Genomic DNA, 115,343 nt, shown 5'->3' with positions numbered 1-115,343 from the left:
AAATACGCATTAATATCTGGCTTAACATGATAAAATCTGTTTTCATTCAGAGTGAATAACCTGCTGGGTTGTAAATTCAAAATTTACTGCTGATATTTTCCTAAATGCACAATGCAGTGATAATAACCTCATTGATCGTAAATATTATTTTTAATGGTAATATAATTACTTAATGTGTGATTAATTTTATTTTATCTAAACAAAAAATTAAAACAGATAAAATAATTAAGATAAAAATTCACATATTAAAATTAAATCAACTTATCACACAAACAGAACATATATCATATAGGCATGAAAAAAGATACTCAATAATTCGAACCAGTGATAAAGCAATATAATTTGTGATAGAAACTATAACAGACTCGGTTTTTTAATAAAAACCGAGTCTACATTTACGTGATAATAAATCAGTTTGAACAGTAACTTTCTTTAACTATTTGATAAATTCCACCTGCTTCTGCACAGGTTTTATTCCTGCGCCTTCCACATCGGCCTCTATTGTGTATACTCCAGCTTGAGTTTGGTAGTTGTTAAGCATAAGATACGGTGTAAAGTAAATCAAACCATCACTATAGGTTAATGTATCATCATAACCCTCAGCAGCATTGGTGTATACTTGAGGTTTGCCATCCCCGCCCAATACGGGTTTCCCCTGTGGATCGGTTACGCTCAATTTAACTCTCTGGTTAGGTACCCCTTTATTATATTTATCAGTAACTTTGACACTCATAGTATAAAGCCCATTCATCGATACTGGGCTTGATGGGTACACTCTTATTTTCGCATTGAGTTCCGATGTGGAATCTAGCTTCTGCTCTTCTTGCTGATTAACGTTAGACATAAACACCTCACTTATATTCATTAAAGTTCAAGGTTATTTCATCCTACGACTAAATCGCCAAATCATATTACTTAAGTTAAATTTTTATCTCAATAAGCGGTAATCATATAGCAATGAATACACACTAAAATCGGGTTTAGCATAATAAAATCTATCTATTCGTCGGGTGAGTGATGCGCTGGCGTGTAAATTCAAAGTTTACTGCTAATTAATCGGTGTTTTATTTAAGAGGGGAAATCACTTTGAGATAAGTGGCTGTTAAAAAGCATTTTGTGATAGAAAGTGAAAAAGACTCGGCTTTTTACTGAACCTAAAAAGCCGAGTCTACATTTACGTGATGATAAAATAGCTGTCCTTAAGCAAAGTTAAAATTAAAGCTACTCAAGTTTCCTGATGTTTTGTTGTGTTACACATTGGTGTGATGGAAGGTTTTTGAATCCTCCCGCGTTTGGTACATATATGCCAACACACGGAACAACAGTTAAGTTATTCCCAATACCAGACACTTTAACTGTCGCCTTTCCTGGAGAATTAGCCTGTGAGCCTTCATCTTGCTCCTGATAACTTACGTAAGTGGTTTGGGGGTCCTCATGATCTTTTTGCCACCATTGAATAGGAACATAACCTGGTGAGCCTTTTGACGGATTTTGATAAGGTTTACCGTCAGGACCACTTATTATCGTTTGATATATATAATAACCGCCCTCATTCGCATAAACTGGACCCGATTGCGGGCTTTGTGCGATCGGTTCGGGTTCACTGAGCGTTGGCCATACGAACCTCACCTGCAAAGGCGGCGTTGCTCCAATGCCATCCACTGAAGCTGTTACTGTAACATCTTGATTCGTACTACTGGTCAATATTGCGGTAGCTTTACCGTCATTTAGAGCGGTCTTACTACTTGTGGGAATTTTTACTGTCTTATTGTCATGACTAGCCTGTATATGCCAGTTAACTGTCTTATTAGGCAACGGATTACCCTCATCATCCTTAACGATGACTGCCAAGTTATAAGATAGGCCTACAATTATAGGGTCTTTTGAGTCCGGTGTTATTGGCGATATCCCTGCTAGTTTGAAATCTACCGTAGACGTTGGTGATTGAACAGGCTTATTTTTCCCCACCTTGAGTGAAACTACCACATCCCCACTGAATGCCTTAGTACTGGTTATGATTGCCTTTAAGTTTCCTTTGTCATCTGTTTTAGTCTCTGGGGTTAGTGTTATTCCAGATTTAGTGGCGTCTGATGGTTTATCTATCTTCCAATGTGCATCACTAATGACCGTACCCTCTTTAACGGGGTTGCCATCAGCACCCAGGATAGTCGCCATAAATTGATATTGTTGGTAACCACCGGCCGATAAAGCCTGTAATTTCTCAGGCGTAATACCAGCCTGACTAACACTATAATCTTGGGTATCTTTAGTAAAGGTCACTTTGGTTTGTGCAGAAACAGCAGCCTGACCTTCAATGGAAAGCGAAACTACCACATCCCCACTGAATGCCTTAGTACTGGTTATGATTGCCTTTAAGTTTCCTTTGTCATCTGTTTTAGTCTCTGGGGTTAGTGTTATGCCAGATTTAGTGGCGTCTGATGGTTTATCTATCTTCCAATGTGCATCACTAATGACCGTACCCTCTTTAACGGGGTTGCCATCAGCACCCAGGATAGTCGCCATAAATTGATATTGTTGGTAACCACCGGCCGATAAAGCCTGTAATTTCTCAGGCGTAATACCAGCCTGACTAACACTATAATCTTGGGTATCTTTAGTAAAGGTCACTTTGGTTTGTGCAGAAACAGCAGCCTGACCTTCAATGGAAAGCGAAACTACCACATCCCCACTGAATGCCTTAGTACTGGTGATGATTGCCTTTAAGTTTCCTTTGTCATCTGTTTTAGTCTCTGGGGTTAGTGTTATGCCAGATTTAGTGGCGTCTGATGGTTTATCTATCTTCCAATGTGCATCACTAATGACCGTACCCTCTTTAACGGGGTTGCCATCAGCACCCAGGATAGTCGCCATAAATTGATATTGTTGGTAACCACCGGCCGATAAGGCCTGTAATTTCTCGGACGTAATACCAGCCTGACCAATACTGTAATCTTTGGAATTGGCTGGATTGTCACCAAAGCTAACTTCGCCCACTAATTCTGGAGGCTGGCTATCTATTTGCAGGTACACCTTGACATCTTTATGTGGGTGTTGACTGACTAAGACCGGTTTTTGTTTGAAACGCCCGTTTTCATCAAGAACCACAGAATCCGACGTTCCCCAATCAAGTAACTTCAACCCACTCTCTGGGCCGATTTTAGGATCGGTTATCCACTGAACATGATTGATGGTGACATTTTTTATCGGTGCATTAGCGGCCGTATCAAAGGTAATCACAGGGTCAAACGTATATCCGTCCTTTTGATCTCCTGTCGCAGGTAATGGTCCTGCTGGAGTAAAGTTAGCTCCTTCCTGTTTTTTCAGCATAAACGGCCTGACAATGACACGCATTTCAGCAGGCGCTGATTTTTGGTTATTTTCCCATTCAGCAACAGCATAAATGGGGTAATTGTTATTTTGGTTATTGCCAGATAAATAGGTTGGCAGGGTAACGTTGATGGTGTTGCCGGTCTTGGAAGAGAGTTTCCCACCGTGTTGTTCAAAATCTTTGTTGGTTGCCCAATGGATCTGCTTAAGCGGAGACTCAGAAGAGAATTTGGCGGTAATATCCTGCTGACTTCCACTATAGCCGGTGATAACCTCTGGCAGCGACAATTGAGCGGCTGGCTTTGCCTGATGCTCAAGCACGATATGGTTATTTCTTTCTACCAGATCATAACGGCTGCCTGCTAATGTCCTCGCTATCGCCACGTTTTCTGGCGATAACTGCACACTCAGGGGAACACCCAATCTATAGCTTAAGTTCGCCAAAAACTGTGTTTCGTTGTGCCCGTTTCCTTGTTTATAATCCACACCCAGAGTAAATAGCGGAACTGGGGTGTAAGACAGCCCCAATGTAGCCAGGACGGGGTTTTTCTGTTTGGTGTCACGATCGAATAAAGTAACCTCATCGCCAAAATATTGCTCATAAGTCAGCTTGGCGCCCAGATTAGGGTAAGCAGGTAAGAAAAACTCCCCACTAATGTCATAACCGTTGGCTGGGCGTTCGTAATAACCGACAAAATCCCGTGAGTTTTTCCAGTTACTGACACGAAAATAGGTATTAGCAGCCAGTTTAATGTTGTCTGCCCACACTTCTCCGCCCAGCCCAAGACGCTGGTTTTTGCCCGTCAGGTCATTGTCATAAAAGGTATTCAGGCCATACATCCAGTCCTGATAGAAATAACGACCACCCAATCCTACGTTGATGGTATCCCGACTGTCTTTGTTGCGATAGCCAAGTTGGGAAAAGAACAGCCAATCCGCTTTATTATCATAAAGTGGCAGTAAAAGATCGAGTGAGCTGTTTTTTCGCGATCCCTTTTTATCCAGTCCAAAATTAATTCTGGCCGTACCAAACTGTGATAACCATTTTTGTGCCTCAGACGTTACCATGCCGTTAACTTGCCCTAACGCATAGGATTTGGCTTGTTCGGCCAATTCTGAAGGGGAAGATGACAGGAAATTACCTGCCATTTGGAGGTTTTTAGTAATAACATTTTGTGTATCAGCATCTGAGGTGTGATTGTTTTCTTTTACGCTACTTTTTTTATGCGTATCCGAATTCAGATATTTTTTATCTGATTCATTCACTCGCCCGCTGATATTATCGTTCTCATCTGCTTTTTTCGTAGCTCTTTCAGTTTTAAGCCACCCCTCTGCAAAGGAATTCGTTATTGTATAGGGTACTAATAACGTGTAAAGAAAAAAGAGCAAAAATATGACCTTACCAATATATGATAACATATTCATACACCTCATATTAAATAATCCGGATTTATCCCTATTGTGATAATAGTGGTGTATTTTATTTTTGCGTTATTAAAGATAGTTATCACGTGATAATTATTTTTAATGACTTAAGACACTGATGATTTTCGCTAAGGATTTATCAAGGAAGGAATAAAAAAGTAAGCCTCTTTAGGTTAAACGAGGTTTTTAAAAAATTATCAATTCATGAGATTGAAATTGCGTTAAATGCAATTAGAAAAATATAAGGTATTTTCGAATAATATTAATATGGCGTATAAACACAAATTTAAAGATCCTGAACTGGCATAATGGAGCCAGTTCAGGAAATCATTTTAAATCATCTAACGTTTTTTTATTAATTAACGTTTTTTATTAAAGGCAGCGGCCAATGCATCACTCATAGCGCTATTAGCTAAAGGCGCAGAACCTGAACGTGAAATAGGGCGGTTTCTGCCATTGCCGTTGCGATTATTGCGATCCTGACGGTTACCTTCCTGGGAGCTACGGCGTGCTTGTGTTTCACCTGGTTGCTCATCAAGACGCATGGTCAATGCAATACGCTTGCGGTTGAGGTCAACATCCATCACCTTCACTTTCACGATATCACCTGTTTTAACGACGGTGTGTGGATTTTCCACAAAGCGGTCGGATAGGGAGGAGATATGAACCAGGCCATCCTGATGGACACCGATGTCCACGAATGCACCAAAATTGGTCACGTTAGTGACAGTACCTTCCAAAATCATACCCGCTTGCAGGTCGTTCATGGTTTCAACGCCATCGGCAAATGTGGCTGTCTTGAATTCCGGACGTGGATCGCGACCTGGTTTTTCCAGCTCTTTCAGGATATCGGTGACGGTCGGAATACCAAATTTTTCGGTCGTGAACTCTTGGGCGCTCAGGTTACGCAAATTAGCCGGATTACCCATCAGTTCAGGCAGGGTTTGCTGAGTTGTTGCCAGGATCTTCTCAACTATTGGATAGGCTTCAGGGTGAACGGTTGAAGCGTCCAACGGGTTATCGCCCTGATTGATGCGCAGGAAGCCCGCACATTGCAGGAAGGCTTTTGGCCCCAGACGGGTCACTTTCAATAGTTGGTTACGGTTGCCGAAACGACCGTTTTCGTCGCGCCAGTTAACAATATTTTGGGCAACAGTGCGAGTCAGGCCAGCAACGCGAGTCAACAAGGCAACAGAGGCGGTATTCAGGTCAACGCCGACGCTGTTTACACAGTCTTCAACCACGTTATCTAGTTTTTTGGCAAGCAGAGTCTGGCTAACATCATGCTGGTATTGACCCACACCGATGGATTTGGGTTCGATTTTCACCAGTTCAGCCAGTGGATCTTGTAGGCGGCGGGCAATGGAGACAGCGCCACGCAGGGAAACATCCAGATCAGGGAATTCTTGTGCAGCCAATTCAGACGCGGAATAGACAGAAGCTCCCGCTTCGCTGACCACTACTTTTTGTGCCGTGACGTCAGGATACTGTTTCTGCACGTTGGCAAAGAAGCGTTCTGTTTCACGGGATGCGGTGCCATTGCCAATGGCAACCAGTTCCACCTGATGTTTAGTGCACAGAGCTGCAACGGTTGCAGCCGCTTTGTTTTCTTGTCCGGTGTGCGGATAAATAGTATCGGTAGCAATCAGTTTGCCCGTCGCGTCAACAACGGCGACTTTTACCCCTGTACGCAAACCCGGGTCCAGACCCATTGTTGAGCGCATACCCGCAGGGGCAGCCATCAGCAAGTCATTCAGGTTACGGGCGAAGACGTTGATAGCCTCATTTTCGGCCTTCTCGCGCAGTGTACCCATCAGTTCGGTTTCCAGATGCAGCAGCACCTTGATGCGCCATGTCCAGCTCACTACTGCTTTGCGCCAATTGTCAGCCGGTGCATTGTTCAGGCGAAGGTTCAAGTGATCAGTAATAATTTGTTCGCAGTGACTCTCTTTTGGTGCTTCCTCAAATTGTGGATCAGCATTCAAAGAAAGTTGCAGGATGCCTTCATTGCGTCCACGGAACATGGCAAGGGCACGGTGGGAAGGGACAGTGGCGATAGCTTCATGGTGGTCGAAATAATCGCTGAATTTAGCACCTTCTTCTTCTTTACCCTCGACAACCTTGGAAACCAAATGGGCATTTTTCCATAAATATTCACGTACCTTCGCCAGCAGGGTTGCATCTTCGGCAAAACGCTCCATCAGGATATAACGTGCGCCATCCAATGCTGCCTTGGTATCAGCAACGCTCTTGTCAGCATTGACATAGGCAGCCGCCGCCAGTTCTGGCTCTTGCTGCGGATCTTGCCATAGCAGGTCGGCCAAAGGCTCCAATCCGGCTTCGATGGCAGCTTGTCCACGGGTACGGCGTTTAGGTTTATAAGGTAGGTACAGATCTTCCAACTCAGTCTTGCTCAGCGTTGCGTTAATCGCTTCTGCCAGCTCAACGGTTAGCTTTCCCTGTTCCTCAATCGATTTCAGGATAGTCTGACGGCGGTTGGACAGTTCACGCAGATAACCGAGACGGCTTTCAAGTTGGCGGAGCTGTGTGTCATCCAGACCACCGGTGGCCTCTTTACGGTAACGGGCGATAAAGGGAACCGTATTTCCCTCATCAAGCAGGGAGATGGCAGCTAGGATTTGCTGTGGTTGAGCCTGTAGCTCACCGGCAATGATTCGACTTAAAGATTCATTCATGGTCTGTTTTCTTCAACTTCTTTAGGGCCTGTAGATATTCTGAGACATCGTCAGACAGAGCCGGATAAGATCAAATTTCATCTGAAACAGTATCGGCATGGTTCAAACTGGCTCCATTTATACGTGCTGAGCGCAATAATTTCCAGTTTAGCGCGATATTTCGATCATGTTGCAACAGAATTCATCAAATATCTTCTAGGTTGGGATTGGGTTGATGAGAGTTGATGAGATATAGTACTCCGCCATTAATCATCTTTTCTCAAGTGAGTTTTTTCATGGCCAAGAGTAATTATATTACCCGAGAGGGTTGGCATGCGCTTGATCAGGAATTGAAATATCTCTGGAAAGTTGTACGCCCCAAAGTCACCCAGGCTGTTTCAGATGCTGCTGCATTAGGGGATCGTTCAGAGAATGCAGAGTACATTTATGGTAAAAAAAGGTTAAGGGAAATTGACCGCCGAGTACGTTTTTTGTCCAAACGTCTGGATGTACTGCAAATTGTCGATCCTGACCCGCGACAAGAAGGGAAAGTCTTTTTTGGGGCATGGGTAAAAGTTGAAAACGAAAATGAAGAAGAACACATGTTTCGTTTGGTAGGGCCGGATGAATTTGATCCAGCCAGGAAGTGGATTTCCATTGATTCTCCGGTGGCGAGAGCATTACTTGGTAAGCAGGTTGATGATGAAGTCACGGTGATGACACCAAATGGTGTGGTGACTTACTGGATACTGGAAATTAGCTACCAGCCTTTGGCATAAGTCACAGGGCTTGTTTAGCGGCCTTAAAATACATGCGGTTAATTCTCTATTGGAGTTATGGTTTTTCTGTGAAAGTGATGGATGCTGCGGGCATGGAGCATCTTGGGAGCTGAAACATGCAAGAGAGTTATAAGATCCTTGTTGTTGATGATGATATGCGCTTGCGGGCGTTATTGGAACGTTACTTATCCGAACAGGGGTTTCAGGTGCGTAGCGCAGCAAATGCAGAGCAGATGGATCGTTTATTGACCAGAGAATCCATTCAATTGATTGTCCTGGATTTAATGTTGCCGGGAGAAGATGGATTGTCTATTTGTCGAAGGCTGAGAAATCAGCATAACTCGATCCCGATCATCATGGTATCCGCGAAAGGGGAAGAGGTTGATCGGATTGTTGGGCTTGAAATTGGCGCTGATGATTATCTTGCCAAGCCTTTTAACCCACGTGAATTGTTAGCACGCATGCGGGCTGTCCTGCGGCGACAAGCAAATGAATTGCCGGGAGCGCCGACATCAGATGATGCGGTGATCAAGTTTGGGAAATTTAAACTTGATCTTGGAACGCGTGAAATGTTTCATCAAGATGAATTATTACCTTTAACCAGTGGGGAATTTTCCGTGTTGAAGGTGTTGGTTTCTCATCCACGTGAGCCATTATCACGGGATAAATTGATGAGTTTGGCTCGGGGACGAGAGTATGGTGCGATGGAGCGCTCCATTGATGTCCAGATTTCCCGCCTGCGTCGCCTGATTGAAGAAGATCCTGCCCATCCGCGTTATATCCAGACAGTTTGGGGGTTGGGATACGTTTTTGTTCCTGATGGAAACAAAGTATGAAAAAGCCCTGTGTGAAAAAGTTTTGGCTTTCTCTGCGTACTTTGTTTTTCCGTGTCCTGTTTTTAGTGCTGGGCAGCTTGCTGTTCAGCTCTCTGGTTACCTTACTGCTGGTGGTACTAGAAGAGCTCCCTTTTAACGCGATATTTCCCTATCTCTTTATAAGTGTTGTTGTGGTGGCATTGTCCGTGTTCATGGTGTTCTGGCGATATTCCGCTATCCAGAAACATTCATTGAAGGTGATGCAAAAAGTCGTTATCGACATAGGAAAAGGTAGAAGAGGCTCATCAATGCCTGAAATGGGGACACCCGCTATTCGTTCTGTGATTAGGGCGCTTAACCGGTTGTCGATGGAGCTGAAATCACAAGAAAATGATCAGGCGGTATTAATGGCTGGCGTGAGCCATGATTTGCGCACTCCGCTTACCCGTATTCGTTTGGCGATGGAAATGATGGAAGGAAAAGATGATTTTCTGACAGAATCTATCCATCAGGACATTGAAGAGTGCAATGTCATGATTGATCAATTCATTGATTATCAGCGGGCAGGGCAGGGTATACCGATGACATGTTGTGAATTGAATGGGTTGCTTGACGAAGTGATTACAGCAGAGCAGCGTTGTGCGGTAGATACAGATATTGAAAATTGCTTAGCGACAAGTTCGATTTTCATTTTAGCTCATCCCTTTTCCATCAAACGTGTACTGATCAATCTGTTCACTAATGCCCGGCGTTATGGCAATGGATGGATACGCATCAGTAGTGGCTCAACAGAAAAATTTGGTTGGTTTCAGGTTGAGGACAACGGCACTGGAATGACGAAAGAAGAAGCTTCTGTTTTATTTCAGCCTTTCACGCAGGGAAATAAAAGTGAAAAAAATAATAGAAGTGAAATAAATAGCGGCGTCGGGCTAGGGCTGGCGATCATCCATCGTATCATGGATATCCACGGGGGGAAGATTCAGATGGGGAGCAGTGAAAAAGAGGGGCTATCCATTCGCATATATATTCCGTTGAGTGCAATATGAGAACATAATTGCACGAAGAATAAGGCACTCCTGAAACGTCCTGTCATAAAAATGTCATAATTCATACATTTTATTGTCATTGAATTCACCTATTTTTCCTTCTTGAATCATTTTATTACCTGAAAATCAGATTGTCAGCGATACCTGTCATTTGTTTTTCATTAATGATGTGTATCTCAGTAGAAGACTCAACAGGAGATAGTATGAAATCAATGCGTACCACTGTGGCGAGCATCATGGTTACTGTATTTGCCATGACATCTCTGTCTTCATTTGCGGCAGCCAGCTTGACGGGGGCAGGTGCGACATTTCCTGCACCGATATATACCAAGTGGGCAGATTCTTACCAGAAAGAAACGGGTAACAAAATCAATTATCAAGGCATCGGCTCTTCTGGTGGTGTAAAACAGATTATTGCCAATACCGTTGATTTTGGTGCATCTGATGCTCCACTTTCTGATGAACAATTGGCGACTGATGGCTTGTTCCAGTTCCCAACGGTAATTGGTGGGATTGTGCTGGCGGTGAATATTACCGGTGTTAAAGCGGGTCAGTTGGTTCTGGATGGCAAAACCCTTGGTGACATCTATCTGGGTAATATCAAGAAATGGAATGATCCGGCAATTGCAAAGTTGAATCCGGATCTCAAACTGCCGGATCAGAATATTGCCGTGGTTCGTCGCGCTGATGGATCAGGGACTTCCTATGTCTTCACGAGTTACTTGTCCAAAGTTAACAATGATTGGAAGCAAAAAGTAGGAGCTGGTACGACCGTCAAATGGCCAACCGGATTGGGCGGTAAAGGCAATGACGGGATTGCTGCATTTGTTCAGCGTCTGCCTGGTTCGATTGGTTATGTCGAATATGCCTATGCGAAGCAAAATCACCTTGCTTATACCAAGTTGGTTTCCGCGGATGGTGTTGTGGTAGCGCCTACCGAAGAAAACTTTAGTGCGGCGGCCAAAGGTGCGGATTGGAACAGCAGCTTTGCTCAGGATTTGACAAACCAGAAAGGCGATGATGTGTGGCCAATTACGTCTACTACCTTCATTCTCATCCACAAGCAACAGGCAAATACTGCCAATGGTAGCGAAGTGCTGAAATTCTTCGATTGGGCTTATAACAACGGCAAACAACAGGCGAAAGATTTGGATTATGCCACCCTGCCGGAAGAAGTGGTCAGCCAGGTACGTGCAGCATGGAAAAGCAATCTCTCCTTTTATTAAGGGGAAATAACCGAAAATGAGAATGAAGCGTATGGCCGAACGTAAAATGGCGCTGAAAGCACCGAGCAAAAATGGTGACATTATCTTCAGCGCCTTGGTCAGGTTAGCGGCGTTGTTAACTTTATTTCTGCTGGGAGGCATTATCATTTCGCTGATCATTGCTTCCTGGCCGAGTATACAAGCATTTGGTTTTGCTTTCTTATGGAGCAAAGAGTGGGATGCACCGGCAGGGTTGTTTGGCGCATTAGTACCGATTTATGGCACATTGATGACTTCGCTAGTTGCCCTGATCATTGCGGTTCCAGTAAGTTTTGGCATTGCCCTGTTTCTGACGGAGTTGTCCCCAAACTGGTTGAAACGCCCATTGGGTGTGGCGATTGAGTTATTGGCGGCGATCCCCAGCATTGTTTATGGCATGTGGGGATTGTTTGTCTTTGCTCCACTATTTTCCACCTATTTCCAGCAACCCGTTGGCGACGTGCTTTCCAGCGTTCCCATCGTGGGGGCTTTGTTCTCTGGTCCTGCCTTTGGTATTGGCATTCTGGCAGCGGGTGTCATTCTTGCCATCATGGTTATCCCCTATATCGCTTCTGTCATGCGTGATGTGTTTGAACAGACCCCTGTGATGATGAAAGAGTCTGCTTATGGTATCGGTTGTACAACATGGGAAGTGATTTGGCATATCGTCTTGCCTTATACCAGGAATGGTGTGATTGGTGGTGTAATGTTAGGGCTTGGTCGGGCATTGGGGGAAACAATGGCTGTCACCTTTATTATCGGTAATACCTACCAACTTGATAGTTTGTCTCTGTATATGCCGGGGAACAGTATCACTTCTGCATTGGCAAATGAATTCGCTGAGGCTGAATCTGGTTTGCATACTGCCGCATTGATGGAACTGGGACTGATTTTGTTTGTCATCACTTTTATCGTATTGGCGTTGTCAAAATTAATGATTATGCGTCTGGCAAAAAATGAGGGGCAGCGCTGAGATGACAACCATCAATAAGCAACCTCCGCATTTAGTCGATACAGTAAACGAAGCGGACATGAAAAGCCGTCGCCGTATGCAATCATGGCGTCGCCAGAAAAATCGGCTGGCGCTGATGCTATCCATGATGACGATGGCATTCGGTTTATTCTGGCTGGGCTGGATTTTAATCTCCACTGTTACTAAAGGTATCGATGGTATGTCGCTGGCGTTGTTTACTGAAATGACGCCACCTCCCAATACCGAGGGTGGCGGGCTGGCAAACGCCATCGTTGGCAGTGGTCTGCTGATCTTCTGGGCGACGGTGTTTGGCACGCCATTGGGGATTATGGCGGGAATTTATCTGGCGGAATATGGTCGCCGTTCATGGTTGGCAGAAATCATCCGTTTTATTAATGACATCTTGCTTTCAGCCCCTTCGATTGTCGTCGGATTATTTGTCTATACGGTTGTGGTGGTAAAGGTGCAACACTTTTCTGGTTGGGCAGGGGTAATTGCGTTAGCACTGTTGCAGATCCCCATTGTTATTCGCACGACGGAAAACATGCTGAAATTAGTGCCGGATAACTTGCGTGAAGCCGCTTATGCATTGGGCACACCGAAATGGAAAATGATCTCAGCCATTACTTTAAAGGCATCGATATCAGGCATTATTACCGGTGTATTGCTGGCTATTGCCCGTATCGCTGGTGAAACGGCTCCATTGTTGTTCACTTCGCTTTCTAACCAGTTCTGGAGTACCGATCTCAGCCAGCCGATTGCAAACTTGCCTGTTACTATTTTCAAGTTTGCCATGAGTCCATTCTCTGACTGGCAGCAGTTGGCATGGGCAGGGGTATTATTGATAACCCTGTGCGTACTGTTAATTAACATTGTGGCGCGTGCGCTGTTTGTGAAGAAAAAGCACTAATATTTTTTCAGACCTGCATTTTTAACGTGCTATTCCTTGATGGAATACGCGATGGAACAAGAGCATGAAAGGTATTAAAGAGATAAATATTGATGAATAAAGCGAATGGCATTGCAGTAAATAAAATTGCAATAAACAACATAACAGTAAGCAAAATTGTCGGAAGTAAAATTCAGGTACGTGATCTGAATTTCTATTACGGCAAATTTCATGCGCTGAAAAATATTACGCTTGATATCGCACAAAATAAAGTAACGGCATTCATCGGGCCATCGGGCTGTGGCAAGTCCACGTTACTACGTACTTTCAACAAAATGTATGAATTGTACGGTGATCAGCGTGCTGAAGGTGAAATTATTCTGGATGGCACGAATATCCTGACAGACAAGCAAGATATTGCCTTGCTACGTGCCAAAGTTGGAATGGTCTTCCAAAAACCGACACCATTCCCGATGTCCATTTACGACAATATTGCTTTCGGGGTGCGCTTGTTTGAAAAACTGCCCAGAGCAGAGATGGATGAACGAGTCCAATGGGCGTTGACAAAAGCGGCATTGTGGAATGAAACCAAAGATAAATTGCATCAGAGTGGGCATAGCCTTTCCGGTGGCCAGCAACAGCGTTTGTGTATTGCCCGTGGTATTGCTATTCGTCCTGAAGTTTTGTTGCTGGATGAACCCTGTTCGGCACTTGATCCAATTTCTACAGGACGCATTGAAGAGTTGATCAGCGAACTGAAATCGGAATATACCGTAGTGATCGTCACCCACAATATGCAGCAGGCGGCTCGCTGTTCGGATTACACGGCATTTATGTATCTTGGTGAACTGATTGAGTTTAGCGATACCGATAGATTGTTCACCACTCCGAAGATGAAACAGACCGAAGATTATATTACTGGCCGTTATGGTTAATGCGGGGTATAGAAGGTATGGGGGCATAGCATAGTATGGACAATCTGAATCTCAGCAAACATATCTCCGGTCAGTTTACTGCTGAACTGGAACATATTCGTACAGAATTGATGACAATGGGCGGGCTGGTGGAAGAACAGCTCAGTAAGGCGATTCTGGCGATGCACAACCAAGACGAAGTATTGGCACGGCAAGTCATTGAGGATGACCAGAAGGTTAATATGATGGAAGTGGCGATTGATGAAGCGTGTGTCCGCATCATTGCAAAACGCCAACCGACGGCCAGTGACTTGCGTCTGATCATGGTTATTTCAAAGACCATTGCTGAACTGGAGCGTATTGGCGATGTTGCCAATAAGATCTGCAAGACTGCGCTTGAAAGATTTTCACATCAACAGCAATCTTTGCTGGTTAGCCTGGAATCACTGGGACGCCATACGATCCAAATGTTACATGATATATTGGATGCCTTTGCCCGTATGGATCTGCAAGAAGCCATCCGTATCTATCATGAAGACAAAAAAGTGGATCAGGAATACGAAAGTATTATCCGCCAGCTAATGACCTACATGATGGAAGATCCCAGAACCATTCCAAATGTTATGACGGCTCTCTTCTGTGCCCGTTCTATTGAGCGCATTGGTGACCGTTGCCAGAATATTTGTGAATTTATCTTCTATTACGTTAAAGGGCAGGACTTCCGCCATATTGGTGGTGATAATCTGGAAAAATTACTGACCCAAAAAGAATAGCTTTTATTCCAAAATTGAATAAATATAGTATTTTATATTATTTCATGTGCTATATCGAAATTGATAGCTTTTGTTGATATATAAAAATTAATAACCAACAGGGGTGTACAATGAAGATTCGCAACAAATCTCGCGTAGCGGTTACTGCTCTGCTGACCAGCTTGGTATTGGTTTCAGGAGTGGCAAAAGCAGATAAACTTGATGACATTAAAAAAGCTGGCACGGTACGTATTGCGGTATTTGACAGTAACCCACCATTTGGTTTTATCGATCCCCAAACGAAAAAATTGGCAGGCTATGATGTCGATATCGCCAATGCAATTGCCAATGATTTGGGGGTAAAGCTGGAACTGCGTCCAACGAATCCAGCAAACCGCATTCCTCTGCTTTCTTCTAAGAAAATTGACTTAATTGCTGCTAACTTCACGATCACTGGCGAACGCGCAAAACAAGTTGATTTTTCCATCCCTTATTTTGCGACTGGTCAGAAATTTATTGCCCGCAAAGGTGTGCTGACCAATCCGGATGATATTGCCAAACTGCGTATTGGTGCAGACAAGGGAACTGTACAGGAAATTACTTTGCGTGAGCGTTATCCAACAGCCAAAGTGATCTCTTATGATGATACACCGTTGGCATTTGCGGCTCTGAGAAATGGTAATGTTCAGGCGATCACGCAGGATGATGCGAAACTGGTTGGTTTGCTGGCAAACGTACCAGAAGCCCAGAAAGCCGATTTTGAAATTTCCCCTTTCAGCATTACTCGCGAATATCAAGCAGTCGCGGCCTCCAAAGGGGAAACGCGATTGGTTGATTCAGTTAACCAAACCTTACTGAAATTAGAAAAAGAGGGGGAAGCAGAGAAAATCTATAACCGCTGGTTTGGCCCAGACACTAAATCCGCTCAACCGCGTGGTGATTTTAAATTTGCTCCGTTAGAGGATCAGGCGAAACAGTAATGTTCGTTTAACCGTTTCTGTTTAATGCTTCCATTTAAGAACACAAATTGATTAGCCCCGTTATTTCGGGGCTTTGCTGTTTGTTTATGTGGTGAATGATATGTTTGAGCAATTTATTACCGAGCACTTACTGGCTCCTGAATATCTGCAATGGCTTTGGCAGGGATTTCTGATCACCTTGTGGCTTTCTGCCTGTGTCATTATCTCCTCCACTTTACTGGGTTTTGTGATTGCGGCGGTACGGGATAGCCAAATCAAGCCACTGCGCTGGCTGGTTACGGCTTACACTACTGTATTTCGTAACACGCCTTTATTGGTACAACTATTTTTCTGGTACTTCGCATCCGGGCAAATTCTGCCACAAGAGGCGATGATGTGGCTGAATACGCCCCACGACACAACGATTTTCGGTCTGACACTGGAATGGCCATCCTTTGAATTTCTGGCGGGATTTATCGGATTAACCCTCTATTCAGCTCCGTTTGTTGCAGAAGAATTACGTGCGGGCATTCAGGGAGTTGGACGCGGGCAAAAATATGCTGCCCATGCATTGGGTTTAACGGGCTGGCAGGCCATGCGTCACGTTGTATTGCCACAGGCACTGAAAATAGCCATGCCACCTTTATTGGGGCAATACATGAATATTGTCAAAAATTCATCATTAACCATGGCGATTGGTGTGGCAGAACTCTCCTATGCTTCTCGTCAGGTGGAAACCCAATCCTTACAAACTTTTGAGGCATTTGGTGTGGCGACAGTACTCTACATCGCCATTATTGCTGTGATGGAAGGTTGGGGACAATGGCGCCAACAAAGAACATTGGTGAGAGGGTATTGATATGGACTTTACTGTTATTGCAGAAAACTGGCGTTATTTGCTATTGGGAACCTTTCCAGATGGGCCATTGGAAGGAGCGGCATTGACGCTGGTAATCAGTATCATCGCGGGGACGATCTCCATTGTATTGGGGATTCTGGGTGGCGTTGCTCTGGCGATGCTGCGCGGCTTTTGGGCCAACCTATTGGCGGCAATACTGGGTTTCTTTCGCGCCATTCCGGTCATTATGCTGATTTTCTGGACGTATTTCTTGTTGCCTGTCGTATTGGGGATGGAGATCCCTGAAATTACGACCGTTGTCTGTGCGCTGGCATTAATTACTTCGGCTTATTTAGCACATGGTGTCAAAGCGGGAATTTTAGCGATTGGTGATGGTCAATGGCGGGCAGGATTATCGCTGGGTTTCAATCGTTGGGAAGTGTTGTGGCATATCGTTTTGCCGCAGGCATTGCGCATGATGGTGCCTTCATTTATCAATCAGTGGATTGCGTTAATCAAGGATACCTCATTGGCTTATATCGTTGGCGTCGCGGAATTGTCATTTCTGGCGACCCAAGTGAATAACCGTAGTATGGTTTATCCAATGGAAGTCTTCTTATTCGTTGCGCTGGTTTATTTTGTGATGTGTTTATCACTGGAGTTGATTGCCAATTATATTGCCCGTCGTTTCTCCGTGAGGCGTAAAAAGACCGCCATCTTCGGGTTTTGGCGTAAAAAAACGTTGACCGTGGTTCCTCAAAATTAATATCTGCCACCTGGCAGATATTTTCGTTATTTCATAAAATTCAGAACAAAAGCTAAAAAATATAATTTTATTATTCAGTTTAATGCCAATTGATTCATAACAATAACCCTTGCTGTGTAAGGTATTACACAGCAAGGGCGCAGTATTCTGTTAATCATTGTACTCCGGTTGAGGTTATTTATTATAAAAGATAATTAACTCCATGAACCCGTTCCACCACCTAAGCCTGCTATAAGGGAAATTGCGAGACCGCCGAAGGAGCCAAGCAGATAGCTATTTGAATCAAAGAAAAATAAACTAAAGGCTACGGGCGATGCATCAAACGCGAAACTTACAGTATCAGAATAAAGTGTGTTTAAATCGTCTGTAAAAACAAATCCTTGAAAAACTGCAATGCCGGGAGTCGTCAATCCTCCTGCCGTCCCGCGAAAAGCTTTGCTACCAGCAAGATCTAGGTGCAGGTCAAATATCAGATAAAAAATGAGGCTTTCTACTTGACCTCCAGCTGAATATACCCCTGTTTTTAGAGAAGCCATTCTTTTTGTAGCTTCATCAATAAGTTTGGGCTCTAGCTTCCCTTGCATAGTTTGTTGAAAATTTTCAATAAGTTTTAGTTTTACTTCATTTTTTTCTAATTCGTTCATAATATTACCTCTTTTATAGTTTATTGAATATAGAGAAAAAATAATATCTAAAATGTATGAATCTTATTATTTGGTTTAAATATAAATAATAATTCATAACAACAGATATTTCTGTGTAAGGCTTTATAGGGTGATGGAATAACAATTCATAGTTTATTATATTTAGATGTAACTATTTTTTAATGACATAATTCCATGATGTTACTATTTATAGTATGATAGGTTATGAAGAATACACCAAATATTATTTGGTTATATTCATAATGTTTTTAAGAATAATAATAAAAGTATTTAAATTAACAGATTAAAGAAACATTATTTAGAAAATTACCTAATTGACTCAATTAATGGCGTTTCTCTTTTCTAAACACAGCAATGAGCACAGAGGTCAACAACAGCAATGTCCCTGCTGCGATCAATACCGACAGGAATGAGTGATTGAAAGCCTGTTTTGCTGCCTGGATCAACGACAGTGCAACCCCTCCCTTTAACCCTTCTGCAACAATAAGTGCCTCATCAATACTGTTTCGTGCCAATTCTGGGATGCTCATATCAGACGGAAAGGTGAATGAGGCAGAATAGACTGCCACCATTAGGCTGCCGAGAACGGCTATCCCGATTAAACTTCCCAATTCATAGGCGACTTCTTCGATAGAGGCGGAGGTGCCAGCTTTGTTTTCTGGGGTATTTAGCATGATGGCTGTGGAAGCAGCGGTCATTGCTGCACCAATACCAAATCCAATGACGAAAAATGCAGTGATTTGAATGAAAAGCCCGGATTGCAGGCCTGAGAGATAAACAAAAATTCCCAGTCCAGCAAAGGTGAGTGAGAGCCACATGATCCGTTCAGAGCCAAATTTTGGTATAGCAATCCCAGCCAGGGGGCCGGCAATAAAAGAGGCAATAGGAATGGGCAGAATAAATAACCCCGCCAGTAAGGGAGATAGACCCATAGCGAGTTGGAAGCGTTGGCTAACAGCAAGTTCCATACCGACCAGTGCTGCTGTAGAAACGAAAGCAACGACAACTCCCGCAGTGAAAGCGCGATTGCGGAAAAGGTTGAAATCGATCATGGGGGTTGATGAACTTAACTGGCGACGAATGAAGATGGCCGTAAAAATAGTGCCTACTATGCCCACTGTCGCGGCAGTTACCAATGAAGGTATTGGTTTGCTTAACTCCTTGATCGCATAGGTGATACTTACCAGGCCAATCATGATTTGCACAGAAGCAATAAGGTCAAAGGTATGGTCTGGATTGTTCGGGCTTTTGGAAATAACGACCAGAGCAAAGCCAAATGCAATGAGGGCGATTGGGACGTTGATAAGGAAAACCGAACCCCACCAGTAATATTCGAGCAGGAACCCGCCAATAACTGGGCCAAGCGCAGCCCCGCCTGAAGCTATGGCAGACCAGATGCCAATGGCGAGTGCCCTTTCGTTTGGATCTTCAAATGATTGCCGAACTATCGCGAGTGTCGCAGGCATCATCATCGCCGCGCCAAAAGCAAGCACCACACGTGCCGCAATCAGAGTGGCAGGATTGGGGGAAAATGCAGCCATCAGCGATGCAACACCGAAAATGGCTAACCCGTTAGTAAACAGTTTCTTTGCACCAAAACGGTCACTCAACGCCCCCATAGCGGGAAGTAAGCCTGCAATGGTCAAAGTATAGGCATTCATGATCCACAGCTTCTCTGAGGCAGAAGCATGCAGATCATGTGTCAGCCGTGGCAAAGCGGTGTATAGCACTGTCATATCCATAACAACTAAGAAAAGTGCACTGGAAATAATAGCGAGCACAAGCCAGCGGATATTCGATTTCATAAGCAAATTCACCAATGCGGTTCGGCAACCTTACCAAACCTTGACTAAATTGTTGGCGATAATTATAAATACATACGTATTTAATTAAAAGGAGGTTTGCATGGGACGACGTAAAACAATTGACCGAGAAGTTCTGCTGGATGCGGCGGAACATATTGTTACAACACATGGCGCGGCGGCTCTCACTATAGATGCACTGGCGAAGACGGTTGGTATTACCAAGGGAGGGGTACAATACAGTTTTAGCACAAAAGATGGCCTTATTGATGCCATGTTTGAGCGTTGGGAGGCGAGTTATGACAAACAGTTTCATGGAATTGCCGGAAATGATCCCCACCCGCTGACAACAGTGCGTGCGCATATTGAGGCAACCAGGCGATCTGATGAAGCGTCGACGGCAAAGGCGGCTGGTTTGATGGCTGCTTTATTACAAACACCGGAACATCTCGAATCAACCCGTATCTGGTATCGACAACGCATAGAAGGATTGGACACAACGACAGCAGAAGGTCGGCAGGCGCGTTTGGCGTTTTTGGCGACAGAGGGGGCATTCGTTCTGCGTTTCTTCGGCTTAATGGATATGACAGAAGGTGAATGGGAAGATATCTTTAACGACATTATTGCTGCTTTGTCACCCTGAATTTCTTTTGCAAGACAAATAGCGAACCAAACGAATAAAATATCGTCACAAAATGAATGCCATTAATAATCATAATGTTATTTAACCTATTGATTACACGTGTCGCAAACGTTTTCTTTTTTTGTTGTTTCAGAGTAACGATTTAGATGGGTTTCCTGTAGGATAGGTCGAAAACTTCGCTTTTTTTGGGAAACAATATTACATGAGCACAATAAATTCTGGCTCTGCTAATCGTCAGAGCTTGATTCAGCGCGTGTTTAAATTAGAGGAACATAGCACAACAGTTCGTACTGAAATAATTGCCGGGCTGACGACTTTTTTAACGATGGTTTATATCGTCTTTGTTAACCCGCAAATTCTGGCGGTTGCAGGCATGGATATTAAGGCGGTATTTGTTACGACCTGTTTAATCGCCGCAATTGGTAGCATTATGATGGGATTGATGGCGAACCTGCCTGTTGCCGTTGCACCTGCAATGGGACTAAATGCGTTTTTTGCCTTTGTTGTGGTCGGTACGATGGGTCTTTCGTGGCAGGTTGCGATGGGGGCAATTTTCTGGGGTGCGGTGGGATTGTTTATATTAACTCTCTTTCGTATCCGTTACTGGATGATCGCCAATATTCCATTGAGCCTGCGTGTGGGTATTACCAGTGGTATCGGTCTTTTCATTACCATGATGGGGCTGAAGAATGTGGGTATTATCGTGCCTAATCCTGACACGATTGTCTCAATTGGCAACCTTGCTTCTCATCATGTTTTGTTGGGGGCATTGGGCTTTTTCATCATTGCCATTTTAGCGGCACGTAATTTCCATGCGGCGGTGTTGGTTTCAATTATCGTGACAACCGGCATTGGTTTGATGATGGGATATGTGGAATATCACGGTATTTTTGATCTACCGCCCAGTGTGATGAGCGTAGTGGGTAATGTTGATGTAAAAGGTGCACTGGATATCGCTTTGGCGGGCGTGATTTTCTCATTTATGCTGGTGAACTTATTTGATTCTTCCGGCACATTGATTGGTGTGACGGATAAAGCGGGTATTGCTGACAGTAATGGCAAATTCCCACGCATGAAACAAGCTTTGTACGTGGACAGTATCAGTTCGGTGGCGGGTTCTTACATAGGAACGTCTTCGGTTACCGCCTATATTGAAAGCTCTTCGGGCGTTTCTGTTGGTGGCCGGACGGGTTTGACGGCGATTGTCGTGGGTATTTTATTTCTGTTGGTCATGTTTATCTCTCCACTAGCAAGCATGGTGCCTGCCTATGCTACAGCGGGAGCCTTGATTTATGTGGGCGTCTTGATGACTTCCAGCCTGACAAGAGTGAAATGGAACGATCTGACTGAATCCGTCCCTGCTTTTATTACCGCAGTGATGATGCCATTTAGCTTCTCCATAACTGAAGGCATTGCATTGGGTTTTATCGCTTATTGTGCCATGAAATTGGGCACTGGCAAATGGCGTGAAGTTGGCTCATGTGTTCTTGTCGTGACGCTATTGTTTGTATTGAAAATGGTGTTTGTGGATGCCCACTGAGCACGATTGAAACAGTGATTAAGAGTAAGCCTGACAGTAGATTATGTCAGGCTTGCTGATTAATGGGTTAATTTATTGAATATTTTTAGGTGCGACAAAGCCAATGCAAACAGTATCTAACTCAGCACTTGGTTGAGCCTGGAAGGCGAACTCTTCTTTGTGACTGAGCACCAATGATGGCCATTCTGAAAGCATATGTTGGGAATCTTCCTCTGCACAGCTCTTTCCTCGCTCTCCCACTAGCAAGGCACCATATTTCACAATATTATCCTCTTTGATATGGCGGTTATAGATATTCGGGGGTGCACCATTATCTAATTCCCAGGGTTGTATCGTTTTTGGGTGATAGTAGCTATAAAATGTTAGCCATTGATGCAGATATTCTCCACCAACATAATGCAATGGTGTTGGATACAGTTCGTTCCAACGTTGATCAAGTTGGCTGGCAAGGGTTTTTATACCAACAAATTTTTGCCCTGCATCACGGACATTTGCCATCATCACACCGACGTAACCGATCAACACCAATACACCAAACACAGTCAATCCCCGTAATGTGCTTCGCAAAGGTTTGTTCGGGAATACCGTTATCGATCCCACCAACAATGCCGTCGAAACGACCATAAAAGGTTGCACCCATTCGGTCATACGCCCGCCCTGATTGAAGGAAAACCAGCCGTAAATAATCAGCAGAGGCAGCAGGATCACGATATTAGCCAGTGCATTGGATTGCTGCTTGGGCCAGCCAATCCTGCCACCCAGCAGGTAAATAATGACACTGACGATAATTAACGGGTAGAACACGGAAAGCATAGCGCGTGTGGTATGTAGGTTGAATCCTTTCTGAATTTGGGAATCTACCCACTTAAAGGCGACAAAGTCGTTATGCACCAGCCACCAAACGTTCGGTAGTACCAGCAGGAGCCAGATGACAATGGCGAGATAAAATAGTGGCTCCCGATAGTTGTGGCGTATTTTAGGCACGAACAGGGAGAGCAAAAAGACCGAGCCGACTATAGCAAGCGAAGAGTACTTTGCCATTGTTGCCAGCCCTGTGGTGAAGGCGAATGCCAGCCACCATTTGGGGTGATCGTCAATGGCACGCAGGAAAAACAGCAATGACCACGGCCAGAGCATAACCAAAAGATAATTATCATTATAAGGAATGATATCAAAATTGATGATACCGGATAGATTCAGAGTCAGCATGGCAAGCCATGCGAACACAACTTTGCCTGTCAGTCGGAAAGCCAGTTGCCAAACCCCAAGCATACCGATGGCAATGGCGACAAAGTGGCTGAAATACCAATAAAAACTGAGAGAAATGTCATTGATAGAGATAGCGGGTAGCATGATGGCTCCCACTAACCATGGGTTTTTGGGCGAACCCCATTCCCCATTAATGCCCCAGTTTAAAGCTTCTACGGCATCATAAGGAACGGTGGGATCGAGAGAGTAACTTGCTATTATCCACAAAACGGCATAACCAGTGACCCAAAGATACAATGGCATGCGATAAGAAGGAGTATCAAAAAAACGCATGGTAGTCTGATGATCATATTATTTAAGTTAAATCTATCTAGAATACTAGACGAAATTTCAACTATAGGTGAATGGCATTGGATGTTAATGGGAGTTTCTGTTAGATTCCGCCGAAAATATCTTGATAAAAGTGAGTTGAGTCACAAGCTATGAGCCCGTTAAAGAAAAAATCACCAGCGAAGTTTTCCGCTGGTCAGCAAAAGCAAAAAAGAAAAAGTCGCGCAGAGCTGGATGCAGAAGGACGCGCGCGTAAGCGCCAGAAAAAACGCCGTGGTAATGGTAATCCGACAGGTAGCCGTCAGAGCGATAATGGCAGTAATAAAAAGCGTTCAGTAGTCAAACAGGAAAAAGATCCACGTATCGGTAGTAAAGTTCCGGTTCCTCTGTTCGTTGATGGGAAAGTTGCAGGTGAAAAAGCATCAACGGTTAAACCGGCTATAGAGCAACATAAGCCTCGCCTGTCACCACAGGAAGAGCTGGAAATGCTGGAAAATGATGAACGATTGGATGACTTGTTAGCACGTCTTGAGCAGGGTGAAAAACTGTCCCAGGAAGACCATGCTTATGTCGACAATATGCTCGATCGCATTGATACCCTGATGGAAGAGTTGGGTATCAATCTGAATGAAGAGAACAGTGAAGAAGAATCACAGGAAGATATCATGCAATTGCTGAAGGGTAAGTAACGCCTTCATCAATGAATTGTGATCGTAAAAGGCGGGTTCATTCTGATAACCACAGTATTAATAACCACAGTATTAGTATGTTATTTATTGTGGTTATTGGGTAAACTATGGCGGCTATCGCGACGTAAACGTCGGTTGCACACGATCATCATGGCACGACGTTTCCATTCTACAAAAATGTTGCGTTTTGATGGGCGAAAACAGCGGAAGGAATAAGCATGTCAGAGCAAGCCATTGTTTGGGATCTGCCTTTGATCCAAAAATACAACTATTCAGGGCCTCGTTATACTTCGTATCCAACAGCATTGGAGTTTAACCAACAGTACGATGCTAATGCTTTTACACAGGCCGCCGCCTGTTATCCTGAGCGCCCGCTTTCCCTCTATATCCATATCCCGTTCTGCCATAAGCTTTGTTATTTCTGTGGTTGCAATAAGCTGGTTACGCGCCAAAAGCACAAAGCGGATGAATATCTGAATGTGTTGGAAAAAGAGATTGCTGCTCGTGGAAAATTATTTTCCCAGCGGAAAGTCAGCCAGATGCACTGGGGCGGAGGCACGCCAACCTATCTGGATAAAACACAGATCAGCCGATTGGTGTCTATGCTGCGCCGCCATTTCTATTTTCTGCCCGATGCTGAGCTTTCCATTGAAATTGATCCGCGTGAAATTGAGCTTGATGTCATTGATCATTTGCATCATGAAGGCTTTAACCGCCTGAGTATGGGCGTGCAGGATTTTAATAAAGATGTGCAGCGCTTGGTTAATCGAGAGCAAGATGAAGCGTTTATTTTCGATCTGATCAAACGTGCCCGTGAAACGGGCTTTACATCCACCAGCATTGATTTGATTTATGGTCTGCCAAAACAGACACCTGAAAGTTTTGCTTTTACATTGCAGCGGGTATTGGCATTGTCTCCTGATCGCTTAAGTGTATTCAACTATGCCCATTTACCGGATTTATTTGTGGCACAGCGCAAGATTAAAGAACAGGATTTACCCACTGCAACGCAGAAGCTAAATATTTTGCAAGAAACGATTGTGACCCTGACAGGTAATGGCTATCAGTTTATTGGTATGGATCACTTTGCCCGTCCTGATGATGAATTGGCAATTGCCCAACGCCAAGGCATATTACACCGGAGTTTTCAGGGGTATACCACGCAGGGGGAATGCGATTTACTGGGTATGGGCGTTTCCGCGATCAGTATGCTGGGGGATAGCTATGCCCAGAACCAGAAAGACCTGAAAACCTACTACGCTGCGGTGGAAGCACAAGGTCATGCTTTGTGGCGTGGTTTAGCGTTGACACAGGATGATTGCATTCGTCGTGATGTGATTAAGGCGCTAATCTGTAACTTCCGGCTGAATTTTGCGGATATTGAGCAGTGTTACGGGCTGAATTTCGCGGATTACTTTGCCGAAGACCTGCAATTATTGTCTCCATTGGCCGAAGATGGGTTGGTTGAATTGACCGAATCCCAGATCCAAGTATCCCCGAAAGGCCGATTGCTGATACGTAATGTTTGTATGTGTTTTGATAGCCATCTGCGTAATCAGATGCGACAGCGGCAATTTTCGCGGGTGATATGAGTATAGATGAATCAATAAATTAGGCACATTTCACATGCGACATAAATAATTCATCAATTGAGCACCTTTCTTGTCTTTTTATCGCTTTTGCTTGCGTCCATTCGGGTTGATAAGATTCAAATCCGGACTGTAAGGTGGTAACTTATCCTTGAAAGGAAGATATTCTGCTATAGAAAACTCGCGCCACCGAAGTATAAAAGGATTTCTGTGACTGTTGTGAAGCTTGTTATAACCCCAGTTCCTTCAATTTCCGCGTTATCGTATTCCTTCCCCAACCCAGCAAACGGGCGGCTTCTTGTTTATGTCCATTGGTATATTCTAGTGCGCAATTAAGCAGAGTGCGTTCCAGTAATGGCAGGGCATCGGAAAGGAGATCGGTTTTTCCCTCTTTTAAGGCATGTTGCGCCCATTCAGCCAGCAGTTGTGGCCAATTCTCAGATGGTGGTGTAGAGCGTGTAACAGAGGAGTTTCCTGTCTGTCCTGTGAGTTGGTTGCCAATCAGGTCAGCGGGTAGATCCTGTACCAGTACCTCCTTGCTTGTCGCCATCACGGTCAGCCAGCGGCAGACGTTTTCCAACTGGCGGACATTGCCCGACCACGGCAGACGCATCAAAGCGAGTTCAGTATCAGGATGCAGCACCTTGGCTTCAACGCCCAACTCTTTGGCCGTTTGTTGCAGGAAATGGTGCGCCAGACGAGGAATGTCTTCCACTCTGTCCCGCAAAGGCGGTAAATGAACACGGATCACATTCAGGCGATGGTAGAGGTCTTCCCTGAATTTACCTTCTGCAACGCGTTGCTCAAGGTTCTGGTGAGTGGCGGCGATAATACGGACATTAACTTTCACGGGGGCATAGCCCCCGACTCGATAGAATTGTCCTTCGGCCAGCACTCGCAGCAGGCGAGTTTGGATATCCAGAGGCATATCACCAATTTCATCCAAAAACAGTGAACCCCCATTGGCTTGCTCAAAACGACCGTGACGTACTTGATTTGCCCCTGTGAATGCGCCTTTTTCGTGACCAAAGAGTTCAGATTCAATCAGGTCTTTCGGGATTGCCGCCATATTCAGGGCAATAAATGGTGCGGAAGCGCGTGGACTGTGGCGGTGAAGGGCATGGGCAACCAGCTCTTTTCCCGTGCCGGATTCACCATTGATTAACACACTGATGGAGGAGCGGGAAAGGCGGCCGATAATTCGGTATACCTCCTGCATCGCGGGGGCTTCTCCGATCATATCTGAAACCGATACCGGCAACTGCGGATTAGCGGCTGATTGATGTTGTTCCCGATAATGACTCAGTGCTCGTTCAACCAGCGCAACAGTTTCATCAATATCGAAAGGCTTTGGCAGATAATCGAATGCACCGTGTTGATAGGCACTGACAGCGGCATCCAGATCAGAATGGGCAGTCATAATGATGACCGGAAGCTGTGGGTGGCTTTGCTTTATTTGGTTGAGTAAACTAAGTCCGTCCAATCCGGGCATGCGGATATCCGACAGAATAACTTCTGGATTACCTTGTCCTAGCGCGGTTAATACGGCATCGGCATTTTCAAAACTGATACACTCCATCCCTGCGCCACTCAGCGCTCGTTCAAGTACCCAGCGGATAGAACTATCATCATCAACGATCCAGACTTTTCCTCGTTGCATTGTTACCCCCTACTTAACGGTTATTTCTTGATCGGCAGGTAAATGGAGAATTCCGTATGTCCTGGCCAACTGGTAAATTCAATTTTGCCAGCATGTTGGTCGATAAGATTACGTGCTATGGATAACCCGAGTCCAGTTCCACTTTCATATCCACTGACCATCGGGTAAAAAAGCGTATCCTGAATGTTGGGAGGAATGCCTGGCCCGTCATCTTCAATATCAATTCGGGCTGCCAATCGATAGCGTTCACCCTGTAAAGTAATCTGGAACGCTGTTCGCGTTCTCAGGGTGATAATCCCTCCCTTCTCACCCAGTGCTTGTAGGGCATTGCGGGTAATATTCAGTAATACCTGTTCAATTTGGTCAGGATAATGCGCCAGTTCAGGTAAGCTCGGATCATAATCTTTAATCAGCGTGACATTGGCAGGCATTTCCAGTGAGACCAGTTGATAAATCCGTTCGACTACATGGTGGATGCTCTGGTGGGTTTGGGAGCCAGGGTGCTGTGGCCCCAGCAATCGATCAACAAGGTTACGCAGCCTGTCTGCCTGTTCAATGATTACTTGGGTATATTCCCTTAAGGACGGATCTGGCAGTGCTTTGGCAAGCAACTGCGCGGCTCCCCGCAGCCCGCCAAGAGGATTTTTGATTTCATGTGCCAGCCCCCGAACCAGTTCCCGTGCAGCTACCTGCTGTGCTTGTTGGATCTGCTCTTGGCTTAAACGGCGCTGACTGTCCATAGGTGCCAGTTCCAGCAAAATAAACTGCTCGGAAATTGGTTGGGCACTGAGCGACATCACATGAGAGTGATTATTGATTACCAATATGACTTCATTATCGGTAAAGCCGTGACCGTTGATCAAACTGGAACGCATCAGCTCTGTATCCAGTGAAATATAGCTAAACAGGATAGGAAGAGGCGTACCGAATAATTTACGGGAACTTTGTGCCAGAAGTTGCATAGCAGAATGATTGGCGTAGCGAATAACCAAATCATTATCCAGTACTAGGACGTTGTTTATCTGTGAGTCGAGAATCTGTTCTGCTTTGGGCAAATTAACCATTGTCATTCAGTTCCTGCACTTTTTTGGTGCATTGTAGCTTATTCAAGCATAGTTTGATGAATCCTTCCGCTCAGCATATATCCTCATGGGTAATACAACTGTGTATATGCGGGGGGAAAAAAACCCATCCGAAGATGGGCCAAAAGTTTCACGGCAACAAAAAAACAAGAGTAATGCCATCACGTTATGGGGCATTACCTAATAAGGCACTACACACTGTAATACAGTTCAAACTCTAGGGGATGTGGTGTCATGCGGACACGTTCAATTTCCCCATTCAATAAATTGATATAAGCATCAATCGTATCATCAGTGAAAACACCGCCGCGTGTCAGGAATTCGCGATCTGCATCCAATTCGGCCAGAGCTTCTTCCAAAGAAGAGGCCACAGTTGGGATCTCTTGGGCTTCTTCTGCGGGAAGGTCATACAAGTTTTTATCCATTGCATCACCTGGATGGATTTTGTTGATGATACCATCAAGGCCTGCCATCAACAGGGCAGAGAAGGCCAGATAAGGGTTCGCTGCAGGATCAGGGAAGCGCACTTCAATACGGCGAGCTTTGGCGCTGGCGACCACGGGAATACGGATAGAAGCAGAACGGTTACGGGCAGAATACGCCAGCATAACCGGGGCTTCAAAACCAGGTACCAGACGTTTGTACGAGTTAGTGGTTGGGTTAGTAAAGGCATTTAACGCACGAGCGTGTTTGATGATACCGCCGATATAGTAAAGTGCCATTTCGGACAAGCCACCGTATTTGTCACCTGCAAACAGGTTAGTGCCATTTTTGGACAGTGACATATGACAGTGCATACCTGAACCGTTATCGCCCACCAATGGTTTTGGCATAAATGTGGCGGTCTTGCCAAATTTATGGGCAACGTTATGAACTACATATTTATAAATCTGGGTTTCATCCGCTTTTTTGGTCATGGTATTAAAGCGGGTGGCAACTTCGTTTTGTCCGGCAGTTGCGACCTCATGGTGGTGGGCTTCAACTACCAAACCCATTTTTTCCATTGTTAAGCAGATGGCTGAACGCAGGTCTTGGGAAGAGTCCACAGGAGGAACAGGAAAATACCCTCCTTTAATGCCAGGACGATGGCCTTTGTTGCCGCCTTCATAGCGTGTGCCGCTGTTCCATGCAGCTTCCGTATCATCAATATGATAATAAGAGCCAGAAATGGAATTGCCGAAACGGATATCATCGAACAAGAAGAATTCGGGTTCTGGCCCAAATAAAACGGTATCAGCAATATCGCTTGCACGCAGGAAATCTTCTGCGCGTTTCGCAATGGAGCGAGGATCGCGGCTATAACCTTGCATGGTGCCAGGCTCAAGGATATCGCAACGTAGGATCAGGGTGGCATCATTAAAGAAGGGATCAAGCATCGCAGTACTTGGATCTGGCATTAACACCATGTCGGATTCATTGATACCTTTCCAGCCACCGATAGATGAGCCGTCAAACATTTTGCCATCTTCAAAGAAGTCTTCATCAACTTGGTGGGCAGGAATGGTGATATGTTGTTCTTTACCTTTAGTATCAGTAAAGCGTAAGTCAATAAATTTCACCTGATGTTCTTCAATCATGGACAAAACATGTTCAGCGGACATACTGGCTCTCCTGGGTTTACGTCGGCCTGATAAAACAGGGCAAGAAACAGGCTGTTTTATCTTAAAAGTTAAGGGCGATTGTAGATCTCTGTATGATCAATCTTATAAATCACTATTACCAAACATAAATGCGAAAAGTGTGCCAATATTTAAAAAGTATTTAATATCAATATGATAAAAACGTATAGCAGGGAGGGAGAGAAAAAAGTGAATAAGATAATTGTGTGATTTTAGGTATTTTGCACCAAAATGGTGAAAAATTATGACGTGATTGCATTATTATGGTGCAAATGACCGGCTGAAATTTCACAAACTTGCTCGTTATGTCATCAATGGATATGCTAATACTATATCAATTGACTATTTGGCTCTCCCCAGCGTAGTTGTCCCACGTGAGTTGAACTACATAATCAATCCAGCTCACCCCCTGTTCGAGCAGGTCACTGGTGATGCTACTGAGCTTGATTTCCAGCCAGATGGACGCCTCTTTATACCTCAATAGGTATAGATTCCAACGATGTTTCTAAATAAAGAGAAAACCACTAATACTGCACAACTTTTAATACCAGTGCAACCATCCAAAGTGTATAATGCTGCACTTTTGTTCGGCGGCGGCCAGGTAAAACAGAATTCTTTTTGTGTACTCAATCTGAGTGCACAAATGATTTTAGAGTTATTGGAATTTTTAAATGTCAAATGAAATCAGTAAATTAAGAAATATAGCAATTATTGCTCACGTCGACCATGGCAAAACCACGCTGGTTGACAAACTCCTGCAACAGTCCGGTACCTTTGGGGAGCGTGCTGCAACAACGGAGCGTGTGATGGATTCCAATGATCTGGAAAAAGAACGTGGTATTACCATCCTTGCAAAGAACACTGCCATCAAATGGAATGATTATCGTATCAACATCGTAGACACCCCAGGCCACGCCGATTTTGGTGGTGAGGTTGAACGTGTAATGTCAATGGTAGACAGTGTCCTGTTGCTGGTTGATGCGATGGATGGCCCAATGCCACAGACTCGCTTTGTAACCCAGAAAGCATTTGCTCACGGTCTGAAGCCTATTGTAGTGATCAACAAAGTTGACCGTCCTGGTGCTCGTCCTGATTGGGTGGTGGATCAGGTGTTTGACTTGTTTGTGAACCTCGGTGCAACCGATGAGCAACTGGATTTCCCAATCATTTATGCTTCTGCACTGATGGGGGTTGCTGGTAACGATCATACTGATATGGCTGAAGACATGACTCCGCTGTATCAGGCAATCGTTGATCATGTTGAGCCACCTAAGGTTGACCTTGATGGCCCATTCCAGATGCAAATTTCGCAGTTGGATTACAACAACTACGTTGGGGTTATCGGTATCGGTCGCATTAAGCGTGGTATGGTAAAACCAAACCAAAACATCACTATTATCGACAGCGAAGGTAAAACTCGCAACGGTAAAGTCGGTAAAGTCTTTAGCCATCTGGGATTGGAACGCATTGAGTCTGATAAGGCGGAAGCTGGTGATATCATCGCCATTACCGGCCTGGGTGATCTGAACATCTCTGATACCCTGTGTGAAGTCAATGCGGTTGAAGCGTTACCAGCACTGGCAGTTGATGAACCTACTGTAAGCATGTACTTCTGTGTCAATACTTCACCGTTCTGTGGTCGTGAAGGTAAGTACGTGACTTCTCGCCAGATCCTTGATCGTCTGAAAAAAGAGCTGGTTCATAACGTAGCACTGCGTGTTGAAGAAACTGAAGATCCAGACGCATTCCGTGTATCAGGCCGTGGTGAACTGCACCTGTCTGTTCTGATCGAAAATATGCGTCGTGAAGGTTTCGAGTTGGCGGTTTCCCGTCCAAAAGTTATTTTCCGTGAAATTGATGGCCGTAAGCAGGAACCTTTTGAGCAGGTAACTCTGGATATCGAAGAACAGCATCAAGGCGATGTAATGCAGGCATTGGGTGAGCGTAAAGGTGAAATGCGTGACATGCTGCCAGATGGCAAAGGTCGTGTTCGTCTTGATTACGTGATTCCAAGCCGTGGCCTGATTGGTTTCCGTACTGAGTTCATGACCATGACTTCTGGTACTGGTTTGTTGTACGCAACATTCAGTCACTATGATGACATCCGCCCAGGTGAGATTGGCCGTCGCCAAAATGGTGTGCTGATTTCCAATGGACAAGGCAAGGCAGTTGCTTACGCGTTGTATGGTTTGCAGGAGCGAGGTAAATTGTTCCTGGGTCATGGTACTGAAGTGTATGAAGGCCAGATTATTGGTATTCACTCACGTTCAAATGACCTGACTGTTAACTGTCTGACTGGTAAGAAACTGACTAACGTGCGTGCATCAGGTACAGATGAAGCGACAACACTGTCTCCACATATCAAGAAAACATTGGAGCAGGCGTTGGAGTTTATTGACGACGACGAGTTGGTTGAAGTGACTCCAGTGTCAATTCGCTTGCGTAAGCGTCATTTGACTGAAAACGATCGCCGTCGTGCAAATCGTAGCAAAGAAGTTTAATTTCTGGATTATGCATTGCATATGACAGTTTGAACATCAACGACTTAGGGCGCTTCGGTGCCCTGAGTTCTTTTATGATATCCCCTTCCAGCCATTTTGTTATCTATTCCTGCTGATCGGTCGGTAGCCAGTCAATAGCTTCAACGACGATTTATAAGACGCTTCATAAGAAGAACAATTTATTTGTTTTTTTATCTCTTCATTCTTTTTTCTTAACAAAAGTATGATAAAAGTACTAAACAATGAGCGTCAGTCAGGAGGGATTATGCTGTATATTTTCGATCTGGGTAACGTGATTATTGATATTGATTTTAAAAGAGTACTGGCTGTTTGGAGTAATCTGAGTGGGACACCACTGGCAACGTTGACTCCAAAATTTTCGCAGGGAGAGGCTATTGAAAAACATGAGTGTGGAAAAATTAGTGACACTGAATTTGCAGAAAGGATGTGTGATGAAATGGAGGTTTCACTCAGTTTTAAACAATTTGCGGAAGGTTGGAATACAATCTTTATCGGTGTCAGGCAAGAAGTCATTGAGCTAATGAATAAATTGCGTGCTCAAGGGCATCGTGTGGTTGTTCTGTCAAATACAAATCGTCTGCATATTGATTACTGCTCAGTGCATTATCCTGAGATTGCAGTATCAGCGGATTTCCTTTACTTATCCCACGAATTGAGGATGCGTAAACCCAATCTTGATATTTTTAACTATGTGCTTGCAGCGGAAGGTGTGACAGCAGATCAAGCCATATTCTTTGATGATCTTTTAGAAAACGTCGAAGCAGCAAAAAAATCAGGCATCAATGTAATTCATGTGGCTGACAGGAGTGTGATCCCTGATTATTTTAAGTCACATGATTTCTCGCTTCCCTCAAAAAATTAACATCGTTTGCTTATTGCAACGGAATAACAGGCAAGAGAAATGATCGCATTAATTCAGCGTGTAACACAGGCAAAGGTTGTTGTTGAAGGTGAAACGATCGGAGAAATTGAGCAGGGGTTGCTGGTGTTGCTGGGGGTTGAGAAAGACGATACCCCACAAAAAGCACAACGTTTATGCGACAAGGTAATAGGGTATCGGGTATTCAGCGATGAGCAGGGAAAAATGAACCTTAACGTTCAGCAGGCTGGTGGTAGTTTGCTGGTTGTGTCGCAATTTACATTGGCTGCGGACACGCAGAAAGGCTTAAGACCTGGCTTTTCTGGTGGTGCTGAACCACAAAAAGCAGAGGAACTTTATCGCTATTTTGTTGAACAGTGCTGTGTAACTGGTGTAAAAACAGAAACGGGGAAATTTGCGGCAGACATGAAAGTCAGTTTGACAAATGACGGGCCAGTGACTTTCTGGTTGCAAGTCTGAGTGTTTCTCTGGCTACACATGACACACACAAGAGAAGGAGCTGTTTCTATGTACCATCTGAGAGTCCCTCAAACAGAACAAGAGTTGGAAACCTATTACCAATTTCGTTGGGAGATGTTGCGTAAACCGCTTCATCAGCCCGCCGGATCAGAGAAAGATGGTTACGATTCGATGGCACACCATCAAATGGTGGTGGATGAACAGGGTAATCCGTTGGCTGTTGGGCGCTTATACATCAATGCGGACAATGAAGGTGCTATTCGTTTTCTGGCTGTTCATCCCAATGTGCAACGAAAAGGTTTGGGGACACTGATTGCGATGGCATTGGAATCTGTAGCCAGACAGGAAGGTGTGAAACGAATTGTTTGCAGCGCACGGGAAGACGCGGTTGATTTCTTCGACAAGTTGGGGTTTCAAAAACGTGGTTTGATCAATGGTGCTAAGGCGTCTCCGATTAACCATTTCCTCATGATAAAACCGATAATAAGCCTTGATGATATCTTGCACCGTCCTGATTGGTGTGCAGAGTTGCAGCAGGCATGGTATAAGCAAATCCCTTTAAGTGAAAAGATGGGGCTGAGGATCACCCAATATACCGGGCAGCGTTTCATCACAACGATGCCCGAAGCCGGAAACCAGAATCCACATCATACTATTTTCGCCGGTAGCTTATTTTCTCAGGCCACCTTAACGGCATGGGGATTGATTTGGCTGTTGCTACAGGAGCGCCAGTTGGGGGGAGATATCATTTTAGTGGATGCCAATATTCGTTATCGCCAACCGATTACAGGGCGCCCCTGTGCAACTGCGGACTTCAATAATATGAGCGGAGACCTTGCCCGTCTTGCCCGTGGCAATAAGGCGCGTGTAACGATAGAAGTGCAGGTTAGCGGTGAACATGGCGTAGGTAGCGTGTTCACCGGCACTTATATCGTCCTGCCTCCCGAACGGTTTACTAAAGCTTAATTTTTGCGCAGGTTTGACTCTCCGCAGCAGGATTATCTACAGAAGAGGGTGCGGTTGGGGGACAGCGGCTCGTTGAGATCAAACCTTGCTCAATAGATTGTGACTCTTTGGCTGATGATTTATCTTCGGCAACCAATGTGCCGTTTATTGTTCCCTTCACGTCGTCAGCAGAGAGATCTCCCGTGATAGCGAGTGTGAAATTGCCTTCTCCCTGAATATTAAGCGGTATCCAACCCCATTGTGGCAAGGTGTTCAAATCAGCATTCATGCCTTTGAAGTTTAGGTTAAAAGGAGTATGAGCAGTTTGTTGTTCCGCCGAGCCAGTAACTTGCAACAGCCCTTCACGTGTAAAGCCATTCAATTTATCAATGGTGACTTTGCTATCTGTGGCGTGCAGTTGCAGATAAGGACGGGTTATTTCGATTTTGTTAAATGTTCCCGCAGCAGCTTGCAGCGATGCTTGGCCATTCCACAACCCCCACTTGCCATTTTTCAAGATATCCATGTTGTTAATATGGGCTGCGAGGGTGGTGAGCTGGAACGGGAAGTTGGGATTGGTATCAATCAGCAGCGTATTATTGATAGTAATATCATTGAGTTTTACTCCTGCAATCCATTCCGGTGCAGGCTGTTTGAAATAGTTGAGCCATGTTGGTGGCAGAACATAAAGCAACCCTGTTACAGAACTCTCTTTGAGGGTAAGGAGTCGGTTTTTGCGATCCCACTGAGCCTGGATATTGAATAACCCTTTTTGATAGTGGGTTGTCAGGTTTGCGATGGTAAAGGTATCACCAGAAAAACGGAATTTTCCAAGCGTGTCGCTGAACTGTTCATTATCCAGCGTCATATTCATCGCATTAAAATCCATCAACCCATCTTCGGCGCTCCAATTGCCGTTGACTAACCCTAAGTTTTTGATGGTGCTATCCAGGTAATCGACAGACCAGTTTTTCCCTTGCAGTTTGGCATTGGTGATATTGAGATCTTTGACATAACTAACCGGCAGATGGCTGATTTTTTCTTTCAACTCACCCAGTGTCATTGGTGTTTGCCAGCGAATGTCACTGAGCAGGATATTGTTCCAGCGCCAACTGCCATCCGGTAATTGCTGGCCATCGCCAGAAATGGCACCTCGCAGAAATGTTGCGCCAAAAGAGTCGATAGTCAGGGCCTTATTCTGGTAACTGCCTTGCACAACAGCATTTTCAACAGATATGTCATTTAAACGGATCGTATTGGCACTAAATTGATATTTTCCATTACCAAATGGATTGCCCCCAGCAGGAGCCCAAGGTGTAATGCCGCCCGTGATATTCTCCCCCTGAATACGAGTGTTAGGACTCTCTAGCTGAATATTCATCTGGTTCAGTTGCAAGATATCCGCTTGTAAAAGAGGGGGAAGTTGATTTCCAGACAGTAGCAATGTTCCTTGTTGTAATGTCAGACGACGGAGATTTTGGGGGGATAGCAAATGCTGCCATTTGAAATCGAGATTAATGGTATCGGCATTGAGGGAGAAAGGACTTTGTTTGTCACTAATGTCAATGTGGTTAAGTGATATGGTAGCAGGCTGCTGCCAGCTATGGCTGATGCTTTCAATACTGACTTGATAATGTCCTTGTCTGCTGAGCCATTGGCTTAACTGTTTGGCTCCCCAATGCGTTTGGGCAACAACATAGATAACTATGATTACCAAAATTAGCAATAATAGAAGAGTGACAAAAAACTTCCCTAACCACCTCATTATTTCACCTCAGTAGTGTAACCTTCCAATAGAAGCCCTTTTATGCCGTAAAATCGAGAAGCACTCAATAGATGATTTATCTAAAAAAGAAAACTCCCGCTGCTAAGGCGGGAGAGAAGTATCATACAAAAATCTGCCAACTATTTTTCTTGGGGAAAAATTAGGTTAAGCAGAATGGCAGTTAACCCACCTGCGGCAATACCTGAAGAGAGTAAGTTTTTCACCCAATCAGGGGCAAACTGTAAAATCAGTGGTTGTTGAGAAACGCCTAATCCTACGGCCAGGGACAGTGCGATGATCATAATGGAACGTCGATTCAGAGGCTCACGAGAAACAATTCTGACACCAGATGCGGCGATAGTACCAAACATCACAATCGTCGCCCCTCCCAGAACAGGCTCAGGAATATGTTGTACAAAACCAGCCACGGCGGGAAACAGCCCCAATAAAATTAACATTAAAGCAATCATGTAACCAACATAGCGACTGGCAACACCAGTTAGCTGGATCACACCATTGTTCTGGCCAAAACAGGAGTTTGGAAATGTATTGAACACGGCTGACACCATAGAATTGAGGCCATTTGCCAGCACACCGCCCTTGATACGTTTCATATAGAGCGGGCCACTGACAGGTTGTTCGGAGACATCTGAGGTAGCTGTGATATCACCAATCGTTTCCAGTGATGTCACCATAAAAATCAAAATCAGTGGGATCAACAGATTCCAGTCAAAAGACAAACCATAATAGAGTGGCGAAGGGACTGTGATGATTGGTGTACCTTCTTTTGGTGTTGAAACGGGCAACATATCCATATACCAGGCCAGCAGATAACCCACTGCCATGGCAATGACCAGAGAAGCGACACGCAAGTAAGGGTTATTTTGGCGATTCAGTAACACGATGACGGCAAGAACAGTTCCTGCAAGTAGCAAGTTTTCAGGTGCGCCAAATGTGCCGTTTTGAATTGCAGAATAACCTCCACCAATCGAAGTTAACCCCACTTGAATTAACGACAGGCCAATAATCATCACCACGATACCGGATACCAGAGGTGTAATGATCCGTCTTGCTAAATGCAGTACTTGTGAAAGCAGTACTTCCGTCATTGAGGCGAGCATCAGTGTACCGAACAGAGCTGCCATCATGGTGGGAATATCTGTACCGCCATTTTTTAATGCCAAGCCACCCATAATAAGTGGAGCAACGAAATTAAAACTGGTGCCCTGAATTGAAAGCAACCCAGAGCCAATTGGCCCCCAAGAGCGAATTTGAATAAGTGATGCCAAACCTGAAGCAAACAGGGACATACTGATAATGCGTTGGGTATCTTGTTCTGGAAGCCCTAGAGCCTGGCAAATCAGCATTGCTGGCGTAATAACAGCCACAAACATTGCTAGTAAATGTTGGCATGCAGCAAATAGGGCATGTGGGAACGGTGGTTTATCTTCCAGGCGATAGATAAGTTCATTGTTTGATTTATTGGGAACTTCTGATGAATTGGATTCACGGGGTAAATTGACCATATTGTGAAATTCCAGATAGACAAAAAGCGCATTTTAATGATTCTTACCATCAAAGCAATCGTTTGCGTAAAGTTTTCATAATGAAATACAAATTAATTCCGTCACATTTTTAAATGTTTTAACTTGTGTTTATGAGTAATTTTCTTTCTAATCCAACCCTTACCTGCTCTTGGCGTTTTTATAGGATGATTATAACGTCACATTAAATTCACATAATATTAACAATGGATGAGGTACATCGATGTATCATCTGGATATTTATGGCACGCTCGTTGCTGCCACACTGGTTTTGCTACTAGGAAGAAAACTCGTACAATCAGTCCCATTCCTTGAGAAATATACGATCCCTGAGCCAGTCGCAGGTGGATTATTGGTTGCGCTAGTTCTGCTGGCGGTTAAACAATCCACGGGTTGGGAAGTCAGTTTTGATTTGTCTCTCCAAGAGCCTCTCATGTTGATGTTCTTTGCCACCATCGGTTTGAACGCTAATCTTGCCAGCCTGAAAGCAGGCGGAAAATCTTTGGTCATTTTTGTCTGCGTGGTTGTTGGCCTGTTATTTGTACAGAACACCGTAGGCATCGCATTGGCGAAAATGCTTGGCCTTGATCCATTAATGGGATTGTTGGCAGGCTCCATTACACTATCTGGTGGGCATGGAACAGGTGGCGCTTGGGGCAAGGTATTCACTGAGCGCTATGGTTTTGAAAATGCTACGGAAGTGGCAATGGCATGTGCAACATTCGGCCTGGTTTTAGGTGGACTGATTGGCGGCCCAGTTGCCCGTATGTTGGTGAAAAATACCAAAACTCCAGGATTGGGGGCTGAGGATACCGAGCTGCCGACGGCATTTGAGAAACCTTATACTGGTCGGCTTATTACACCATTAGTGATGGTGGAAACTATTGCTATGGTTTCCATTTGCTTATTGGCGGGTAGGTTTATTGAGAAACTGCTACAAGGCACGGCCTTTGAATTACCGACATTCGTATGTGTGCTGTTTGTTGGTGTCATTCTTAGTAACGGTCTATCTCTGCTTGGTTTTTATCGGGTATTTGACCGAGCGGTTTCGGTCTTGGGTAACGTGAGTTTGTCCCTGTTTCTGGCAATGGCATTGATGAGCCTGAGACTGTGGCAATTGGCTTCCCTTGCGCTGCCAATGTTGATCATTCTTGCCGTGCAGACCTTGGTTATGGCTTTGTATGCTGTTTTCATCACTTACCGTGTCATGGGCAAGAATTTCGACGCGGCAGTATTATCAGCCGGACACTGTGGTTTTGGCTTAGGCGCAACACCGACCGCTATCGCGAATATGCAAGCGATCACTGACCGTTTTGGGCCATCACATGTGGCATTCTTACTCGTACCTATGGTGGGAGCATTCTTTATTGATATCGTCAACGCTGCCGTCATCAAATTGTATCTGTTATTACCGGTGTTCCCATCTGTAGCAGGTTAAATTAATTTACTTTTGGTTCGCCTAATATCTTGGCGAAATATGCCGCTGAAATTTTCAGCGGCATATTTATTTGTTTGTGCCGTTTTTTGGTTTTCTTTAGAACTTAAGCATGACTATATTGAGAACGCTCCGGCAACCAGCGTTCAATCAGCGCCTTGGCATGTTCAGGGTAGCGCTGGTGGATATAGCGGGCGATACGCTGAACTTCGGGCAGCATACTTTGGTCCCGCAATAAATCTGCGATCCTAAATTCTGCATTGCCCGTTTGGCGTGTACCAAGTAATTCACCTGGCCCGCGGATCTCCAAGTCTTTCTGGGCAATCACAAAACCATCATTACTGTCCCGTAAAACTTGCAGGCGAATTTTTGCTGTATTGGTCAGTGGGGTTTTATAGAGCAGGACACAGTGAGAAGCAATGGCTCCACGCCCGACGCGCCCTCGAAGCTGGTGCAATTGGGCTAATCCTAACCGTTCAGGATTGTCGATGATCATCAGGCTGGCATTAGGCACATCTACCCCGACTTCGATCACTGTCGTGGCAACCAGCAATTGTATTTTACCTTGCTTGAAAGCTTCCATGATGGCTTGTTTTTCTGCCGGTTTCATCCGCCCGTGCACTAAGCCGATTTTCAATTCAGGCAATGCCAGTGTCAGGTCTTCGCTGGTTGCTTGTGCTGCTTGCGCTTCTAGCACCTCCGAATCTTCGATCAGGGTACATACCCAGTAAGCCTGACGGCCTTCATCCAGACAGGCGCTTTTGATACGTTGGATAATATCGTTCCGGCGAGTATCTGGGATGGCAACCGTTGTGACTGGTGTTCGGCCTGGTGGCAATTCATCAATGATAGAAGTATCCAGATCGGCATAGGCAGTCATTGCCAATGTGCGTGGAATAGGGGTCGCAGTCATGATCAGTTGATGGGGATGAAAGCCTTGTTCGCGCCCCTTTTCCCATAATGCCAGGCGTTGATGAACACCGAATCGATGTTGCTCGTCAATGATAACCAGTGCCAATCCTGCAAATTTTACTTGCTCCTGAAACATTGCATGAGTACCGATAACCATGCTCACTTGACCGCTTGCTATCGCCTCTTGCTGTGCCTGACGCGCCTTGCCTTTCTGTTTGCCAGCCAACCAACCGACCTGAATACCGAGCGGTTCAAGCCATTGGCGGAAGGTATTAGCATGTTGCTCTGCCAAAAGCTCAGTCGGTGCCATCAGAGCCACTTGTTTGCCGTGAACAATGGCACGGACGGCTGCCAGTGCTGCCACCAATGTTTTTCCCGAACCGACATCCCCTTGTATCAGACGCATCATGGGGATATTTTTTGCCAAATCATGTTCTATTTCTGCAACGACACGGGCTTGTGCGCCTGTGGGTGAGAATGGTAACTGGCTCAGAAGCTTCTGCTTTAACGAATCATCCGCCGTTAAGGGAGATGCATGAAAGCGCTGGGTTCCAGCCCTGACTGCCAACATACTTAAATGATGCGCCAGCAATTCTTCCAGAATCAACCTTTGCTGGGCTGGATGTCGGCCATTCTCCAAATCGGCCAGAGAAGTATCCGGTGGGGGATGGTGTAATGTACGCAGTGCGTCAGGCAGGCTAATGATCTTCCGGCTGAATTCTTCCGGCAGCAATTCATTGATGGCACAGATATCTAATATTTCCAATGCCTGATCGATTAACTTGCGTAGTGTTGTCTGGCGCACTCCCTCTGTCGTGGGATAGATGGGAGTTAACGTTTCTTGCAGTTGGATACGGCTGGCGTGTTGCTGGACTTTATATTCAGGATGGATAATCTCTGGCCCTTGATTGCCGCGACGAATTTCTCCATAAGCAACAACGTGTTTTCCTGCGGCCAGATTATTTTTCATGGCGGCAGTAAAATTGAAGAAACGCAGGGTCAATATACCTGTGCCATCACTGATTTGGCAGGTCATAATGCGCCGACGCCCAAACGCGACATTGGTGCGTAATATTTCACCTGTTACCGTAGCATAAGTGCTGGGCAGTAATTCATTAATGGTATACAGGCGGGTTTGATCCTCATAACGGAGAGGCATATGCAAAAGCAGATCCTGTAGATTGACCAACCCTAACTTAGCGAGTTTAGTGACCTGATTGGTTCCAGCACCACGCAATGTGGTTAAGGGGATGGCATCAAGCAGTTGGCCTTTCATACGATTTCTCCGTCAGTGTGATTTATTTCCTTGCTGATGGTGCAGTTGTTTTTTGCGCGGCTGATGTTGCTTGCATAGCTGACCACCATGATTCACTTGCGATAATTTGCCCTTGTTTACCTATCAAAGGTTGTTCCAGACCCTTACGCCGAGAAACAGCAGCCAACACGGGATATCCTCCTTCGAACAGTAACCTTTGCTGTTCCTCTTCTGGCAGAGTGCTTTTCTCCCGTTGGTACATGCCTGCCAATTGGCGCTGCCGTTGTGCTTCATACAGAACCAAGGCGGAGGCGACAGAGACATTCAGTGATTGCACCATACCTGCCATCGGGATAATGATATCGTGATCTGCCAAGGCAATGGCTTGTTTTGAGATACCTTTTTTCTCTTGCCCCATAATGATACAGGTAGGTTTAGTGTAATCAATTTGCCGGAAGTCGACGGCTTTATCAGAAAGATGGGTCGCCAGCACTTGCATTCCATCAGATTTAACTTGGTGAATAGCCTGTTCAATCGTGGAATGTGTTTTCACATGAACCCAGCTATTGCTACCCGCCGCCGAAGAGAGCTGGGTTTTTAATTGTTCAGTAGGCCAAATAGCATGGATTTGGTGAATACCAACAGCATCCGCAGTACGAATAACGGCGGATACGTTATGGGGTTTGTGAACTTCTTCTAAACAGATTGTCAGGTCAGGTTGACGCATTGCCATCATCTGGCGAATGCGTGCGTAACGTTTAGGATTCATAACCTCTAGTTTCGGTTACGGCTGACTCGCATCACGTCTGGCATGATACGTATCTTACGCATGATATTCGCTAGCTGGATACGGTCTTTGGTTGTCAGCCTGATGAAAGCACAATAGACGCGGCCATCTTTTTCCTCTGTATTCATGCTTTGAATACTGGAGTTTACATCGTTAATGGCAGCAGTCAGATTTGCCAGTGCCCCCTGATGGTTAAACATATCGACTTTAATTTCAGCAATAAAATCGCTATTGATATCTTTATCCCATTCAACTGGCATGAATTTTTCCGGCTCTTTCTGATATCCACGGATATTGCGACAGGATTCGTGGTGGATTACTAAACCTTTTCCGGGGCTGATATGGGCAATAATCGGGTCGCCTGGAATTGGGCGACAACATTTAGCAAAGGTAATCAAAATACCATCAGCGCCCTTGATAGGCAGCTTACGGGAAGTATTGCTGTTGTTGTTCGGTATTTTCTCCGGTGAGCCCAATAATAAGTTGCGGGCGACAACCACGCTCATGGCATTACCCAATCCGATTTCTGCCAACAAATCATCCAAAGTAGCAAGCTTCATCCTTGCCAGTTCTTTGTTGATATTTTCTTGCGGAATATCGATAATTTTCGTGCCGTTACCGAGTGCATGATTGAGTAAACGACGCCCCAAACTAATGGAATCATCCCGTTTCAGATTTTTCAATAACTGGCGGATCTTGGCACGTGCTTTGGAACTAACGACAAAGTTCAGCCATGCAGCATTAGGGCGAGCCCCTGGGGCAGTAATAATTTCGACAGTTTGCCCACTGCTAAGAGTTTGTGAAAGAGGATAAGGCAGACGATCAACGCGTGCACCAACACAGGCGTGGCCGATATCGGTATGGACGGCATAAGCAAAATCGACAGGGGTTGCGCCAGCTGGTAACTCAACAATTCGTCCTTCAGGGGTAAAAACGTAAATCTCATCAGGAAACAAATCAGATTTAACGCTTTCAATAAATTCAAAAGAGCTGCCGGCACTTTGCTGGAGCTCCAGCAGGCTCTGCATCCAGCGTTGGGCACGAACCTGAGCAGTCGTCCCGGATTCTCCTTGCTCTTTATAGGCCCAGTGTGCGGCAACCCCCATTTCCGCCATTTGATCCATATCTTCGGTACGGATCTGAACTTCGACGGGTACTCCATGCGGGCCTATCAGGGAGGTATGAAGGGATTGGTAGCCGTTGGCTTTGGGAATAGCAATATAATCTTTCACTCTGCCTGGGCGTGGCTTGTACAAACTGTGCATTTGCCCCAATACACGGTAGCAGGTATCAAGATTATTGACGATGACACGAAAAGCGTAAATATCCATGATGGAATGGAAACGCTGTTCTTTCAGGCGCATCTTACGATAGATTGAGTAGAGATGTTTTTCGCGGCCACTGACTGTGCATTTAATGCCGGCGTCCGTTAACCTGCCTTCAATCTCCGACAGAATTTTCTGGATCATCTCTTTACGATTACCACGAGCGGCTTTCACAACCTCTTTAATCACGCGGTAACGGTTTGGATACAGGGCTTCAAACCCAAGTTCCTCCAGCTCCGTTTTTAGGTGATGAATACCCAGACGATGAGCCAACGGACTATAAATTTCCAGCGTTTCCCTGGCAATGCGTCGCCGTTTATCGGGGCGCAGTGAGCCAAGGGTACGCATATTGTGTGTACGGTCTGCCAGTTTGATCAAAATGACGCGGATATCCTGCACCATCGCCATGATCATTTTGCGGAAGTTTTCAGCCTGTGCTTCTTTTTTGTCACGGAAGTTCAGCTTATCCAGCTTGGATACACCTTCCACCAATCCGGCAACGGCCGTGCCAAATAACTGTTCTATATCCTGAAATGTTGCAGGGGTATCTTCAATGACATCGTGCAACAAAGCCGCCATAAGTGTTTCATGGTCAAGGCGCATTTCAGCCAAAATACAGGAAACGGCAACAGGGTGAGTGATGTACGGCTCACCGCTGGAACGGGTTTGCCCTTCGTGGGCATCCCGCGCAACCACATAGGCCTGTCTAAGCAGATCAATTTGATCTTCAGGCAAATATTTCAGAACTAGCTGATTCAGGCTTTCAAACAGGTACAAGGCAGACCTACCGTAAAATTAACGACGACCTTCAGCGATAGCAGAAACGGCTTTGATTTCTGCGGCTTCTTGCTCTTGCTGTTCCTGACGTTCACGAACATCGAGAATTTTGTTGTTGATAAGGCCTTGCTCAATTTCACGCAGGGCGATAACAGTCATCTTATCGTTTTCTTCTGGAACGAGAGGATCTTTTCCACCTACTTGCAATTGGCGTGCTCGGCGAGCAGCGACCAACACCAGGTCAAAACGGTTACCAATTTTTTCTACTGCGTCTTGAACAGTTACGCGTGCCATATGTGTGCTACTCCACAGATAAATAAATGACTGGGCATAATACTGAAACTTGGTTCAGTCTGCCAATAATTTGCTGATTAAGGCATCATGCCGCTGGGTCTGACGATCTAATCGTAGACGCTCTGAACGAATAATAGATTGTAAATCGGCCAGTGCCGTATTGAAATCGTCATTGAAGATGACGTAATCATATTCGTTGTAATGTTCCATTTCCGCGACAGCCTGAGCCATTCGTTTGGCAATGATTTCTTCGCTGTCCTGACCGCGCCCACGCAGGCGGCGGAGCAATTCTTCCTTCGAAGGTGGAAGAATGAAAATGCTGCGAGCTGTTGGCATTTTCTGGCGGACTTGCTGTGCACCTTGCCAGTCAATATCAAGAAAAACATCAACGCCACTGGCGAGTGTATCTTCAATGACTTTTCGGGATGTGCCGTAATAGTTACCAAAAACATAGGCATATTCCAAAAATTCATAATGATTGATCATATTTTGGAATTCATCCACTGTGACGAAAAAATAGTGTTCACCATGATTTTCGCCTGGGCGAGCTTGCCGCGTTGTATGCGAAACAGAAACCTGAGTGTCATACAAGGGCTGGGTATTTAATAAAGCCTGAATAAGGCTTGATTTGCCTGCTCCACTCGGCGCAGAAACAATATATAACGTTCCTTGGTTCATGATGATTTCTTGACTGATTGGGTATAAATAAATGCAAGCGCAGGAATATAAGATCCCACATAGTATACACGGATACATTAATCCATGCAGCGCTACAATACATGCCAACCTGTATTTCATCAAAATTTTTTCTTAACAAACGGGCATTAATGAGATTTTTTGCGAGACATTTTCAGCAAAAAATAGTCTGTTGCAGAAATTGCATATTTATTTTTCAAAACGTCCCGCAAACTTCTTTTTTGCCACTTGGTAAAAATTTTCCTGCTTTTTATTCTTTGCCAGTATCTTGGGAATCAATTTTTAGGAAGCCATTTTAAGGAAACCAAGGAGCAAGGATGCTTAATTTTCTCATCAGTTTTTTAATAACCGTGTGGATATTGCTATCTGGTATGCCAATGGCATTTGCAAACAAGATTCAGTGTCCTGACTGGCCACAAGAAAAATTTCAGCATGAAATTAATCAACTGACACAGCAGGTGGCTAAGTGGGATCATCTTTATCGTCAGCAGGGGATTAGTGAAATAGATGATGAAATTTATGATCAATTATTGGAAACCTTGAGAATTTGGCAAAGTTGCTTAATTCACGGATCAGACAGCGCTTTGACCTCTATTAGCCCTGTTGCCGACACTTCTGTGATCCCTGTGAGACAGGCAGGAAAGCAGCTTCATCCTGTCCAACATACAGGCTTGCATAAGCTAAAAGGAATACAGGAAATTCGCCAGTGGTTGCAAGGGCGCACTGGGGTGTGGCTACAACCTAAAATCGATGGTGTTGCGGTGACTTTGGTGTATGAAAAAGGTCAATTAGTGCAGCTAATCAGCCGTGGTGATGGTATTGAAGGAATAGACTGGATAGAGAAAAGCGCGTTTATTCCCAATATTCCTCAGCAGATTAAAAATGCCCCTGAACATTTGGTATTACAAGGTGAGCTTTTTTGGCAGCAGGAACAACATCGGCAGTTTGCTTCAGGGAGTCAGGGTGCGCGCAGTAAAGTTGCAGGCTTAATGACACGTAAGACTCCAACGTCGGAACTGAAACAAGTTGGTGTTTTTATTTGGGGCTGGCCGGATGGACCAAATGAAATGGCAGTGAAACTGGAAAAATTAGCTGTAATGGGTTTTCCCATCACACAACAATATAGCCACCCCATTGCCACAGCAGAAGATGCCGAAAAAAGATGGAAAGATTATTTTGTCCAGCCCCTGCCTTTTGCCACGGATGGTGTTGTCTTACGGCAGGAGATTGAACCCGCAGGTCGGCAATGGCGAACTGGATCAAACAGTTGGGCGGTTGCATGGAAATATCCACTGCGGCAGCAAATAACAACCGTAAAAGGTGTTAATTTCACAATAGGTCGAACAGGGAGAATATCCGTTGTATTAGATCTGGAGAAAGTAAAGGTAGATGATAGACAGGTGAGCAGAGTCAGCATCGGTTCGATCAAACGTTGGAAACAGTGGAATGTCTATCCTGGTGATAAGATTACGGTGGCACTGGCGGGGCATGGTATACCTAAACTCGATAAGGTGGTGTGGCGTATGGCGGAACGCCCTGATGTTCAGGCACCTAATGAACAGGATTATCATTTCCTCAGTTGTCTGACATTCGATCATGAAAATAAGAGCAATGATGAACATTGCCGGCAACAGTTTATCGCTCGTCTGACATGGCTTGGGGAAAAATTGAAAATGAAAGGCATTGGGCAAGGAACGTGGTCAGCTTTAGTAAAACATGGGCTGGTGGCAAATTTAACGGATTGGTTGGATTTGGATAAGGAGCAGCTTGAGGCTGTGACTAATATTGGAACTCAACGTGCAAAATTGATCTTATCCCAATTCCAGCAGGCAAAGTTACAGCCACTTTCGCTATGGTACGAAGCCATTGGCCTGCCTTATGCCAAGCACTTTACGGATAAACAAGCAGATAAACTGGGATGGCAGTGGGAAACAATGTTATCTGATGTAAAGGCAGAACAAGCGTTAACAGTAAAACAAAGAGAAAAAATCCTGACCTTTTTACAGCACCCTGAGATTAAGGCGGTAATCCATATTTTGTCTTTATGGGCTATTGAGGAATCAACAAAAGATATTCAGTGAATAGGGGCAAAAGATCGCCCCAGAGGTTCATTACGGTATCAGTGGTCTGTGCCATCGTAATTGAAGATAGGTAATCCAAGACGATAACGAATAGCAATTAATCGTGCAGCCAGTCCCGCAACAAGCGTAATCAAGATGACGATGTCCGGAGGTAATGGCGTATGTAGTAAAGCAATATAAAGCCAGGCGGCTGCAAAAGAGACACCGGCATAAATCTCTTTTTGGAATACCAGGGGGATGGTATTGCAAAACATATCGCGCAATACGCCACCAAAAACGCCAGTGATGACGGCGGCAATGGCTGCGATGATCGGGCTATAGTGCATATCTAACGCGATTTGTGCACCAATGATGGAGAAGACAATTAAGCCAATTGCATCAAGAATGAGAAACAGACGGCGTAGGTGTTTCATCATAGGGGCAACCCAGATAGTGAGCACGGCAGCACAGGCAACGGTCACTATATATTCTGGATTTTTTACCCAGCCGAGGGGATAGTGCCCCAAAATAATATCACGGACGGTGCCACCACCGATGGCTGTCACGGAAGCAATAATGATAACGCCGAATACATCCATTTTTCGACGACCTGCGGCTAAAGCGCCTGTCATGGCTTCAGCCGTAATACCAATAATGTAAAGGACACTGAGTAGCATAAATTTAATTACATGAAATATAACGTAGAAGTAAAGGGTACTGTTGAAATAATAACGTCTCGACTGAAATTTTTTAGCCAAATTTGAATAAAATTAGTTTTTATTATCCGAAACCTCGCAAAATAAGGTAGTAAAATGGTTTTCAAGGAACGTCAAATTACATTCGATAGCCGTAGCCATCAGATAACTAATATAAATGTTTGGACGCCAGACAGCCAATGGGTGGTATACGATGTTCGTCCTCATGGTGCATCTTTTACCGGTTTAACGATAGAAAAAATTCATGTTAATCATGGGCAAACTGAAGTTATCTATCAGGCAAAGGATGGCGCGCATGTCGGTGTTGTGACTGTGAGTCCGCAAGAGCCAGTGCGTTATGCTTTTATTCATGGCCCGGAAAAACCTGATGAGCAGTGGCAATATGATTTTCATCATCGCCGTGGTGTTATTGTTTCCGATATGCAGCCAAATGTGGCAATTAACATTGATGCCATGGATATTACTCCACCTTATACCGCTGGCGCTTTGCGCGGTGGAACACATGTTCACGTTTTCAGCCCCGATGGCAGCCGCCTAAGTTTTACTTACAATGATCATGTGATGCATGAGTTAGATCCTGCGCTTGATTTACGTAATGTGGCAGTAGCCATCCCTCTGCGAGCTGTAATGCCAGCTAAAAAACATCCAAGGGAATATGGTGGTAGCTATTTTTCAGTTGTAGTTAGCGAGACTACAGCCTACCCGCGCCTTGGAAGTGATGACATCAATCGAGCTTATGAAGAGGGATGGATTGGGCAGCGAGGATATCGCAAAGATAATGGACAATGGCAACGGTGGGCGCTGGCTTTTATTGGGGATACATATACCACCAATGGCGAAAAAATACCGGAAATTTATCTCCTTGATCTACCTGAAAACGACGCTGATTATGCCATTGCGGGTGACCAGCCTTTGGCTGGTACAGAAACAACATTACCAGCACCACCTGCGGGAGTGAAACAGAAACGCTTGACTTTTACGCACGATAATCGCTGGCCGGGAGTGGTGAATGTTCCACGTCATTGGCTAAGAACATCGCCAGATGGCAGTAAAATCTGTTTTCTGATGAAAGATGAAGAGGGGATTGTCCAGTTATGGTATATCTCACCAAATGGTGGTGAGCCAATGCAGATAACTTACAGCAAAAACAGCATACAATCTGCATTTAGTTGGGATAGTCGCGGGCGATTTATTGCCTGTGTCTGTGACAATAGTGTTGTACTCTGTGATAGCCAGACTGGAAAAATGCAGCGTTTAACAGTGCGTACTGATGATGCACCTTCCGCTGATGGGATAGTGATATCACCAGATGATCGTTACGTCGCTTTTATGCGTGATATTGACGGTTACCGACAAATCCTTGTGGTGGAAACAGGGATTAATTGAAACAAAAGGTATAGCAAAATGGGCATTGCGGGTTAATGGTGATGCTTGAATACGCTGATATGCTCCATGTTTTTATTCTAACAATTAAGTATTGTGGTCATCAGTTTTTGGTGTAGGTAGTATGATGATTGGGTTTTTATCGAGTTGTTTTATACGATGCTTAGGAGATTGTTCTGAACTATCTTGATCGGAACGAGCATAATCGTAGGGAAGCAGAAGCGTGTCTAAGAAGGCAGAAAACGGCAGGTCTATTGCAAGCAATGGCTTCATAAGCCATCCCGTTTTGTCATCTTGCAGCATGACAATATTGGCTTTTGCTCCAGCATAATAACCTTGATAGGGACCGCTGTGGGTCATTATGCTGGAACAGCCTGTAACAAGTAGCCATCCTAATGTTGTGGTACATAGTAATAGAAGCACTTTACAATTTTTCATCGTTTCCATGATCTCAATGAGTTAATTTGCCAATGTTTAGATACTTATTCGCTATTAACGCCACTTCTCCAAAGCATAACGGATATAAGCCTTTAATGAGTTTTACCCTTTAATTCTACTTACTATAGTCAGGTAATATTCCGTTTGCTATAGCACTTCTCGCTAAATTTGATAATTTTTTGTGAGGTGAATTTAAATTTCTTTTTTAAGTACAAAGCACACTGTATGTGGTTTAAAACACATAACTTACGGTTAATTCATGCCAATATTTAATTGGTGGCAACGCCATCATTTATGAGGGGGAAGGGAAAATGACTAATTTTCCGGATGATTAACCTTTGGTAAAGGAAGCGGGTCATGAGTGATATTGCACTGACAATGAGCTTGCTAGCACTGTCTGCCGCATTGGGGTTATGGATAGGCAACTGGCGAATACAGGGTATTGGTCTTGGAATTGGTGGGGTTTTGTTTGGTGGGATTATTGTTGGCCATTTTGCCCAGATGTATTCTCTGTCTCTCAGTAATGACATGCTGCATTTTATTCAGGAATTTGGTTTAATTCTGTTTGTTTATACTATTGGTATTCAAGTTGGGCCGGGCTTTTTTTCTTCCCTGCGGGTTTCTGGCCTTAAATTAAATGGTTTTGCTGTCTTGATTGTCATTATTGGTGGATTAGTTGCTGCAATTATTCACAAATTGTTTGGTATTCCTTTGCCTATTATTTTAGGTGTTTTTTCCGGTGCAGTGACAAATACCCCATCTTTAGGAGCAGGGCAGCAAATTCTGGCAGATTTAGGATCTGACTCTTCACTGGTTAGCCAAATGGGTATGGGGTATGCGATGGCTTATCCTATGGGAATTTGTGGTATTTTGCTGGTTATGTGGTTGGTTCGCCTTTTTTTCAGAGTAAGCATTGAACAGGAGGCCAGATCGTTTGATAACCAGAACAATCAGGGGCGAGAACTGCTCCAGACAATGAATATCGCTGTACGTAATCCAAATTTGAATGGATTAATGATGCAGGATATTCCCTTGCTCAATAATAATGATGCAGTGGTATGCTCCCGCCTAAAACGGAAGGATTTGTTGATGGTTCCCCAGCCAACGACTGTGATTCAGAATGGTGATCTGCTGTATCTGGTGGGGCAGCGCGAAGCATTGAATCAGGTTAGGCTGGTCATTGGGGAAGAGGTTGATGTCTCCTTGTCTACTGCTAGTGATCTTTTTCAATCAGTCAGGGTTGTGGTGACGAATGATGAAGTATTGAGCCAGAGACTTGGGGTGCTGAATTTAAAGCAGAAATATGACGTTGTCGTCACACGTCTAAATCGTGCAGGAATTGAACTGGTTGCCAGTAATAATGCCAGTTTACAGTTCGGCGATATCCTGAATATTGTTGGTCGTCCTGAAGCCGTAGAAGGCGTCACAAAACTCTTGGGTAATTCACAGCAAAAACTCCAGCAAGTTCAGATGTTGCCTGTATTTATTGGAATAGGGTTAGGGGTTTTATTAGGTTCGATTCCTCTGTTTATTCCTGGTTTTCCAGCCGCGTTACGCTTGGGATTGGCAGGAGGGCCCTTGGTTATTGCGTTAATTTTGGGACGGATTGGCACGATTGGTAAACTTTATTGGTTTATGCCTCCCAGTGCGAACCTTGCATTACGCGAACTGGGGATTGTTATGTTTCTGGCGGTTGTAGGGCTGAAATCTGGCGGTAATTTTATTAATACACTGGTGCATGGAGAAGGTCTGGCATGGATTGGTTATGGGGTATTGATAACGATAGTCCCTCTGTTAGTCGTGAGCTTGCTGGCACGTATTGTTGTAAAAATGAATTATCTCAGTTTATGTGGGATGCTGGCAGGTGCTATGACAGATCCTCCTGCCTTGGCTTTTGCTAATGGGATTCATACTACCAACGGGGCAGCGGCATTGTCATATGCGACAGTTTATCCATTGGCAATGTTTTTAAGGATTATGTCTCCCCAAATTTTAGCCGTTATTTTCTGGACTTTATGATTTAGCTCATTAAGTATAATTGTTTGATTCATTAAATGTGCTTTAGATCACAGAATACTGTCCAATTGTCCTAATTTAGCTTCAATTTAAGATAGTAGAGGCAATTTAAAGTAAAAAATCCCTGGTTACTCAATTCATTAAAATAAGATATTTCTGGTTAAATAATATGTAGTTCAGGGAGGGTATAAAAACAAGGAGTGTTTTCCTTTCCTATTGTGTATGAAGAATTCTTTTTGGATTCTAATAATTACTGTCCTGTTCGCAGGTAAAAGTCCTCATTATCATCTTGCTCCCTCCTCCTAAAATGAGGGAGCTTTTTTATTTTATTGGCAAGATCAGCGTCCTGCTTCCAGGTGCGCTATCTCAATTTCTTCAGACAGAATACGAACGCCTTCTTCGATCTTCTCAATATCAGGAACATAGTTCATGCGCATACATTGATGGGCATGTGGCCAATCATGTTCCAGTCCTGGAAAGAAGAAATGTCCCGGCACCATCAGCACCTTGCGTTTCTTTAATCGCTGATAAAGCTCTTCTGTCGTGATTGGTAAATCCTTGAACCAGAGCCATAGAAATATGGCACCTTCCGGTTTATGGATAAGGCAGCGATCTTCCGATATATGGCGCCGAATGATTGTAATCACGTTATCTACCCGCTGTTTGTAAAACGGTTGGATAACATTTTGTGACAGACGGAATAGGTCGTTGCGCTTAATCATTTCCAGGGCGATAGCTGGCCCAACTCCCCCAGGAGCCAGACTAATAATGCCATTCATGTTACTGATAGCACTGACGATTTTTTCATTAGCGATAATGATACCGCAGCGGGAACCTGGCAGGCCCAGTTTGGACAGACTCATACACAAAATAATATTGTGATTCCACAGTGGGGTAGCTTCGCTGAAGATAATACCGGGAAATGGCACACCGTAGGCATTGTCTATCAGTAGGGGGATCTGGTGCTGTTGAGCCAGACTATCCAAGCGCAGTAGTTCTTCGTCGGTGATCACGTTGCCTGTTGGGTTGGTAGGACGAGAGACACAAATCAGATTAATGTCTTCGGTAATATTCAGGTGATCGAAATCAACGTGATATTTGAATTGGCCGTTGGGCAGTAATTCAATATTCGGCTTATTAGCGACAAATAATCCTTCATCCAAACCCGAATCCGAATAGCCAATATATTCAGGAGCAAGAGGAAACAAAACACGCTTCATTGAGCCATCGTCAGCGCGACCTGCCAGTAAGTTAAACAGATAGAAAAAGGCGCTTTGGCTGCCATTAGTCAGGGCAATGTTTTGTGGTTGGATATCCCAGCCGAGCTTTTCTCTTAGCTCTTGGGCTAGCGCCGAGATCAAGGTGTTTTTCCCTTGTGGCCCGTCATAGTTGCATAGGGTTTCGCTTAATTGACCGTCTAACGCCATGTCAGTCAATATCTGCTGGAAATACTCATCCATTTCTGGAATATGTGCAGGATTACCGCCGCCTAGCATAATTGCACCAGGCGTTCTCAGACCTTGGTTGAGATCATTCATCAGACGGGTAATTCCCGAATTTTGTGTAAATTTGTTTCCGAATTGCGAAAATTTCATAATGGCGTTAGCGTCTGTTTTTTGCATGAGAAGAAAACACCATACTCCGCTCATTACTAGGGTGCAATGGGGTAAAAGTGTTATTTCTGTTTATTCTTATGCTCTAATTTGAATTTTTCACCACATTAACTTATTTTCGACATAAACAATTTATGAGGTGATCATTTACCAAACCTGCTGCTTGCATAAAAGCATAGCAGGTGGTGCTGCCAATAAATTTAAATCCGCGTTTTTTCAGTGCTTTTGCAAGTGCATCAGAAGTGATAGTTTTAGCAGGAACTTCTGATAAATTTTGCCAGTGATTAATTTGTGGAGAGTTATCAACGAAACTCCAGATAAAAGCGCTGAATTCTTCACCTTGTTCAGCCATTTTTAGGTAAGCGCGGGCATTGTGGATAATCGCATTGATTTTGGCTCGGTTACGCACGATGATAGGTTCTTTCATCAGTCGCTCAACGTCAGTTTCATCCATTTTGGCGATTTTGACCGGATCAAACTGATAGAAACATTTTCTATAGCCTTCCCGTTTTTTCAGGATAGTGAACCAGGATAAGCCTGCTTGTTGTCCTTCCAGACAAATCAGTTCGAAAAGTTGCTGGCTATCTCTCAGGGGGATCCCCCATTCGTTGTCGTGATAGGCCAGATAATCAGGGTCAGATGTTACCCAACCGCAGCGAGTTATTTCTTTGCTCATGAACCGCACTTGCCTGAGATAATGGTTGATAATTACACTAATGTTAGCTGTATAAATATACAAGTAAAGAGACTTGAATAAGATTTTTTTATGTCGCGGAAAAATTGAAGGTGATCAGTGCTGTATATCTTACGTCCAAAGGGTATACTGGCCTCTTTCGTTTAAATTCATATGTATCGCGTGCGGGTTCAACATGCAAAAGTTTGATACCAAAACCTTTCAGGGGCTCATCCTGACATTACAGGATTACTGGGCGCGTCAAGGCTGTACCATTGTCCAACCACTGGATATGGAAGTTGGCGCAGGAACCTCTCATCCTATTACCTGTCTGCGTGCTTTGGGGCCAGAGCCTATTGCCGCAGCTTATGTGCAACCTTCTCGTCGTCCAACTGACGGTCGTTATGGCGAAAACCCAAACCGCCTCCAGCATTACTATCAATTTCAGGTTATCATCAAGCCATCTCCAGATAACATTCAAGAACTCTATCTTGGCTCTTTGAAAGCGTTAGGGCTCGATCCGACTGTTCATGATATCCGCTTTGTTGAAGATAACTGGGAAAACCCAACCTTGGGCGCCTGGGGACTGGGCTGGGAAGTTTGGCTGAATGGTATGGAAGTCACCCAGTTTACTTACTTCCAGCAAGTTGGTGGCCTTGAATGTAAGCCAGTGACTGGTGAGATTACTTACGGGTTGGAACGTCTTGCGATGTATATTCAAGGCGTGGATAGTGTTTACGATCTGGTATGGAGCGATGGCCCGTTGGGTAAAACCACCTATGGTGATATTTACCACCAGAATGAAGTTGAACAGTCTACTTACAACTTCGAGCACGCCGATGTGGATTTCCTGTTTACCTGCTTTGAGCAATACGAAAAAGAGGCACAGGAATTACTGGCGCTGGAAACTCCGCTGCCATTGCCTGCTTATGAGCGTATTTTAAAAGCGGGTCATACCTTCAATTTGCTGGATGCCCGCAAAGCGATTTCTGTGACAGAACGTCAGCGCTATATCCTGCGCATCCGTACCCTGACTAAATCGGTTGCTGAAGCTTATTATGCCTCCCGCGAGGCGCTTGGCTTCCCTATGTGTAACAAGAAATAAGAGGCCATCATGATTCAACAGACTTTCCTTGTGGAAATCGGCACGGAAGAGCTACCGCCAAAGGCGCTGCGTTCATTGGCTGAATCCTTTGCGGCCAATTTTGAGGCCGAACTGAATAACGCCAATCTGGGTCATGGTGAAGTTAGTTGGTTTGCGGCTCCTCGCCGTTTGGCACTGAAAGTAGCAAATTTGGCGGCAGCACAGGCTGATCGTGAAGTTGAAAAGCGTGGCCCTGCGATTGCTCAGGCGTTCGATGCAGAAGGTAAACCAACCAAAGCCGCAGAAGGTTGGGCGCGTGGCTGCGGTATCACCGTTGATCAGGCTGAACGCATGGTCACGGACAAAGGGGAATGGTTGCTCTATCGTGCCCAGGTTAAAGGCCGCGCAGCAAAAGAGCTGCTGGCGGATATGGTGAGCAGTTCTCTGAGTAAGTTGCCGATCCCTAAGCTGATGCGTTGGGGCGATAAACAGACCCAGTTTGTTCGTCCGGTTCATACGGTCACTATGCTGCTGGGCAGCGAAGTGGTTGAAGGCGAAATTCTGGGGATTCAATCGGATCGCATTATTCGTGGTCACCGCTTTATGGGTGAGGCGGAATTTACCATTGAGAAAGCAGAACAGTATCCAGCTATTTTGCAGGAGCGTGGTCGGGTTATCGCAGATTATGAAGCGCGTAAGGCGATGATCAAGCGTGATGCAGAACAGGCCGCAATGCAGCTTGGCGGGGTTGCGGATCTGAGCGACAGTTTGTTGGAAGAAGTGACTTCTCTGGTGGAATGGCCCGTTGTACTGACGGCGAAATTCGAAGAAAAATTCCTGCAAGTTCCTGCTGAAGCGCTGGTTTATACCATGAAAGGTGACCAGAAATATTTTCCGGTTTACGATAAGGCCGGCAAATTGATGGCGAACTTCATCTTTGTCACCAATATTGAATCTTCTGATCCTCAGCAAATTATTTCAGGTAACGAAAAAGTTGTTCGCCCACGTCTGGCGGATGCAGAATTCTTCTTCAAGACAGACCGTAAACAACGTTTGGAAGACAATCTTCCTCGTTTAGAGACCGTTCTATTCCAGAAACAATTGGGCACCTTGCGTGACAAAACTGATCGCATTCAGGCGCTGGCTGGCTGGATTGCGAAAAAAATCGGTGCGGATGTTAATCATGCGACTCGTGCAGGTCTATTGTCCAAATGTGACCTGATGACCAATATGGTGTTTGAATTCACCGATACGCAAGGCGTGATGGGGATGCATTATGCGCGTCATGATGGGGAAGCTGAAGATGTGGCGCTGGCACTGAATGAGCAGTATCAGCCACGCTTCTCTGGTGATGCATTGCCATCAACGGGGGTTTCCTGTGCCGTTGCCATTGCCGATAAAATGGATACTTTGGCGGGGATCTTCGGGATTGGTCAGCATCCTAAAGGGGATAAAGACCCGTTTGCTCTGCGCCGTGCAGCATTGGGAGTTCTGCGCATTATCGTTGAGAAAAAATTGCCTCTTGACCTCCAGACGTTGGCAGAAGAAGCAGTACGTCTGTATGGTGACAAGCTGACCAACAAAAAAGCGGTGGATGATGTGGTTGAGTTTATGCTCGGCCGTTTCCGCGCCTGGTATCAAGAGCTGGGTTATAGCGTTGATACTATTCAGGCGGTGCTGGCACGTCGTCCGACTCAACCGGCAGACTTTGATGCCCGTATGAAAGCGGTTACGCATTTCCGCACCCTGGATGCAGCCGTTTCTCTGGCAGCGGCCAATAAACGCGTTTCCAACATTCTGGCGAAATCAGAAGAACAGTTGAATGACACTGTCCTTGCTTCCGTATTGAAAGCAGCAGAAGAGATCCAACTGGCGACACACCTTGTGGTGTTGAAAGAGAAACTGGCGCCTTTGTTTGCCGAAAGTAACTATCAGGATGCGCTGGTTGAGCTGGCTTCCCTGCGTGAAGTGGTGGATGCGTTCTTCGACAATGTGATGGTTATGGATGAAGACAGTCAAGTCAGGGTCAATCGCTTGACATTATTAAGTGAATTGCGTGACCTGTTCTTGCGTGTCGCAGATATTTCACTGCTCCAGTAATATCTGATTTATTGAGATAGTATAAATCAGTTTAATTGAAAAGCCTTACCTTTTGGGGTAGGGCTTTTTGTGGCCTGTAATAATGTCCATGATATCGTTTACAACGGTTATTTTGGATGGTTTGTCGTCAAACAATCACTTATCTTTAAAAAGGTATTGACGGTTTGTGGCTCTGGCAGTAAGATGCGCTTCGTTTTCGGCGAGTAGCGCAGCTTGGTAGCGCAACTGGTTTGGGACCAGTGGGTCGGAGGTTCGAATCCTCTCTCGCCGACCAGCATTCAGAAACCCCGCTCTTATGAGCGGGGTTTTTTCTTACATGTCAATTAAATAAAATTGTTTACTATTTTCTTACAAGCCCACAATCAGGCATTAATTATTCGAATGCCATATTCCGACAAGACACTATCAGCAGAAACTTGTGTTAACCCTTCCATTTGAGATTGTACATATCAGAGCAAACGGAAATAATAATATTAGAGATAGTTTCTTCATGATCCTTTATCCTATTTTTACATAAAAATTATCAGTCTAATTTTGTTTAGGAACAGTATTGGATTCAATCAACTACGCTATCTACAAAAAATACAATGAGAAATATACTGATTTTGGGATAAAAGATATGGATTATAAGGTCAACATGCCTATAATTTTATATATAATATGGTATGTATAAAAAGTTTACTGTGAAAAATGGGAATATAAAGATGAAATTATTATTTAGTATACTATCTGTATTAGTAATAAGTGTTTCAGGTTGTATTTCAACGCAAAAACCTTTCTCTATGGATTATAAAACAGATAGTGAAACCTTTCACTTAACAAAATCATGTATAGAAATATTTACCCCTGAAGAAAAAAATAATGTTATTTTCATAAAAATAAAAAGAAATACTAATTGCAGTAAATCATTTAATATTTTCTGGAAAAAAAGTGTAGGTAAAAAAGTATCTGTTCTATTTGACAAAAAAATTATACTTAAAGATGTTTACACAAATGCTCCAATAAAAACTGAAAATGGATTTTATCAAGCTGTTGATTCTACCTTATCACTCAAAAAAATAGTTGACTCATTGAACTAATATAAACCTATGGCTTGCTTTCTTATTTACGAAAGAAGCCATAGATTAATTATATCAAAAAATAACAATAAGGAGTTTTAATATGTTAATTCAATTGACTGCCCTATTGAGTGGCTTTTGAAACGAATACGATCTTGACCAGCACCATCATTACCTCTGATCTGATATGAACCTGGTCCCATGGTAGTTACAGTCCTATAACCTCCGTTTGTTGCATATTGAATTTCAACATCAAATGAGGAAGGAGCTTGAGAAATAGTATCGAATGAAACTGTATATGCGTAAGATCCTACATGATTTTCTAATCCAATCCATGGCCCCCATGTTAATGGAGGAGCCCAAGCTGTTGTTCTCATAATAACCTCTAATTTCATTTCTAACACATGATAAAATAATAGAACTTGCTTTATAATATAAAGCAAGGCGGAATAAATAGTCATTACTAGAGCGCTCACAAGATTAATATAGCATGAAAAAAATAGAATAAAACACAAGTTATTTGTAGGAATAAAAAACAAAGATGTTACAAAAATAATTCCAAGACAAAAAACTTAGGTTAAATAAATAAATAAATAAATAAAGTAATGGAACCCATAAATAGTCTGTATTCTGTAACTTATAAGAATTTCAGGTAGTCTTTTAGATTGTCTAAATTATCTATTTTTTTAATCTACATTTATCGAAGTGGTCTAATTATCCTAAAATGGATAGGTGAAAATAACCTATGTAATATGATAATTATCATTTCAGTATTCTATCAATGATGAATTAATAATCTAATGTATTAACTAAATATTTTAATAATTTCATCAATGGACGATAAATGTGAAAACTATTTATATCAATTTAACTTCAAGATGCAGGTTTGTTATGATTTTTTATTCTATATAATCAGTATTATATGAATTTTTAATCATGTATCTTCAAGTTTGTTGAGTATATCCCTTATTTAATGAGTTGAAAATAATCTAGGGCAGATCAGACAGCCTCTTACAAGTGTGTTTTCACTTCGTGCATATTTGCTTGGATAGTCATGCCATTATGATCAATAAGTTAAATTAATAGTCATATCTGTTACTTGAATAAGTAACGTTATGGAATTTGCTTTAACTGGTTATATTTAAATCAATTCTCCTGATTAGATTATATTCTCATCTTATATATTCCCGCCTTTTTTATAAGCCATCCTGCTCATAATTTAAGCATGTGGTCACAAATTCAAAATTATCATAACTAGAGATTAATTCTTTCTGTTTGCTTAATTTTTGGTTAATTTGTCCATTTATTGTGCTTTATGTCATGTTTTTTGACCGTTTTTGTTAATAATTATTTTCTTTTATGTTTTTCTTATGTTTCTGGTGTTGTGTGTGATGATGTTGACGTCAGGCATAACAATTGATTAATTGATAAGCGAAAAATAATAAAACAAGCTAAACATCACAAACGGGGTTCAAGTAATGACAATTTCCAAGAAAAAACAATCCAGTTTGTTAAAACTGGGTATCGGTCTTGTCGCATTGGCTGTTACAGCCAGTATTCAGGCAAAAACGTTGGTCTACTGCTCTGAAGGTTCTCCTGAAGGCTTCAACCCACAGTTATTCACTTCTGGTACAACTTATGATGCAACCTCCAGACAGATCTATAATCGTTTGGTGGATTTTAAAGTAGGTACAACCAATGTCATTCCAAGCCTGGCTGAAAGCTGGGATGTGAGTGACGACGGCAAAGTTTATATCTTTCATTTGCGCAAAGGTGTGAAGTGGCAAAGCAGTAAGGAATTCAAACCTACCCGTGATTTTAACGCTGATGACGTGATTTTTACGTTTATGCGCCAAAAAGATAAAAACCATCCATATCATCAGGTTTCTGGGGGCAGTTATGAATATTTCATTGGTATGGATATGGGAAATATCATCAGCAAAATAGAAAAAGTCGACGATTATACGGTTCGCTTTGTCCTGTCACGCCCTGAAGCACCTTTCATAGCTAATCTGGCGATGGATTTTGCTTCGATTCTGTCTGGAGAATATGCTGATGTGATGATGAAAGCAGGAACTCCCGAGAAAGTTGACCTGAATCCAATTGGTACAGGTCCATTCCAGTTAGTGCAATATCAGAAAGATTCACGGATTCTCTATAAGGCCTTTAAAGATTATTGGGAAGGGCCAGCAAAAATTGACCGTTTGGTATTTTCTATTACTCCTGATGCTTCTGTGCGTTATGCAAAATTGCAGAAAAATGAATGTCAGGTTATGCCGTATCCAAACCCTGCGGATATATCCCGCATGAAGCAGGATAAAAATATTGCATTAATGGAGCAGGCTGGCTTGAACGTGGGTTACCTCTCTTTCAATGTCACCAAGCCACCACTGGATAATGTGAAAGTGCGTCAGGCACTGGCTATGGCAGTAAACAAAGACGCCATCATTGAGGCTGTATATCAGGGTGCAGGGCAGAAAGCGAAAAACCTTATCCCACCTACAATGTGGGGTTATGACACTGATATCAAAGACTACTCCTATGATCCCGTCAAAGCTAAGGAGCTGTTGAAAGAAGCTGGCTTCCCGAATGGTTTCGAAACCGATCTGTGGGCGATGCCAGTACAGCGTCCGTATAACCCGAATGCCCGTCGCATGGCGGAAATGATTCAGGCAGATTGGGCGAAAATTGGTGTTAAGGCCAAGATTGTCAGCTATGAATGGGGTGAATACCTGAAACGAGCCAAAGATGGTGAACCGAAGACCGTGATGATGGGATGGACAGGGGATAATGGCGATCCTGATAACTTCTTCGCAACTCTGTTTAGTTGTGCAGCTAAAGAGCAAGGCTCTAACTATTCAAAATGGTGTTACAAGCCATTTGAGGACGCTATCCAACCAGCGCGCGCAACCGCTGATATTAACGAACGCACGGAGCTTTATAAGCAAGCGCAGGTTGTTATGCATGAACAAGTACCCGCATTGATCATTGCCCACTCCACGGTTTATGAACCAATCCGTAAAGAAGTGAAAGGATATTTGGTTGATCCTCTTGGCAGACACCTTTTCTACCACGTTGATCTCGAATAATTCTTGCTGTTGAGCTGTTGTGATTAACCATCCCCCAGAGCTTTCTGCGGGGATGGTTTCGCTTCTCTGAGGTATTGGTATTTAAAAAGGGAACTCAGGATATGCTGCAATTTATCCTCCGACGTCTAGGGTTAGTGATCCCGACGTTTATTGGTATTACGCTGCTGACTTTCGCGTTTGTGCACATGATACCTGGTGATCCCGTGCTGATTATAGCGGGAGAGCGTGGTATTTCTGCTGAGCGTCATGCCCAATTATTGACTGAAATGGGGTTGGATAAGCCTCTTTGGGAGCAATATTTTCATTACATCAATGGCGTATTGCATGGTGATTTGGGGATCTCGTTGAAAAGCCGCATTCCTGTGTGGGATGAGTTTGTTCCGCGTTTTAAAGCGACTTTAGAACTGGGCATCTGTGCCATGTTATTTGCCATCTCCGTCGGCATTCCGGTAGGGGTATTGGCGGCAGTTAAGCGGGGTTCGGTCTTTGATCACACCGCGATTGGCTTGTCATTGACAGGCTACTCCATGCCAATTTTCTGGTGGGGGATCATGCTGATCATGCTGGTTTCCGTTCACTGGAACTTGACCCCTGTTTCTGGCCGAATCGGTGATAGTGTGTTTATTGATGACAGCAATCCCCTAACGGGTTTTATGCTGATCGATACGCTAATTTGGGGCGAAAAGGGTGATTTCATTGATGCTGTCATGCACATGATCCTGCCTGCCATTGTGCTGGGAACGATCCCGTTAGCCGTCATCGTGCGCATGACACGCTCTTCCATGTTGGAAGTGCTGGGCGAAGATTATATCCGTACTGCCCGGGCAAAAGGGTTGAGCCGTATTCGTGTCATTATCGTTCATGCATTGCGTAATGCTTTATTACCCGTAGTCACAGTGATTGGTCTGCAAGTGGGCATCATGTTGGCAGGTGCCATTTTGACAGAAACAATTTTCTCATGGCCAGGATTAGGGCGTTGGCTGATTGATGCCTTACAACGTCGTGACTATCCCGTAGTACAAGGGGGAGTATTGTTGGTGGCGACCATGATTATTCTGGTCAATCTGGTGGTTGATTTGTTGTACGGCATTGTCAATCCGCGTATTCGCCATAAGAAATAGGAGCACATGATGACTCAAACAACTGAGCCTGTAGTATCGGGTGTGGTATCGGGTGCACCGAAATTAATGACGCCGATACAGGAATTTTGGCACTACTTTAAACGTAACAAAGGCGCAGTGATTGGCCTTGTCTATATTGTCCTGATGCTGCTGATTGCATTATTGGCGGGAGTACTGGCGCCGCACGGTCCGGCAGAACAGTTCCGTGATTCCTTGCTGATGCCTCCGGTATGGCAGGAAGGCGGAAGCTGGCAATTTATTTTTGGTACTGATGATGTTGGACGCGATATTTTGTCCCGCCTAATGTATGGGGCACGCCTTTCATTGTTGGTTGGCTGTCTGGTCGTGGTGATGTCACTCATCATGGGTATCATTCTGGGGGTATTGGCTGGATATTTCGGCGGTGTGGTGGATACCATTATCATGCGTATCGTCGACATTATGTTGGCCTTGCCAAGTCTGCTACTGGCATTGGTGCTGGTGGCGATCTTTGGCCCATCAATTGTCAATGCGTCATTGGCACTGACTTTTGTCGCCTTGCCTCATTATATCCGCCTGACAAGGGCGGCGGTATTGGTGGAAGTTAACCGCGATTATGTGACAGCTTCCCAAGTAGCTGGTGCGGGAGCCATACGTCAGATGTTTATCAATATCCTGCCAAACTGCCTTGCGCCGTTAATTGTGCAAGCGTCATTAGGGTTTTCGAACGCTATTCTTGATATGGCAGCCTTAGGGTTTCTGGGAATGGGGGCACAGCCACCGACCCCCGAATGGGGAACTATGCTGGCCGATGTTTTGCAATTTACCCAGAGTGCGTGGTGGGTTGTGACCTTTCCGGGGCTGGCTATCCTGTTGACAGTACTGGCATTTAACCTGATGGGGGACGGGTTGCGTGATGCACTTGATCCCAAGCTCAAGCAGTAGGGGATTGAGAAATGGCATTATTGAATGTAGACCAATTGTCGGTGCATTTCGGGGATGAAGATGTACCATTCCGCGCCGTTGACCGTATTAGCTACCGTGTTGAGCAGGGAGAGGTTGTCGGCATCGTTGGAGAATCTGGCTCAGGTAAATCAGTGAGTTCATTGGCGATTATGGGGCTGATTGATTATCCGGGCAGAGTTATGGCCGAAAAACTGGAATTCGGTGGCCGTGACCTGACTAAAATTTCAGAAAAAGAGCGCCGTCAGTTGGTGGGTGCGGAAGTGGCGATGATTTTCCAAGATCCGATGACCAGTTTGAATCCGTGCTACACCGTCGGTTATCAGATCATGGAAGCCTTGAAAGTTCATCAGGGTGGCAACCGGAAAACGCGATACCAGCGGGCAATCGACTTATTGACTCAGGTAGGTATCCCTGATCCGGCCTCTCGTCTGGATGTTTATCCGCATCAATTATCGGGAGGGATGAGCCAGCGTGTGATGATCGCGATGGCTATCGCGTGTCGTCCAAAGCTCCTGATTGCCGATGAGCCGACGACGGCTCTGGATGTCACCATTCAGGCGCAAATCATCGAATTGTTGCTGGAATTGCAGCAGCAGGAAAACATGGCATTACTCTTGATCACCCATGATTTGGCGCTGGTGGCGGAAGCCGCTCATCATATTATTGTGATGTATGCCGGACAGGTGGTGGAAATTGGCAAGGCAACGGAAATCTTCCGCGCACCCCGCCATCCTTATACGCAGGCATTATTGCGGGCATTGCCGGAATTTGCGGTGGATAAATCCCGTTTAGCATCATTGGCCGGCGTTGTTCCCGGAAAATATGATCGCCCAATGGGGTGTCTGCTCAACCCCCGTTGCCCCTATGCCAATGAGCGTTGTCGTCAGGACGAGCCGTCATTGCAATCAATGAGAGGGCGTCAGGTTAAATGTCACATGCCACTGAATGATGAGGGGAGGCCGACAGTATGAACATTCCACAAAGCAAGGAACAAGAAAAGGCTACAGCACCTTTACTGAAAGCCACTGAATTGAAGAAATATTATTCGGTGAAAACAGGCTTATTCTCGCATGAACGTATGGTTAAGGCGTTGGATGGTGTCTCATTCGAACTGGAAAAAGGTAAGACGCTGGCGGTTGTCGGCGAATCGGGCTGTGGAAAATCCACATTGGGTCGCCTGCTGACCATGATTGAAAAACCGACTGATGGGGAGCTTTATTATCTGGGGCAAGACCTGTTGGTGCCAAATAAAGAAGCAGAAAAACTTCGTCGCCAGAAAATTCAGATTGTATTTCAAAATCCTTACGCTTCCTTAAATCCCCGTAAAAAAGTGGGACAGATTTTGGAAGAGCCATTGCTGATTAATACCTCACTTACCGCGAGCGAACGCAAGGAAAAAGTCTTGCAGATGATGGAGAAAGTGGGACTAAAACCGGAACATTATGCGCGTTATCCACACATGTTTTCTGGTGGTCAGCGTCAGCGTATCGCTATTGCCCGTGGATTAATGTTAAACCCAGACGTAGTGATTGCAGATGAACCTGTTTCAGCGTTGGATGTCTCAGTGCGAGCGCAGGTTCTGAATTTAATGATGGATTTGCAGCAGGAACTGGGATTATCTTACGTCTTTATATCCCATGACCTCTCGGTCGTCGAACATATTGCTGATGAAGTGATAGTGATGTATTTGGGACGTTGTGTTGAAAAAGGCAGTAAGGAAATGATTTTCAACAATCCGCGCCATCCTTATACACAGGCATTGTTGTCAGCGACGCCTCGCCTTAATCCTGAACTGCGCCGTGAACGTATTAAGCTGACGGGAGAACTGCCAAGCCCGATGAATCCGCCGGCAGGGTGTGCGTTTGCTGCTCGTTGTCGTCGTGCATTTAGCCAGTGTACCCAATTCCAGCCTAAGTTAAAGCAATATGGCGGACAACTGATCGCGTGTTTCGCGGTCGAACAGGATGAAAACCCATCCACCTAATTGTATCTGACTGCGGTATAACGTTAACATCCTCTAAGCGACGAGGCCTTACGATATTTTTGGGTAAGTTGTAGTAGAATCGGTTGTAGTAGATCGTAGTATAAAGGTTATACAATCGCTTTATTGAGTGATACCGTTATATCTCGGTCATTTTCTCTCTTGCATTGCCATTCATCAAAATAAGACGACCTCAAGTAAAATCAAGTATACTCACTCACATTGTTAAGATGTGTTGGTCAGTATTTCTACTATTAGTTTGGTATTGGTTTGGATAAGATGAAATTGCGTGTCAAACGTTCGTTAACCATTAAACAGATGGCCGCAGTGACAGGAGTCACTTTGGTTACCATTGCTATTTTCATCACCATCCAGTTATCTCATCTATTACAGCAGCGGAAAGATGACTATATCAGCCAGCTTAACAATGCGGCTGTGCAAATCCAGACACCTTTGGCAGAAGCATTGTTAAGTTCAGATCTCAATAAAGCGAAAACGCTGTTGATTGGATTGAAGACCTCGGGCATTTTGGGGCGAGCCGACGTGCTATTACCTGATAACGTTCGGGTAATGAGCCTGGATTTTGCAACTCATCGTCCCATATCTGAACTGGCAAAGAAGGTTTTTGGTATTCCCGTTGAGGTCAATATTCCTCTCTATGTTTATGGTGTTTCGCCGAAAACAGCAGAATCACAGGGACACCTTATTTTGCAGGTTGATTCCAATCGAGTGTATCGTTTTGCCTTGAATACACTTGCATTAATGTTGACCACTTATTTATTACTTGCACTTATTCTTACGGTGTCTATAAGCTGGTGCGTAAATCGCATTATCGTCCATCCATTGCGCGATGTTGCGCGGGAATTGAATGAAGAACAGCCGCCAAGGCCTATACCTTGCCCTAAAAGCCATCAGGATGATGAGTTGGGGATGCTGGTAAAAGGCTATAATCGTCAGGTTAATAAGCAGAAAACGCCATCAAAATGAAACCTTACAAGATGAATAATGGTCTAATCCTCGATGATAATATCCAGGTATGACTGATTATCTTAGGTTTTGACGGATAAAATTAAACAGGTAGGGGTAAGTGAAAATGCTGGGCAACAAAATCGGGTATTTTATTGGTGGTGCGATCCTGGCTACGACTTGTTTGGCACAGGCGGAAACCTTGCAACCTGATCCAGCTTGGCAACAAGGTAAACTTGAAAATGGATTCAGTTGGCAAATCTTGCAAACACCACAGCGACCTAATGACAGAATACAGTTGCGGTTATTGGTAAAGACAGGCTCATTGTCTGAGAAAAACCAGCAACGGGGTTATACCTACCTTATTCCTAAAATCGTCTTATCCAGCAGTAAAGATTTATCATCGCAGAAGCTGGAAAATTTATGGCACAATGCGATGGATACTGAAAATCCTTTTCCACCTGCTATTGTTTCATATGATTTCACCCTTTACAGCCTGAGCCTGCCAAATAATCGTGCCGATCTATTGCAAGATGCATTGATATGGTTGTCCGATATTGCAGGTGGTGCGGTATTTACACCAGAGACACTGGCACAGGCCATGAAAGCGGATGCACGTCTTATAACGACTTTTCCATCTGATATCCAAGACCCAGTATGGCGTATGCGCCTGCAAGGTTCAACGCTTATCAACCATGATCCTGGAATGTCTGTATCAATGCCTGTAGATGTAAAAAAAGTCGAAAATTTCTATCATCAATGGTACACACCAGATGCAATAACGCTGTATATCGCAGGGCATGTTGACAACAGATTACTGTCAGAGCGGATTAAACAGGCATTTGCGTCATTGGAGGGAAAACGGCAGACACCAGTGTCCGTTCCTACCTTACTGCCACTGAAAGCAGCAACGATTGGTGTAGTGAGTGATAAGGCCACACAGGATCGTTTATCTTTAACCTGGAATCTGAATTGGTTGCCGATTAACGATTCGGAAACTCTGATTCAGTACTGGTTAAATGACCTGACGCGTGAAGCGCTTTACCGTTACCTGCAACAGGGGCTTAAAGACAAACAAGATGACATGAAATTGGGTCTGGATTGTCGAGTGCTATACCAGCGGGCGAATTGCTCATTAAATATGGATTCCCCTGCGGACAAACTGATGGAGTCCACGCTTTATCTGGCTTTCCAACTGTCATCATTGCGGGAAAATGGATTACCTCAGGAACAATTTGATGAACTCTATGCTCAGAAGCGGAGTCAGCTCCAGCAGCTATTTGCCATGTATGCCCGCACAGATACCGATATTTTGATAAACCAACGTCTGTTGTCACAGCAAAATAATGTGATAGATATTGCCCCTGAACAATTCCAGCGGTTAAGACAAGCGTTTTTATCCTCCCTGACACCACAACTTTTAAATAAAAAGCTGCAAGAGATGTTGTCTCAAGAAATCTCTTTTATTCTGGTGCAACCAAAAGGTGAAGCGACGATTGATGTTAATCAAATCAAAAATAGCTTTAACCAAATTATGAGACCGGGGCCACAGCCGGAGAAACCGAAAGAGCCTAAAACAGTAAACGATAGGGAGTAAGAGGGTAAACGGGAGCTTTGGTTTCATTCCCCCGTAATATTTGGGCATTACCCTCGAGACTCTTTTCAAAACACATCTCAGGGGGTTAATAACTTATGCCTGACTTTTCCCGCAGAAAGATATTACAAGCGACTGCGATCGCAGCAGCGAGTTCATTACTGCCCGCTTCGATTCGCAAGGCTCTAGCCATACCCGCCAATAACCGTACTGGTACTATTGATGATGTAGAACATGTGGTGATTCTGATGCAGGAAAACCGCTCCTTCGACCATTATTTCGGCACGTTGCCTGGCGTACGTGGCTTTAGCGATCGCATCACCATTCCACTCTCCGGTGGTCGCAACATTTGGCAGCAGCAGGGAAATGAGCGGCTGGTCTTGCCTTATTACCTGGACAGTCGACGCGGTAATGCACAGCGGGCTGGAGATACGCCTCATACCTGGAATGATGAACATTTCGCCTGGGACAATGGCCGTATGAGTGCCTGGCCAACCTATAAAACGACAACCTCAATGGGCTATTACTGCCAGACCGAGCTGCCGTACCAGTTTGCTTTGGCCAACGCCTTCACCTTGTGTGATGCATACCATTGTTCGATCCATGCAGGAACCGATCCCAATCGTCTGTTCCACTGGACCGGCACTAACGGTCCCAGTGCCGCTAACGTTGCCGCAGTGATCAACGAATGGGACTCTCCCGGCCCTCCAGAAGAAGGATATACATGGAAAACTTACCCGGAACGACTGGAGGAGAGCGGCATTAGCTGGAAAATTTATCAATACCTGCCGGACAACTACGGTGATAACCCGCTGGCCGGTTTCCGCCAGTACCGTGCCGCCAGCGTCGAGGCCGGTAATCCGGCACAGCCACCGGAAGGTTTCCACGATTTTGTACCTTACAGTGATGAACTTAACGAGAAAATTCCACTGTACAAGGGCAACGGCAATACTCTGCCGGCTGCCAGTGGTGACGATCTGGAGACGATACTGGCCGGATTCCGCGACGAGGTGAAGAAGGGCAGGTTGCCACAGGTAAGCTGGATAGTCGCACCGGCGGCCTATTGTGAGCACCCAGGGCCTTCCTGCCCTGTACAGGGGGGCTGGTTCATTCAGGAGATCCTCAATGCGCTGACAGATGACCCGCAGGTGTGGAGCAAAACGGTATTGCTGGTGAATTTCGATGAGAATGATGGTTTCTTTGACCACATTCCTTCACCCTCCGCGCCATCGCTACGGGAAGACGGTAGTTTCGCCGGCAAGTCCACGCTACCCTTCGACACCGAAATTTTCCAACACGTAGCCCCAGAGGGATCGAAGGAGCAGCTACCGCCAGACGGGCGTATTTATGGTCCTGGACCGAGAGTACCGATGCTGATCCTGTCGCCCTGGAGTCGCGGAGGTTGGGTTAACTCACAGGTATTCGACCACACCTCAGTCCTGCAATTTTTGGAAAAACGCTTCCGGGTATGCGAGCCGAATATCAGCGCCTGGCGGCGTGCAGTGTGCGGTGATCTCACTTCAGCGTTCAACTTTGTCAATCCCAATAGTGAAGTGCCCCATTTGCCTGCCATCACGCGACAGACAGCAGACAACCTGCGCCGGAGCCAGGAGGCGTTACCACGGGTGCCGTTACCGGAGGTTGGAAAGCAGCAATTGCCGTATCAACGGCGACGGATTCGCCCGTCCCGCGCGTTGCCTTACCGACTTAATGTTGAAGTCGCGGCTTATCCTGATAAGGGTTTACTGACACTGAGTTTTCACAATACGGGCGAACAGGGTGTGGTATTCCACGTTTACGATAAGCTACATCTGGATGAGATCCCGCGGCGTTATACCGTTGAAGCAGGTAAGTCGCTCAGTGATGACTGGCTGACGGCAGATAACTATGATCTCTGGTTGCTAGGACCCAACGGTTTTCACCGTGCTCTGAGCGGTTCACTGACACAGCGGCAGCCAGAAGTGAGTCAAATCATGAATGATACCTGCCTGCAACTGGAACTGAACAATCCGGGTGACAAAACGGTGGAGATCATCATAAAACGCTGCCCTTATACATTGCAGGGACCGTGGCGCATTGAAATGCCAGCGGGAAGCTGTCACAGCCAGACTTTTGACACCCGCATCAGTGGGGGCTGGTACGATATTTCACTGGCAGGGCCGAAAGGATGGCACCGCCGCTTGGCTGGCAGACTGGAAAACGGTGAGCACAGCATCAGTGATCCGTTGATGGGAAAGGAATAAGATAATCGCCCCTGATATGCAAAAAACGGAAAATGGATTCTATCTATCGTCTTAAGGGGCGGTTTAACCCGCCCCGATTTAAATAATTAATGTTTTCTGAAACCATTAATTTATTTCTTCGCGGCAGCCCGTAACTCAGTCACGTTTTTGCCACCAATTCCCCAATTATCTGTTTCTACTTCATCAATGATCACAAAAGTCGTTGCCGGGTTTTTCCCAAGCACGTCTACCAGCAATTGGGTTGCACCTTCAATCAGTTGTTTTTTCTGCTCAGCGGTTGCGCCTTCACGGGTAATTCTGATGTTCACAAATGGCATAAAAATGACTCCTTTTTTGGTTTGTTATATACAAGTGGGTACAGCAAAAAAACAGTTTTACTTATTGGTATGTTTACTTGGCTTTCTCCTCTTCCACGGTTGCGATCCAGGCGGCGCAAAACAGTGTCAGACGGGCAAAGAAATAGAAGAATGCCATTAAGCCAATCACCGAGCCAAAAGCAGCACCAGAAGGGGAGCTGGCAAGGCGTGGCAACATCATGGTCATAATATATTTAATAACTTCAAATCCAATAGCAGCCATTAGAGTGCCTTTAAACAGAGCTTTTCTTTCAGGGCGATGACGCGGCAAGATCCACAATATCCAAAGGAATAACAAATAATTGGCTGAAATGGAAATAGTCATACCAATTGATGTCCATGCCGGCCTGAGCCATTCTATGCCTTCCAGTCCGAGAGCGTGGACTATAGTGGCTTGAGCAGAGCCCGCTATGGAAGTCAGTGAAAGGGTGATGACCAACGCAAATAGCAGACCGAATAAGGAGAAAAAGTCGCGAATATATTGGAAATAAATTTTCTCTTTATCTTCATGATTGCGTTCCCAAACATCCCTGGATTGGGCGAGTATTGCCTCGCGTAAATTTCCGACCCAGTTCATACCTGAATAAAGTGCGATCGCCAAACCGGTCAATCCCACCGTTGTTCTTTGGTTGATTGCTGTGTCTACGCTGTTTTTCAGGGTGTTGGCGAGAGCGGGATCACTGATGCTGTTGGCGATGCCATTGATCAAACGTGCCAGTAAGTCAGGATTAGAGGCCAGCACAAAACCTGCGACGGCAAAAGAGAGCATCAGGATTGGGATTAAGGATAGAAACGAGAAATAGGTGATGGCAGCACCAAATTGGCTACCCATTCGGTCGTTGAAACGTTGTGCTGCCCTAATGAAGTGGGCAATAAAAGGAATGCGGCGGATGGCATTGCCAATACGGATGGTTACGGAAAGTGCTTTTTTACTGCCATATAGCCCTTTCTCTAATGGTGTAAGATCCTTCCCTGTATTGAGTTGTTCCCTTTTTGCATGGTTACCTGGCATTACATCCCCTGACGAAAAAATATATATGCGAAAAAAGAGTAACAGGCAAAATGAAAAAGGCAACTGATCAGAGAACGTGAAAAAGTACGATAGCCTTATATGGCTACCGTACAGAAGATCAGTCGTTGATCACAGTGATCAATCTAATTGACGATCCTTAACTTCACTGTGGACTGTCGGAAGTGCAGTATCGTGGCTCTCATTTTTCACAAAAGGTACTTTACCGGAGAAAATATCTTTTTGTGCAGAGGCTGCCAAACCTGTGAGGGAACCTGGTATATCAATGCCTAGGTTTTTACCCTTATCGTATCCGGCGATAGATTGTTGGTTAATTTGTGGGGTATTCAGCGAGACAGCACCTTGTGCGCTATCAATTTTGCTGCCCGCTAAATAGGTTGTTCCAGAGACATCCAGATTAACCCCTTGAGTACCGGTTAATGTTACTTGCTTACCTACAGCTTCTCGATCGAGAGTATCGTAATTGCCTTTGAGTTTGCCATCGAAGCCCTTGAACGTAGCTTTCAATTGATCTGTCAAACTGGGTGCTTTATCTCCGGTTTTAGCGTTGTCGGCATCTGCGGTTTCAGTTATGACTGTCGCTGGGTTTTCTGGAGAGCCTTCCGTTGCGGTAGGAATAGCTTCTTTAGAAGCGACATCTCCTTTGACGGTTTTGCTATATCCCAGGCCAGCATCCAGACCCACATTCAGGCTATGAGTGCTGTCCTTACGGCTTTCGACATTGAAATTACCACCGACGTTGCCCGTTACCTGATCAGCATCGACATTGGCGCCTTTAAGCGAGGTATCTCCTGCACTGGTCAGGTTAACATTACCACCGGAAACCTGTGCGTTACGGTGTGTGGTCTGATCCAATTGGTTAACGGCAAATTTCAATTCACCGCCAATGTTATATTTGCTGTCGATAATTCTGTTAGCCGGATCGGTTGTTGCCGAATCGCCTGCCGAGCCATCTCCCCCTTCTTTGCGAGCTGTAGAGGACATGCCACCTTTAGCTTTAGCACCGACGTTCCAGCCATTGGCGTTGGCAGTATCCTGAGCTGAAGTCAGTTCGATTTTCCCACGTTGTGCGGTTAAGTCTACCTGTTTGCCAGAAACGTTGGCGCCTTGTAATGTCAGGTTATTGCCTGCATTCAGATTTATCCCTTGCCCACCAGTGATATTGCTGGTTTGGGCAGTGGTGTTGTTCTGGTTATCGGTGTTATAACCACCACCAAGGCTGCCACTGAAATTCTTGCCATCAGGGTTGGTGCCCACGGTCAGGGAAATCTCCCCATTGTAACCATTGCTTTGTTTCTCCTTGCGGTTGGTGGCTTGGTTAAACTGAATATTTCCACCTGCATTAACGTTGGCTGAACCTTCGCCTGCATTGATTGCGGTGCCTTGGTAGCGTGCATCTCTGGTCACCTGAATATTAACGCCGTTTTGGGCATTGATGCCGCTGGTCACTGAGCTGGTATTGTTGTTGGATGTTTCCTGATAGCTGCCATTGCCTTTGCCATTGACGGAGATATCTGCACCTGTTGTGGTGTAGGCGCGCAAGCTGGCATTGCCAATCGTGTCAGCGGTATGGGAATTTTGGCTGTTGGTTGCCGCTTCACTGGTATGGCTGCCAGCAGTCAGCGAGACACCACCTTTGTTAGCTTGGTATTGTGTGCCTTGATCATAGATATCACCGTTCGTGGTGACTTTGACATCGCCCGCCTTGATGGTAGTCACCACAGCATTAGACTGATGGTTGTTGGTGTAATGGCTGTTGCCATTCATCGCCAGTTCAATACCTGCATTAGGCAAACCTGTCTTCGTGATGGAAGTATCCAGTTTCTTATCTGCGGCAGCTTTGGCTGTTTTTTCTACAGGGCGGGTAGTTGCACTGTAATCAGCAGTCCCGCTGATCTCACCACCTACCTGTAATTGATTGGTTGAGCTAGATTCGGTATTGGCCGTTGCCACATTTTTAATATTACCGGCATTAGCCTGGTAGGAACCTTGTACTTGATGATCCGTACCCTGTTGCTTCAACTCACCCATTGCATTCAGCTCAAGGTTGCCAGTCACCTGGGTTTTCGCCACCTCTGCTGTGGTTTGGCTGTCGGACTTTCCATTGCTGTTATAAGTTCCTTCAACACCACTGCCGAGTTTGTCCATACCGCCAGTGACAAACACACTGCTGCTCAGCTTTTCTTGTGAGGTCGAGGTTGATGTGCTGTTTTCTCCAGCCAGCAACGCAATGTTATTCCCATTAATTTTCGCATCACCCTGGGTTGTGACCAACTTAGAGCCAGTCACGGTGGCATTCTGGCCCGCATTTACGGTAAGATTACCCCCATTCAGTTCTGATGGGCGTTGTGTTGTGCTTTCACCTTTCTGTTTGTCGGTTATGTGTTCAAAACCCACACCAGCACGGTATTGGTTATCTTTCATATCTTTGGCGTAAGACTGCAAGTCAAGGTTGGTTTTTTCCTGTTGGTACTGATTCTTCTCACCATAATTCAGGATATTGATATTGCCTGACGTATTCAGTTGTAGTTCGCCAGCACTTTTTGCCAGACTGCCAATGACATTGATGTCTTTATTACTGAGTAATTTCAGGTCTGCATCAGAAATCAATTGACTGCTGGAAGACTTTTCATGCTTGTTGTGTTCTTGATTCGTATTTTTGGTGATGTTGAAGATGGTTCCCTTTCTTTCATCCACCTCTTTAGAAATATGGCTGACTGCATTATCGATAGTTAATTGTCCGTCATTAGCTTCAACATAGGCGCCTTTTTGGGCTTTGACCTTACTGCCCGTAATGGTGACACCATTTGCACCAGTCAGCAGCAAGAGTTCGCCCGCCGTCACTTCGGAAGTATGATGGGTTTCTGACTTATCGCGGTTATCTTTCTTGCTGCCACCCGCAATACCGCGCCAATAGGTTTTATCCTTGGTAATTCTCTGATCATCAACGAGGGATTGCACAGTAATGTTGGCTTTCTGACCCGCAGAGACAATCAGGTTTTTGCCTGAATTAATGTGGGTTCCTGCAATGTCAACATCTCCTTTCGCCTCGATACCTAAAATCCCGCCTGCGCTTAATTCATTACCGGTGCTTCTTTGGGTGGTATTGACCTGATTCCAATGACCCGTTTGCAGTGATGCAGAATGATTCTTTTTATATCCCTTCTCTAAGGTCATTTCTGATTCTATCAGACCTGCCAGTTTCACATCTTTTTCGGCTGATACAGACAACTGTTTATCGGCTTTGATCTTACTGCCAAGGACTTCTACATCGCCTTTACTGGCGGCCAAATGGACATTTTCACGGGCGTTGATGGTATTGCCTTCGTATTGATGCTTTTCGCTCTCATGGGTGACATCATATTGCCAAGACATTTTCCATTGATTGTTGGTGCTATGGTCAAATTGATGAAGCTGTTGCCCATCCAATTTCAGGTTAGCGCCAGTCAGTTTGACATTATCCCCTTCAATATCGGTTGCCATTATCTGATTGTTTTGTTTAGCCACCAGCGTGATGTTCTTGCCTGCTAATTGCGTGCGGGCAACAGATTCACTATTTTGTTTTTTTTCGATCTCAATACCACTGAAGGTGCTTTGGTAATTGCCACTGCCTGTGCTGTTTGATGAGGATCGATTCAAGCGTCCTTGGGACAGTACGTTATGACCTTCCAAGGAAATATCGCCACCTTGCAGGTTAGCGGCTTCCAGTTTGATATCACCGTAAGATTCAATCTCTATGCCGTTGTCAGCAGTCATTTTACCTTGTAGGTTGACTCCGCTCCCTTCCGCCGTGTTCAACAGACGAATGCGTCCTGCCCGCATACTGCCCAAATAATAACTGTCGAGTGCGCCAATATTCGCTTGCTGAGTATCCAAAATGTGGCCATCGGCCGAAATTTTGTTATTCCCTGTCGTGATATTGAGGTTTTTTGTAGTGATCACCTGACCATTGATATCAATTTTAGGGGCAATCAGATTCAGCACGTCATTATGGGATAAGCCATTGTTGTTGATATTCAGGGTGTTCAGATTATCAAAGGTGTTGAAGCCTTGCAGAACCCCATTTTCCACCAGCGGATTACCGACAACGAATGACGCCTGATTAGTATTAATAAAACCACAACCGTTACAAGTGATACCGTTAGGGTTTGCCAGTACATAATCGGCGGCTATACCAAATACTTCCTGTTCGCCGAGCAAGAGAGAAGGGTTACGGCTGATAACCTCATTTAAGATTACACTGGCAGCTTGTCCATTGAGGTTGTTGTTGGCAGATAATTCTCCCGCCAGTTGTGATGTTCCATTCTCTAGGGCGTTATTGAACACTGCCCCCATTTGATTGACGTTGAAATCCTGGTATTGGTTATGTGATAACCCTGATTCGGAAGGCGCAACGATATTTACCACAGTTGCACCGGTATCAGCTTGAATAACATCCGGGCTGTGTGCGGCATCTCCACCAGGCGTAATTCCATTAGCAAAACTGACTGAACTGGTTGCCAGGATAATTGCCATAGAGACGGCAAGTTTTCCTGCGGGAGATAATTTAAATTTTTTACTTTTCATATAATTACCTTATTTGCTTCTTTTATTGCCATGTGCAGTGCTCTGGGGATCATTGTTTCAGGAAATTACGCTAGAAATGATCCCCACAACTGGCTGCGGTTAAAAAACATCAAATGGTTCAAAAAACTAAAAAGTGTAAGAAAAGCGGGTTAACAGTTGCATAGGTTCATCCGTGTCCCTATTTTGGTGAGAAAGATATTTGCCTCGGCTGACCTCAACATCCGCAAACAGTTGCTGATAGCGTAGTGTCAAACCTGCACTTAAGCCGGCACTGCTTTTCCATCCATCCTGACTGCGATAGCCTTTAACCTGGCCGATATCCACGCCAGTACGCAGCGAAAGTGAGCCTTTGCCAATGGGGATCGAGTGAGAAAGCGTATTTCTTAAATACCAGCCGTTATCAGCCGATGACACATTTTTGCTGAATCCTCGCACGGCATTACGGTCGGTTATATTGAGCCACTCAATACCTGGTAGCCCATTTTTGCTGTATTGGGTATAAAATTGGCTACTAAATTGGTAAGGCACATCAAAGAGTGTGAAACGCTGTTGTAAATTTGCCGATAATTTCCCTTTGGTAAACTGTTTATTCAGGCTGGATGTAGAGGTTTGGGTACCAAACCACGGTATTCCTCGCTCAATACTCATATTGAGGGAGATCAATCCTGAAGGGATAATTTGTAAATGGTTAATACCCAATTCGAGAACACTCAATGTCTGGCTATTAACGATGAGCTTGCTGTCTTGGATATAGGTAGTGTAATTCTTGTAAACCAACTGAGTGTTTAATGTACTAATTTGCAATTGGTTACGATGAAAAACCCAATCGGTACGAATGCCTGTTTGTTGTGAATTCCCGTACAATTTGGTCGAATGTATATTGAAACGGGGATGGCTAGTGTATTGGGAATAACTGTTGAATCCACTAAAGGTTATGGCTCCATAGGGGAGCGAATAGAATAGAGTATAGGCGCGATTATACTGGGTATTGGGTTTATCTACGGTACTAGCACCACTGAGGCTAACAAAGTCAGATAACCCCAATGGGCTATCGACGCTGGCATTGAGTCGCGTGATCCATTTTCCAGTGTTTTTTTGTCCATAATTGTCTGTTGTGGTGGTTATTCTCCATGGGGAAGAGTGTCTATTGTTCAGTCTTACGATAGAACCACCATTAACTGTACCCGGTAGAATATCGAGAGTGGTTTTGTTTGATTGCAAACGATTTGCCTGATCCAGCCCTTGATCAAGTTGATTCAGGTTGAGTGGCTTATTTATCAAACGTGGGAATAGTGTTTGGCTATTGACCCAACGGTCATCTCCTTCTATTGCCTCGACAAAACCTTCAACGACATTGATCCCTAGCTCGCCATTTGTGTTGGGGGGAATAAACTGTACTCGCGCCGTAATATAACCTTTAGCAATATAAAGGTTGGTGATTTCCGCTGACAATTTGTTGATGTCATTGCTGGTAATACAGTTATCGGGCAGGGCACTGAGTGTACTCAAATCTTTTAGGGAGAGTAAGGTAATACCTTGAAGATAAACCTCATTAACCGCTAAACATGACGGTGCTTCCACTACCACTGGCGAGACAGTTTGTGGAGAAACGCTATCTGTGCGATTAATCAATCCTTGATGACGGCGCTCTTCAATTAATTGGTCTACTTCCCGTGAACTATCCTGTAAAGTTCTTCTTGCTTCATCTGTAGGGAAAGTTGGATTAAGCATATCAGGTGATGCGCTCACCTGACATGCAGAACATAATAAGATGAAGATTGTCATCCTTTTAATCATAGTAATACCCAAATAACAATAGTTGATGGGAAATGTGTCGTGTTGGGTTAGGTTTAAACTTCCTGGTTTATTAATTAAGCATTAGAGCATAGAAAATATTTTATGTTGCTCCGATTAACAAGTGTGTTTTGCTAGTAATTATAATTTATTTTTATAAATTTACTTTAGTGGTTTATTATAATTCATTTTAGTTATGTTTTGTCTCAATATTAAGAGTTAAGTGAAATATAATCTTTATTTAAATATCATCATTACCATCAATTTTTATATTTCTAATATCAATGGCGTTTTTTTTGTTATGTATTTTAATTTATGGTTTTTTATTTAATCATTATAAAAGATAAGGTTTAATGTGCTTAACTACATGATAAATATGAAGATATTTAATTATCACATATATATTACATTTCTATGTTTTAGATAAAAACTATGGAGTTGTTCGACTATCTGGTCTTAAAGGAAATACAAAGTGTGGAATAAATTCAAGATTAAAAATATTATGTGAGAGAGTAGATGTTTGCTTACTATATTTTAACTGTAACTTATAATGATACCGTTTAAAAAATTAATACATGGTATTATATGTTATCAGTATAGATATAAATTAAATTGAACTTAAAGATTATAGGAAGTTATTAATCTAAATTCCATTTTAGAAAATGTAATAAGATGGTTGTCACCAAAATGAACGCCAAAGTACACTGGCATGTATAAATTTCCAGTATTTACTTTCTATTTGCAATTATTTCATTGTGTAACAAATAAGACATATTTGATCGTCCTAAAACTATCATAAAATCACGTTAGCAACTATTTATTTAGTTTATTATTTGATTACCATGTTTTTCTATTTGAAATCAAAAAAAACGTGGGTACAATTACTATACTTTTTAACCATTCAGAGTGTCTCTGTATAAAAATCACTTGTAAGTAATAAGTGATGTTGAGTTGTCTCCATAATTCAATATATACCTTCATGACATATTGTAAATTACAAAAATATCAGGCTGCTGTTGGAAAGGCAGAAGAGAACATTTTCTGTCTGTGTTTATCTATCAGTGTCGTGAAGTAAGGTGTAGCGATAAAAATGAAATTGTAAAATTCATAGGAACTAATATCAGTTAGTTGATTTTAAAGGTTAAAATTCCAAGGCCGTTTTCTCATATCAAATTTGATTATGAAGGGGGGGATGATGTTTTTCCGTGGTGTCAACAAAAGTAATATGATTATTTTTTCGTTAATGCTGGGAATTGCTATTTTATTTTTTTCTTTTGAAAACAGCAGATTAGGTATTATTTCTTACGCCGATAAGCATTGCCAGAAAAATACAACCTGCTTGATTGATATAAATAAGATTATTCCTTTTGACTGGGATAAAATGTATATCATCGATAAAGGTATTTCACCGGAGGATATTGAAAGGATTGTCGGGGTAAAGTTTAATTACGAAACTGGACTCTTTTATAAAATTATTTTTGTCAGAGATCAGAAGGTGATTTATTCAGATGGGTATCATCTATCTGATGAATCTCATATGAAAAAATTTATTAAGCCTAACTTTCATTATCCTTATGAAAAGGAAGGGAATTATTTTAGTCATTATGCCATTTCTAAAGATAATTCTATTCTTTCAGTAAAAATTGAAAATGAACCGCTTATGAGTGATAAAATTTATTACAATATCTTCCCTTCCAATGCTCAGCAAATTAGAGGTAGAGAGCTATAAGGTTATCTAATTTCTCTATGGTGTATGCCCTTGACTTTTAGGTTGCAGGCCGTGTTTTTACGTGGCCTGCATTTTTTTATTTATTTTTTTCTGATGTCTATTTCAATAGTGATGAATTGTTATTATCAGCTAAATTTCCCGTTGTATTATTTTCCGCATTTTCTTTCACCGTTTCTGGCTTATTGTTTTGTTCTTGCAGAAATTCTTCCAGAACACATGTAGTCTTTATGTTTTCCAAAGTGCGAGTTAATCCTTTTATCAGACGCTCATCTTTATCTGCTTGAGCATATTGAAGCTGTTTTTCTAACGTTTTTTTCTTTATTTCACATCCCGTTTTGCCTTGGTTTGCATAGGCAGCACTCATACTGAAAACGATCAATACAGATAAGATCACTGTTTTCAACATCATGAATTATTCCTAAAATTTTGAGATTACTTATACAAAATTTTATACGCTGATCTCGATTTGATCCTGAAAACTCCCTTGGATCCACAACGAAGAGAGAGCAAAAAGAGGCTTTTATCTTTTTTGTTGAGAATGAGGCTATAATGCCTCTTTAGTTGTCTGGTAGGGCATCAGGCAAGTTATCAATATTTTGCTCTCGGGGTTAAATCTAATGTTAAGTTATCGCCATAGCTTCCATGCCGGCAACCACGCTGATGTGTTAAAGCACGTAGTACAAAGCCTGATTATTGAGTCGTTTAAAGTAAAAGAAAAACCTTTCTTGTATCTGGATACCCACTCTGGCGCAGGCCGCTATCACTTGAGTGGAGAACATGCCGAGCGCACGGGAGAGTATCTGGAAGGTATTGCCCGTATTTGGCAGCGTGATGATATCCCCGAAGAATTGGCTGCGTATATGGATGTTGTGAAGGCGCTGAATCCACAGGGCTCTTTACGTTATTACCCAGGCTCTCCGCTGATTGCCCGTCACTTATTACGGGAGCATGATGAGCTTAATCTGAGCGAATTGCATCCCAGCGATTTTCCTCTGTTGCGTACGGAATTCTCCCGCGACAGACGCGCCCGTGTCCTGCGGGAAGATGGTTTCCAGCAGTTGAAATCAAAACTGCCACCAAAAAGCCGTCGTGGGTTTGTACTGATTGACCCGCCTTATGAATTGAAATCGGATTATCAGAATGTCGTTCTGGGTATTCAGGAAGGGTATAAGCGCTTTGCTACAGGTACTTATGCACTGTGGTATCCTGTTGTTTTGCGTCAGCAGATTAAACGCTTAGTGAAGGGGTTGGAAGCAACAGGTATTCGTAAGATCTTACAAATTGAACTTGGTATGCGCCCTGACAGTGATCAACGTGGTATGACGGCATCAGGCATGATCGTTATTAATCCACCGTGGAAATTAGAACAGCAGATGAAGGTCGTATTGCCGTGGCTACATCAGGTACTGGTTCCTGAAGGCACAGGACATACATCAGTAGAGTGGATTGTCCCCGAATAAGGTAAAGGTTCAGCATGGCGTCATTATTAAATGTATTTTTATTTAATTGATTTCCCATAAATAAATTGTGGCGCGATATCATTCGATAGCCGTGGCCTATGGCAATAAGAGTTAGAATCGTCCACTGTCAATGATAACTTTTTGTAATAATGACGTTAGGTTGAACTTTAGCAGTAACTTAATTGATTAGACGGAAGTGACCTAAGATGAGTAAACATTATAATTATATTGCAATTGGTGGCGGCAGTGGCGGCATTGCTTCCATTAACCGTGCAGCCATGCATGGGCAAAAATGTGCCCTGATTGAAGCAAAGGCATTAGGTGGAACATGTGTTAATGTGGGCTGTGTACCAAAGAAAGTGATGTGGCACGCTGCTCAAGTTGCGGAATCTATTCATCAATATGGTCCCGATTATGGTTTTGATACCACCGTTAATCATTTCGACTGGAAAAAACTCACTGCCAGCCGTACTGCTTATATTGATCGTATCCATCAATCATATGAACGCGTATTGAATAATAATAAGGTTGATGTTATTCAAGGATTCGCCCGTTTTGTTGATGCACATACTATTGAGGTTAATGGCGAAAAAATCACGGCCGACCATATCCTGATCGCGACAGGGGGTCGCCCGGTACGTCCAGATATTCCCGGTGCGGAATATGGTATTGATTCAGATGGTTTCTTCGAGCTTAATGAAATGCCGAAACGTGTTGCTGTGGTAGGTGCTGGCTATATTGCTGTTGAAATCGCGGGTGTTTTGAATGCACTGGGTAGCGAAACACATCTGTTTGTCCGTAAACATGCACCTCTGCGTTCTTTTGACCCTATGATTGTGGAAACACTGTTGGAAGTCATCAAAAATGAAGGGCCAATACTGCATACAGAAGCAATATTACAGTCTGTGATGAAAAATAGTGATGGCAGCCTGACTGTTAAATTGCAGGATGGCAGGGAGCAGGTTGTTGATACGCTGATCTGGGCGATTGGGCGTGAGCCGATGACGGATAAGCTGAATTTGGCCGCAACAGGTGTTGAACTGAATGAAAAAGGCTATATTCAGGTCGATAATTATCAGAATACCAATATTAATGGTATTTATGCAGTTGGTGATAACACGGGCGCGGTGGAATTGACGCCGGTTGCGATAGCAGCAGGGCGTCGTTTGTCAGAGCGTCTGTTTAATAACAAACCTGATGAACATCTGGATTACACTAATATACCAACAGTGGTATTCAGCCATCCGCCAATTGGTACTGTAGGTTTGACGGAACCACAGGCAAAGGCTCAGCATGGTGAAGATCAGGTTAAGGTTTATACATCATCATTTACCGCAATGTACACCGCAGTGACGCAGCACCGTCAGCCATGCCGTATGAAGCTGGTCTGTGTGGGAGCCAATGAGAAGATAGTCGGTATTCACGGTATCGGCTTTGGAATGGATGAAATACTGCAAGGTTTTGCTGTTGCACTGAAAATGGGGGCAACGAAGAAGGACTTTGATAATACGGTTGCCATTCATCCCACGGCAGCGGAAGAGTTTGTGACTATGAGATGAGAGATTAGAAAATCTCCTCTTATCAGTTGATCCTGGAAAACAAATCTATACTGGCTATATACACTGCATATATAGCCAGTATTTTTTGCATCTCACCGATCTCTCCCTCTTTTGTGAGTGCATATTTATCATTCCTTTATATATCATTAAATACAGGTATAGCTACCAATATAAACTGAATAAATTATATGGTTGAAAGATAAACCGTCCTTAACTTCTAAATCCTAAGTCACTATCATCTTTATTTCCCATAATTTTTCTTGTTAGTTCATAACAACCTGTTATTCTATTATTATTCACCAAAAATCTGGAAAAAACTTCAAATTCAATCATAGAGCCATCTTTTTTATTAGCCTTAACCAGGTGATGTGTATGAACATTTTTATCGTTTTCTGCGACAGATAAAATAGTCACATTCAAGATACAATGTTATAAATTGTAGTAGAGAAAATCTAAGATGATGGTATTTTATTTTCACTGAATAATTTATATTTTCCTTTTCGGCATCAAGTGTTATAGCTTACGGTTACTTTGTGTTAGGAGGCGATCTATTCTATTTCTCTGCTATTGTAGTTATATTTTTGCTTTGACAAAGATTTTATCGAATTATTGCAAAATTGACTAAAAAATATAAAAATTGATTTTGATATTACAAAAATAAAAGCAGGTATGTAAATACGGTTGTATTGGATAATGTTTTAAAGAGTGATGTAAATAACATTATTAATAAAAAAATAAGCAAAACATATTCTATGGTGTCAGGTTTATTTATGATCTAATTGATAATATGAGTATGGCTATTAAGGATATATAATGTTTTCTAAAGAGTATTTGGTTGACGAACAACACCTTGATTTTCAAGATATTGTTGATGGGCTTTATTATCCGTTCTATTTGGAATGGGCACGACATGCTTTTATGAAAGAAGAGTTAGGTTTAGACTTGGAAGAAGAGTTTAAGGCGGGGCGCATGCATATCATTCTTGAATATAGTTTACGTTTTAGAAAAAGCCTGCAAAAAGGAAATAGAATGGAAGTGACTTGCAAGGTCACCAAGAACGAAAAACGTAGTCGGGTTAATTTCGAACAACAAATTTTGGTTGATGGTATTGTATATGCTGACGCTACGTTCGTGGCAACCTGTTTGGTGAATGGGCGTCCAACAGTCCCTGAAGTTGTCATGAGTGCTATTGCTGATTGATTATTTGATTGGCCTCTAATTGTTAAAGAGGCCAATAAAAAATCACAATCCCGGCGCTTTCCACAATGAAGTCGTCAGCCCATCATCCACCAGATGCAGTTGGTCTGCATACACCGCCTGCCAATCCTTCTTCGCTTTCTGGTAAACTTCACGGTGGTTTAAATTCGGTTGGTATTCCCTCTCCCAACGTACTAATCTTTCTCCCGTCGCGGGCATGGAATCATATAATCCAACACCGACCCCTGCCGCTATTGCACAACCCAATGCCGTTGCTTCTTTTACTACAGGCACTCGAACAGGTAATCCGGTAACATCAGACAGAATTTGGCTCCAGAGTTTGCCTTTTGAGCCACCGCCAGCGAAGACCAGTGAATCTGGTTGAACGCCAGAGAAAGCCGAGACCATATCGAGGTTGCAGGCTGAGACGATAGCTGCGTTTTCTTCCAGTGCCCTGAATAGCGTTGCTTTGTTGCATTTTTCCGGATCAATCGAGAGATTGAGGAAAGATGGGGCAGCGTGATACCAAGATTTAAAGCGCATGACATCGGAAAAAATCGGCATGACACCATAGGCACCGGCAGGAACCCTTGCCGCCATATCTTCCAGCAGATTATAGGCATCAACGCCCAGTCGTTCTGCCAGCAATTTTTCTTCTGCGCAAAAAGCATCGCGGAACCAGCGCATGGTGAGACCAGTGAAGAAACTAATAGATTCTGCTTGTGCCATGCCGGGGATAACGTGCGGGTTGATACGAATATTCATATTTGGATCGGTTATGGGTTCAGGCAGATTGACAACTTGCTGCCAGAATGTTCCGCCGAGTACTGCGGTTTGGGCGGGTTTAACGACACCAATACCAAGACAGCCGAGTTGAACGTCTCCGCCGCCCATAATCACGGGGGTGCCGCTGCTCAGGCCGCATTCTGCCGCTGCCTTTTCCGTAATATAGCCGAGCAAGGTTCCCGTTTCTTTGACGGGAGAGAGGATGTCAGAGCGCAAACCGGCCATTTCCAACAAGCTTGGGCGCCAGTCGCGGCTGGTTAAATCCAGCATGCCTGTTGTGCCCGCGTTAGAGGGATCAACGGCCAGTTCGTCACTTAGCATATAAGCCAGCCAATCACTGATCATGGTTAGGGTACTGGCTTGTTGATAGATATCAGGACGATGGTGTGCTAGCCAAAGCAGACGTGGCATTGCTCCTAATGCCAATGTTTGGCCGGAATAGCGGTAGACGTCATATTCAAAGGTATTATTGTAAAGCTCTTTCAGCTCGCTAACTTCATGGCTGGAGCGGGCATCTACATTGGCACACGCCCAGATAGGATCGCCGTCGCGATTATAAAGGACAATCCCTTCCCGCATTGAACAGGCGGCAACGCCTTGAATCGCATTGGCAGGCAGTTCCGCCTTTTGCAGTGCTTGCCGAATGCATTGGCAGGCTAGTTGCCAGTTATTTTTCAGATCAAATTCCATTGAACCCGCAACATTTGCCACAGGATGGTGTATCCATTCAGCTTGTCCAACGGAAACCTGATTCCCTTCGAGATCAAATATAACTGCACGGATACTGCCAGTTCCTGCATCAAGCGCCATCAAATACTTCCTTGATGGGTGAGCATGAGCGCATTGATTCATAATACTATCCTCGTCTGTTATTATCTTCTTATTCGATATGGCACAGGGGATGGATAGAGATTATTAGTCGATCAAATCAGCATAGCTTTCGCGGTCTTTTCTTCTGTCACCAGTGAGTTGATGTAACCTCCTTTCAGTGCAGCAACGATAGCGTCTGCTTTTTCGATGCCACCAGCCACACCAATCACGTTCGGGATGGTTTTTATTTCTGGCAATGAGATACCGATCAGTTCCTGATGGATATCAATATCGCTAACCAATTCACCTTCCATATTGAAGAAATAGCCAAGAATGTCTCCGATAGCACCTTTGCGGCCAAACATCAATTGTTCACCATCGCTGATATAGCCGGAACGCATGATTGTTGCGTTTTGCTTCTGTTTGATGGCGCCGATTCCGACGATGGCGGTATCGGCTGCACAAGCTGCCAAAATCACGTCCCGTACACTGCGTTCTTCGCGGAATGTTGCCGCGACTTGTTGGGTGGAGGCTCGCAGTGGTGCAGGAATGATGCTGACAGGACAGGCAGCATCAAGCTGGCCGATGCCAGTCATATAAGGACCAACACCTCCTGACAAGGTCACTAACCGAATTTGCTGGGATGAGATAAAACCGCTCAGATACTGCAAAGTGTACATGGGCGCTTCACCAAATCCAATAGCCAATAGCTGGTGAGGTTCAATCAGCGCCATTAATAGGTGAGCGGCTCCGATACCGAGACGGGCATTGAGATTCATGCCATCAAGGGCAGGTAATACGCGAACTTGTTTGAGATTAAAGCGTTTTTGTAAAGCATTTTCCAACTCCAAACACCCTTCATAGCGTGAATTGATCTGAACGCGAATCACGCCAGACTGTCGCCCTTTCTCTAACAGACGGGAGACCTTCAGGCGACTGAGGCCGAGTAATTCACCGATGTCTCCTTGCGTCAGACCATCGTGATAGTAAAACCAGGCAATGCGAGCCATCAGCTCTTCTTCACTCATGCTGTTTCCTGGATAGTTGTAGCTTGAATAGTCAATTTCCTCGGATAATACGCTTTTCTCTGATACTGATTGTTTCTTACTTAATTTGGTCGACATAATAACTTCTTTATCCACGAGGAAAGAATAAGCATAAATATCTCTAATGTACTAGAAGATTATTGTAAAATTTGAACATATTTTAATGTAGATCTAATTTTTTCACAAAATGTGATCTAATTATTGAAAAAATCTTAAGTTTTGCATTAGAGTCTTGAGCAAATGTATTTAAAATAAATAAATGTTCAATTTCGTATCGGTGTCAGAAACGCAAACCCAAAATGCCATGAGGTACGTAATGTCACAGAGCAATACTGCCACTAATACCAATGATCTGTCTTGTCTGAACCCTACTAACAGTACTCCGCTTTTGGTTGCTCGTGGGATCAGTAAGCAGTTTTCTGGCTTAATGGTGTTGAAGCAGATTGATTTCTCTCTGATGCCAGGGCAGGTTCATGCATTATTAGGTGGAAATGGTGCTGGTAAATCAACTTTGGTGAAAATCATTGCTGGTATTGAACAACCAGATGTCGGAACCTTGATTGTTGATGGTGCAACCGTCAGCTATCTAACTCCTGCGAAAGCGCATCAACTGGGCATTTATTTGGTTCCACAAGAACCTTTGTTATTTCCCAATCTTTCCGTCCAGGAAAATATTCTGTTTCGTTTGCCAAAACATCAAGCTAGTAAAAGTCGAATGCATGAATTACTGATTCAGCTTGATTGCCAAATTGACTTAAAGGAGCCAGCAGGTGGTTTGAATGTAGCAAATCAGCAGTTGGTGGAGATTATACGTGGCCTGATGCGTAATTCTCGTATTTTGATTTTGGATGAGCCGACTGCCTCGTTGACACCCGCAGAAACCGAGCGTTTGTTTGCACGAATATGGGAATTACAGCAACAACAGGTGGGGGTTATTTTCATTTCCCACAAATTGCCTGAAATTCGTCAGATTGCGGATTATGTCAGTGTGATACGAGATGGAGGGATCGCTCTTAGCGGCGAAATTGAGCGCTTTACAACGGAAGCAATAATTCAGGCGATTACACCTGCGGTAAAATCAATTGCGTTGGTTGATAATCAAAAATTGAGCTTGAATGCTAGCGGTAATGTATCAGATAACATACCAAAAATCCCCATCTTGGAGGTGACTTCTCTGTGTGGAGAGGGATTCCGTGATATTTCCCTGACACTAAGAGCGGGGGAAATTGTTGGTTTGTCTGGTGTTGTGGGAGCAGGTCGTACGGAACTGGCGGAGACGATATATGGATTGCGCCCGATTGCGGGTGGTGAAATTCGTTTCCGACAGCAAATAATCAATAAACTAGATACAGCAGAGCGATTGCGGCGTGGGTTGGTTTATCTGCCTGAAGATCGGCAGGCTTCTGGATTGTTTCTTGACGCTTTTTTGAGTTGGAATGTTTGTTCGCTGACGCACAGCCGAAGTACTTTCTGGACGCGTTCCGCCCACGATGTCGGAGTATTGGAACGATATCGCCAAGCACTAAATATTCGATTCCACAATGTAAATCAGTTTGCACGTACTCTGTCTGGCGGTAATCAACAAAAGATTTTAATTGCTAAATGTTTGGAAGCCAATCCTACGGTGCTGATCATTGATGAACCAACGCGTGGTGTTGATGTCGGGGCACGTAATGATATCTATCAACTTATTCATAACATCGCCAGCCAGCAGGTGGCGATTCTCCTGATTTCTTCTGATCTTGATGAAATTGTTCAGTTATCTGATCGCATACTGGTCATGCATCACGGTGAACTTTGTGGGCAGCTTGATAGAGACCACATGAATGTGGACGAGATTATGCGCCTTTCTTTTGGGGAACGTCATATTGAAATTCATCCAGAATAACCGAGAAGTTACAGCATTGATCGCCATTTTGGGATTGTTTGCTTTGTTAGGGAGCCTCGATCGCCATGCTTTTAGTCTCCAAACTGTCACTATGATCTTCGGTAATGCCCAAATCCTTATTTTATTAGCAATGGGTGCCACGTTGGTAATGTTGACTCGCAATATTGATGTGTCTGTTGGTTCAACTACCGGATTATGTGCTGTAGTGTTGGGAATGTTGCTTAATACAGGGCTTCCGTTGGCGGTTGCCTGTTTAATTACGTTGCTGATTGGAATGATGGCAGGGTTGATTAACGGTGTGTTGGTAGCATGGTTGAAAATTCCGGCTATTGTTGCCACGTTGGGCACACTCGGCTTATACCGTGGACTAATGCTGTTGTTAACTGGTGGTAAATGGATCGAAGGTTTGCCTGCTGGAGTTAAAGATCTCTCCAGACCAATGCTATTTGGTATTTCACCAATCGGCTGGTTGTTGATGTTATTAATTCTGTTTATGGCATGGATGTTAAAGAAGACTGAGTTTGGCTGTGGGTTTTATGCCACGGGTGATAATCTGCAAGGTGCCCATCAGCTTGGTGCTCCCGTCAATGGTATTCGTATCACTGCATTTACTGTAAATGGTGTGATGGCAGCATTGGCAGGTATTGTGTTTGTAGCACAAATTGGCTTTATTCCGAATCAAACGGGGAATGGGCTGGAGATGAAAGCCATCGCTGCCTGTGTATTAGGTGGTATAAGTTTGCTGGGGGGAGTTGGTACTGTCATTGGGGCGATCTTAGGAGCATATTTTCTAACGCAAATTGATAGTGTGCTGGTATTACTCAAGTTATCGGCATGGTGGAATGATTTTATTGCTGGCCTTGTCCTGTTAGTGGTGTTAGTGCTGGATGGGCGTTTACGCAGTGCCGTTGGTAAGAATTTACGCCAGCAACGTTACACCCGTTTCCTTGAACCAATAAATAAAAACACTACAAGAAACGGGAGGCCATAATGAATATGATACAACGCTATGGGCAACGTTATGGTTGGGAAACGTTGCTTTTGGTGTTGCTGGTTACGGAAATTTTACTATTTGGCATAGTTAATCCAAGGATGCTGGATATTAACGTACTATTGTTCAGTACCAGCGATTTTATCTGCATCGGTATTATCGCGTTGCCGTTAACGATGGTGATTGTCAGCGGTGGTATTGATATCTCTTTTGGTTCGATTATCGGCTTGTGTGCTATTGCATTGGGCGTCATGTATCAGGCTGGTTTACCGATGATTGTAGCAATTCCTTTAACTTTACTTATCGGAGGGCTGTGTGGCCTGATTAATGCTGCCCTGATTTTTTATACTGGTGTGAATCCGTTGGTAATTACGCTCGGCACGATGTATCTGTTTGGTGGTAGTGCCTTACTGCTGTCGGGACTATCCGGTACAACGGGATATGAAGGCATTGGCGGTTTTCCTGATACATTTACAGATTTTGCCAACCTGACACTGCTCGACCTACCTGTTCCTTTGATCATCTTTATACTTTTTGTGTTGGTATGCTGGTTATTTATGCATCGCACCCACTGTGGCCGTAATATTTTTCTTATTGGGCAGAACAACCGTGTTGCCCGGTATGGTGCTATCCCTGTAAATCAAACTTTGTGCTTGTTATACGCTTTAACAGGACTGGCTTCGGCAGTAGCGGCGATTATTTTGGTCTCCTATTTTGGTTCGGCGCGTTCCGATTTGGGAAGTTCTTTCCTGATGCCAGCCATTACTGCTGTAGTGCTAGGAGGAGCAAATATTTATGGTGGTGCTGGCTCGATTATGGGTACGGCACTGGCTGTTTTGCTGGTGGGTTATTTGCAGCAAGGATTGCAGATGGTGGGAATTCCTAACCAGATATCCAGTGCATTGTCTGGTGCCTTGCTGATTGTAGCTGTGATAGGACGATCCGCTTCATTGCATCGTCATCAAATCTGTGACTGGTGGCAACGTCGAAGGGCTTCTGTTTCACAACAACATATTTCTGAAACATAAAAGACGATCTTGAAATAAAAATAAATGGAGATAGATAGGTATGAAAGCACCAACAATGAAAAAACTGGCTTTGGCTGCTGCATTAAGCCTGGGATGTGTTTCCTGGGTTCAGGCGGCAGAGAAAATTGCATTTATACCTAAATTGGTCGGTGTTGGGTTCTTTACCAGTGGTGGGCAGGGTGCAGTGGAAGCAGGCAAGAAGCTGGGTATTGAAGTCACTTACGATGGCCCGACAGAGCCGAGCGTTGCGGGGCAGGTTCAGCTTATTAATAACTTTGTTAACCAAGGCTATGATGCGATTGTGGTTTCAGCTGTGTCACCAGATGGATTGTGCCCGGCTTTGAAACGCGCCATGAAGCGTGGTGTCAAGGTATTGACGTGGGATTCTGATACTGCGCCAGAATGCCGTTCTATCTATATCGATCAAGGAACGCCAAAGCAGTTGGGGGAGATTTTGGTGGATATGGCTGCAAATCAGATGAAAAAAGAAAAAGCGAAAGTAGCATTTTTCTATTCCAGTCCGACAGTGACGGATCAGAATCAATGGGTTAAAGAAGCTAAGGCGAAAATTGCAGAGGAACACCCGAATTGGGAAATTGTCACCACCCGATTTGGCTATAACGATGCCCCCAAATCTTTGCAGACGGCGGAAGGCATTCTGAAAGCGTGGGAGGACTTGGATGTGATTATCGCTCCAGATGCCAATGCCTTGCCTGCGGCGGCTCAGGCAGCAGAAAACCTGAAGCGTCAAGACGTCGCGATTGTTGGGTTCAGTACCCCGAATGTCATGCGTCCTTATGTTGAAAATGGTACGGTCAAACAGTTCGCTTTGTGGGATGTGGTCAAGCAGGGCAAGATAGCCATTCATGTTACCAATGAGATATTGCAAAAAGGCGAGCTAAATGTGGGAGATAAGTTGAATATTCCTGGTATTGGCAGCGTTGAAATCTCACCCAATAGTGTACAGGGATACCGTTATGAGGCGGAAGGCAACGGCATTGTTGTTATGCCGGAGCGGGTAATTTTCACCAAGGACAATATCAATCAGTACGATTTCTAATTCATGGGGCTGGTATGCAGCCCCTGACACCTTTCTGGAGGGAGAAATGGCAGATTTAGATGATATCAAAGATGGTAAAGATTTTGGCATTAATACACCGCAACAGAACACGCTGTTTGAACTGAAAGGCTGTGGTGCGCTGGATTGGGGTATGCAGTCCCGTTTGTCACGTATTTTCAACCCCACCACTCGTAAAACGGTGATGTTGGCATTTGATCACGGTTATTTTCAAGGTCCAACCACAGGTTTAGAACGTATTGATATCAATATCGCTCCGCTGTTTGAACACACCGACGTGTTGATGTGTACCCGCGGTATCCTGCGCAGTCAGGTTCCGCCTGCAACTAATAAACCTGTAGTTCTGCGTGCGTCTGGAGCCAACTCGATTCTGACTGAACTCTCCAATGAAGTTGTTGCGGTAGCGATGGAAGATGCACTTCGTCTCAACGTCTGTGCGGTTGCGGCACAGGTTTATATCGGTTCAGAGCACGAACATCAATCCATCAAGAACATTATCAAGCTGGTGGATCAGGGAACACGTTATGGCATGCCAACAATGGCGGTGACGGGCGTCGGTAAGGATATGGCGCGTGACCAACGTTATTTCTCGCTGGCGACTCGCATTGCAGCCGAAATAGGAGCGAACATTATCAAAACCTACTATGTCGATAACGGTTTTGAGCGAGTGGTGGCGGGCTGCCCAGTGCCGATTGTGATTGCAGGTGGTAAGAAATTACCGGAACTGGATGCGTTGAATATGTGCTATCAGGCGATTGATCAGGGGGCATCTGGTGTGGATATGGGACGCAATATCTTCCAGTCGGAAGCTCCTGTTGCGATGCTGAAAGCTGTGCAGGCTGTAGTGCATCATAATGAGAAACCTGCTCAGGCTTATGAGCTTTTCCTGAGTGAAAAAGCCAAGGGGTAATAATATGCATGTCACATTAGTGGAAATTAATGTTAAGGCTGACAAGATAGACGAATTTATCGAAGTATTTCGGGATAATCACCTCGGTTCTGTTAAAGAGCCAGGCAATTTACGGTTCGATGTATTACGTGATGAAAATATCCCAACCCGCTTTTATATCTATGAAGCCTATGCTGATGAAGAGGCTGTTGCGGCGCATAAGAAAACACCCCATTACTTGCGCTGTGTCGAAAAACTAGAAGCATTGATGACCGAGCCTCGCCAAAAAACGACGTTTGTTGGTTTGATGCCGGAAGGGAAGTAAGGCAAAAGGGGACATCAGGCCGAGTGACAGCAAATATTTTCGCATGTCACCAAATGGAAGATAAGACTGGTTTAACCCTCTGTTTGTCAATGTAATAATGATAACGGAGGGTAATTGGCGTCACCATGATTATTGATATAACCACTTGGTAATAAATGCTGCTACTTGTTCTGGCTGATTGATATTAAGTTGTGGAAGTGGTGTTGCCAGCGCAATATCGCTGGCAATTGCTATTACATAGGGATCGAGGATCTTATCAACGGTATGATTCAGGCCATCTCGATAAAGTGCTATTTTGGGGATTGGTTCTTGTTTGAACCCTTCAACCAAAATCAGATCCAGCGAATTTGCATCAAATCGGCTGGCAAGATAGTAAAGATCCGGTTCTGGTAACTCTGGGGTTTCAGTCATTAAAGCCCAGCGCTGTTGGCTGGCGACTAACGTTTGTGCAGCACCTGCTTTGCGGAGTTCATAGCTGTCTTTGCCTGGATTATCGACATCCATATTGTGATGAGTATGTTTAATTAGTCCAACGCGGATATATTGCTGGCGTAACAGTGGAATGACTTGCTTTAATAGTGTTGTTTTTCCGGTTCCACTATAAGCGGTGATACCCAGAATAGGCAGTGTTGTATTGTTGCTGCTGTGGTTCATGCTGGCTCCTGAAGGCATTCCCAATGACGGTGTTTCCAGTTATGGCATTCTTCAGGTGTATTTAAGTTAGTGAAAGCGTTGGGATTGGGAAAATAGACCGCCTTTGCCTTAATCATCTGCATAAAGAACATGAGTTTTCTGTCTCCCAAAGCGAGATAGCTTTCCAAACGAGGGATTAGACTGCGGTTCATTAATACCAAGGTAGGATGTGCCCGCACGCAATCATGTGCATAAGCAGCCCAAGCGTTTTGTTTGTAGTGCCACAGTTTTGCGACCAGGTTTTCAGGGAAATTGGGGACATCGCAAGGGACAAATACCACCCATTCGTGGATGGCGCTTTTTAAAACCGCCAACATACCTGCCAATGGTCCGGAAAAATCGGCAATGATATCCGGTATGATGGGATAGCCACTCTGATGATAAATTTCCAGATTGCGATTGGCATTAATCAACAGTTCATGAACCTGTGGCTGCAATCTGGTGGCAATGTGTTGGTATAGTGGGGCATTGTTAAATTTCAGTAATCCTTTATCGTTTCCCCCCATGCGGGTGGATAATCCTCCCGCCAGAATTGCGCCACTGATTTTTGGATGCGTCATGTTAAATCACCTGATATTGGGCAATGAAATATTTAATGTTTGGTATACCTTTTCTTTATAACCATTGTGAATCAATATCTAACCATGCTGCTTGAGGTGGCAGTATAACTTTACGCTGATTGACAGACCAATGCTTTCTCTGAGCCATTAACCCTGCTAATTTGTATCGTGATTTATAAGGAACTAAAAATGAAGTATCACCGCCTCAATGAAGTTATCGAACTTTTACATCCAGTATGGAAGAATGAGCCGGATTTAAATCTGGTGGAGCTGTTGCAAAAACTGGCTGACGAAGCGGGATTCACAGGGCAGTTGTCTGAATTAACGGATGATATTCTGATTTATCATCTGAAAATGTGCGGTACGGATAGCCATGCAGAAATCCCTGGGTTGAAAAAAGATTATGAAGAAGATTTTAAGACGGCGTTGTTGCGTGCTCGGGGCATTATTAAAGATTAATGAAGAGAGAACTGTGTTGTGACGGAACCGAAGGCTTTTAATTTCCAAAATATTACGCCAGATTTAATCATGGATGCATTGGGGCAATCTAGCCTGTACCTTGATTCTGGTCTAACCGAACTGAATAGCTATGAGAATCGGGTGTATCAGTTCATGGACGAAAACCGCAAACGCTATGTTGTGAAATTTTATCGCCCCCTGCGCTGGAGCCAGCAGCAAATTCAGGAGGAACATGATTTTGCACATGAATTGCAACAGGCTGATTTGCCCGTGGCAGCACCGTTGATGTTTGATGGGCAGACGGTGTTGAATTATGGTGGTTTCTTTTTTGCCATTTTTCCCAGTGTGGGAGGGCGTCAGTACGAATCAGATAGTTTTGACCAATTGGAAGATGTTGGGCGATTGCTGGGAAGAATGCATCAAATTGGGGCAAAAAAAACATTTTCTGCTCGTCCCACCCTTAACCTGAATGAATATTTATATCAGCCATATCAATATTTGGCTGAATGTGAACTAATTCCCTCCAGGCATAAACAGGGTTTTCTGGCTGCACTAGATGAATTAAATCAGGCGGTGGCAAGCCAATGGCATGATAACTGGCAAGTATTGCGGCTGCATGGTGATTGCCATGCTGGTAATATCTTGTGGCGTGATGAAGCGTGGTTTGTGGATCTTGATGATGCCCGCAATGGTCCCGCTATTCAGGATTTGTGGATGTTGCTCAATGGCTCACGGCAAGAAAGATTGATCCAATTGGATATCTTGCTTGAGTCGTATGATCAGTTTATGGCATTTGATCCCAAGACATTGGCATTAATAGAGCCTCTGCGTGCGATGCGAATGGTCTATTATTTAGCCTGGGTTGCTCGTCGTTGGCAAGATCCGGCTTTTCCAAAAGCGTTTCCGTGGATGGCTGATAGTGATTTTTGGCATAAGCAAGTAAGTCTTTTTTCTGAACAAATCCGGCTGTTACAGGAGCCACCTTTACAGCTCAACCCGATGTATTAATTTTTTTGGAGACCATTATGAAGAAATTTTGGCTAGCGCTGGTGGGAGCGTTCATGGCATTTAATGCATCCGCTTCCGGTTTTTCTGAAGGTAAACAGTATACCGAATTAAGAGATCCGGTTGCGAATCAGCCTCAAGTGGTGGAATTTTTCTCTTTTTATTGTCCTCACTGCTATCAGTTTGAAAATATTTATCATGTTCCTGCCACTGTTGAGAAAAACCTGCCGGCAGGTGTGAGCCATGAACGTTATCATGTGGATTTTCTGGGACCTTTGGGTAAAGCATTGACCGATGCCTGGGCAGTCGCCATTGTCATGAAGATCGAAGATAAAGTCACGCCTATTTTGTTTGATGGCATTCAGAAAAGCCAGACCATCAATAGTAAGGAAGATATCCGCAATGCTTTCATCAAAGCGGGAGTCTCTGGTGAAGAGTATGACGCAGCTCTGAACAGCTTTATCGTGCAATCAGTAGCCGCTAAAGAGCGTCAGGCAGCCCAGGATTTCAATTTGCGTGGTGTTCCGGCAATCTTTGTTAATGGCAAGTATTTGATTAACAATGGTGGAATTGATACCCGTTCTGCGCTGGACTATGCCCAGAAATTCTCTCAAGCAGTGAACTATCTGGTGAACAAAAAATAAGTCGTAAGATGGTGGCGTAACGAAACAAAAACGCTAGTATTAATATAAAATAATTTAGGTATTGTGTCGGCCATGAGAGAGTTGGCACAATACTTGCCAAAAAACACCTTTCATAACATAAACTCCGGTAATATCCACAAGTCAGTGATTTTAAAGCGGTTGTAATATTTATTTAATATTCTGCGTAATTCATTGATTTTTTATCTCCTGTTATCCACTTTTTGTGGGAATAAACATAAATCTGTTTTATATGCCATTTTTTTGTGCACAAAGTTATCCACAGAGTGCTTATCAGAATATTTGCCATAAAATGCAAGTTAGTACGAGAAAATTCCCGCAAAATTCGTCTAGAACGACACAGTATGGCATTCTATTCTTTATTCATTCCTCAGAACGACGAAGAAAATTTTATGGCACAGATAGCAGACAATCCCCTGATTTTGGTTGATGGTTCTTCATACCTTTATCGTGCATACCATGCGTTTCCTCCACTGACAAACAGTTCGGGAGAGCCGACGGGCGCCATGTATGGCGTGCTGAACATGTTGCGAAGTTTAATCATGCAGTATAGACCTAGTCATGTGGCGGTCGTGTTCGATGCCAAAGGTAAAACGTTCCGTGATGAATTATTTGCTGAATATAAATCCCATCGGCCGCCAATGCCGGATGATTTGCGTTTGCAGATTGAGCCGTTGCACAAAATGGTCAAGGCAATGGGACTGCCAATTCTGGTTGTGCCAGGGGTTGAAGCTGATGATGTTATCGGCACATTAGCCTTGCAGGCTGAAAAAGAGGGTCGTCCGGTGCTAATCAGCACTGGTGACAAAGATATGGCGCAATTGGTGACGCCAAATATCACACTGATTAACACCATGACCAACACTATTTTGGGGCCGGAAGAGGTTGAGGAAAAATATGGTATTCCTCCTGAACTGATTATCGATTTTCTCGCCCTAATGGGGGATTCTTCCGATAATATTCCGGGAGTGCCAGGAGTGGGGGAGAAAACTGCTCTGGGGCTATTGCAGGGTATTGGCGGATTGAATGAGATCTATGCTCGGCTTGATGACATTGCCACACTTGGTTTCCGTGGTGCCAAGACATTGAGTGGTAAAATGGAACAGAATAAAGAGGTGGCTTATCTTTCCTACCAATTGGCGACAATCAAAACCGATGTTGAGTTGGATAAGAGTTGTTTAGATCTTTCCATTATGCCACCAGATACGGATGAATTACTGACGCTGTTCAGTCATTTTGAATTTAAGCGGTGGATTAGTGACGTACAAAATGGCAGTTGGCTGGAAGGCAATGGGAAGAAACCTGTTGCAGCCAGCGTTAAGCCCGAATCAGTGGCTGCTGTTCCAGCCGCTGCTAAAATTTCATCGGAAAATTATCAAACTATCCTTGAGCGCCAATCCCTTGATGAGTGGATTGAAAAGCTGAAACAAGCTCCGGCATGCTCTTTTGATACTGAAACCGACAGTCTTGATACCCTAACAGCTAATCTGGTGGGGATGTCTTTTGCCATTGCAGTGGAGGAATCAGAAGTTGAAGCCGCTTATCTGCCATTGGGACACGATTATCTGGACGCGCCACCGCAATTGGATCTGCATGAAGTTCTCGCAGTATTAAAACCACTATTGGAAGATGCCAATCTGCCTAAGATTGGTCAAAACCTGAAATTTGATCGTGGTGTTTTGGCGCGTTATGGCATTGCCTTGAATGGTATTGTTTTTGATACCATGCTGGAATCGTATGTTTTGAACAGCGTGGCAGGGCGACATGATATGGATAGCCTTGCTGATCGTCATCTGGCCTATAAAACCACCACATTTGAAGAAATTGCGGGCAAGGGCAAAAAGCAACTAACTTTTAATCAAATTCCGTTGGAGGAAGCCGCAAAATATGCGGCAGAAGATGCGGATGTGACTTTAAGGCTGCACCAGGCTATGTATCCTCAGTTAGAGTGCGCCCCAACCCTGCAAAAAGTTTTCCATAACATCGAAATGCCGCTGGTGCCGGTGCTGTCCCGTATGGAAAGAACAGGGGTGTTGATCAATGCCCAAACGTTGGCAGAACATTCAAGGGAAATCACTGCGCGTTTGGGTGAGTTGGAAAAATCTGCGTATGAGCTGGTAGGGGAAGAGTTCAATCTGGCGTCACCAAAACAGCTCCAAGTTATCTTATTTGAAAAAATGAATTTGCCTGTATTGAAGAAGACGCCAAATGGTGCACCATCAACCAATGAAGAAGTACTGGAAGAGTTGGCAGAGCACCATGAATTGGCAAGGGTGATTTTGGAACATCGTGGTCTGGCAAAACTGAAAACCACTTACACTGATAAACTGCCTCAGATGGTGCACCCACTGACAAATCGTGTTCATACCTCTTATCATCAGGCAGTAACTGCAACGGGGCGACTCTCTTCCCGTGATCCAAACTTGCAAAATATTCCTGTTCGCAATGACGAAGGGCGCCGTATCCGTCAGGCATTTGTTGCGCCGGAAGGTTACCGCATTATGGCTGCGGACTATTCACAGATTGAATTGCGTATTATGGCGCACTTATCACAGGACAAAGGCTTGTTGGAATCATTTGCCCAAGGTAAGGATATCCACCGTGCGACTGCTGCGGAAGTGTTTGGCGTACCATTGGAACAAGTGACCAGCGAGCAGCGTCGTAGTGCTAAGGCGATTAACTTTGGTTTAATTTACGGTATGAGTTCGTTTGGGTTATCTCGCCAATTAGGTATTCCACGTGGTGAAGCACAGCGCTATATGGATCTCTATTTTGAACGTTATCCGGGAGTGTTGGCTTATATGGAACGTACACGGGCGCAGGCGGCTGAGCATGGATTTGTCGAAACTCTGGAAGGCCGTCGGTTGTACCTGCCGGATATCAAATCGCGTAATGCTATGCGCCGTAAGGCGTCAGAGCGTGAAGCCATCAATGCACCTATGCAGGGGACGGCAGCGGATATCATCAAATTGGCAATGATTGCGGTAGATAACTGGATTGTCAGTGGGCAACCAAATGTACGTATGATCATGCAGGTTCACGATGAGCTGGTATTTGAAGTGCATGAGTCAGAGCTGGAGACAGCGGGGCAGAAAATCAGAGAGCTGATGGAACAAAGTATGCAGCTTGATGTGCCGTTAAAAGTGGATATTGGGATTGGTGATAATTGGGATCAGGCACACTGATGTCTTTTCTATCTTAAAAACTAAAAAGAGCCGCAGAAATGCGGTTCTTTTTTTATTGAATGATTTTTATGGAAATACTGCTTATTTAATAAACTGAAATTGTCTCAATTATGTTGCGAAGAGGCGTATGACAAGAATTTCAGTTAGGTTTTAGATTAGATCTAGATCTCAGAAATATGTAATTAAACTACATAAATGACGACATATTAACCTAATTTGCTTAAATGTTAACTGCTGAATCGAGGTAATTAGTGAAAATTAATTACAAAAAAGTCTTTTTTTGATGAAAAGAATAGGTTAAAGTTATCGGCGTAGGGTACAGAGGTAAGATGTTCTATCTTTCAGACCTTTTACTTCACGTAATCGGATTTAGCTGAATATTAGCTGCCCCAGTCATATTTTTTGACTGGGGCGTTTTTTTATGTCCGATTAATGGAAATGCAGTCAAGGCAGGAGGCGGATGTTACTCCGCCTCAATAGCAGGCTGATTGAACCAAAGGTTGAGTTTTTGCTCTAGTTTATCGGTGCCGATTTTTTTCAGGGCGGAGAAGTATTCGACCTGAATATCACCATTCAGAGAGGCTAACTCCTGACGAACTTTCGCCAGTTGGCTTTTACGGGCACCGGAAGCCAGTTTATCGGCTTTAGTGAGTAATACCATGACGGGAACTTGCATCACGACCGCCCATTCGATCATTTGCATATCCAGATCTTTCAACGGATGGCGGATATCCATCAAAACCACCAGCCCTAACAGGCATTCACGCTTTTGGAGATACTCCCCCAGGGCTTTCTGCCATTTACGTTTCATCTCTTCTGGGACTTCAGCGTAACCATAGCCCGGCAAGTCTACCAGACGAACACCTTCTTCAACTTCGAACAGGTTAATCAACTGGGTACGGCCAGGGGTTTTACTGGTACGCGCAAGGCTCTTTTGGCGGGTTAGTGCATTCAGGGCGCTAGATTTACCCGCATTTGACCTGCCGGCAAACGCGACCTCAATGCCCACATCTTGAGGCAGGTGGCGAATGTCAGGTGCACTCGTGATAAAGTGGGTCATATGATAGTTGTAGTTTTTGATGGTCAAAATGGTTATCTCCCTGAGGAATACACAAAAATAGCACGGTGATTATACCGAGAGCAGCCGCTTGTGGACAGGCGTAACTTGATACCGACATTTTACCGTCATTTATATCGACATTTCTTCCGACAATGAACGGTGCAGGTAGTCGGCAAATAGCGTGTATAACTCACCTTGAGCAGTTGAGATACTCGTAAATGTAGGTAAATCTTTGGAACTTAGCTCCATTGGGAATTACACTTAAGAAGTTTTGTTGTTATGAGTTTTATTGTTGACCTCAAAAATAAAGGAATCATCAATGTTTAAACGTATTTTTGTGTCGCTTATGACTGCCTGTGCTATCAGTGCGATAACTGTCCCAGCATTAGCCGCTGAAACTCACGTGAAGCTGGTAACATCAGCTGGAGAAATCGAACTTGAGTTAGATAGCGATAAGGCACCAATTACTACCAAGAATTTCGTTGAGTATGTCAATGAGGGATTTTATAACAACACCATCTTTCATCGTGTTATCCCAGGTTTTATGATTCAGGGTGGTGGCTTTACGAAAGATATGAAGCAGAAGGCCACCAAAGCGCCAATCAAAAATGAAGCAGATAACGGCCTGCGTAACCTTCGTGGTACTATTGCTATGGCACGTACCGCAGATAAGGACAGCGCTACCAGCCAGTTTTTTATCAACGTGACCGATAATGCTTTCCTTGACCACGGGCAGCGTGACTTCGGTTATGCGGTCTTTGGCAAAGTTGTCAAAGGTATGGATGTGGTTGATAAAATTTCTCAGGTCAAAACAGAAAATGTTGGCCCTTATCAAAATGTACCGGCAAAACCAATTGTGATCTTGTCTGCCAAGATTGAGCCTTAACAGCCCGAACACAGATATAGTACGGTATTTGGATAATCGTTTATGGTTGTTTAAGTACCGTTTGTATTCTCCCTCTCTCCGCCCTTTCTACTTTGTTGTATGATGGTAATGCGGTCGCCGTACCACTATTTTAAAAGTGCTTCTGTGGTATGATGAGTCCCCTATTGCTGTTGATACTGATTTACCTGATTTTACTATTATACAGAATGCATAATATCCCAATGGGGTAGGGCAACTTATAAGACTATAATAATCAGTAGGATATATTCCTATGTTACTAATAATAGATAACTACGATTCTTTTACATTCAATTTATATCAATATTTTTGTGAGTTAGGGGCAGAGGTTTTAGTTAAGCGTAATGATGAGATCCAGCTTGAAGATATCGAAAATTTGGCGCCTACTCATTTAGTCATTTCTCCAGGCCCTTGTACGCCGAATGAAGCAGGGATCTCGCTGGAAGCGATTTCACATTTTGCAGGGAAATTACCCATCCTTGGTGTGTGCCTGGGACATCAGGCAATAGGCCAGGCTTTTGGTGCGAGCGTTGTTAAAGCTCGTGAAGTTATGCATGGAAAAACCAGCCTGATTCACCATAGCCAGCAAGGGGTATTCAAAGGATTAGATCGTCCATTGACGGTCACGCGTTACCACTCTTTGGTCATTGCCGCAGAAACACTTCCTGCTTCATTTGAAGTGACGGCCTGGAGTCAGCGTAATGGTGACGTAGATGAAATCATGGGAATACGCCACCGTACTTTGCCACTGGAAGGGGTGCAATTTCATCCAGAAAGCATTCTTAGTGAGCAGGGACATGAATTGTTAAATAATTTCCTCAAATATTAGTTAGATACCTCTACATTCCCTCATTCTGTTGTTTTTTATTTGCCCTTTAGTGATTTTTTATTCATATTTTATGACTATTATTTCACTTGAAAATGGCAAATATAAAAATAAGGTGAGGGAAATGGTAGAAAATAAAGCAGTAAACCGAAATATCTATGATCAAGTGATGTTGCCCATTTATGCACCAGCGAATTTCATTCCTGTCAAAGGGCAAGGAAGTCGAGTATGGGATCAACAGGGGAGAGAATACATTGATTTTGCCGGTGGTATCGCTGTCCTGGCTTTAGGACACTCTCATCCGGCTTTGGTGAACGCTTTGAAACAGCAAGGTGAAAAATTATGGCATGTCAGTAATGTTTTTACCAACGAGCCTGCTTTAACCTTAGCGCAGAAATTGATTGATGCGACTTTTGCCCAGAAGGTCTTTTTCGCTAATTCGGGAGCGGAAGCCAATGAAGCGGCATTTAAATTAGCACGTCGTTATGCGATTACTCGTCATCATCCCAATAAAACTAAAATTATTGCTTTCCATCAGGCGTTTCATGGACGCACTTTTTTCACGGTTTCGGTAGGAGGGCAACCAAAATATGCCGAAGGGTTTGGGCCTAAACCTGCTGATATTATTCATGTGCCTTTTAACGATCTAGATGCTGTCAGGGCTGAAATCGATGATCGCACTTGTGCTGTTGTTTTGGAACCCATTCAAGGAGAGGGAGGAGTCACGCCTGCGACAATGGAGTTTCTACATGGGGTGCGTGAATTGTGCGATAAGCATCAGGCTTTGTTGGTTTTTGATGAAATTCAGAGTGGGATGGGGCGCACAGGTAAGTTATATGCTTACCAGCATTATGGCGTACAGCCGGATATCTTGACGACAGCAAAAGCGCTGGGGGGAGGTTTTCCAATTAGTGCAATGTTAACGACAGATACAATAGCGGCGGCAATGGAAACGGGTGCACATGGAACGACTTATGGTGGAAATCCATTGGCTTGTAGCGTCGGTTGTGTCGTACTGGATATCATCAATACTCCAGAAGTGCTGATGGGTGTGGAAAAACGGCACGATATGTACATTCATGCTCTGGAAAAGATGAACCAAAAATATGGCATTTTCCATGAGTTTCGTGGAAAAGGCTTGCTAATAGGAGCCGTGCTGAAGGCTGAATATCAGGGTAAAGCCAGAGAGATATTGCAGCAAGCGGCGGAAATGGGATTGATGTTATTAAGTGCAGGAGACTGCATCTTGCGCTTTACGCCATCATTAATTATTCCTGAGGATGAAATCACAGAAGGCATGATGCGGCTGGAAATGGCGATATCCCGCTGGCTAAACAAATAATAGTAAAAAAAGCCAGTGCGAAGTAACGGATTGCACTGGCTGAGTAGTTTCTGGTTTATCGGGAATTAACGTGTCCCATAAACGACGATGGTTTTGCCATGTGCAGAGATCAGGTTTTGATCTTCCAGCATTTTAAGGATACGGCCAACCGTTTCACGCGAGCAACCCACAATCTGCCCAATTTCCTGACGTGTGATTTTGATTTGCATACCATCAGGATGAGTCATTGCATCAGGCTGTTTAGCCAAATTGAGCAATGTCTGGGCGATACGGCCTGTAACGTCCAAAAAGGCTAAGTTACCTACTTTTTCGGAAGTGGTTTGTAGGCGACTTGCCATCTGGGCAGATAAACGCATCAGAATATCAGGATTGACCTGAATTAACTGGCGAAATTTCTTATAGGAAATTTCAGCCACTTCGCAGGCACTTTTTGCTCGCACCCATGCAGTACGTTCTTGCCCCTCTTCAAACAATCCAAGTTCACCAATGAAGTCCCCCTGATTTAAATAAGAGAGAATCATTTCCTTACCTTCTTCATCTTTTATTAGAACAGCAACTGAACCTTTAACAATGTAGTAAAGCGTTTCTGCTTTCTCGCCTTGATGAATAAGCGTGCTCTTGGATGGATATTTGTGAATATGGCAGTGTGACAAAAACCATTCAAGAGTAGGGTCTGTTTGTGGCTTGCCGAGAACCATTCGCTTTATCCTCTGTTGTTATTTCTGCCTTTATAGTGTGAGAAACTATAGTTCCTCTTCAGGCTAGCTTTATAAAGTCAATAGATTAACATATTAACCTGCTGAAAAACTGACAAGCGGGAATTTTATATGGATTATAAGGATGCCAAAATGTAGGCATATTGATCTTAACCCATATACCTTGCCAGTCCGCGCTTGTAACCTTGTTTGTAACACAGGAAAGCATTTCTGTCTTCTCCTGTATCGCTTCAGCATATTAAACTGACTGCCAGATTACCAGAAATCAGGCAGAAGAGTTGGTTTTATTGATTTTACATTTATAAAAGGGAAAAAATTATGTCACAAAAAATGGTCTGTTTATTTAAATAAAACAGGTAACATTATTTTTTGTTACCTGCCCTATTAAAAATTAAATAAGGATTAAATTACGAGATTTTCTTGCCTTCTAGTAATTGTTTAACAAGCGGTGCCATAATTAATTCCATTGCCAACCCCATTTTTCCACCTGGAACGACGATAGTATTTATGCTGGAAATAAATGAACCCTGAAGCATAGCTAGCAAATAAGGAAAATCAATTTGAGTGAGGCCCCGGAAGCGGATCACGATAAAACTTTCGTCCAGCGAGGGAATGGCCTTGGCAGAGAAGGGGTTGGAGGTATCAACGGTAGGGACACGTTGGAAATTGATGTGGGTACGTGAAAACTGAGGAGTGATGTAGCGGATATAGTCATCCATTGAGCGGACAACGGAATCCATGACAGCTTCTCTGGAATGCCCACGCTCTCCGGTATCACGGATAAGTTTTTGTATCCATTCTAAGTTGACGATAGGCACAACGCCAATCAACAGATCCACATGACCGGCGACATTGTGTTGTGGCGTGACAACTCCACCGTGCAGTCCTTCATAAAATAGGACGTCCGTATTTGATGGCAGGGGTTCCCACGGTGTGAAAGTCCCTGGTGATTGGTTATAGGGAACGGCTTCATCATAGGTATGGAGATATTTTCGGCAGCGACCATTGCCCGTTTCCCCATACTCAAAGAATGTCCTTTCCAACATACCGAAATCATTAGCTTCTGGCCCAAAGTAGCTGATATGTCTGCCCTGTTCTCTTGCTTTGCGTATCTCGGCATCCATTTCAGGACGAGTGTAACGATGGAAACTATCCCCTTCTATCAGTGCGGCGGTTACGTCAAATTGTTGGAAAATTTTGCGGAAAGCGACACTGGTAGTGGTTGTTCCTGCTCCACTGGAGCCAGTGATTGCGATGACGGGGTGTTTGGCAGACATGAACAGACTCCTTAATCAATAAAACTGGCGAATCAGTCAATTAGAATGAATAAAGTTAGCTGAGCTTTACGGACGGAACATCTCTTTAGGCAAGATATTAACGGTTCCATGTAGTTCAGACCATACCAACAGAACCTCGCCTCGTTCAAGCTGACGTTTTACATCCTGTACTTTTTGTTCGAGCGTTTTTTCCTGTTCGCCGTAATCAGTACCTTCCCGCAGGACAAAACTTTCAATCAAGTTGTGGAGTGTATCGGCTTCCAATTGTTGCCACGGGATAATCATTGTGATTGCTCCTGAAAATACTGTAATTCATCATCGGGTAAACTTAGCTGTTGCCAATGGAGTTGTAGTCTGGGATTCATAATGAATTGATTTCATGATTAGTTATCTTGTATGTGAAATAACATACTGTTATTTTCTTGAAAAGAAATGTCAACTATCTGGGTGGGAGGGGAATCTACCCATGACTTTAAGCCTGATATTCTCGCTTAGTATATTTATGTTTATTTCCGCTGTCACACCAGGTCCAAATAATTTGTTACTGACATCATCGGGAGCTAATTTTGGTATTCGCCGTTCTATCCCGCTTTGTCTGGGCATTATTCTGGGAATGCAGACAATTTTACTGCTGTCTGCGTTTGGTGTTGCGGCGTTACTGCTGATTTATCCTGCTATACATACGGGCCTGAAAATACTCGGATGCCTGTATTTATTATGGCTAGCCTGGAAAACAGCCACCTCGCATTATAAGCGGCTGGACACCACAACGTCGGCAGGAGAGCCAATAAAAATCTATCAAGGTTGGTTATTGCAGTTCTTGAATCCCAAAACATGGTTGATGGGATTGGGTGCAATCAGTAGTTACAGTCTGGCTGGAGAGTTGTATAACCATTCCATTTTTGTTATCAGTATCGTGATGTTAATCGTCAATACCCTTGCTGGGGCAATCTGGCTTGTTCTCGGTTCACTGATTGGTCAGTTACTGAAAAGCCGTCGTGCGTGGTTTACATTCAATATCGCAATGGGTGTCCTGACAGCCGCTTGTGTGCCTTTAATCTGGTTTGGCTGAGTTAACTTAAATCGATATTCTTGCTGCCGAAGAATAGCGTGAGCGTGAAGCCAGCGATATAAGAGACGATTAGCCCGGCACCATATATTGTCATGCCCGTGAAGATGCTGCTGTTGGATATCATCAGCGGCAGGGCGACTAGCCCGGAAGGGCCGAAAACGCTATTCAATCCGACAGGCCATCCCCACCAGGCAATCAGGCCGATAAAAAAACCACCTATGGCACCGCCGAGACAGGCGGTGACAAAAGGTTTGACGCGGGGAAGTGTGACACCATAGATCAAGGGCTCGCCAATCCCCAGTAAACCTGGAATGATGGCGCCTTTGATTTGAGCACGCAGCAAAGCGCCTTTTTGGGCTTTGACATATAACGCCAGTGCGGAGCCTACTTGCCCCGCCCCTGCCATCGCCAAAATGGGAAAAAGGGAATTAAATCCTTGTGCTTCCATCAAAGCAAAATAGACGGGAACAAAGCCCTGATGCACACCAAACATCACGGCGATTAGGAATAGCCCTGCAAGGATGGCTGTACCGAACGGGTTACCATTCAAGTTCATGAACAGCCATGACATCACGGTAAACAGATAACCTCCGACAGGCATAATGATGATAAATGTAACTGCGCCCATAATAAGTAGGGTGACTGTGGAAGTCAGGATCATATCCAGATCAGAGGGCATGATTTTACGGATCTGTTTTTCCACCCAGGCACCGAGAATACAGGCAATCAGTATCCCGATAATATTGCCTCGAGGGTCAATGGCGAAGCCAAAAAAATGACTGATACCGGAGTAGAAACCACTGGTAGCTTCGGCGTTATAACCTAGCACAAATAGAGAGGCGATGATGGCTCCGTTAACCCCTGATCCTCCAAATGCCTTTTGTGCATTGTAGCCAATCAAGATACCTAAGAAACTGAACATGCCTTTGCTGAAAATTTTCATATAGCCAACCATTTCAACCAATATAGCGTTGGGATGAGTGACTTCTTTAATAAAAACTTGTTCCAACAGAGTAGCAAAACCCAATAACAGGCCAATGGCGATAAATCCAGGGATCAGGGGAGTAAAGATGGTGGCAAATTTAGCCAGAAATTTATGGACTGAACTGGTTTGTTTTTCTTTGAGATGTTTTTTGTTAGAAGTGGCGATATCTTTTAGCGTGCCAGAATGGGGTTTAGCAGGGGAAAGTTCAGATCCACTAGGATGACGTGTATCACTTAACAGCGTTTTCATCATCTCTGCTACTGTTTGGGCTTTGCCGGGGCCAAGGACAATTTGAAGTTGGTCATCAGTCTCTATGACGTTCAAGACACCGGCAACCTTCTTCAACCTGAATATATCGGCAAGTGAATCATCCCGTAGAGTCAACCGCAGGCGGGTCATGCAATTTCCACAGCGTACAACATTACCCACCTCGCCAATGGCGTTGAGTATTTCCGCCAACATTTCCTGACGAATTTTAGCCATTGAACTCCCCCTTCTAAAGAGGCAATGATTATCGGTCTATTGAGATAGCTGGCCGGATAAACCCTTGGTGTTCAACCAGTAATGCTTTAGCCTCTTCGGAGTTGACGCCCGATAAAATCATTACGATTGCGGTTTTGCAATGACCACCACAGGCATTTAAGGCCTGTTCTGCCATTTCTCTGCTGCATTCAGTGGCAGCCATGACAATATTCTTCTGGCGTTCGATTAATTTGGCATTGGTAGCTTCTACGTCAATCATCAAATTACCATATACCTTGCCAATACGGATCATGGCGCCTGTTGTGATCATATTCAGTATCAATTTTTGTGCCGTTCCTGCCTTCATGCGAGATGATCCTGTTATCACTTCTGGCCCCACGATGGCCGTGATGGCAATATCAGCCAATTGCACCATTGGACTATCTGGATTGCAACTGATACAGGCGACAGTAGCACCAACTGATTTGGCATATTCCATTGCACCTAATACATAAGGTGTTCGGCCACTGGCCGCGATCCCTACCAGGACATCTCTTTGGTTAAAGTGTAGAGCCTTAAGATCTTCTGTACCTAATTGCCGATTATCTTCTGCATTTTCGACAGCTTTCAGAATGGCTTGATGCCCTCCAGCAATTAAGCCGATGACTTGTTCTGGTTTTGTACCATAAGTTGGTGGACATTCACTGGCATCCAGGATACCTAAGCGCCCAGATGTGCCGGCTCCACTATAGATTAAGCGCCCACCCTGACGAAATGCCTCGGCAACTTTATCAACCACACTGGCAATTTGAGGTAGTGTTTTTTCAACAGCAATAGCCACTTTTTTATCTTCATCATTGATAACGCGCAACATATCGAGAGTTGAAAGTTGATCAATGTGGGTACTGGCGGGATTACGACTCTCTGTTATCATATTGCTCAAGTCGATTTTCATCATTTTTCTGCCATATTTTATCGAAATTAAGAAGTGATTTATGTGCGTCAGATTATCTTACTGAGCATTTAATATAAAATATACCCCAAAATAGATTAAAAAAACCATGTGGAAAATTGATGACCATTGTCTATATGGGATCATTGTTTTCATTCTGATTATCGTTAAGTTATTTTCAAAAACATCCTCTGAAAAAACAAATTACTTTTTGTTATCACATGATAATAATTTTTCATTATGCATAATAGCCAAAAATTTTCTAATGTATGTTAAGTGTGGGTAAGTATTCTTCTATTTTTTTAAATATTTTGTTTTAAATTTATGATTAATGTGTTCATATTTAATATGATAATTACAAGCATGAATGGATGAGTTTTGATGCGTGAGGGAACAGACTAAAAAATATAAATGGCATAAAGGTTATATTTTTAACAATATGATTTTTAATGTATTTTTGTTTTAATTTAAGTTTGTGCTATTAAATTCTAAGGTGCTTGTATATGGCTAGATATCTTAGTGAATATACGCGTTTTTTTATTTTTTCTATTATGGTATTGTTTCTTTTATCTATGTTAACAAATGCACACCCAGTAAAACACGCAGAAAAATTTATTGTAAAAGAAGGGTTGAATATTAAAAGGGTAAATGAATCTGATAATTTAAATAATAAAATAAAGGAACAGGGCGAAAAAACTTTAGATATCAATACTGATAATAAAAATAATATAAAAACAAGCAGCATAGAAATGAATCATATTGTCGAACAAGCTAAATCTTATGCATTAGGGAAGTTTAATAACTTGGCCTCCGGCGAGATGCAAAAGTGGTTATCTCAGTTTGGTACAGCCAAAATTAATGTTTCCCTTGATAGAAAAGGCAAACTGGATAACCGCTCATTAGATTTTTTATTTCCGTTCTATGACGATAAAGAAGATTGGTTGTTTTTCTCACAATTGGGATATGGCAATAAAGATAACCGCAATACGGTTAACTTTGGTTTGGGAGGACGTTATGTTACATCCCGCTGGATGTATGGTTTCAATTCCTTTTATGACTATGATATTACGGGTAAAAATAAACGTTTGGGTTTAGGAGGAGAAGTTTGGGCTGATTACCTGAAACTTTCAGTTAACACCTACTGGCGTCTGAAAAATTGGCAGCAATCTATTAAAGAGATAGATTATGAAGAGCGCCCCGCTAATGGCTTTGACCTCAAAAGTGAATTTTTCCTGCCAGTTTACCCAAGTCTCGGTGGCAGATTGAGTTATGAGCAGTACTTCGGCGATAACGTTGCTCTTTTCAATCATCATAGCAAACAGAAGGATCCTGGCCTTGCCAGATTTGGCCTGAGTTATACGCCTATCCCTTTGATAACAATGGCAGTGGATTATAAATATGCAAGCGGTGGACATAGTGAAACGCAATTCCAGGCCAACCTGAATTATCGATTTGGAGTGACTTTTGACACCCAGTTCTCGCCTTATAACATTGCATCCATGCGTACATTGGCAGGAAGCCGTTACGATCTGGTTGAACGAAACAACAGCATCGTTCTGGATTACAGGAAAAAACAGGCGCTGCAAGTTACCTTACCTCACTCTATTCATGGGTACACTGCCCAGATGAAATCTGTAACGGCCAATGTTATTTCGGATAAACCCATCAAGCAAATTACATGGCGGGCTGGGGAAGAGTTCACTAAAAATGGGGGCAAATTTTCGAATATCGGTAACCCGATGGTTATGATACTGCCAAAGTACATCTACAATGGCGTAAATAGTTATCCAATTTATGCGGTGGTGGAAGAAGAGAATGGCAAGCGCGCCAAGACGGCTGAAATGTTAGTTACGATTGAACCTTTTGTTATTAAGGGTAAACCGCAAATTACACCTTCAACTAATGATATAGTTGCGGATGGTGAATCTGCTTTCACACTGGCAGTCGCTGTCACACATGGTCATCAAAATAATTCCCCGCTTCCCCTGATCGCGATCCAAGATGTGAAATGGACGGTTGAACTACCTAAAGGCAGTTCATTAGAGCTGAAAGATGCCATTAAATTGCAATGGGATGAATCAAGCACAACCAATGATACAGGGCAGTTAAGCGTAAAAGTAACCAGTACGAAGCCAGTTCAGAATGCGACAGTTTATTTTGAAATGGAAGGCATGCCTAAAGTTAGGATAGCTAAAATCAGTTTCAGTGATATTCAGTCTAAATATGCAATTGATTCAATAACGGTTTCACCACAAACTCCCATTGCACTAGGTGACAACAATGATAGTTATACTTTTGTGGCAACGATTTTGGGCCCTGATGGTCAGTTATTGAAGAATCAAAATATAGATGCCCAATGGCGAGTGAATCCAGATAATGGCGATGTAGAGTTGAAAGGGAGTGATAAGACGGATGCTGAAGGCAGATTGATCGCAACTTTGAGCAGCAAAACTTGGAAATCTGCGAAAATTCAGGTTGGCCTTATAATTGAAAAAGAGGTAGAGAAATTTTCAGAGTTTGTCGCTTTTGTTGAGGAAGACAAAAACATTCATGTCCAATCATTGACTATCGATCAGGCTGGGCCATTGGAAGCGACAGGAGAAAACGAATATACATTTATTGCAACGGTGGTGGGTTCAGATGGCAAACCATTTCCAAAGAGCGCGAGTGTTAGTCCTATATGGAAGATAGAAAACGGTGTTCCCGGTATGAAATTAATAGTAGGGGCAGCGAAACCAAATAACAAAGGGGAACTGACGGCAACTGTGACCAGTACTCAGGCAGTGAAAGATGCCAGAATATCTGTTTCACTTCAGGATGATGTAAAAACACTATCGCCCGCTTTCTCTTTTAGCCCGGCAAAAGTTGTCGATATTGTGTTTAAAAGTGATATAGAAGTTTCTCCAGACGGGCCTATTTGGGGTAATGGGCATGATGCATATACTTATAGAATTTTGCTCATCGATCCGAAAAGTGGACAACCGATGCGTAACTGGAGCTTAGCTAACGTCAACTGGAACATTGAAAATAAAGATCTGCCGGACAAATTAATTTTTAAAGAACAGCAGATAACTACAGATGCTGAAGGTTATTTAACTGCCTCATTAGTGAGTACTGTAGGTATGGATGGGATCATAGCCCAAATGAGTATCATTACTGATAATAAAGAGTATTCTATCATCGCGAAAATTCCCGTTAGTTTTAAAGCAAAACCACAAGAAGCAGGGCTTCATCTGATTTCCGGTCATGGTGGAGATAGTTATATTGCTGCGACACGGCAGCGAGAACCTTACAATGTCTATGGCGATTTAATCATCAGATTGACAAAGGAATCAACGAAACCTGTACATATTGTTGGTGAAAATGTCGAGTATCAATCTTCAGGAGAGCTTGTAAAAGTAAGCCAATCTGGGAATATTACATTTCCTGCGGAGAACTTCAGGACTTCTAAGGGAATAACCATTGTCACTGCAAAAGTCACAGAACCCCAAACTGGGGAGCAAACTATTTATGAATATCGGTTTAATCCACAGAGATATGTTTTTACCCCTGAGTTTGAAGATGATGGCTATGTAAAATTAGGCGAAAATTCTGAAAATAGTACGTGTGAGACTCTTGATCCCAAATATTCTTGGGGACGCAGAGCAATATCTATGACTGATCAAGATATTGGCATATCGGCATCCACTGAAACAAGTCGCTCATTGCATTATGAATATAAGCACTTTCCAGGGTTTGGTATTTTACCTTATCCATTTGGGCTGAATAATACGAAAATAAAAGTAGCAAATAGTCACAATCCATCACAATTTTTCTTATATGACTATGCGACTGGAGAGAAAGTAGATTCTAACCCTGAGGATATGGGGAGATTATTGTGTAAACTATTGGATTGAGCATAAGCCCAGAAAGTAAATACTCTCCTTATATTGAAACTTTATTATTTTTATTCTTAATTTAAAATAGTATACTACGTTGGTCATTATCCATAAAATGACATGCCAATACAGAATATTCTGATATAAAAAAGACTAAAGCCTAGGTAAGAATAAGTATACATTAGCAACACACTATAAAGCTAGCCATTGACATATCACTATTTTTTGATCGGTGTTTTTATTCGTTTTATGATGGTTACTATCTTGTTGTATTTAATATAACATCTTAAATTAATCTCCTTATTAACACGTAATAAGAGTAAATATTAAAGTGACCAGAAAAGTAAAATATAGGTGAGTTATTGATAATATAATGGATGTGAATTGTCTTCTGTTTATTACATTATACGAGTAATCCAGATATATATACTTTCTTTATGTTGGCTAATTAAATTATTTACACAATAGTTTCGTCGTATGACATTTGGTATTTTAGGCTGGTTATCAATAAAGTAAAATTATCAGTTGATAACTTAGTGCTCATTATAAATGCTATTTTTGGACTTCATAAACATTAATAATATTGTAGTTTAAAAAATGAAATAGAGTATTAAAAAATTATCAGTAATAAGGAATATGTCTCTGTTGCTAGAATATTAGTTACTTTTGAAATTATTTAAATATGAAATTAAAGCATGATAATAATAAATTTTGCGAATTTTACCCTTATTAACTAACATCTTATTAGTTAACATTTTGACCATTTGACCTAATAAAATCTTTGGCAAAACACTAAGTTGAAATGCTATCACCATGAATCTGTAATGTTTTGTAGTTATTTAACAATCATTGGGCTAAAGAACATGGATATACGCAATCTTGAGGCTTTTATCGTTTTGGCTGAAACTCTTAATTATCATAAGGCTTCTAAGAGGCTTTATCTTTCCCAGCCTGCCTTGACGAAGAAAATTCACGGGTTGGAAGATATTCTTGGTGCGTCACTATTTACAAGGGGACCAAATGGAACAAGGTTGACAGATTTTGGGCAGAAGACGTTGGAAAATACCCGAAAGTTTTTAACTCACTATGAAAACTTCAAAAGTCAGGTTCATTTCGATTCAAGAGAGGATACGGCCAGGCACTTGTACGTTGGTTCTTGTTTTCCTATCCACAATTATTCTCAAATAGAGAAGCAGATTGTGGAAAAGAAAGGGAATGTTGTGCTGTCATTGGTGACAGGACTGTCAGTTGAACAGCAGATAAATTTACTGAATGCAGGGATGCTACATGTTGCAGTGATGCCGCTATCATCTATTGGCGCTCATTTAGAGCCTAAAAAGGTGTTTACGGAAAGATTGGTCTATATCTTTAAGAAAGGGAGTTATCTGGTATCTAAATTTAGAGCAGTCTTAAGTAAGTTTGGAAATGGGGTTACTCCGACAAACTCATTAGAAAAAAAAGAAGTGGTTGAGTTAATAGATTATCTTAATGTTTTTCCTATTTATACTGGTAATGATATGCATTTGCTATTAAAAACAAATGATATCATATTGATAATAGAGATGATTACAAAAAATAGTGCCTATACATGTGTGCCTAAACGCATTATTAGCTCTATTCCTGAATACTATATGAATTTTTTAGAAATTGTTGAAACAGATAAGAAAATTGATCTTGGTGTAGTATGGACAAACTTCATAGATGATCCTCTGATTGAATATGCTGAAAACTTTTCTACCTTAGTTGCTAATGTATAAATTGATGATTATTAACGCGATGCTCGACTTTTATGGTGAGTTGAAATGACATAGCCGCTCCTTTATAACTTTAAGTCGTCAAAAATAGAGAAATAAAGGAACAAAAGGCT

At 43.8% G+C, this 115,343-nt stretch carries 92 protein-coding genes and 1 tRNA gene; 56 read left to right on the top strand and 37 right to left on the bottom strand.

Annotated elements, in window-relative coordinates; genetic code table 11:
* Positions 1–436: 436 nt before the first annotated feature.
* From Xentx_RS10130 to Xentx_RS10120, 3 genes are all read right to left on the bottom strand, one after another.
* A complete protein-coding gene (locus Xentx_RS10130; RefSeq protein WP_074020119.1) occupies positions 437–844 on the bottom strand; it encodes an Ig-like domain-containing protein in 408 nt (135 codons plus the stop codon).
* Positions 845–1,221: 377 nt separating this feature from the next.
* Entirely contained in the window at positions 1,222–4,593 is a 3,372-nt protein-coding gene (locus Xentx_RS10125) for an inverse autotransporter beta domain-containing protein (protein WP_167366752.1), read from the bottom strand.
* Positions 4,594–5,111: 518 nt separating this feature from the next.
* Positions 5,112–7,448 (bottom strand): Tex family protein, encoded by a 2,337-nt coding sequence (locus Xentx_RS10120; RefSeq protein WP_074020117.1) that lies wholly within the window; start codon positions 7,446–7,448, stop codon positions 5,112–5,114.
* A 275-nt stretch (positions 7,449–7,723) separates the two neighbouring features.
* On the opposite strand from Xentx_RS10120, the gene greB reads away from it, so the two are divergent.
* The 11 genes from greB (at position 7,724) to Xentx_RS10065 (ending at position 17,402) form a co-directional block, all read left to right on the top strand.
* A complete protein-coding gene (gene greB, locus Xentx_RS10115) occupies positions 7,724–8,206 on the top strand; it encodes a transcription elongation factor GreB (protein WP_074020130.1) in 483 nt (160 codons plus the stop codon).
* A gap of 116 nt (positions 8,207–8,322) precedes the next feature.
* Complete coding sequence (gene ompR, locus Xentx_RS10110) at positions 8,323–9,042, top strand: osmolarity response regulator transcription factor OmpR (protein WP_074020116.1); 720 nt, start codon at positions 8,323–8,325, stop codon at positions 9,040–9,042.
* A complete protein-coding gene (locus Xentx_RS10105) occupies positions 9,039–10,067 on the top strand; it encodes an ATP-binding protein (RefSeq protein ID WP_244149850.1) in 1,029 nt (342 codons plus the stop codon). The genes ompR and Xentx_RS10105 overlap by 4 nt, the downstream gene beginning before the upstream one ends.
* Before the next feature lie 203 nt (positions 10,068–10,270).
* A complete protein-coding gene (gene pstS, locus Xentx_RS10100; RefSeq protein WP_074020115.1) occupies positions 10,271–11,293 on the top strand; it encodes a phosphate ABC transporter substrate-binding protein PstS in 1,023 nt (340 codons plus the stop codon).
* 31 nt (positions 11,294–11,324) lie between these two features.
* Entirely contained in the window at positions 11,325–12,284 is a 960-nt protein-coding gene (pstC, locus tag Xentx_RS10095; protein ID WP_074020128.1) for a phosphate ABC transporter permease PstC, read from the top strand.
* A 1-nt stretch (position 12,285) separates the two neighbouring features.
* Positions 12,286–13,194: a phosphate ABC transporter permease PstA gene (gene pstA / locus Xentx_RS10090; protein WP_074020114.1), complete on the top strand. Its 909-nt coding sequence runs from the start codon at positions 12,286–12,288 to the stop codon at positions 13,192–13,194.
* 92 nt (positions 13,195–13,286) lie between these two features.
* A complete protein-coding gene (pstB, locus tag Xentx_RS10085; RefSeq protein ID WP_074020113.1) occupies positions 13,287–14,108 on the top strand; it encodes a phosphate ABC transporter ATP-binding protein PstB in 822 nt (273 codons plus the stop codon).
* Positions 14,109–14,143: 35 nt separating this feature from the next.
* Positions 14,144–14,860, top strand: coding sequence for a phosphate signaling complex protein PhoU (gene phoU / locus Xentx_RS10080; protein ID WP_074020112.1), 717 nt, complete (start codon positions 14,144–14,146; stop codon positions 14,858–14,860).
* Between the two features lie 110 nt (positions 14,861–14,970).
* Positions 14,971–15,819: an ABC transporter substrate-binding protein gene (locus Xentx_RS10075; RefSeq protein ID WP_074020111.1), complete on the top strand. Its 849-nt coding sequence runs from the start codon at positions 14,971–14,973 to the stop codon at positions 15,817–15,819.
* Positions 15,820–15,919: 100 nt separating this feature from the next.
* Entirely contained in the window at positions 15,920–16,657 is a 738-nt protein-coding gene (locus Xentx_RS10070; RefSeq protein WP_074020110.1) for an amino acid ABC transporter permease, read from the top strand.
* Position 16,658: 1 nt separating this feature from the next.
* A complete protein-coding gene (locus Xentx_RS10065) occupies positions 16,659–17,402 on the top strand; it encodes an amino acid ABC transporter permease (protein ID WP_074020109.1) in 744 nt (247 codons plus the stop codon).
* 194 nt (positions 17,403–17,596) lie between these two features.
* On the opposite strand, the gene Xentx_RS10060 is transcribed toward Xentx_RS10065, so the two are convergent.
* Together Xentx_RS10060 and Xentx_RS10055 are read right to left on the bottom strand one after the other, a co-directional pair.
* Complete coding sequence (locus Xentx_RS10060; RefSeq protein WP_074020108.1) at positions 17,597–18,046, bottom strand: VapA/VapB family virulence-associated protein; 450 nt, start codon at positions 18,044–18,046, stop codon at positions 17,597–17,599.
* 344 nt (positions 18,047–18,390) lie between these two features.
* Positions 18,391–19,872 (bottom strand): MFS transporter, encoded by a 1,482-nt coding sequence (locus Xentx_RS10055; protein ID WP_074020107.1) that lies wholly within the window; start codon positions 19,870–19,872, stop codon positions 18,391–18,393.
* A 100-nt stretch (positions 19,873–19,972) separates the two neighbouring features.
* Here Xentx_RS10055 and Xentx_RS10050 point away from each other — a divergent pair, with 100 nt between their 5' ends.
* Positions 19,973–20,512, top strand: coding sequence for a TetR/AcrR family transcriptional regulator (locus Xentx_RS10050; RefSeq protein WP_074020106.1), 540 nt, complete (start codon positions 19,973–19,975; stop codon positions 20,510–20,512).
* 202 nt (positions 20,513–20,714) lie between these two features.
* Entirely contained in the window at positions 20,715–22,052 is a 1,338-nt protein-coding gene (locus Xentx_RS10045) for an NCS2 family permease (protein ID WP_074020105.1), read from the top strand.
* 72 nt (positions 22,053–22,124) lie between these two features.
* On the opposite strand, the gene Xentx_RS10040 is transcribed toward Xentx_RS10045, so the two are convergent.
* Positions 22,125–23,594, bottom strand: a complete 1,470-nt coding sequence (locus Xentx_RS10040) for a glycosyltransferase family 39 protein (RefSeq protein ID WP_074020104.1) — start codon at positions 23,592–23,594, stop codon at positions 22,125–22,127.
* Between the two features lie 149 nt (positions 23,595–23,743).
* Here Xentx_RS10040 and yihI point away from each other — a divergent pair, with 149 nt between their 5' ends.
* A complete protein-coding gene (gene yihI, locus Xentx_RS10035; protein WP_074020103.1) occupies positions 23,744–24,280 on the top strand; it encodes a Der GTPase-activating protein YihI in 537 nt (178 codons plus the stop codon).
* A 218-nt stretch (positions 24,281–24,498) separates the two neighbouring features.
* On the top strand, positions 24,499–25,872 hold the full coding sequence (gene hemN / locus Xentx_RS10025; protein WP_074020102.1) for an oxygen-independent coproporphyrinogen III oxidase: 1,374 nt from the start codon (positions 24,499–24,501) through the stop codon (positions 25,870–25,872).
* Between the two features lie 226 nt (positions 25,873–26,098).
* On the opposite strand, the gene glnG is transcribed toward hemN, so the two are convergent.
* The 3 genes from glnG to glnA all read right to left on the bottom strand — a co-directional run bounded on the left by glnG (position 26,099) and on the right by glnA (position 30,212).
* On the bottom strand, positions 26,099–27,529 hold the full coding sequence (gene glnG / locus Xentx_RS10020) for a nitrogen regulation protein NR(I) (RefSeq protein WP_074020101.1): 1,431 nt from the start codon (positions 27,527–27,529) through the stop codon (positions 26,099–26,101).
* Positions 27,530–27,549: 20 nt separating this feature from the next.
* Positions 27,550–28,599, bottom strand: a complete 1,050-nt coding sequence (glnL, locus tag Xentx_RS10015; protein WP_074020100.1) for a nitrogen regulation protein NR(II) — start codon at positions 28,597–28,599, stop codon at positions 27,550–27,552.
* A 203-nt stretch (positions 28,600–28,802) separates the two neighbouring features.
* Positions 28,803–30,212: a glutamate--ammonia ligase gene (gene glnA, locus Xentx_RS10010; protein ID WP_074020099.1), complete on the bottom strand. Its 1,410-nt coding sequence runs from the start codon at positions 30,210–30,212 to the stop codon at positions 28,803–28,805.
* Between the two features lie 689 nt (positions 30,213–30,901).
* Here glnA and typA point away from each other — a divergent pair.
* The 4 genes from typA to fabY all read left to right on the top strand — a co-directional run bounded on the left by typA (position 30,902) and on the right by fabY (position 35,057).
* Entirely contained in the window at positions 30,902–32,731 is a 1,830-nt protein-coding gene (typA, locus tag Xentx_RS09995) for a ribosome-dependent GTPase TypA (protein ID WP_074020096.1), read from the top strand.
* 265 nt (positions 32,732–32,996) lie between these two features.
* Positions 32,997–33,614 (top strand): glucose-1-phosphatase, encoded by a 618-nt coding sequence (yihX, locus tag Xentx_RS09990; RefSeq protein ID WP_074020095.1) that lies wholly within the window; start codon positions 32,997–32,999, stop codon positions 33,612–33,614.
* Between the two features lie 39 nt (positions 33,615–33,653).
* Positions 33,654–34,091: a D-aminoacyl-tRNA deacylase gene (gene dtd, locus Xentx_RS09985; protein ID WP_074020094.1), complete on the top strand. Its 438-nt coding sequence runs from the start codon at positions 33,654–33,656 to the stop codon at positions 34,089–34,091.
* A 48-nt stretch (positions 34,092–34,139) separates the two neighbouring features.
* Positions 34,140–35,057 (top strand): fatty acid biosynthesis protein FabY, encoded by a 918-nt coding sequence (gene fabY, locus Xentx_RS09980; protein ID WP_074020093.1) that lies wholly within the window; start codon positions 34,140–34,142, stop codon positions 35,055–35,057.
* Here the strand turns inward: fabY and Xentx_RS09975 are convergent.
* Complete coding sequence (locus Xentx_RS09975) at positions 35,047–36,801, bottom strand: AsmA family protein (RefSeq protein WP_074020092.1); 1,755 nt, start codon at positions 36,799–36,801, stop codon at positions 35,047–35,049. The two genes, fabY and Xentx_RS09975, sit on opposite strands and share 11 nt — an antisense overlap.
* A 140-nt stretch (positions 36,802–36,941) precedes the next feature.
* Positions 36,942–38,327 carry a nucleobase:cation symporter-2 family protein gene (locus tag Xentx_RS09970; RefSeq protein WP_074020091.1) on the bottom strand — a complete coding sequence of 462 codons (1,386 nt, stop codon included), beginning with the start codon at positions 38,325–38,327 and terminating at the stop codon, positions 36,942–36,944.
* Between the two features lie 241 nt (positions 38,328–38,568).
* Here Xentx_RS09970 and gltS point away from each other — a divergent pair, with 241 nt between their 5' ends.
* On the top strand, positions 38,569–39,783 hold the full coding sequence (gene gltS / locus Xentx_RS09965; RefSeq protein WP_074020090.1) for a sodium/glutamate symporter: 1,215 nt from the start codon (positions 38,569–38,571) through the stop codon (positions 39,781–39,783).
* A gap of 103 nt (positions 39,784–39,886) precedes the next feature.
* Here gltS and recG read toward each other — a convergent pair whose 3' ends face one another.
* The 5 genes from recG to gmk are packed head-to-tail and all read right to left on the bottom strand — an operon-like array spanning position 39,887 to position 45,808.
* A complete protein-coding gene (recG, locus tag Xentx_RS09960) occupies positions 39,887–41,968 on the bottom strand; it encodes an ATP-dependent DNA helicase RecG (protein WP_074020089.1) in 2,082 nt (693 codons plus the stop codon).
* Between the two features lie 22 nt (positions 41,969–41,990).
* Entirely contained in the window at positions 41,991–42,716 is a 726-nt protein-coding gene (gene trmH, locus Xentx_RS09955; protein WP_074020088.1) for a tRNA (guanosine(18)-2'-O)-methyltransferase TrmH, read from the bottom strand.
* 5 nt (positions 42,717–42,721) lie between these two features.
* Positions 42,722–44,836 carry a bifunctional GTP diphosphokinase/guanosine-3',5'-bis pyrophosphate 3'-pyrophosphohydrolase gene (gene spoT / locus Xentx_RS09950; RefSeq protein WP_074020087.1) on the bottom strand — a complete coding sequence of 705 codons (2,115 nt, stop codon included), beginning with the start codon at positions 44,834–44,836 and terminating at the stop codon, positions 42,722–42,724.
* Positions 44,837–44,854: 18 nt separating this feature from the next.
* Positions 44,855–45,130: a DNA-directed RNA polymerase subunit omega gene (gene rpoZ, locus Xentx_RS09945; protein ID WP_074020086.1), complete on the bottom strand. Its 276-nt coding sequence runs from the start codon at positions 45,128–45,130 to the stop codon at positions 44,855–44,857.
* Positions 45,131–45,184: 54 nt separating this feature from the next.
* Positions 45,185–45,808, bottom strand: coding sequence for a guanylate kinase (gmk, locus tag Xentx_RS09940; protein WP_074020085.1), 624 nt, complete (start codon positions 45,806–45,808; stop codon positions 45,185–45,187).
* A 335-nt stretch (positions 45,809–46,143) separates the two neighbouring features.
* On the opposite strand from gmk, the gene ligB reads away from it, so the two are divergent.
* Positions 46,144–47,907: an NAD-dependent DNA ligase LigB gene (gene ligB, locus Xentx_RS09935; RefSeq protein ID WP_074020084.1), complete on the top strand. Its 1,764-nt coding sequence runs from the start codon at positions 46,144–46,146 to the stop codon at positions 47,905–47,907.
* A gap of 38 nt (positions 47,908–47,945) precedes the next feature.
* Here ligB and Xentx_RS09930 read toward each other — a convergent pair whose 3' ends face one another.
* A complete protein-coding gene (locus Xentx_RS09930) occupies positions 47,946–48,563 on the bottom strand; it encodes a trimeric intracellular cation channel family protein (RefSeq protein WP_074020083.1) in 618 nt (205 codons plus the stop codon).
* Positions 48,564–48,698: 135 nt separating this feature from the next.
* On the opposite strand from Xentx_RS09930, the gene Xentx_RS09925 reads away from it, so the two are divergent.
* A complete protein-coding gene (locus tag Xentx_RS09925) occupies positions 48,699–49,988 on the top strand; it encodes a YidR family protein (protein WP_074020082.1) in 1,290 nt (429 codons plus the stop codon).
* Between the two features lie 84 nt (positions 49,989–50,072).
* On the opposite strand, the gene Xentx_RS09920 is transcribed toward Xentx_RS09925, so the two are convergent.
* Positions 50,073–50,423, bottom strand: coding sequence for a YceK/YidQ family lipoprotein (locus Xentx_RS09920; protein ID WP_074020081.1), 351 nt, complete (start codon positions 50,421–50,423; stop codon positions 50,073–50,075).
* A 357-nt stretch (positions 50,424–50,780) separates the two neighbouring features.
* Here Xentx_RS09920 and Xentx_RS09915 point away from each other — a divergent pair, with 357 nt between their 5' ends.
* Entirely contained in the window at positions 50,781–52,442 is a 1,662-nt protein-coding gene (locus tag Xentx_RS09915) for a putative transporter (protein WP_074020080.1), read from the top strand.
* Positions 52,443–52,777: 335 nt separating this feature from the next.
* Here the strand turns inward: Xentx_RS09915 and Xentx_RS09910 are convergent, their stop codons facing one another.
* Together Xentx_RS09910 and Xentx_RS09905 are read right to left on the bottom strand one after the other, a co-directional pair.
* A complete protein-coding gene (locus Xentx_RS09910; RefSeq protein ID WP_074020126.1) occupies positions 52,778–54,034 on the bottom strand; it encodes a valine--pyruvate transaminase in 1,257 nt (418 codons plus the stop codon).
* Between the two features lie 130 nt (positions 54,035–54,164).
* Entirely contained in the window at positions 54,165–54,728 is a 564-nt protein-coding gene (locus tag Xentx_RS09905) for a DNA-3-methyladenine glycosylase I (protein WP_074020079.1), read from the bottom strand.
* Positions 54,729–54,921: 193 nt separating this feature from the next.
* Between Xentx_RS09905 and glyQ the strand changes: the two genes are divergently transcribed.
* From glyQ to Xentx_RS09885, 4 genes are all read left to right on the top strand, one after another.
* The gene (gene glyQ / locus Xentx_RS09900) at positions 54,922–55,830 is read left to right on the top strand and encodes a glycine--tRNA ligase subunit alpha (RefSeq protein ID WP_074020078.1); all 909 of its coding nucleotides are present in this window, start codon (positions 54,922–54,924) and stop codon (positions 55,828–55,830) included.
* 9 nt (positions 55,831–55,839) lie between these two features.
* A complete protein-coding gene (glyS, locus tag Xentx_RS09895; RefSeq protein WP_074020077.1) occupies positions 55,840–57,909 on the top strand; it encodes a glycine--tRNA ligase subunit beta in 2,070 nt (689 codons plus the stop codon).
* Between the two features lie 197 nt (positions 57,910–58,106).
* Positions 58,107–58,183: transfer RNA gene (locus Xentx_RS09890), tRNA-Pro, on the top strand.
* 430 nt (positions 58,184–58,613) lie between these two features.
* A complete protein-coding gene (locus tag Xentx_RS09885; protein WP_074020076.1) occupies positions 58,614–58,988 on the top strand; it encodes a hypothetical protein in 375 nt (124 codons plus the stop codon).
* 77 nt (positions 58,989–59,065) lie between these two features.
* Here the strand turns inward: Xentx_RS09885 and Xentx_RS09880 are convergent, their stop codons facing one another.
* Positions 59,066–59,428, bottom strand: a complete 363-nt coding sequence (locus Xentx_RS09880) for a colicin Z C-terminal domain-related protein (protein ID WP_244149849.1) — start codon at positions 59,426–59,428, stop codon at positions 59,066–59,068.
* Positions 59,429–60,445: 1,017 nt separating this feature from the next.
* On the opposite strand from Xentx_RS09880, the gene dppA reads away from it, so the two are divergent.
* From dppA to Xentx_RS09840, 8 genes are all read left to right on the top strand, one after another.
* A complete protein-coding gene (gene dppA / locus Xentx_RS09875) occupies positions 60,446–62,056 on the top strand; it encodes a dipeptide ABC transporter periplasmic-binding protein DppA (protein WP_074020075.1) in 1,611 nt (536 codons plus the stop codon).
* A 101-nt stretch (positions 62,057–62,157) separates the two neighbouring features.
* Entirely contained in the window at positions 62,158–63,177 is a 1,020-nt protein-coding gene (gene dppB / locus Xentx_RS09870; protein ID WP_074020074.1) for a dipeptide ABC transporter permease DppB, read from the top strand.
* A gap of 9 nt (positions 63,178–63,186) precedes the next feature.
* Positions 63,187–64,101, top strand: a complete 915-nt coding sequence (dppC, locus tag Xentx_RS09865) for a dipeptide ABC transporter permease DppC (RefSeq protein WP_074020073.1) — start codon at positions 63,187–63,189, stop codon at positions 64,099–64,101.
* 11 nt (positions 64,102–64,112) lie between these two features.
* Positions 64,113–65,093: a dipeptide ABC transporter ATP-binding protein gene (dppD, locus tag Xentx_RS09860; protein ID WP_074020072.1), complete on the top strand. Its 981-nt coding sequence runs from the start codon at positions 64,113–64,115 to the stop codon at positions 65,091–65,093.
* Positions 65,090–66,106, top strand: coding sequence for a dipeptide ABC transporter ATP-binding subunit DppF (dppF, locus tag Xentx_RS09855; protein ID WP_074020071.1), 1,017 nt, complete (start codon positions 65,090–65,092; stop codon positions 66,104–66,106). The genes dppD and dppF overlap by 4 nt, the downstream gene beginning before the upstream one ends.
* 276 nt (positions 66,107–66,382) lie before the next feature.
* Entirely contained in the window at positions 66,383–67,090 is a 708-nt protein-coding gene (locus tag Xentx_RS09850) for a HAMP domain-containing protein (protein WP_074020070.1), read from the top strand.
* A gap of 106 nt (positions 67,091–67,196) precedes the next feature.
* Complete coding sequence (locus Xentx_RS09845) at positions 67,197–68,666, top strand: insulinase family protein (protein ID WP_074020069.1); 1,470 nt, start codon at positions 67,197–67,199, stop codon at positions 68,664–68,666.
* A 95-nt stretch (positions 68,667–68,761) separates the two neighbouring features.
* Positions 68,762–70,906: a phosphocholine-specific phospholipase C gene (locus Xentx_RS09840; RefSeq protein WP_074020068.1), complete on the top strand. Its 2,145-nt coding sequence runs from the start codon at positions 68,762–68,764 to the stop codon at positions 70,904–70,906.
* Between the two features lie 110 nt (positions 70,907–71,016).
* Here Xentx_RS09840 and Xentx_RS09835 read toward each other — a convergent pair whose 3' ends face one another.
* The 4 genes from Xentx_RS09835 to Xentx_RS09820 form a co-directional block, all read right to left on the bottom strand.
* Positions 71,017–71,223: a 2-hydroxymuconate tautomerase family protein gene (locus Xentx_RS09835; RefSeq protein WP_045957420.1), complete on the bottom strand. Its 207-nt coding sequence runs from the start codon at positions 71,221–71,223 to the stop codon at positions 71,017–71,019.
* Positions 71,224–71,296: 73 nt separating this feature from the next.
* Entirely contained in the window at positions 71,297–72,274 is a 978-nt protein-coding gene (yhjD, locus tag Xentx_RS09830) for an inner membrane protein YhjD (protein WP_074020067.1), read from the bottom strand.
* A gap of 138 nt (positions 72,275–72,412) precedes the next feature.
* Positions 72,413–76,858, bottom strand: coding sequence for a hemagglutinin repeat-containing protein (locus tag Xentx_RS09825; RefSeq protein ID WP_074020066.1), 4,446 nt, complete (start codon positions 76,856–76,858; stop codon positions 72,413–72,415).
* 126 nt (positions 76,859–76,984) lie between these two features.
* Positions 76,985–78,655: a ShlB/FhaC/HecB family hemolysin secretion/activation protein gene (locus tag Xentx_RS09820; protein ID WP_074020065.1), complete on the bottom strand. Its 1,671-nt coding sequence runs from the start codon at positions 78,653–78,655 to the stop codon at positions 76,985–76,987.
* 1,189 nt (positions 78,656–79,844) lie between these two features.
* Between Xentx_RS09820 and Xentx_RS09815 the strand changes: the two genes are divergently transcribed.
* Positions 79,845–80,381: a hypothetical protein gene (locus tag Xentx_RS09815; protein ID WP_244149848.1), complete on the top strand. Its 537-nt coding sequence runs from the start codon at positions 79,845–79,847 to the stop codon at positions 80,379–80,381.
* A gap of 97 nt (positions 80,382–80,478) precedes the next feature.
* Here Xentx_RS09815 and Xentx_RS09810 read toward each other — a convergent pair whose 3' ends face one another.
* Complete coding sequence (locus Xentx_RS09810; protein WP_083600933.1) at positions 80,479–80,790, bottom strand: DUF1090 family protein; 312 nt, start codon at positions 80,788–80,790, stop codon at positions 80,479–80,481.
* 208 nt (positions 80,791–80,998) lie between these two features.
* On the opposite strand from Xentx_RS09810, the gene Xentx_RS09805 reads away from it, so the two are divergent.
* Together Xentx_RS09805 and gorA are read left to right on the top strand one after the other, a co-directional pair.
* Positions 80,999–81,841 carry a 23S rRNA (adenine(2030)-N(6))-methyltransferase RlmJ gene (locus Xentx_RS09805; RefSeq protein WP_074020063.1) on the top strand — a complete coding sequence of 281 codons (843 nt, stop codon included), beginning with the start codon at positions 80,999–81,001 and terminating at the stop codon, positions 81,839–81,841.
* Positions 81,842–82,047: 206 nt separating this feature from the next.
* Positions 82,048–83,400, top strand: a complete 1,353-nt coding sequence (gorA, locus tag Xentx_RS09800; protein ID WP_074020062.1) for a glutathione-disulfide reductase — start codon at positions 82,048–82,050, stop codon at positions 83,398–83,400.
* Positions 83,401–83,610: 210 nt separating this feature from the next.
* On the opposite strand, the gene Xentx_RS18815 is transcribed toward gorA, so the two are convergent.
* Entirely contained in the window at positions 83,611–83,814 is a 204-nt protein-coding gene (locus Xentx_RS18815) for a hypothetical protein (RefSeq protein WP_139292472.1), read from the bottom strand.
* A 399-nt stretch (positions 83,815–84,213) separates the two neighbouring features.
* Between Xentx_RS18815 and Xentx_RS09795 the strand changes: the two genes are divergently transcribed.
* On the top strand, positions 84,214–84,600 hold the full coding sequence (locus Xentx_RS09795) for an acyl-CoA thioesterase (RefSeq protein ID WP_074020061.1): 387 nt from the start codon (positions 84,214–84,216) through the stop codon (positions 84,598–84,600).
* Positions 84,601–84,642: 42 nt separating this feature from the next.
* Here the strand turns inward: Xentx_RS09795 and lsrK are convergent, their stop codons facing one another.
* Positions 84,643–86,235, bottom strand: a complete 1,593-nt coding sequence (lsrK, locus tag Xentx_RS09790; protein ID WP_074020060.1) for an autoinducer-2 kinase — start codon at positions 86,233–86,235, stop codon at positions 84,643–84,645.
* A 71-nt stretch (positions 86,236–86,306) separates the two neighbouring features.
* Positions 86,307–87,317 (bottom strand): transcriptional regulator LsrR, encoded by a 1,011-nt coding sequence (gene lsrR / locus Xentx_RS09785; RefSeq protein WP_074020059.1) that lies wholly within the window; start codon positions 87,315–87,317, stop codon positions 86,307–86,309.
* A 238-nt stretch (positions 87,318–87,555) separates the two neighbouring features.
* On the opposite strand from lsrR, the gene lsrA reads away from it, so the two are divergent.
* The 6 genes from lsrA to lsrG are packed head-to-tail and all read left to right on the top strand — an operon-like array spanning position 87,556 to position 93,438.
* The gene (gene lsrA, locus Xentx_RS09780) at positions 87,556–89,127 is read left to right on the top strand and encodes an autoinducer 2 ABC transporter ATP-binding protein LsrA (protein WP_083600932.1); all 1,572 of its coding nucleotides are present in this window, start codon (positions 87,556–87,558) and stop codon (positions 89,125–89,127) included.
* Complete coding sequence (gene lsrC / locus Xentx_RS09775; protein ID WP_074020123.1) at positions 89,105–90,118, top strand: autoinducer 2 ABC transporter permease LsrC; 1,014 nt, start codon at positions 89,105–89,107, stop codon at positions 90,116–90,118. The genes lsrA and lsrC overlap by 23 nt, the downstream gene beginning before the upstream one ends.
* Before the next feature lie 5 nt (positions 90,119–90,123).
* Positions 90,124–91,146, top strand: a complete 1,023-nt coding sequence (gene lsrD / locus Xentx_RS09770) for an autoinducer 2 ABC transporter permease LsrD (protein ID WP_415843332.1) — start codon at positions 90,124–90,126, stop codon at positions 91,144–91,146.
* A 40-nt stretch (positions 91,147–91,186) separates the two neighbouring features.
* The gene (gene lsrB, locus Xentx_RS09765) at positions 91,187–92,206 is read left to right on the top strand and encodes an autoinducer 2 ABC transporter substrate-binding protein LsrB (RefSeq protein ID WP_074020057.1); all 1,020 of its coding nucleotides are present in this window, start codon (positions 91,187–91,189) and stop codon (positions 92,204–92,206) included.
* A gap of 46 nt (positions 92,207–92,252) precedes the next feature.
* On the top strand, positions 92,253–93,134 hold the full coding sequence (lsrF, locus tag Xentx_RS09760; RefSeq protein ID WP_074020056.1) for a 3-hydroxy-5-phosphonooxypentane-2,4-dione thiolase: 882 nt from the start codon (positions 92,253–92,255) through the stop codon (positions 93,132–93,134).
* 4 nt (positions 93,135–93,138) lie between these two features.
* A complete protein-coding gene (gene lsrG / locus Xentx_RS09755; RefSeq protein ID WP_074020055.1) occupies positions 93,139–93,438 on the top strand; it encodes a (4S)-4-hydroxy-5-phosphonooxypentane-2,3-dione isomerase in 300 nt (99 codons plus the stop codon).
* Positions 93,439–93,567: 129 nt separating this feature from the next.
* Here lsrG and mobB read toward each other — a convergent pair whose 3' ends face one another.
* Both mobB and mobA read right to left on the bottom strand, forming a co-directional pair.
* Positions 93,568–94,092 (bottom strand): molybdopterin-guanine dinucleotide biosynthesis protein MobB, encoded by a 525-nt coding sequence (gene mobB / locus Xentx_RS09750; protein WP_074020054.1) that lies wholly within the window; start codon positions 94,090–94,092, stop codon positions 93,568–93,570.
* A complete protein-coding gene (gene mobA / locus Xentx_RS09745; protein WP_074020053.1) occupies positions 94,089–94,691 on the bottom strand; it encodes a molybdenum cofactor guanylyltransferase MobA in 603 nt (200 codons plus the stop codon). The genes mobB and mobA overlap by 4 nt, the downstream gene beginning before the upstream one ends.
* A gap of 189 nt (positions 94,692–94,880) precedes the next feature.
* Between mobA and Xentx_RS09740 the strand changes: the two genes are divergently transcribed.
* The 5 genes from Xentx_RS09740 to spfP all read left to right on the top strand — a co-directional run bounded on the left by Xentx_RS09740 (position 94,881) and on the right by spfP (position 100,379).
* Positions 94,881–95,150 carry a YihD family protein gene (locus Xentx_RS09740; protein ID WP_074020052.1) on the top strand — a complete coding sequence of 90 codons (270 nt, stop codon included), beginning with the start codon at positions 94,881–94,883 and terminating at the stop codon, positions 95,148–95,150.
* An 18-nt stretch (positions 95,151–95,168) separates the two neighbouring features.
* Positions 95,169–96,158 (top strand): serine/threonine protein kinase, encoded by a 990-nt coding sequence (locus Xentx_RS09735; protein ID WP_074020051.1) that lies wholly within the window; start codon positions 95,169–95,171, stop codon positions 96,156–96,158.
* A 17-nt stretch (positions 96,159–96,175) separates the two neighbouring features.
* Positions 96,176–96,799, top strand: a complete 624-nt coding sequence (gene dsbA / locus Xentx_RS09730; protein WP_074020050.1) for a thiol:disulfide interchange protein DsbA — start codon at positions 96,176–96,178, stop codon at positions 96,797–96,799.
* Between the two features lie 410 nt (positions 96,800–97,209).
* Positions 97,210–100,002, top strand: coding sequence for a DNA polymerase I (gene polA, locus Xentx_RS09725; RefSeq protein ID WP_074020122.1), 2,793 nt, complete (start codon positions 97,210–97,212; stop codon positions 100,000–100,002).
* A 329-nt stretch (positions 100,003–100,331) separates the two neighbouring features.
* On the top strand, positions 100,332–100,379 hold the full coding sequence (gene spfP, locus Xentx_RS20290; protein WP_438361642.1) for a small protein SpfP: 48 nt from the start codon (positions 100,332–100,334) through the stop codon (positions 100,377–100,379).
* Between the two features lie 86 nt (positions 100,380–100,465).
* Here spfP and yihA read toward each other — a convergent pair whose 3' ends face one another.
* Positions 100,466–101,089: a ribosome biogenesis GTP-binding protein YihA/YsxC gene (gene yihA, locus Xentx_RS09720; protein ID WP_074020049.1), complete on the bottom strand. Its 624-nt coding sequence runs from the start codon at positions 101,087–101,089 to the stop codon at positions 100,466–100,468.
* Between the two features lie 292 nt (positions 101,090–101,381).
* On the opposite strand from yihA, the gene ppiA reads away from it, so the two are divergent.
* From ppiA to Xentx_RS09705, 3 genes are all read left to right on the top strand, one after another.
* A complete protein-coding gene (ppiA, locus tag Xentx_RS09715; protein ID WP_074020048.1) occupies positions 101,382–101,948 on the top strand; it encodes a peptidylprolyl isomerase A in 567 nt (188 codons plus the stop codon).
* Positions 101,949–102,219: 271 nt separating this feature from the next.
* Complete coding sequence (locus Xentx_RS09710) at positions 102,220–102,795, top strand: aminodeoxychorismate synthase component II (protein WP_074020047.1); 576 nt, start codon at positions 102,220–102,222, stop codon at positions 102,793–102,795.
* Between the two features lie 121 nt (positions 102,796–102,916).
* Positions 102,917–104,134: an aspartate aminotransferase family protein gene (locus Xentx_RS09705; RefSeq protein ID WP_208607567.1), complete on the top strand. Its 1,218-nt coding sequence runs from the start codon at positions 102,917–102,919 to the stop codon at positions 104,132–104,134.
* 65 nt (positions 104,135–104,199) lie between these two features.
* Here Xentx_RS09705 and crp read toward each other — a convergent pair whose 3' ends face one another.
* The 3 genes from crp to Xentx_RS09690 all read right to left on the bottom strand — a co-directional run bounded on the left by crp (position 104,200) and on the right by Xentx_RS09690 (position 106,412).
* Entirely contained in the window at positions 104,200–104,832 is a 633-nt protein-coding gene (gene crp / locus Xentx_RS09700) for a cAMP-activated global transcriptional regulator CRP (RefSeq protein WP_004240730.1), read from the bottom strand.
* Positions 104,833–105,257: 425 nt separating this feature from the next.
* Complete coding sequence (locus Xentx_RS09695) at positions 105,258–106,127, bottom strand: phosphoribulokinase (RefSeq protein ID WP_074020045.1); 870 nt, start codon at positions 106,125–106,127, stop codon at positions 105,258–105,260.
* Between the two features lie 66 nt (positions 106,128–106,193).
* A complete protein-coding gene (locus Xentx_RS09690; RefSeq protein WP_074020044.1) occupies positions 106,194–106,412 on the bottom strand; it encodes a YheU family protein in 219 nt (72 codons plus the stop codon).
* Between the two features lie 181 nt (positions 106,413–106,593).
* Between Xentx_RS09690 and Xentx_RS09685 the strand changes: the two genes are divergently transcribed.
* Complete coding sequence (locus Xentx_RS09685; RefSeq protein WP_074020043.1) at positions 106,594–107,199, top strand: LysE family translocator; 606 nt, start codon at positions 106,594–106,596, stop codon at positions 107,197–107,199.
* 1 nt (position 107,200) lies between these two features.
* On the opposite strand, the gene murP is transcribed toward Xentx_RS09685, so the two are convergent.
* Positions 107,201–108,667 carry a PTS N-acetylmuramic acid transporter subunit IIBC gene (gene murP, locus Xentx_RS09680; RefSeq protein WP_074020042.1) on the bottom strand — a complete coding sequence of 489 codons (1,467 nt, stop codon included), beginning with the start codon at positions 108,665–108,667 and terminating at the stop codon, positions 107,201–107,203.
* Between the two features lie 28 nt (positions 108,668–108,695).
* On the bottom strand, positions 108,696–109,601 hold the full coding sequence (gene murQ / locus Xentx_RS09675; RefSeq protein WP_208607568.1) for an N-acetylmuramic acid 6-phosphate etherase: 906 nt from the start codon (positions 109,599–109,601) through the stop codon (positions 108,696–108,698).
* Between the two features lie 500 nt (positions 109,602–110,101).
* Between murQ and Xentx_RS09670 the strand changes: the two genes are divergently transcribed.
* A complete protein-coding gene (locus Xentx_RS09670; RefSeq protein ID WP_074020040.1) occupies positions 110,102–113,494 on the top strand; it encodes an inverse autotransporter beta domain-containing protein in 3,393 nt (1,130 codons plus the stop codon).
* Between the two features lie 845 nt (positions 113,495–114,339).
* A complete protein-coding gene (locus Xentx_RS09665; RefSeq protein ID WP_074020121.1) occupies positions 114,340–115,233 on the top strand; it encodes a LysR family transcriptional regulator in 894 nt (297 codons plus the stop codon).
* Positions 115,234–115,343: the final 110 nt, after the last annotated feature.

Origin of the sequence: Xenorhabdus thuongxuanensis (genome assembly GCF_001908095.1) — a bacterium.
In the GTDB taxonomy this organism is placed as follows: Bacteria; Pseudomonadota; Gammaproteobacteria; order Enterobacterales; family Enterobacteriaceae; genus Xenorhabdus; species Xenorhabdus thuongxuanensis.
This window is presented reverse-complemented; position numbering and strand designations above follow the sequence as displayed.

Excerpts from the sequence above, each read along its gene's own strand:
- lsrA (WP_083600932.1), top strand. The coding sequence starts at position 87,556 with ATGTCACAGAGCAATACTGCCACTAATACCAATGATCTGTCTTGTCTG.
- gmk (WP_074020085.1), bottom strand. The coding sequence starts at position 45,808 with ATGAACCAAGGAACGTTATATATTGTTTCTGCGCCGAGTGGAGCAGGC.
- Xentx_RS09880 (WP_244149849.1), bottom strand. The coding sequence starts at position 59,428 with ATGACTATTTATTCCGCCTTGCTTTATATTATAAAGCAAGTTCTATTA.
- Xentx_RS10040 (WP_074020104.1), bottom strand. The coding sequence starts at position 23,594 with ATGCGTTTTTTTGATACTCCTTCTTATCGCATGCCATTGTATCTTTGG.
- Xentx_RS09690 (WP_074020044.1), bottom strand. The coding sequence starts at position 106,412 with ATGATTATCCCGTGGCAACAATTGGAAGCCGATACACTCCACAACTTG.
- glnA (WP_074020099.1), bottom strand. The coding sequence starts at position 30,212 with ATGTCCGCTGAACATGTTTTGTCCATGATTGAAGAACATCAGGTGAAA.
- hemN (WP_074020102.1), top strand. The coding sequence starts at position 24,499 with ATGTCAGAGCAAGCCATTGTTTGGGATCTGCCTTTGATCCAAAAATAC.
- lsrR (WP_074020059.1), bottom strand. The coding sequence starts at position 87,317 with ATGTCGACCAAATTAAGTAAGAAACAATCAGTATCAGAGAAAAGCGTA.
- fabY (WP_074020093.1), top strand. The coding sequence starts at position 34,140 with ATGTACCATCTGAGAGTCCCTCAAACAGAACAAGAGTTGGAAACCTAT.
- Xentx_RS10075 (WP_074020111.1), top strand. The coding sequence starts at position 14,971 with ATGAAGATTCGCAACAAATCTCGCGTAGCGGTTACTGCTCTGCTGACC.
- yhjD (WP_074020067.1), bottom strand. The coding sequence starts at position 72,274 with ATGCCAGGTAACCATGCAAAAAGGGAACAACTCAATACAGGGAAGGAT.
- polA (WP_074020122.1), top strand. The coding sequence starts at position 97,210 with ATGGCACAGATAGCAGACAATCCCCTGATTTTGGTTGATGGTTCTTCA.
- Xentx_RS09850 (WP_074020070.1), top strand. The coding sequence starts at position 66,383 with ATGAAATTGCGTGTCAAACGTTCGTTAACCATTAAACAGATGGCCGCA.
- Xentx_RS09825 (WP_074020066.1), bottom strand. The coding sequence starts at position 76,858 with ATGAAAAGTAAAAAATTTAAATTATCTCCCGCAGGAAAACTTGCCGTC.
- Xentx_RS10045 (WP_074020105.1), top strand. The coding sequence starts at position 20,715 with ATGAGCACAATAAATTCTGGCTCTGCTAATCGTCAGAGCTTGATTCAG.
- Xentx_RS09840 (WP_074020068.1), top strand. The coding sequence starts at position 68,762 with ATGCCTGACTTTTCCCGCAGAAAGATATTACAAGCGACTGCGATCGCA.
- dppD (WP_074020072.1), top strand. The coding sequence starts at position 64,113 with ATGGCATTATTGAATGTAGACCAATTGTCGGTGCATTTCGGGGATGAA.
- rpoZ (WP_074020086.1), bottom strand. The coding sequence starts at position 45,130 with ATGGCACGCGTAACTGTTCAAGACGCAGTAGAAAAAATTGGTAACCGT.
- Xentx_RS10120 (WP_074020117.1), bottom strand. The coding sequence starts at position 7,448 with ATGAATGAATCTTTAAGTCGAATCATTGCCGGTGAGCTACAGGCTCAA.
- Xentx_RS10105 (WP_244149850.1), top strand. The coding sequence starts at position 9,039 with ATGAAAAAGCCCTGTGTGAAAAAGTTTTGGCTTTCTCTGCGTACTTTG.
- Xentx_RS10070 (WP_074020110.1), top strand. The coding sequence starts at position 15,920 with ATGTTTGAGCAATTTATTACCGAGCACTTACTGGCTCCTGAATATCTG.
- Xentx_RS09685 (WP_074020043.1), top strand. The coding sequence starts at position 106,594 with ATGACTTTAAGCCTGATATTCTCGCTTAGTATATTTATGTTTATTTCC.
- murQ (WP_208607568.1), bottom strand. The coding sequence starts at position 109,601 with ATGAAAATCGACTTGAGCAATATGATAACAGAGAGTCGTAATCCCGCC.
- recG (WP_074020089.1), bottom strand. The coding sequence starts at position 41,968 with ATGAAAGGCCAACTGCTTGATGCCATCCCCTTAACCACATTGCGTGGT.
- lsrB (WP_074020057.1), top strand. The coding sequence starts at position 91,187 with ATGAAAGCACCAACAATGAAAAAACTGGCTTTGGCTGCTGCATTAAGC.
- yihI (WP_074020103.1), top strand. The coding sequence starts at position 23,744 with ATGAGCCCGTTAAAGAAAAAATCACCAGCGAAGTTTTCCGCTGGTCAG.
- gorA (WP_074020062.1), top strand. The coding sequence starts at position 82,048 with ATGAGTAAACATTATAATTATATTGCAATTGGTGGCGGCAGTGGCGGC.
- Xentx_RS09795 (WP_074020061.1), top strand. The coding sequence starts at position 84,214 with ATGTTTTCTAAAGAGTATTTGGTTGACGAACAACACCTTGATTTTCAA.
- Xentx_RS09885 (WP_074020076.1), top strand. The coding sequence starts at position 58,614 with ATGAAATTATTATTTAGTATACTATCTGTATTAGTAATAAGTGTTTCA.
- ligB (WP_074020084.1), top strand. The coding sequence starts at position 46,144 with ATGCTTAATTTTCTCATCAGTTTTTTAATAACCGTGTGGATATTGCTA.
- dsbA (WP_074020050.1), top strand. The coding sequence starts at position 96,176 with ATGAAGAAATTTTGGCTAGCGCTGGTGGGAGCGTTCATGGCATTTAAT.
- glyS (WP_074020077.1), top strand. The coding sequence starts at position 55,840 with ATGATTCAACAGACTTTCCTTGTGGAAATCGGCACGGAAGAGCTACCG.
- Xentx_RS09905 (WP_074020079.1), bottom strand. The coding sequence starts at position 54,728 with ATGAGCAAAGAAATAACTCGCTGCGGTTGGGTAACATCTGACCCTGAT.
- glyQ (WP_074020078.1), top strand. The coding sequence starts at position 54,922 with ATGCAAAAGTTTGATACCAAAACCTTTCAGGGGCTCATCCTGACATTA.
- yihX (WP_074020095.1), top strand. The coding sequence starts at position 32,997 with ATGCTGTATATTTTCGATCTGGGTAACGTGATTATTGATATTGATTTT.
- Xentx_RS09810 (WP_083600933.1), bottom strand. The coding sequence starts at position 80,790 with ATGATGTTGAAAACAGTGATCTTATCTGTATTGATCGTTTTCAGTATG.
- murP (WP_074020042.1), bottom strand. The coding sequence starts at position 108,667 with ATGGCTAAAATTCGTCAGGAAATGTTGGCGGAAATACTCAACGCCATT.
- glnL (WP_074020100.1), bottom strand. The coding sequence starts at position 28,599 with ATGACAATGGTTAATTTGCCCAAAGCAGAACAGATTCTCGACTCACAG.
- pstA (WP_074020114.1), top strand. The coding sequence starts at position 12,286 with ATGACAACCATCAATAAGCAACCTCCGCATTTAGTCGATACAGTAAAC.
- typA (WP_074020096.1), top strand. The coding sequence starts at position 30,902 with ATGTCAAATGAAATCAGTAAATTAAGAAATATAGCAATTATTGCTCAC.
- Xentx_RS09815 (WP_244149848.1), top strand. The coding sequence starts at position 79,845 with ATGATGTTTTTCCGTGGTGTCAACAAAAGTAATATGATTATTTTTTCG.
- Xentx_RS10055 (WP_074020107.1), bottom strand. The coding sequence starts at position 19,872 with ATGAAATCGAATATCCGCTGGCTTGTGCTCGCTATTATTTCCAGTGCA.
- Xentx_RS09845 (WP_074020069.1), top strand. The coding sequence starts at position 67,197 with ATGCTGGGCAACAAAATCGGGTATTTTATTGGTGGTGCGATCCTGGCT.
- dppC (WP_074020073.1), top strand. The coding sequence starts at position 63,187 with ATGACTCAAACAACTGAGCCTGTAGTATCGGGTGTGGTATCGGGTGCA.
- dppF (WP_074020071.1), top strand. The coding sequence starts at position 65,090 with ATGAACATTCCACAAAGCAAGGAACAAGAAAAGGCTACAGCACCTTTA.
- Xentx_RS09665 (WP_074020121.1), top strand. The coding sequence starts at position 114,340 with ATGGATATACGCAATCTTGAGGCTTTTATCGTTTTGGCTGAAACTCTT.
- Xentx_RS09925 (WP_074020082.1), top strand. The coding sequence starts at position 48,699 with ATGGTTTTCAAGGAACGTCAAATTACATTCGATAGCCGTAGCCATCAG.
- lsrK (WP_074020060.1), bottom strand. The coding sequence starts at position 86,235 with ATGAATCAATGCGCTCATGCTCACCCATCAAGGAAGTATTTGATGGCG.
- pstC (WP_074020128.1), top strand. The coding sequence starts at position 11,325 with ATGGCCGAACGTAAAATGGCGCTGAAAGCACCGAGCAAAAATGGTGAC.
- Xentx_RS09930 (WP_074020083.1), bottom strand. The coding sequence starts at position 48,563 with ATGCTACTCAGTGTCCTTTACATTATTGGTATTACGGCTGAAGCCATG.
- ppiA (WP_074020048.1), top strand. The coding sequence starts at position 101,382 with ATGTTTAAACGTATTTTTGTGTCGCTTATGACTGCCTGTGCTATCAGT.
- mobB (WP_074020054.1), bottom strand. The coding sequence starts at position 94,092 with ATGAACCACAGCAGCAACAATACAACACTGCCTATTCTGGGTATCACC.
- dtd (WP_074020094.1), top strand. The coding sequence starts at position 33,654 with ATGATCGCATTAATTCAGCGTGTAACACAGGCAAAGGTTGTTGTTGAA.
- gltS (WP_074020090.1), top strand. The coding sequence starts at position 38,569 with ATGTATCATCTGGATATTTATGGCACGCTCGTTGCTGCCACACTGGTT.
- mobA (WP_074020053.1), bottom strand. The coding sequence starts at position 94,691 with ATGACGCATCCAAAAATCAGTGGCGCAATTCTGGCGGGAGGATTATCC.
- Xentx_RS09970 (WP_074020091.1), bottom strand. The coding sequence starts at position 38,327 with ATGGTCAATTTACCCCGTGAATCCAATTCATCAGAAGTTCCCAATAAA.
- Xentx_RS09910 (WP_074020126.1), bottom strand. The coding sequence starts at position 54,034 with ATGAAATTTTCGCAATTCGGAAACAAATTTACACAAAATTCGGGAATT.
- ompR (WP_074020116.1), top strand. The coding sequence starts at position 8,323 with ATGCAAGAGAGTTATAAGATCCTTGTTGTTGATGATGATATGCGCTTG.
- Xentx_RS09835 (WP_045957420.1), bottom strand. The coding sequence starts at position 71,223 with ATGCCATTTGTGAACATCAGAATTACCCGTGAAGGCGCAACCGCTGAG.
- dppA (WP_074020075.1), top strand. The coding sequence starts at position 60,446 with ATGACAATTTCCAAGAAAAAACAATCCAGTTTGTTAAAACTGGGTATC.
- dppB (WP_074020074.1), top strand. The coding sequence starts at position 62,158 with ATGCTGCAATTTATCCTCCGACGTCTAGGGTTAGTGATCCCGACGTTT.
- Xentx_RS09710 (WP_074020047.1), top strand. The coding sequence starts at position 102,220 with ATGTTACTAATAATAGATAACTACGATTCTTTTACATTCAATTTATAT.
- pstS (WP_074020115.1), top strand. The coding sequence starts at position 10,271 with ATGAAATCAATGCGTACCACTGTGGCGAGCATCATGGTTACTGTATTT.
- trmH (WP_074020088.1), bottom strand. The coding sequence starts at position 42,716 with ATGAATCCTAAACGTTACGCACGCATTCGCCAGATGATGGCAATGCGT.
- Xentx_RS09805 (WP_074020063.1), top strand. The coding sequence starts at position 80,999 with ATGTTAAGTTATCGCCATAGCTTCCATGCCGGCAACCACGCTGATGTG.
- Xentx_RS09975 (WP_074020092.1), bottom strand. The coding sequence starts at position 36,801 with ATGAGGTGGTTAGGGAAGTTTTTTGTCACTCTTCTATTATTGCTAATT.
- Xentx_RS09670 (WP_074020040.1), top strand. The coding sequence starts at position 110,102 with ATGGCTAGATATCTTAGTGAATATACGCGTTTTTTTATTTTTTCTATT.
- lsrF (WP_074020056.1), top strand. The coding sequence starts at position 92,253 with ATGGCAGATTTAGATGATATCAAAGATGGTAAAGATTTTGGCATTAAT.
- lsrG (WP_074020055.1), top strand. The coding sequence starts at position 93,139 with ATGCATGTCACATTAGTGGAAATTAATGTTAAGGCTGACAAGATAGAC.
- Xentx_RS10065 (WP_074020109.1), top strand. The coding sequence starts at position 16,659 with ATGGACTTTACTGTTATTGCAGAAAACTGGCGTTATTTGCTATTGGGA.
- Xentx_RS09705 (WP_208607567.1), top strand. The coding sequence starts at position 102,917 with ATGGTAGAAAATAAAGCAGTAAACCGAAATATCTATGATCAAGTGATG.
- lsrD (WP_415843332.1), top strand. The coding sequence starts at position 90,124 with ATGATACAACGCTATGGGCAACGTTATGGTTGGGAAACGTTGCTTTTG.
- Xentx_RS10050 (WP_074020106.1), top strand. The coding sequence starts at position 19,973 with ATGGGACGACGTAAAACAATTGACCGAGAAGTTCTGCTGGATGCGGCG.
- Xentx_RS09740 (WP_074020052.1), top strand. The coding sequence starts at position 94,881 with ATGAAGTATCACCGCCTCAATGAAGTTATCGAACTTTTACATCCAGTA.
- Xentx_RS09820 (WP_074020065.1), bottom strand. The coding sequence starts at position 78,655 with ATGATTAAAAGGATGACAATCTTCATCTTATTATGTTCTGCATGTCAG.
- Xentx_RS10060 (WP_074020108.1), bottom strand. The coding sequence starts at position 18,046 with ATGAACGAATTAGAAAAAAATGAAGTAAAACTAAAACTTATTGAAAAT.
- glnG (WP_074020101.1), bottom strand. The coding sequence starts at position 27,529 with ATGCAACGAGGAAAAGTCTGGATCGTTGATGATGATAGTTCTATCCGC.
- Xentx_RS09915 (WP_074020080.1), top strand. The coding sequence starts at position 50,781 with ATGAGTGATATTGCACTGACAATGAGCTTGCTAGCACTGTCTGCCGCA.
- Xentx_RS09920 (WP_074020081.1), bottom strand. The coding sequence starts at position 50,423 with ATGAAAAATTGTAAAGTGCTTCTATTACTATGTACCACAACATTAGGA.
- Xentx_RS09695 (WP_074020045.1), bottom strand. The coding sequence starts at position 106,127 with ATGTCTGCCAAACACCCCGTCATCGCAATCACTGGCTCCAGTGGAGCA.
- Xentx_RS10130 (WP_074020119.1), bottom strand. The coding sequence starts at position 844 with ATGTCTAACGTTAATCAGCAAGAAGAGCAGAAGCTAGATTCCACATCG.
- greB (WP_074020130.1), top strand. The coding sequence starts at position 7,724 with ATGGCCAAGAGTAATTATATTACCCGAGAGGGTTGGCATGCGCTTGAT.
- crp (WP_004240730.1), bottom strand. The coding sequence starts at position 104,832 with ATGGTTCTCGGCAAGCCACAAACAGACCCTACTCTTGAATGGTTTTTG.
- phoU (WP_074020112.1), top strand. The coding sequence starts at position 14,144 with ATGGACAATCTGAATCTCAGCAAACATATCTCCGGTCAGTTTACTGCT.
- pstB (WP_074020113.1), top strand. The coding sequence starts at position 13,287 with ATGAATAAAGCGAATGGCATTGCAGTAAATAAAATTGCAATAAACAAC.